This window comes from Pseudomonas sp. LB1P83, from assembly GCF_054897885.1.
Genome location: NZ_CM142709.1, coordinates 2,736,267 through 2,851,609, shown reverse-complemented (window position 1 = coordinate 2,851,609; position 115,343 = coordinate 2,736,267). Strand labels below are relative to the sequence as shown.

General features: G+C 58.1%; 89 protein-coding genes and 2 pseudogenes (1 of these 91 only partly in view). 49 read left to right on the top strand and 42 right to left on the bottom strand.

Features of this window, described 5'->3' with window-relative positions:
- The 6 genes from ACYZTY_RS13230 to ACYZTY_RS13205 all read left to right on the top strand — a co-directional run.
- On the top strand, positions 1 to 735 hold the 3' portion of the coding sequence (locus ACYZTY_RS13230; protein ID WP_461958858.1) for an OprD family porin. It extends 576 nt beyond the left edge of the window; 735 of the gene's 1,311 nt are visible here — the last part of the coding sequence; its start codon lies off the left edge, out of view; it ends in the stop codon at positions 733 to 735.
- Positions 736 to 830: 95 nt separating this feature from the next.
- The gene (locus tag ACYZTY_RS13225; RefSeq protein ID WP_461958857.1) at positions 831 to 1,985 is read left to right on the top strand and encodes a MalY/PatB family protein; all 1,155 of its coding nucleotides are present in this window, start codon (positions 831 to 833) and stop codon (positions 1,983 to 1,985) included.
- Between the two features lie 308 nt (positions 1,986 to 2,293).
- The gene (locus tag ACYZTY_RS13220; protein ID WP_461958856.1) at positions 2,294 to 3,637 is read left to right on the top strand and encodes a cation:proton antiporter; all 1,344 of its coding nucleotides are present in this window, start codon (positions 2,294 to 2,296) and stop codon (positions 3,635 to 3,637) included.
- Positions 3,638 to 3,825: 188 nt separating this feature from the next.
- Entirely contained in the window at positions 3,826 to 4,122 is a 297-nt protein-coding gene (locus tag ACYZTY_RS13215) for a hypothetical protein (protein ID WP_461958855.1), read from the top strand.
- Positions 4,123 to 4,541: 419 nt separating this feature from the next.
- The gene (locus ACYZTY_RS13210) at positions 4,542 to 5,018 is read left to right on the top strand and encodes a hemerythrin domain-containing protein (RefSeq protein WP_461958854.1); all 477 of its coding nucleotides are present in this window, start codon (positions 4,542 to 4,544) and stop codon (positions 5,016 to 5,018) included.
- 116 nt (positions 5,019 to 5,134) lie between these two features.
- Positions 5,135 to 6,466, top strand: coding sequence for an IS4 family transposase (locus ACYZTY_RS13205; protein ID WP_461954634.1), 1,332 nt, complete (start codon positions 5,135 to 5,137; stop codon positions 6,464 to 6,466).
- Positions 6,467 to 6,505: 39 nt separating this feature from the next.
- Here ACYZTY_RS13205 and ACYZTY_RS13200 read toward each other — a convergent pair whose 3' ends face one another.
- Positions 6,506 to 7,042 (bottom strand): hypothetical protein, encoded by a 537-nt coding sequence (locus ACYZTY_RS13200; RefSeq protein WP_461958853.1) that lies wholly within the window; start codon positions 7,040 to 7,042, stop codon positions 6,506 to 6,508.
- Between the two features lie 68 nt (positions 7,043 to 7,110).
- Positions 7,111 to 9,033, bottom strand: a complete 1,923-nt coding sequence (locus tag ACYZTY_RS13195) for a hybrid sensor histidine kinase/response regulator (RefSeq protein WP_461958852.1) — start codon at positions 9,031 to 9,033, stop codon at positions 7,111 to 7,113.
- A 146-nt stretch (positions 9,034 to 9,179) separates the two neighbouring features.
- On the opposite strand from ACYZTY_RS13195, the gene ACYZTY_RS13190 reads away from it, so the two are divergent.
- Entirely contained in the window at positions 9,180 to 9,935 is a 756-nt protein-coding gene (locus ACYZTY_RS13190; RefSeq protein WP_461958851.1) for a DJ-1/PfpI family protein, read from the top strand.
- On the opposite strand, the gene ACYZTY_RS13185 is transcribed toward ACYZTY_RS13190, so the two are convergent.
- The 3 genes from ACYZTY_RS13185 to ACYZTY_RS13175 all read right to left on the bottom strand — a co-directional run bounded on the left by ACYZTY_RS13185 (position 9,916) and on the right by ACYZTY_RS13175 (position 14,821).
- Positions 9,916 to 10,812 (bottom strand): zeta toxin family protein, encoded by an 897-nt coding sequence (locus ACYZTY_RS13185; protein ID WP_461958850.1) that lies wholly within the window; start codon positions 10,810 to 10,812, stop codon positions 9,916 to 9,918. The two genes, ACYZTY_RS13190 and ACYZTY_RS13185, sit on opposite strands and share 20 nt — an antisense overlap.
- Before the next feature lie 128 nt (positions 10,813 to 10,940).
- Positions 10,941 to 13,220 (bottom strand): ATP-dependent DNA helicase, encoded by a 2,280-nt coding sequence (locus tag ACYZTY_RS13180; RefSeq protein ID WP_461958849.1) that lies wholly within the window; start codon positions 13,218 to 13,220, stop codon positions 10,941 to 10,943.
- Positions 13,217 to 14,821 (bottom strand): VRR-NUC domain-containing protein, encoded by a 1,605-nt coding sequence (locus ACYZTY_RS13175; RefSeq protein ID WP_461959313.1) that lies wholly within the window; start codon positions 14,819 to 14,821, stop codon positions 13,217 to 13,219. Before ACYZTY_RS13175 ends, ACYZTY_RS13180 begins: the two co-directional genes overlap by 4 nt.
- 237 nt (positions 14,822 to 15,058) lie before the next feature.
- On the opposite strand from ACYZTY_RS13175, the gene ACYZTY_RS13170 reads away from it, so the two are divergent.
- Entirely contained in the window at positions 15,059 to 15,283 is a 225-nt protein-coding gene (locus ACYZTY_RS13170) for a YgdI/YgdR family lipoprotein (RefSeq protein ID WP_461958848.1), read from the top strand.
- A 137-nt stretch (positions 15,284 to 15,420) separates the two neighbouring features.
- Here ACYZTY_RS13170 and ACYZTY_RS13165 read toward each other — a convergent pair whose 3' ends face one another.
- The 15 genes from ACYZTY_RS13165 to ACYZTY_RS13095 form a co-directional block, all read right to left on the bottom strand.
- On the bottom strand, positions 15,421 to 15,783 hold the full coding sequence (locus ACYZTY_RS13165; RefSeq protein WP_461958847.1) for a hypothetical protein: 363 nt from the start codon (positions 15,781 to 15,783) through the stop codon (positions 15,421 to 15,423).
- Between the two features lie 209 nt (positions 15,784 to 15,992).
- The gene (locus ACYZTY_RS13160; RefSeq protein WP_461958846.1) at positions 15,993 to 17,846 is read right to left on the bottom strand and encodes a polyurethane esterase; all 1,854 of its coding nucleotides are present in this window, start codon (positions 17,844 to 17,846) and stop codon (positions 15,993 to 15,995) included.
- Between the two features lie 96 nt (positions 17,847 to 17,942).
- Positions 17,943 to 19,631: a polyurethane esterase gene (locus ACYZTY_RS13155; RefSeq protein ID WP_461958845.1), complete on the bottom strand. Its 1,689-nt coding sequence runs from the start codon at positions 19,629 to 19,631 to the stop codon at positions 17,943 to 17,945.
- A 24-nt stretch (positions 19,632 to 19,655) separates the two neighbouring features.
- Positions 19,656 to 22,703 carry an autotransporter domain-containing protein gene (locus ACYZTY_RS13150; protein ID WP_461958844.1) on the bottom strand — a complete coding sequence of 1,016 codons (3,048 nt, stop codon included), beginning with the start codon at positions 22,701 to 22,703 and terminating at the stop codon, positions 19,656 to 19,658.
- Between the two features lie 177 nt (positions 22,704 to 22,880).
- The gene (eprS, locus tag ACYZTY_RS13145; protein ID WP_461959312.1) at positions 22,881 to 25,838 is read right to left on the bottom strand and encodes an autotransporter serine peptidase EprS; all 2,958 of its coding nucleotides are present in this window, start codon (positions 25,836 to 25,838) and stop codon (positions 22,881 to 22,883) included.
- A gap of 200 nt (positions 25,839 to 26,038) precedes the next feature.
- A complete protein-coding gene (locus ACYZTY_RS13140; protein WP_461958843.1) occupies positions 26,039 to 27,403 on the bottom strand; it encodes a TolC family outer membrane protein in 1,365 nt (454 codons plus the stop codon).
- Between the two features lie 2 nt (positions 27,404 to 27,405).
- On the bottom strand, positions 27,406 to 28,755 hold the full coding sequence (locus ACYZTY_RS13135; RefSeq protein WP_461958842.1) for an HlyD family type I secretion periplasmic adaptor subunit: 1,350 nt from the start codon (positions 28,753 to 28,755) through the stop codon (positions 27,406 to 27,408).
- Positions 28,752 to 30,539: a type I secretion system permease/ATPase gene (locus tag ACYZTY_RS13130; RefSeq protein WP_461958841.1), complete on the bottom strand. Its 1,788-nt coding sequence runs from the start codon at positions 30,537 to 30,539 to the stop codon at positions 28,752 to 28,754. Before ACYZTY_RS13130 ends, ACYZTY_RS13135 begins: the two co-directional genes overlap by 4 nt.
- 210 nt (positions 30,540 to 30,749) lie before the next feature.
- A complete protein-coding gene (locus ACYZTY_RS13125; protein ID WP_461958840.1) occupies positions 30,750 to 31,172 on the bottom strand; it encodes an AprI/Inh family metalloprotease inhibitor in 423 nt (140 codons plus the stop codon).
- Positions 31,173 to 31,269: 97 nt separating this feature from the next.
- Positions 31,270 to 32,727: a serralysin family metalloprotease gene (locus ACYZTY_RS13120; protein WP_461958839.1), complete on the bottom strand. Its 1,458-nt coding sequence runs from the start codon at positions 32,725 to 32,727 to the stop codon at positions 31,270 to 31,272.
- 645 nt (positions 32,728 to 33,372) lie between these two features.
- A complete protein-coding gene (locus ACYZTY_RS13115) occupies positions 33,373 to 33,831 on the bottom strand; it encodes an REP-associated tyrosine transposase (protein ID WP_461958838.1) in 459 nt (152 codons plus the stop codon).
- Between the two features lie 92 nt (positions 33,832 to 33,923).
- Entirely contained in the window at positions 33,924 to 35,009 is a 1,086-nt protein-coding gene (locus tag ACYZTY_RS13110) for a polyamine ABC transporter substrate-binding protein (protein ID WP_461958837.1), read from the bottom strand.
- Between the two features lie 69 nt (positions 35,010 to 35,078).
- Positions 35,079 to 35,420, bottom strand: a complete 342-nt coding sequence (locus ACYZTY_RS13105) for a cupin domain-containing protein (RefSeq protein WP_077747853.1) — start codon at positions 35,418 to 35,420, stop codon at positions 35,079 to 35,081.
- A gap of 43 nt (positions 35,421 to 35,463) precedes the next feature.
- The gene (locus ACYZTY_RS13100) at positions 35,464 to 36,870 is read right to left on the bottom strand and encodes an NAD(P)/FAD-dependent oxidoreductase (RefSeq protein WP_461958836.1); all 1,407 of its coding nucleotides are present in this window, start codon (positions 36,868 to 36,870) and stop codon (positions 35,464 to 35,466) included.
- A gap of 50 nt (positions 36,871 to 36,920) precedes the next feature.
- The gene (locus tag ACYZTY_RS13095) at positions 36,921 to 37,736 is read right to left on the bottom strand and encodes a helix-turn-helix domain-containing protein (RefSeq protein ID WP_461958835.1); all 816 of its coding nucleotides are present in this window, start codon (positions 37,734 to 37,736) and stop codon (positions 36,921 to 36,923) included.
- A 262-nt stretch (positions 37,737 to 37,998) separates the two neighbouring features.
- On the opposite strand from ACYZTY_RS13095, the gene ACYZTY_RS13090 reads away from it, so the two are divergent.
- Positions 37,999 to 38,274, top strand: coding sequence for a DUF1652 domain-containing protein (locus tag ACYZTY_RS13090; RefSeq protein ID WP_403097732.1), 276 nt, complete (start codon positions 37,999 to 38,001; stop codon positions 38,272 to 38,274).
- A 57-nt stretch (positions 38,275 to 38,331) separates the two neighbouring features.
- On the opposite strand, the gene ACYZTY_RS13085 is transcribed toward ACYZTY_RS13090, so the two are convergent.
- Entirely contained in the window at positions 38,332 to 40,806 is a 2,475-nt protein-coding gene (locus tag ACYZTY_RS13085; protein WP_461958834.1) for a UvrD-helicase domain-containing protein, read from the bottom strand.
- Between the two features lie 280 nt (positions 40,807 to 41,086).
- On the opposite strand from ACYZTY_RS13085, the gene ACYZTY_RS13080 reads away from it, so the two are divergent.
- The gene (locus tag ACYZTY_RS13080) at positions 41,087 to 41,782 is read left to right on the top strand and encodes a pirin family protein (protein ID WP_461958833.1); all 696 of its coding nucleotides are present in this window, start codon (positions 41,087 to 41,089) and stop codon (positions 41,780 to 41,782) included.
- A gap of 185 nt (positions 41,783 to 41,967) precedes the next feature.
- Here ACYZTY_RS13080 and pgm read toward each other — a convergent pair whose 3' ends face one another.
- The 4 genes from pgm to ACYZTY_RS13060 form a co-directional block, all read right to left on the bottom strand.
- Positions 41,968 to 43,614, bottom strand: a complete 1,647-nt coding sequence (pgm, locus tag ACYZTY_RS13075) for a phosphoglucomutase (alpha-D-glucose-1,6-bisphosphate-dependent) (RefSeq protein ID WP_461958832.1) — start codon at positions 43,612 to 43,614, stop codon at positions 41,968 to 41,970.
- Between the two features lie 120 nt (positions 43,615 to 43,734).
- The gene (locus ACYZTY_RS13070; protein WP_461958831.1) at positions 43,735 to 45,135 is read right to left on the bottom strand and encodes an aminotransferase-like domain-containing protein; all 1,401 of its coding nucleotides are present in this window, start codon (positions 45,133 to 45,135) and stop codon (positions 43,735 to 43,737) included.
- Positions 45,136 to 45,190: 55 nt separating this feature from the next.
- Positions 45,191 to 46,669: a hypothetical protein gene (locus tag ACYZTY_RS13065; RefSeq protein WP_461958830.1), complete on the bottom strand. Its 1,479-nt coding sequence runs from the start codon at positions 46,667 to 46,669 to the stop codon at positions 45,191 to 45,193.
- A 558-nt stretch (positions 46,670 to 47,227) separates the two neighbouring features.
- A complete protein-coding gene (locus ACYZTY_RS13060; RefSeq protein ID WP_461958829.1) occupies positions 47,228 to 48,250 on the bottom strand; it encodes a zinc-dependent alcohol dehydrogenase family protein in 1,023 nt (340 codons plus the stop codon).
- A gap of 269 nt (positions 48,251 to 48,519) precedes the next feature.
- Here ACYZTY_RS13060 and ACYZTY_RS13055 point away from each other — a divergent pair, with 269 nt between their 5' ends.
- The 7 genes from ACYZTY_RS13055 to ACYZTY_RS13025 all read left to right on the top strand — a co-directional run bounded on the left by ACYZTY_RS13055 (position 48,520) and on the right by ACYZTY_RS13025 (position 60,365).
- A complete protein-coding gene (locus ACYZTY_RS13055; RefSeq protein WP_257605177.1) occupies positions 48,520 to 49,437 on the top strand; it encodes a LysR family transcriptional regulator in 918 nt (305 codons plus the stop codon).
- Positions 49,438 to 49,748: 311 nt separating this feature from the next.
- Positions 49,749 to 51,002 (top strand): multidrug efflux RND transporter periplasmic adaptor subunit MexE, encoded by a 1,254-nt coding sequence (gene mexE / locus ACYZTY_RS13050; RefSeq protein ID WP_461958828.1) that lies wholly within the window; start codon positions 49,749 to 49,751, stop codon positions 51,000 to 51,002.
- A 12-nt stretch (positions 51,003 to 51,014) separates the two neighbouring features.
- Entirely contained in the window at positions 51,015 to 54,197 is a 3,183-nt protein-coding gene (locus ACYZTY_RS13045; RefSeq protein WP_461958827.1) for an efflux RND transporter permease subunit, read from the top strand.
- Positions 54,194 to 55,615, top strand: a complete 1,422-nt coding sequence (locus ACYZTY_RS13040; RefSeq protein WP_461958826.1) for an efflux transporter outer membrane subunit — start codon at positions 54,194 to 54,196, stop codon at positions 55,613 to 55,615. Before ACYZTY_RS13045 ends, ACYZTY_RS13040 begins: the two co-directional genes overlap by 4 nt.
- A 397-nt stretch (positions 55,616 to 56,012) precedes the next feature.
- Positions 56,013 to 57,068, top strand: coding sequence for a tetratricopeptide repeat protein (locus ACYZTY_RS13035; protein WP_461958825.1), 1,056 nt, complete (start codon positions 56,013 to 56,015; stop codon positions 57,066 to 57,068).
- A gap of 127 nt (positions 57,069 to 57,195) precedes the next feature.
- Positions 57,196 to 58,698, top strand: coding sequence for an ATPase domain-containing protein (locus tag ACYZTY_RS13030; RefSeq protein WP_461958824.1), 1,503 nt, complete (start codon positions 57,196 to 57,198; stop codon positions 58,696 to 58,698).
- A 14-nt stretch (positions 58,699 to 58,712) separates the two neighbouring features.
- Complete coding sequence (locus tag ACYZTY_RS13025; protein ID WP_461959311.1) at positions 58,713 to 60,365, top strand: ATP-binding protein; 1,653 nt, start codon at positions 58,713 to 58,715, stop codon at positions 60,363 to 60,365.
- A 31-nt stretch (positions 60,366 to 60,396) separates the two neighbouring features.
- Here the strand turns inward: ACYZTY_RS13025 and ACYZTY_RS13020 are convergent, their stop codons facing one another.
- From ACYZTY_RS13020 to ACYZTY_RS13000, 5 genes are all read right to left on the bottom strand, one after another.
- Positions 60,397 to 60,774, bottom strand: a complete 378-nt coding sequence (locus ACYZTY_RS13020; protein WP_131058583.1) for a response regulator — start codon at positions 60,772 to 60,774, stop codon at positions 60,397 to 60,399.
- 77 nt (positions 60,775 to 60,851) lie between these two features.
- Complete coding sequence (locus tag ACYZTY_RS13015; protein WP_461958823.1) at positions 60,852 to 62,033, bottom strand: hybrid sensor histidine kinase/response regulator; 1,182 nt, start codon at positions 62,031 to 62,033, stop codon at positions 60,852 to 60,854.
- Positions 62,027 to 62,620 (bottom strand): chemotaxis protein CheB, encoded by a 594-nt coding sequence (locus ACYZTY_RS13010; RefSeq protein WP_461958822.1) that lies wholly within the window; start codon positions 62,618 to 62,620, stop codon positions 62,027 to 62,029. The genes ACYZTY_RS13015 and ACYZTY_RS13010 overlap by 7 nt, the downstream gene beginning before the upstream one ends.
- Entirely contained in the window at positions 62,617 to 63,450 is an 834-nt protein-coding gene (locus ACYZTY_RS13005; protein ID WP_461958821.1) for a CheR family methyltransferase, read from the bottom strand. The genes ACYZTY_RS13010 and ACYZTY_RS13005 overlap by 4 nt, the downstream gene beginning before the upstream one ends.
- Positions 63,450 to 66,941, bottom strand: a complete 3,492-nt coding sequence (locus tag ACYZTY_RS13000; RefSeq protein ID WP_461958820.1) for a response regulator — start codon at positions 66,939 to 66,941, stop codon at positions 63,450 to 63,452. The genes ACYZTY_RS13005 and ACYZTY_RS13000 overlap by 1 nt, the downstream gene beginning before the upstream one ends.
- Positions 66,942 to 67,199: 258 nt before the next feature.
- On the opposite strand from ACYZTY_RS13000, the gene ACYZTY_RS12995 reads away from it, so the two are divergent.
- From ACYZTY_RS12995 to ACYZTY_RS12905, 19 genes are all read left to right on the top strand, one after another.
- A complete protein-coding gene (locus tag ACYZTY_RS12995) occupies positions 67,200 to 67,559 on the top strand; it encodes a response regulator (RefSeq protein ID WP_461958819.1) in 360 nt (119 codons plus the stop codon).
- Positions 67,560 to 67,791: 232 nt separating this feature from the next.
- The gene (locus ACYZTY_RS12990) at positions 67,792 to 71,529 is read left to right on the top strand and encodes a hypothetical protein (protein ID WP_461958818.1); all 3,738 of its coding nucleotides are present in this window, start codon (positions 67,792 to 67,794) and stop codon (positions 71,527 to 71,529) included.
- Between the two features lie 108 nt (positions 71,530 to 71,637).
- The gene (locus ACYZTY_RS12985; protein ID WP_461958817.1) at positions 71,638 to 72,939 is read left to right on the top strand and encodes a glycosyltransferase; all 1,302 of its coding nucleotides are present in this window, start codon (positions 71,638 to 71,640) and stop codon (positions 72,937 to 72,939) included.
- Between the two features lie 138 nt (positions 72,940 to 73,077).
- Positions 73,078 to 73,977 carry a phospholipase gene (locus ACYZTY_RS12980; protein ID WP_461958816.1) on the top strand — a complete coding sequence of 300 codons (900 nt, stop codon included), beginning with the start codon at positions 73,078 to 73,080 and terminating at the stop codon, positions 73,975 to 73,977.
- 158 nt (positions 73,978 to 74,135) lie between these two features.
- The gene (locus ACYZTY_RS12975) at positions 74,136 to 75,023 is read left to right on the top strand and encodes a phospholipase (protein WP_461958815.1); all 888 of its coding nucleotides are present in this window, start codon (positions 74,136 to 74,138) and stop codon (positions 75,021 to 75,023) included.
- A gap of 81 nt (positions 75,024 to 75,104) precedes the next feature.
- Positions 75,105 to 76,010: a helix-turn-helix domain-containing protein gene (locus tag ACYZTY_RS12970; protein ID WP_461958814.1), complete on the top strand. Its 906-nt coding sequence runs from the start codon at positions 75,105 to 75,107 to the stop codon at positions 76,008 to 76,010.
- A 344-nt stretch (positions 76,011 to 76,354) separates the two neighbouring features.
- The gene (locus tag ACYZTY_RS12965) at positions 76,355 to 77,665 is read left to right on the top strand and encodes an ABC transporter substrate-binding protein (RefSeq protein WP_461958813.1); all 1,311 of its coding nucleotides are present in this window, start codon (positions 76,355 to 76,357) and stop codon (positions 77,663 to 77,665) included.
- A 246-nt stretch (positions 77,666 to 77,911) separates the two neighbouring features.
- Entirely contained in the window at positions 77,912 to 78,838 is a 927-nt protein-coding gene (locus ACYZTY_RS12960; protein WP_461958812.1) for a carbohydrate ABC transporter permease, read from the top strand.
- Positions 78,839 to 78,848: 10 nt separating this feature from the next.
- Positions 78,849 to 79,679 (top strand): carbohydrate ABC transporter permease, encoded by an 831-nt coding sequence (locus tag ACYZTY_RS12955; protein ID WP_007936731.1) that lies wholly within the window; start codon positions 78,849 to 78,851, stop codon positions 79,677 to 79,679.
- A gap of 118 nt (positions 79,680 to 79,797) precedes the next feature.
- Positions 79,798 to 80,901: an ABC transporter ATP-binding protein gene (locus tag ACYZTY_RS12950; RefSeq protein ID WP_461958811.1), complete on the top strand. Its 1,104-nt coding sequence runs from the start codon at positions 79,798 to 79,800 to the stop codon at positions 80,899 to 80,901.
- 15 nt (positions 80,902 to 80,916) lie between these two features.
- Positions 80,917 to 82,389 carry a mannitol dehydrogenase family protein gene (locus tag ACYZTY_RS12945; RefSeq protein ID WP_461958810.1) on the top strand — a complete coding sequence of 491 codons (1,473 nt, stop codon included), beginning with the start codon at positions 80,917 to 80,919 and terminating at the stop codon, positions 82,387 to 82,389.
- 186 nt (positions 82,390 to 82,575) lie between these two features.
- Positions 82,576 to 84,072 carry a xylulokinase gene (gene xylB / locus ACYZTY_RS12940; RefSeq protein WP_461958809.1) on the top strand — a complete coding sequence of 499 codons (1,497 nt, stop codon included), beginning with the start codon at positions 82,576 to 82,578 and terminating at the stop codon, positions 84,070 to 84,072.
- A gap of 13 nt (positions 84,073 to 84,085) precedes the next feature.
- Entirely contained in the window at positions 84,086 to 85,024 is a 939-nt protein-coding gene (locus ACYZTY_RS12935) for a carbohydrate kinase family protein (protein WP_461958808.1), read from the top strand.
- Positions 85,025 to 85,251: 227 nt separating this feature from the next.
- On the top strand, positions 85,252 to 86,436 hold the full coding sequence (locus tag ACYZTY_RS12930) for a hypothetical protein (protein WP_461958807.1): 1,185 nt from the start codon (positions 85,252 to 85,254) through the stop codon (positions 86,434 to 86,436).
- 385 nt (positions 86,437 to 86,821) lie between these two features.
- A complete protein-coding gene (gene tssI, locus ACYZTY_RS12925; RefSeq protein ID WP_461958806.1) occupies positions 86,822 to 90,316 on the top strand; it encodes a type VI secretion system tip protein TssI/VgrG in 3,495 nt (1,164 codons plus the stop codon).
- On the top strand, positions 90,309 to 90,959 hold the full coding sequence (locus tag ACYZTY_RS12920; RefSeq protein WP_461958805.1) for a DUF2931 family protein: 651 nt from the start codon (positions 90,309 to 90,311) through the stop codon (positions 90,957 to 90,959). The genes tssI and ACYZTY_RS12920 overlap by 8 nt, the downstream gene beginning before the upstream one ends.
- A 20-nt stretch (positions 90,960 to 90,979) precedes the next feature.
- Positions 90,980 to 91,633: a DUF2931 family protein gene (locus ACYZTY_RS12915; protein ID WP_461959310.1), complete on the top strand. Its 654-nt coding sequence runs from the start codon at positions 90,980 to 90,982 to the stop codon at positions 91,631 to 91,633.
- A gap of 17 nt (positions 91,634 to 91,650) precedes the next feature.
- Positions 91,651 to 92,304 (top strand): DUF2931 family protein, encoded by a 654-nt coding sequence (locus ACYZTY_RS12910; protein WP_461959309.1) that lies wholly within the window; start codon positions 91,651 to 91,653, stop codon positions 92,302 to 92,304.
- A gap of 71 nt (positions 92,305 to 92,375) precedes the next feature.
- Entirely contained in the window at positions 92,376 to 92,909 is a 534-nt protein-coding gene (locus tag ACYZTY_RS12905; protein ID WP_461958804.1) for a hypothetical protein, read from the top strand.
- Between the two features lie 76 nt (positions 92,910 to 92,985).
- Here the strand turns inward: ACYZTY_RS12905 and ACYZTY_RS12900 are convergent, their stop codons facing one another.
- The gene (locus ACYZTY_RS12900; RefSeq protein WP_461958803.1) at positions 92,986 to 93,282 is read right to left on the bottom strand and encodes a hypothetical protein; all 297 of its coding nucleotides are present in this window, start codon (positions 93,280 to 93,282) and stop codon (positions 92,986 to 92,988) included.
- Between the two features lie 507 nt (positions 93,283 to 93,789).
- Between ACYZTY_RS12900 and ACYZTY_RS12895 the strand changes: the two genes are divergently transcribed.
- Together ACYZTY_RS12895 and ACYZTY_RS12890 are read left to right on the top strand one after the other, a co-directional pair.
- Positions 93,790 to 94,056 carry a DUF2790 domain-containing protein gene (locus ACYZTY_RS12895; RefSeq protein ID WP_461958802.1) on the top strand — a complete coding sequence of 89 codons (267 nt, stop codon included), beginning with the start codon at positions 93,790 to 93,792 and terminating at the stop codon, positions 94,054 to 94,056.
- Between the two features lie 90 nt (positions 94,057 to 94,146).
- On the top strand, positions 94,147 to 94,542 hold the full coding sequence (locus tag ACYZTY_RS12890) for a hypothetical protein (protein ID WP_461958801.1): 396 nt from the start codon (positions 94,147 to 94,149) through the stop codon (positions 94,540 to 94,542).
- On the opposite strand, the gene ACYZTY_RS12885 is transcribed toward ACYZTY_RS12890, so the two are convergent.
- The gene (locus ACYZTY_RS12885) at positions 94,539 to 94,814 is read right to left on the bottom strand and encodes a DUF1652 domain-containing protein (protein ID WP_461958800.1); all 276 of its coding nucleotides are present in this window, start codon (positions 94,812 to 94,814) and stop codon (positions 94,539 to 94,541) included. The genes ACYZTY_RS12890 and ACYZTY_RS12885 overlap by 4 nt on opposite strands.
- A 386-nt stretch (positions 94,815 to 95,200) precedes the next feature.
- On the opposite strand from ACYZTY_RS12885, the gene eco reads away from it, so the two are divergent.
- Positions 95,201 to 95,683: a serine protease inhibitor ecotin gene (gene eco, locus ACYZTY_RS12880; RefSeq protein WP_461958799.1), complete on the top strand. Its 483-nt coding sequence runs from the start codon at positions 95,201 to 95,203 to the stop codon at positions 95,681 to 95,683.
- A gap of 20 nt (positions 95,684 to 95,703) precedes the next feature.
- Positions 95,704 to 96,009: an NIPSNAP family protein gene (locus tag ACYZTY_RS12875; protein ID WP_461958798.1), complete on the top strand. Its 306-nt coding sequence runs from the start codon at positions 95,704 to 95,706 to the stop codon at positions 96,007 to 96,009.
- A gap of 24 nt (positions 96,010 to 96,033) precedes the next feature.
- Here ACYZTY_RS12875 and ilvA read toward each other — a convergent pair.
- A pseudogene (gene ilvA, locus ACYZTY_RS12870) lies at positions 96,034 to 97,029 on the bottom strand (threonine ammonia-lyase, biosynthetic); the annotation flags it as partial.
- 248 nt (positions 97,030 to 97,277) lie between these two features.
- On the opposite strand from ilvA, the gene ACYZTY_RS12865 reads away from it, so the two are divergent.
- A complete protein-coding gene (locus tag ACYZTY_RS12865; RefSeq protein WP_461958797.1) occupies positions 97,278 to 97,613 on the top strand; it encodes a DUF2834 domain-containing protein in 336 nt (111 codons plus the stop codon).
- 118 nt (positions 97,614 to 97,731) lie between these two features.
- Here the strand turns inward: ACYZTY_RS12865 and ACYZTY_RS12860 are convergent, their stop codons facing one another.
- Positions 97,732 to 98,655, bottom strand: a complete 924-nt coding sequence (locus tag ACYZTY_RS12860; RefSeq protein ID WP_461958796.1) for a magnesium transporter CorA family protein — start codon at positions 98,653 to 98,655, stop codon at positions 97,732 to 97,734.
- A gap of 7 nt (positions 98,656 to 98,662) precedes the next feature.
- Positions 98,663 to 100,237 carry a RimK family protein gene (locus ACYZTY_RS12855; RefSeq protein ID WP_461958795.1) on the bottom strand — a complete coding sequence of 525 codons (1,575 nt, stop codon included), beginning with the start codon at positions 100,235 to 100,237 and terminating at the stop codon, positions 98,663 to 98,665.
- Between the two features lie 92 nt (positions 100,238 to 100,329).
- On the opposite strand from ACYZTY_RS12855, the gene rimI reads away from it, so the two are divergent.
- Positions 100,330 to 101,424: a ribosomal protein S18-alanine N-acetyltransferase gene (gene rimI, locus ACYZTY_RS12850; RefSeq protein ID WP_461958794.1), complete on the top strand. Its 1,095-nt coding sequence runs from the start codon at positions 100,330 to 100,332 to the stop codon at positions 101,422 to 101,424.
- A 130-nt stretch (positions 101,425 to 101,554) separates the two neighbouring features.
- Here rimI and ACYZTY_RS12845 read toward each other — a convergent pair whose 3' ends face one another.
- Positions 101,555 to 102,706, bottom strand: a complete 1,152-nt coding sequence (locus ACYZTY_RS12845; RefSeq protein WP_461958793.1) for a PQQ-dependent sugar dehydrogenase — start codon at positions 102,704 to 102,706, stop codon at positions 101,555 to 101,557.
- A 50-nt stretch (positions 102,707 to 102,756) separates the two neighbouring features.
- Positions 102,757 to 103,116: a hypothetical protein gene (locus tag ACYZTY_RS12840; RefSeq protein ID WP_461958792.1), complete on the bottom strand. Its 360-nt coding sequence runs from the start codon at positions 103,114 to 103,116 to the stop codon at positions 102,757 to 102,759.
- Positions 103,117 to 103,309: 193 nt separating this feature from the next.
- Between ACYZTY_RS12840 and ku the strand changes: the two genes are divergently transcribed.
- Entirely contained in the window at positions 103,310 to 104,170 is an 861-nt protein-coding gene (gene ku / locus ACYZTY_RS12835) for a non-homologous end joining protein Ku (RefSeq protein ID WP_461958791.1), read from the top strand.
- 120 nt (positions 104,171 to 104,290) lie between these two features.
- Here ku and lpxO read toward each other — a convergent pair whose 3' ends face one another.
- Positions 104,291 to 105,190 carry a lipid A hydroxylase LpxO gene (lpxO, locus tag ACYZTY_RS12830; RefSeq protein WP_461958790.1) on the bottom strand — a complete coding sequence of 300 codons (900 nt, stop codon included), beginning with the start codon at positions 105,188 to 105,190 and terminating at the stop codon, positions 104,291 to 104,293.
- Between the two features lie 495 nt (positions 105,191 to 105,685).
- Between lpxO and ACYZTY_RS12825 the strand changes: the two genes are divergently transcribed.
- Together ACYZTY_RS12825 and ACYZTY_RS12820 are read left to right on the top strand one after the other, a co-directional pair.
- Positions 105,686 to 107,275, top strand: a complete 1,590-nt coding sequence (locus ACYZTY_RS12825; protein ID WP_010460520.1) for an ABC-F family ATPase — start codon at positions 105,686 to 105,688, stop codon at positions 107,273 to 107,275.
- A gap of 276 nt (positions 107,276 to 107,551) precedes the next feature.
- Entirely contained in the window at positions 107,552 to 108,739 is a 1,188-nt protein-coding gene (locus tag ACYZTY_RS12820; RefSeq protein WP_461958789.1) for an MFS transporter, read from the top strand.
- 119 nt (positions 108,740 to 108,858) lie between these two features.
- Here ACYZTY_RS12820 and ACYZTY_RS12815 read toward each other — a convergent pair whose 3' ends face one another.
- Positions 108,859 to 109,896, bottom strand: coding sequence for an alpha/beta hydrolase family protein (locus tag ACYZTY_RS12815; RefSeq protein WP_461958788.1), 1,038 nt, complete (start codon positions 109,894 to 109,896; stop codon positions 108,859 to 108,861).
- Positions 109,897 to 110,064: 168 nt separating this feature from the next.
- On the bottom strand, positions 110,065 to 110,676 hold the full coding sequence (locus ACYZTY_RS12810; protein WP_461958787.1) for an FMN-dependent NADH-azoreductase: 612 nt from the start codon (positions 110,674 to 110,676) through the stop codon (positions 110,065 to 110,067).
- A gap of 129 nt (positions 110,677 to 110,805) precedes the next feature.
- Here ACYZTY_RS12810 and ACYZTY_RS12805 point away from each other — a divergent pair, with 129 nt between their 5' ends.
- Positions 110,806 to 111,714 carry a LysR substrate-binding domain-containing protein gene (locus tag ACYZTY_RS12805; RefSeq protein ID WP_461958786.1) on the top strand — a complete coding sequence of 303 codons (909 nt, stop codon included), beginning with the start codon at positions 110,806 to 110,808 and terminating at the stop codon, positions 111,712 to 111,714.
- Positions 111,711 to 112,070 carry an MmcQ/YjbR family DNA-binding protein gene (locus ACYZTY_RS12800; protein ID WP_461958785.1) on the top strand — a complete coding sequence of 120 codons (360 nt, stop codon included), beginning with the start codon at positions 111,711 to 111,713 and terminating at the stop codon, positions 112,068 to 112,070. Before ACYZTY_RS12805 ends, ACYZTY_RS12800 begins: the two co-directional genes overlap by 4 nt.
- On the opposite strand, the gene ACYZTY_RS12795 is transcribed toward ACYZTY_RS12800, so the two are convergent.
- Together ACYZTY_RS12795 and ACYZTY_RS12790 are read right to left on the bottom strand one after the other, a co-directional pair.
- Positions 112,067 to 112,498 (bottom strand): DUF1294 domain-containing protein, encoded by a 432-nt coding sequence (locus ACYZTY_RS12795; RefSeq protein WP_461958784.1) that lies wholly within the window; start codon positions 112,496 to 112,498, stop codon positions 112,067 to 112,069. The genes ACYZTY_RS12800 and ACYZTY_RS12795 overlap by 4 nt on opposite strands.
- Positions 112,495 to 113,325: an undecaprenyl-diphosphate phosphatase gene (locus tag ACYZTY_RS12790; RefSeq protein WP_461958783.1), complete on the bottom strand. Its 831-nt coding sequence runs from the start codon at positions 113,323 to 113,325 to the stop codon at positions 112,495 to 112,497. Before ACYZTY_RS12790 ends, ACYZTY_RS12795 begins: the two co-directional genes overlap by 4 nt.
- A 196-nt stretch (positions 113,326 to 113,521) precedes the next feature.
- Here ACYZTY_RS12790 and ACYZTY_RS12785 point away from each other — a divergent pair.
- Positions 113,522 to 114,343: pseudogene (locus ACYZTY_RS12785) on the top strand (cache domain-containing protein); the annotation flags it as partial.
- A 171-nt stretch (positions 114,344 to 114,514) separates the two neighbouring features.
- Positions 114,515 to 115,249, top strand: a complete 735-nt coding sequence (locus ACYZTY_RS12780) for a methyl-accepting chemotaxis protein (protein ID WP_371928399.1) — start codon at positions 114,515 to 114,517, stop codon at positions 115,247 to 115,249.
- The last annotated feature ends 94 nt before the right edge of the window (positions 115,250 to 115,343 follow it).

Below are 115,343 nucleotides of genomic sequence, written 5' to 3'. Positions count from 1 at the left end.
TACGGCTACGGCGCCAACACCGAAGCCGGCGGCATTACCTTTCTCGGCACCGACCTGTTCACGCAAAGTCCTGTCGGCGGCGCGTTGTACGCCTCAGAACTGACCGACACCTGGCATCAGTACTACGCCAACCTGCACCTGAAGCAGCCCGGAGTTTTCCTCGATGCCAATCTCTACCACACGCAGGACACCGGCAAAGCGCTGGCCGGCGCCATCGACACCACCGCGTTCAGCCTGTCGGGCAAGTACACTGTCGATGCGCACGCCTTCACCTTGGCGTATCAAAAAATCAATGGCGACACGCCGTTCGATTTTGTCGGCGGAGACTCGATCTACCTCGCCAACTCAATCAAGTACGCCGACTTCAACGGCGCCCACGAACGCTCATGGCAGGCGCGTTACGACCTCGATTTAAGCACCTTCGGGATCCCCGGCCTGACATTCATGACGCGTTACGTCATGGGCAGCCAGATCGACGGCACCCATGCGCCCAAGGGCGGCGCCTACAACCCTTTCGATGAGTCCGTCGGTGAATACGTGCCGCAACAAGGCGATGGCGGCCGGCACTGGGAGCGCGACATAGACCTGCACTACATCGTGCCGTCCGGTGCGGCCAAGGGTTTGTCCGTGCAACTGTCCCATGTGTCGCATCGGGCCAATACCGCCCAGGCAAGCGATGACATCGACCGGGTTTACGTGGTCATCCAGTACCCGCTGAACTTCAGGCATCTCTGAAGGGAATGTGATGTTCGGGACATTACCGTCTCGCTCCCACAGGGCCGGGCGATTATCATGGGCGCCATATCCAACCGGCCTTTATGAGACTGAGCATGACCTTCGATTTTGATCAGGTGTTCGACCGCCACGACACCGGCAGTACCAAGTGGAGCCGCTACCCGGTCGACGTGTTGCCGATGTGGGTCGCCGACATGGACTTTGCCGCGCCGCCGGTCATCCTTGAAGCCCTGCGCAAACGCCTGGAACACCCGATGGTCGGCTACAGCGTGCCTCAGGAAAATCTGCGCGCCGCCATCGTGGCCGACCTCTGGAACAAATACGCCTGGCGTGTATTGCCTGAAGAACTGATCTTCCTGCCAGGTGTGGAATCGGGTTTCAACATGGCCCTGAAGGCGCTGGTCGAGCCGCAACAAAACGTCGTGGTTCAGGTGCCGAACTACCCGCCGCTGCGTCATGCACCGGGTCATTGGGGCTTGAACAAGGTTGAACTCGAATTCGACGCCTTGGCTGACGGCACCTATGACACGCCGCTCGCGGCCTTGAGCCAGGCGCTGACCGGCGGCGGTGCGCTGCTGCTGAGCAACCCGCATAACCCGCTGGGCAAAGTCTTCCCACGGGAAGAACTGCAAGCAGTGGCCGATATCTGCCTGGAACAGAACGCCTGGATCATCTCCGACGAGATTCATGCCGAGCTGTGCTTCGACGGGCGCGTGCACATTCCCACGGCATCCCTCAGCCCGCAGATCGCCAAGCGCACCATCACCCTGATGTCGGCGAGCAAGGCTTACAACATTGCCGGCCTGAAAACCTCCTTCATGATCATTCAGGACTCGGCTTTGCGAGCGAAGGTCAACCACGCCCGCTGCGGCATGGTCGACAGCGTCAACCCGCTGGGCATGGAAGCGACTCGCGTGGCCTACAGCGAAGGCGGGCCCTGGCTGGCCGGGTTGAAGGCGTATCTGCAAAGCAATCGGGATTACCTGGTGGAAGCCGTTCGCACGCGTTTGCCGGGTGTGACGATCAACATCCCGCAAGGTACGTATCTGGCGTGGCTCGATTGCTCCGCCCTGGGTCTGGACAATCCGCAGCAATTCTTCCTCGACCAGGCCAAGGTCGGCCTGAGCCCCGGCCTGGACTTCGGCGACAACGCCCGGCAATTCGTGCGCCTGAACTTCGGCTGCCCACGGGCGTTGCTTGAAGAAGGATTGGCGCGCATGGAGCGCAGTTTGCGCACCCTCAAGGCCTGATAACACAACAAATCCCTGTAGGAGCGAAGCTTGCTCGCGAAGACGGCGTACCAGTTGACACATGTATGACTGACACACCGTCTTCGCGAGCAAGCTTCGCTCCTACAGGGGGTTTTGGCTGGTTTCGGGTATTGTAAACGGCGTCAAACCGACTCTGTGATCACCCTTGGAGCAACTGGCGAACCCACGAATAAATGAACCCCTGACAAATCTCCCTGCTCAATACCTTTAGCGCCCCATCGCGGGCCGCTCAAGGAGGTCGTCATGTCCGCCCCACAAACGCGGCCTACGCCCAGCGTGAGCCGAGCATGAGTTTCATTTTATGGGTGGCCGTGTTGGGTGCCGTATTGCTCACGCTGGCGCTGACCTCGTCCTACCTGCGCTGGATGCCGGTGACCACGTCCGCAGTGTGCCTGGTGCTGGGTGTCGGCATCGGGCCGGCCGGGCTCGGGCTGTTGAAACTGGACACCGATGACGCGTCGATCTGGATGGAGCACCTGACGGAAGTCGCGGTGCTCTTTTCCTTGTTTGTCTGTGGCCTGAAATTGCGCTCCCCGCTCAAACATAAAAACTGGCGGGTCGCGTTCGGCCTGGCCGGACCGGTCATGCTGCTGACCATTAGCGGCATCTGCCTGTTACTGCATTACGGGCTGCAATTGTCGTGGGGCACGTCAATGCTGATCGGCTCGATCCTGGCGCCTACCGACCCGGTGCTCGCCGCCCTGGTCCAGGTCAACGACGCGCGAGATGACGACAGCGTGCGGTTTGGCCTTTCCGGTGAAGCCGGGCTCAATGACGGGATTGCGTTTCCGTTCGTGATTCTTGGCCTGCTCCTGCTGCAACACGACGGCAATCCCGGCTGGTTTGGCGACTGGGTACTGCGCAGTCTGCTCTGGGCCGTTCCGGCTGGTTTGCTGACGGGTTACTGGATGGGACGCGGCATCGGGCGCCTGACGCTGTCACTGCGCATCAGGAATGATGACAGCACGCTGTCCCCGAACGATTACCTCGCCCTCGCCTTGATTGCCTTGGCGTATGTCGGGGCCGAGTCGATCCATGCATACGGGTTTCTGTCGGTGTTCGCCGCGGGCCTCGGATTGCGGCAGGAAGAAGTCAGCTCCACGGGCAATGACGCACTCCCGGCCGAGCATTTGGTCCAGCCTGTCGTCGGGCATCAGAACGTCGAACCGCAACACGCGGTTCATGGCGATACCGAAAACCTTGAAGACACCCAGGTCGCTGCGGGCATCATGATGGGTGACATGCTTGCCTTCGGCAGTCTCGTGGAGCGGGCCATGGAAGTGTTCCTGGTGACGCTGCTTGGCGTCGTGCTGATCGCTCACTGGGACTGGCGCGCCCTGCTGGTCGGCGGGGTGTTGTTTTGCCTGATTCGCCCCTTGAGTGTCGCTGTATTGCCGTGGGGCAGCTTGCTCGATTGGCGGCAGCGAATGTTGATTGGCTGGTTCGGTATACGCGGCATCGGCAGCCTGTATTACCTGTTCTATGCCTTGAATCACGGGCTGGGCCCGTCGGTGGCGACGCTGTGTACCGACCTGACCTTGTCCGTGGTCGCGTTAAGCATCCTGATCCACGGAATCAGCACGCAACCCACCCTCGCCCGCTATGAACGGCGCAAGAAACAAGTTATTTGATTTTTTGCCCGCGTATTGATGGACGGATCAAACGAATTTTCGCCTTCAAAGATTTGAAATCCCTGCACAACCTCGCGGTCACAACCTTAATTCCGCCAGGTTTTCTTGCACGGCGGGACCCGACAGGTTCGGTTCCACTGTGGCAACGATGCCGTTCAAAAGGGACCTCGGAAATTAAGGTGCCGGTCATGATTCACTGTTCAACCCCCGATCAAATCAAAGCCTGCCGGGCGTTCGCCCTGGAGTCCAATCGCCAGATGTTCGAAGAAGCTCAATCGCTGAGCCGCTGCGCCTTTGAAATGCTTGAGGCCGGCGATATGGACCTGGAACTGTTTGATCGCTATCAGGCGATGCGCAGGAAGGCTGATCTGAAGTTTCAGGAAGCGATTGAGCACCTGCGATTGCTCAACGAAGACTTCCCGCCGATCCCGGTGTCCGTGAACAACTCCCACCGTTTGCGCCAGCAGCTCGAAGATCGGGTTTGAGCCCGGCTATTCGCCGTAACGCAATCTTTGCAGCTGGCGAAGCCTGCGTTCGGCTGCGCAGCGGTCGTGAAATCAGACGATGCGGTGTATCAGGAAAACCGCATTCTCAGGATTTACGACTGCTTCGCAGCCGAACGCAGGCTTCGCCGGCTGCTACAGAAATCGCGTTGCCGCAGAAAGCACTCTCTGCAACCCCATTTTTTAAGAGACATAACACCACGCCGCGAACTGCATGAGTCAATTTCCGGACTCATGCAGCCTGCATGACCTCAATGCGCCATCAACCGTCTCAACTTATTGGTTTATATAGCGTTACTGAAACTACAAAAGTCGGCACGGCAAATGCTCCAGGTCTATGAGCGACCTACGGCCATGAGACCGTTTGCGCCCATCCCCGTGACTATTTGAGAGACTCGACCATGAACGCCATCGACCTGTTGAAAGCCGACCATGAACGCGTAAAGGGCATCCTGACTCAGTTGAGCGAGTCCACCGAGCGTGGTGTTAAAAAGCGCACTGAGCTGCTGGCCAAGCTTGAAATGGAAATTGCCATCCACACTCGCCTCGAAGAGGAAGTGCTGTACCCGGCGTATAAAAAGGCCGGAGGCAAGGAACAGGACGTCATGTACTACGAAGCCAAGGAAGAACACCGCACTGTGGATTCGCTGGTGCTGCCGGACCTGAAAGTCACCGACCCTTCCACCCCGGAATTCGCCGGCCGAGTGAAGGTGGTCAAGGAGCTGCTGGAACACCACATCGAAGAAGAGGAAACAGAAATGTTCCCTCAAGCCAAAAAGCTACTGGGGAAAGCCACGCTGGAAGAGCTGGGTGCGCAGATGGAAACGCTTAAGGCTCAGTACAAGAAAGAAATGAGCGCACCCAATATGGCGGCTTGATTTGGTTGGCTGACGTAAAAGCCCGGCATCTGCCGTAATGCTGTTCACTTAAGTATTTGAGTCCAAGCGGGGCTTATCCGAAAATCCGATGCCAGACCTCTGGCATCGGATTTTTTATGTCTGTTCAACAAGACCTGCTCGACCTCAGCGACCTTTTCAACTTCTGCGACCTGAGTACTTTCACCCAAAACATTCCCATCGAGTGGGTAGCGTCTGCGCTGGATCTATCCAGTCAGGCGACCATTCGCCGACGTCGCTTGCCCGCTGACCAAGTGCTTTGGCTGGTGCTTGGCATGGCGTTGTTTCGTGACGAGCCGGTTCACGAGGTCGCCAGACGTTTGAACATCTGCGCCCAAGGCCTTGCCACTGATCACTTGTTGGCTCGCAGTGGCGTGACCGAGGCGCGCAAGCGACTCGGTGCCGATCCTGTTGAGTGGTTATTCCGCAAGACCGGCACCCAATGGGGTGCGGAGCGCTATGACGACGATGCCTGGCATGATCTGCAGGTATTTGCGGTAGACGGTGCACTTTTGCGTACTCCGGATACGCCCGAGCTCCGCGATCACTTCGGCTCGGGAAACACTCCAAGCGACCGCCAGACGCCGTTTCCGATGTTGCGCCTGGTGGCCCTGATGAATGTGCGTTCGCACGTGATCATGGATGCTCAATTGAGCCCTTACCGACGCAGTGAAATGCGCTTGGCCGACGAGTTTTTGCAGCAGATTCCTGACCACTCGGTGACGCTGTTCGACAAAGGTTTCTGGGGTGCCGAGCTGCTGTCGGGCCTGAGCGGAGCAGGCATCAACCGTCATTGGTTGATCCCGGCAAAAAAAGGACTGATCTGCGAGGAAGTGGCCCGTTACAGCCAGCACGACCGTTTGGTGCGCATGAAAGTCTCGCCGCAGGCCAGAAAGCGAAACCCGGCTCTTCCATCGCACTGGGAAGTACGCGAAGTCAGCTATGAAATTCAAGGCAAGGTGAAGACCGTTATGACGTCGTTGCCGGCCAAGGCTTACAACACCAAGGCTGTTGCCAAGCTTTATCAGGAGCGTTGGGAGATCGAGTTGGGCTTCAGGGACATCAAGAGTTCGATGCAGCAGAACGCCATGACCTTGCGCAGTAAAAAAGTCGAGCTGATCTATCAAGAAGTGTGGGGGCTTTTGCTGGCTTACAACGTGATTCGTCGAGAGGCCAGTCAGGCAGCGGTGGCGTTTGGCCGAGCCCCCTCGGACATCCGTTTCAAACCGGCGTGCCAGTACATCGCCGTGCAACTGATCGTGATGGCAGCGGCCAACCCTATTTCAGCGACAGGAAGACGTTTGGCTGAGTTAAGAGCAGGTGTTGGAGGATTGTTTCTGGATCACCGCCCAAGGCCTTCGAGACCAAGGACGGTGAAAATTTCAAAAACCCGGTTTCCAGTAGACCGTAAGGCTGCTCCGCTTAAGTGAACAGCATTAGGCATCTGCCGGGCTTTTTGATTTTGTGGGTCAGCCGCCCGGGTTGGTGACCTGGATGTAAACCGCGTAGCTGCCCAGCAACACCCAGAAGGTTGCGAAGATCCACGGTGTGCGCACGGAAAACAGCAGGGATTTGCGGTAACCCTTGTGGGACGATTCCATCTCGCTGAACAGCGGTGATTCATCGTACGCCAGCCCCATCAACGGCTCGCTGCGCAGCAACTCACTCTGCTTGAAGTGCCAATGATCGATGATGTCATAGGCCGCACGAATACCCGGCCAGGCGTTCATCGAACTGAGCAACCCAAGCAGTGCGAGGAACGGTGGCACCACCAGGGTGAAGAGTTTTCCCCATTCGGGATTGAGGTTGGACATGCAGGAAGCGAAGGCAATCACCAAAAACGATTGCGCGGCCAGGTAAGCATCGGTTCGATTGGCGAGGATGCTGGTTTCGTACTGGATTTCCCGACGGTAGAAATCCAGACGCTCCTTTGGCGACCCGAACATCTTGGCGTTGTGTTCGGACAAGGCTTCTTCGGCGAGGTGTTCGGTCAGTATTCTGGGCACAAGAACTTCACGTGGACTGGGAAAGGACTCAGACGAAACCTGCCCGAGCAAAGTTCAGTCGGATTCAGTCACTTCATGGCCAAGGCAATGACTTCCACCAGATTGAGTTGGGTAAAGGGTTTGGACAAGCGAGGGAGTTTGGTGGCGAAACCTTCCAGGCGCTCGGCATAGCCTGTGGCGAGGACAATCGGCAGGTCGGGTTTCAAGGTCCGGATGACCTGCGCCAATTGCGCGCCATTCATTTGTGGCATGGCCATGTCGGTAATGACCAAGTCGATGTTCTGCTCGGTGTTAAACAACTCAATCGCTTGTGCACCGGACACCGCACTGATCACCCGGTGGCCGAGGTCCTCCAGCAACAGGCCGGTACTGGTCAACACCAGGGTGTCATCGTCCACAACCAATACGCACAACTGAGCCACCGGCGGCGCTTCCTCTTCCGCTGCAGCGGGCTTGACGGCCGAAGCAGCCGTAGCGACAGGTATCCACAGTTCGGCGACGGTGCCGATGTCCTTCTGACTCTTGATAATGAATCGCCCGCCCAATTGCTCGATAAAGCCATGGACCATCGACAATCCGAGCCCCGTGCCTTTTCCGACCCCTTTTGTAGTGAAAAACGGGTCCATCGCCGAGGCCAGGATGGTTTCATCCATGCCTTCGCCCGTATCGGAGACACTCAGGCAAACATACCGGCCGGCCTCCAGCGATAACGTGGATTGATCGCCGATGTCTTCTGTCCTGGTGCTGATAACGATTTTCCCGCCGTCGGGCATGGCATCCCGAGCATTGGTGACGAGATTCAGCACCGCCAGTTCAAGTTGATTGACATCGGCCATGACCGGCACGAGGTCAGGGGAAAAGTGTGTTTCAAGCTGCACGGCCGGCCCGAGGGAGCTGCGCAAGAGCCCACTGATCCCTTCCACCAGCGCGGGTATCTCGACGGATTCGGACTTGAGTTCCTGGCGCCTGGCGAACGCAAGCATGCGCTGGGTCAGGGAGACACCGCGCAAGGCACCCTGGGTGGCATTGTCTACCAATCGAGTGAGTTTTGGGTCTTCTCCCACGCGTTTGCGCACGATTTCCAAGTTGCCAAGGATAACCGTCAGCAGATTATTGAAGTCGTGGGCGATCCCCCCACTGAGTTGGCCGATGGCCTGCATCTTCTGCGCCTGGAACAGCGCTTCTCGAGTTTTTTCCAGGTCTTTCTGAGCTTGTGTAGCTTCGGTGATGTCACGGGTAATCTTGGCGAAGCCCAACAACGTGCCGGTTTCACCCCAGATCGGATCGACTACGACATGGGCAAAAAACCGCGTACCGTCCTTGCGTACGCGCCAGGCCTTGTTTTCGAAGCGCCCCTCCCGCGTGGCAGTCTCCAAGGCGCGTTGCGGTTCCCCGGCTTCGCGGTCTTCCGGAGTATAAAAGATCGAAAAATGCTGGCCGATGACTTCTTCGGGCCGGTAGCCCTTGATCCGCTGGGCTCCCAGATTCCAGTTGGTCAGGCGTCCATCCGGGGCGAGCATGTAGATGGCGTAGTCAGTGACGCTTTGAACCAGCAAACGAAACTGCTGCTCGCTTTGCTTGAGGGTTTCTTCGGCCATTTTGCGGTCGGTAAGGTCCCGGGTGATCTTGGCAAACCCCAACAACTTGCCCGTCGGGTCGATAATCGGATCGATCACCACATGGCACCAGAAGTGCGTGCCGTCCTTGCGAACCCGCCAGCCTTCGCCCTCGAAACGACCTTCGCGAATCGCCGTATCCAGTGCACGCTGGGGCATACCGACGCGGCGATCTTCTTCGGTATAGAACCGCGAAAAATGCTCACCGAGGATCTCCGCCTCTTCATACCCCTTGAAACGCCTGGCGCCAGAGTTCCAACTGGTGATGATGCCGTCGGGATCAATCATGTAGATCGCATAGTCCACCACCGCATCAATCAGCAGGCGAAAGCGCATTTCCTCGATGGAGTTGGTTTTGGACTGGATATCGCTCATCGATCACACCTGTGATTGTTGCTTTTATGGAGTATGCGACAAACCGTCGGTTTGGAAAGCCAGAAAACGGTCGTGCACTGGAGCATAACGCTCAGACCACCTATTCTCGAGCCAATCGCCATTCCTGGCCGATTCAAGGCGCCCCCATGATCCTGATTCTGTTGCCCACCTCTGACTACGATCCCACTGAGAGCAGCGTTCCATGGCAAGCCATGCGCCAGGCCGGCATCGAGGTGCGTTTCGCGTCACCCGAGGGCTTGCCCGCCTACGCCGACTCGCGCTTGGTGGATATCGGCTTCGGTCCATTGAACCCGTTGCTGATGACGCGCAAGGCCGACCTTGCAAGCTACGCCCGGATGACCGAAGACCCGTCATTTCGCAAACCGCTGTCCTATGACGAAATCGACCCCAGCGAGTTCCAGGGGCTACTGATTCCTGGCGGGCACGCGAAGGGCATGCGCAGCCTGTTGGAGTCCGAGCAGGCCCGGCGGATCGCCCTGCACGTTTTCAAGGCCGACAAACCGGTGGCAGCGGTCTGTCATGGCGTGCTGTTGCTCGCCCGCACGCTTGACCCCGATTCCGGGCTGTCGGTGTTGCAGGGTCGCAAGGTCACCGCATTGGTGGCCAACACCATGGAGCTGCCTGCCTGGGCAATCACCGCCGCCTGGCTCGGGCGCTACTACCGAACCTATCCTCAAACCGTCGAAGCAGAAGTCACCGCCGCCCTGTCCAGCCCGACGGACTTTCTGCGAGGGCCAGTCCTGGCAATGCGTGATTCGGCGGACCAGCCACAACGAGGTTTCGTCGTCCGCGATGGCCAGTTGCTGACCGCTCGCTGGCCGGGAGACTGTCATCGCTTCGCCGCCGAATGGGTACGCCTGCTTAGCGGTTCACGTATTTGACGATGTAGGCGTACAAATCGTTGTAGACAAAGTCAGGGACAACCTGGGCATACGTTTGAGCCTTGAGTAATGCCAAGTGGCTTTCTTTTACCACCTCATCACGATCACTTTGGGTGTAGAGATGGTTAGTGATAATGCTGCCATAAGCGCTGTACACCGTTGGCGCCGTTGAAGGCGTCACGTCCGCGGTTGTGGTGTAGGTGATATGAGCACGTGAGACTCGTTCTTTCAGCGCGCCGAACCCGCGTTCATACACAGTGATTTGTGAACAGTCGACAGCCTTCGAGGCGGTTTCGAAGGCCAGGATGATCGCCTGCACATGACTCATGCCGGCCTCCAGCGCCGATAACCTGACAAACCTTTCGAGTTCGCGATTTTCCAGGCTTTTGAAGGCTCTCTTGATGCTCGAAACATGAGCAAACTCCAAGGTGCAGCCAACAATGTGCGTCTCGAACTGATAGCCGGCCGCTGTCGCCAGCGGTGGAAACGCAGCGAAATCGAGGCTGTCGAACGCACACTCCATGATGATGTTGTATTTGAGGGTGAAGGCTTCGGTGAAAATCTTGGCGCTGACCTCTCGGACAAAGGCTTCCGTATGTTCATACGCATGCAGGACGCCGAGCTTGATCATCTCCGCATATTGAGGATGTTTTTGTCGGTATTCAGGCAGGTAAAGACGAACATATTTGTCGTAGCGTCGGGTCGGCAGGAGTTTGTTTTCCAGCAAAAAGGTTTTGCCCGACCCTTGCAGCCCGGCAACCACCAGTATTTTGGGCGTTACCTCGGCCGTGATACCGCGGAACAGCGTGGTTTTGATTTCATTGAACGCTGCAGTGACCTGCTCAGGGGTGTAAGCGTAATTCGGTGCGGGGGACATGCCTTGATTTCCTTATCAAAGAACTGGCAGAAAGTGATTGCCTGTCCTCTGAATAAAGCGGTGTTTCGCCGTTTGTTCAAATGAGCGTGTCTTTCAAGATATGTCACTGTTTTAACAGGTAAAAGATCCTACGCCCCGGGGTGAAAATGCGTTGGCTCAACCGACCACCAGCGCGGCAGCAATTGTTTAATCTTGCTGTCGCCGAACCGGTCATCAATCAACATCACCACCCCTCGATCCTGCTGAGTGCGGATCACCCGTCCTGCCGCCTGCACTACTTTCTGCACGCCTGGATACAAGTAGGTGTAGTCGTAACCGGCGCCGAAAATCGCCGCCATCCGATGCTTCAATTGCTCGTTGACCGGATTGAGCTGCGCCAGACCCAGAGTGGCAATGAACGCACCGATCAGGCGTGCGCCGGGCAAGTCGATGCCTTCACCGAACGCTCCGCCCAGTACCGCAAAACCGACGCCCTGGCTGTGCGCGGTGAACTGATCGAGGAAGGCCTGACGCTGCCCTTCGGCCATTCCCCGGGACTGCGACCACAGGTTGATCTGCGGGTGTCGCTCGGCCAGTAACTGTGCCACTTGCTGCAAATAATCGAAGCTGCTGAAAAACGCCAGGTAGTTGCCGGGGCGTTGGCTGAATTGCCGGGCGATCAGTTCGACAATGGGTTCGAGGGACGCTTGGCGGTGCACGAATCGGGTCGATATCTGGCTGACGATGTGCACTTTCAACTGGTCGGCATGGAACGGCGATTCGACATCAATGCACACCGTGTTCGGCGGCGTACCCAGCAGATCCGCGTAGTAATGCCGAGGGCTCAGCGTCGCGGAAAACAGCACCGTGCTGCGCGCAGCGGTCAGGCGCGGGCGGATGAAACCGGCCGGCACCACGTTGCGCAGACACAGTTGCGACAGGCTCTGTTTGCGTTCGAGGTCGCGCTTGCTGATGTCGAACAGGAACTGCTCATCGAAGAGCTCTGCCACGCGACAAAAATGCAGCATGTCGAAGTAAAAACCCTGTAAGGCGCTGTCCAGGCCCTGGGGATGATCGTTGAGATAGTCGCCGATGCTCGCGCTGCACGAAGACAGCGCCTGGAGGAGTTTTTCCGGGGCCTTGTCATAAGCCTGATACGCGGCCAGTTGCAGATTGTGCACGGCATTCCACTCTCGATTGACCCGCTGCAACGGTTTTTTCAGCGCGTCTGGGGCGGTTTTTCGCACCCCGTTGAGGGTCGACTGGTCGAGCGTGGCGCTGTACATCTGCCGGCCGCGTTCCACCAAGTTATGCGCCTCATCCACCAACACCGCGACTTTCCAGTTATTGGCCTGAGCCAACCCGAACAGCAGTGCACTGAAATCGAAATAATAGTTGTAGTCGGCGACCACCACGTCTGCCCAGCGGGCCATTTCCTGGCTCAGGTAATAGGGGCAAACCTCATGCGCCAATGCCACCTCGCGCAATGCCTTCTGGTTCAGCAGGCTCAGCTCACTGGCGGCTTGGCGGGCGGCTGGCAAACGATCATAAAAACCCTGGGCCAACGGGCAGGATTCACCGTGACAGGCTTTGTCCGGGTGCTCGCAGGCCTTGTCCCGGGCGATCATCTCCAACACCCGCAGCGGTGGCGCATCGGCGCTTTCAAGGATCACTTGCGCGGCGTCCAGTGCCAGTTTGCGCCCCGGCGTTTTCGCCGTGAGAAAGAACACCTTGTCCAATTGCTGCGGCGCCAGGGCCTTGAGCATCGGAAACAGCGTGCCCACGGTCTTGCCGATGCCGGTCGGTGCCTGGGCCATCAGGCAACGACCGGTGCTGACCGCTTTGAACACCGATTCCGCCAGGTGCCGCTGCCCCGGACGAAAATCGGCGTGGGGAAACGCCAATTGCTGCGCTGCGTGATTGCGTGCTTCGCGATGAGCCATCTCCTGCTCGGCCCATTGCAGGAACAGCCCGCAATGATGCTCGAAGAACTGCTCCAGCTCCCCGACGCTGAAGGCCTCGACCAGACAGGTTTCCTTTTCGCTGACGATATCGAAGTAGACCAGCGCCAGATTGATCTGCGCCAGCTCCAGCTTCTGGCACATCAGCCAGCCGTAGACCTTCGCCTGCGCCCAGTGCAGTTGTCGGTGGTTGGCCGGTTGCTTGCTCAGGTCGCCGCGATAGGTTTTGACTTCTTCCAGGCAGTTTTGCGCCGGGTCATAGCCGTCCGCCCTGCCCTTGACCTTCAAGGTTTTGTACAGGCCTTCGAGGGCGACTTCGCTTTGATAACCCTCGCTTCGACGCGAGGCAACGGTACGGTGACCGACGATGCCCTCAAGCGCGGTCGGCGACGGTGTGAATCGCAGGTCGAGGTCGCCGACTTTGGCAGTGAATTCACACAGCGCCCGCACCGCAATGCTGTAGCTCAAGCGCTCTGCTCCGCCCATTGCACATAGCAGATGGCGATCGGCATCTGATGTTCGTGGCAGAACTCCAGCCAACGCAGTTGGTTGTCTTGCAGGCGATCGCCGGGGCCTTTGACTTCGATCATGCGGTAGGTCTTGTGCTGCGGCCAGAACTGGATCAGGTCCGGCATGCCGGCACGGTTGGCCTTGATGTCCAGCAGCAGACGATTGAACCAGTGCTTGAGGTGTTCGGCCGGCAGGCAATCGAGGGCCTGGTCCAGCAGGTCTTCGCTCAGCGCGCCCCAGAACACGAAGGGCGACTGCACGCCCCACTTGGCGACATAACGTTCGCGGATGGTCTGGAGATAGCGGCCGTCATCGAGTTCGGCGAGACAGGCCTGAAACACATCCGCCCGACGCGCATGAAAGTCTTCGTTGAGCAGGTCCACCGGCCCGCGCTGGAACGGGTGAAAGAACGCTCCCGGCAACGGCGCAAAGATCGCCGGCCAGCACAGCAGCCCGAACAGCGAGTTGATCAGGCTGTTCTCGACGTAATGCACGGGCGCCGAATCCTCCGCCAGGTGTGCCTGGACGTAAAACTCAACCGACAACGCCAGATCGGTCCGGGGCAATTGAAGGTCCAGTCGCAGCATTTCCCGCGGGGATGGCCGCTTCATCGCAGGGCCGCCGAGTTTGCGCCGCAGCCTGGGCAACACACGCAGCACATGCTGATGCTCGGAGGCACTTTCCGGCGATTGCTCCGCGTGCTCGGCCAGATGCAGGGCTAACTGATATTCACCGCAGCGCTCCAGCACACGAATAAGGCGCACCCGTGCGCCGGGGTAGGCGCAATCGCGGTAAATCGTCAGCGCCGTGGAGAAATCCGCCATGCGTTCGCACTGCTGACCGAGCTGGAACAACAGCTTGCCCCGACGTCTTTGCAGCCATGGGTTGTCGAGTTCCATCCCGTTGATCTGCTCGACAACGGTGGCCACCGCCTCGCCGGCCTCGAAACGTTGCTGGCAGTGATGCAGGAACAGGCAGGCGTCCACGTCTTCACGGCTGCGCAGGCCCCGGGATTCGGCGCAGAATTCGACTTTTTCATAGGTAAAGATGCCGAGATCGGCCAGTACGAATTCCGACCAGTCCTGATAAAGGTTGCCGAAGAACATCAGACGCAAGCGGTCACACAGGTCCATGGTGGTCAGCGTGAATAGCCGGTCGTTCAGTTGCGGGCACCATTGTGCGAAGCTTTTTTCCTCGGACAACTGCTCGCTCAGGGCCGCCAGCCATTCGGTCTTCTTGCCTTTTGGTTGCTCGATGGCAGCACCGAAGCAGTGAAGAATCTCGGCTTTGAGCAGGACGTCGAACAAGTCGCCGATCGGCAAGGGTGATTGCTCGTCGATCCAGCCTGCCGCCAGCAACGGCTCGGCCGCGCTGGCGATATCACCGATCTCGACGTAACTCAATTTACCAGCCCTGAAATGCAAACCCTTGCGCATCACCATCCTGACCAGCAACGCCCGGGACTCGCGGGGTTGTCGACTAAACTCGCGGATGAAGGCTTGCTCCTCGACGCTCAGCACATCGGCATAGCGATGCTCAAGCCAATCAAGCACTTGCATGAAGTTGTTCAAGTAATAGAACGGGTCGTCGAGAGGATTTACAGTCACAGGAAAAATGGGCCATGGCGAGCGAGTACTGGTTATGCGTACAGATACCAGCTACGGCGTATCCGGTGCAAACGGAAAAGGATAAGCGGCGGCGCTATTTGGCTTTTTTCGGGTGACCATCGAACTTTCTGCCGATCCATGGCACCAACCGGCATAGCGGCTTTTTTTAGCATTTTTTGAGAGGTGGGTATGAATATCAAGACTCTGGGTTTGCCCTTGGCAGCGGCCGCCTTTCTGGCCCTGGCCGGTTGCTCGACGCCAACGGTCGTGACCCTGCAGAACGGCACCCAGTATTTGACCAAGGACATGCCGAAAACCAAGACCAAGGACGGGTTTTACGAGTTTGAAGATATTTCTGGCGCGAAAGTGAAGGTCAATGCCAAGGACGTGGCCACGGTTCGCGAGGAAGACTGAAGACCGCGTCATCGTTCTTCGCGGGCAAGTCGGGACGCCGAACCGCTCGCTCCTACAGGGTTGTGCGATTCTCCGTAGGAGCGAGCGGTTCGGCGTCCCGACTTGCCCGCGAAGAGGCCATCACAAACACCGAGTAACTAAGGCATCCACGGCGTACCGTGATCGCAGGAGACGAACTTCCCTCCTCGCCTTCTCAGTTCTTCATGAATCTTCTGGCAACGGTCGTAATCCTGCTGCATCGCGTGATCGATGCTGATGTTGCCGGTGATCTCCGGTTGCTTTTCCCCCGAGCGCAATGTCACAAAAGGCTCTTCCGGCTGGAGCTGGAAACGGCTTTTCTCTTCCAGGGGTTCAACGGTTTCCGGCGATGCCGGTGTCGGCAGTTGATCTGGCGTCATGCCATAGCGGCTCAAAATCGAGCTGTGAGGCAATTCTGCGGCGGCACTTGCCGATAACAGGGCCAGTGCCAAACCGATGATGTGCCTCTTGCTGTTACTCACGTTCTTTAATCTCCTGATCCAGTACTCAATCCTGTTGTTGCAAGGTATTGGAGTCCGCAGGTGACTGTCGGGTCACGTGATCAGGCAGGTTTACTGCGTTATCGTTCATCGCGAGCAGGCTCACTCCTACAGTGGATCTTCAGTGCTCGCAAGATCCCTGTAGGAGTGAGCCTGCTCGCGATGGGGCCACTACAAGCGCCACATCACTATCAGGCAATAACAATCCCTGAGCCGGACAAGCTATCCAGCCCAACCCCGACTAACGTCACCGAATCCGCGCCAAACGTCAGCACCGTATCCTGCCCCACCGTCGTGGCATGAGCCCGATAGTCATCATTCGGCGCAACCCCCTGAACCCCGAGAAATACCAACTTGTCGTTGGCCTGATACCCCAGCACCCGATCCTGACCAAACGCACCGCTGAACAGGAACGTATCGATCCCGCCCCCAGACTCCATCAGGTCATTTCCCACTCCGCCTACAAACACATCGTTGCCCTTGCCGCCGATCAAATGATCGTTCCCGTCCAGACCGAACAACCAATCGCCTGTCGCCTGCGCCTTGAGCGTATCTGCCCCTGCGCCGCCCTTCACCGATGACGCGTACTGGGTCAGGTTGTTGCCGACTGCCAGGCCATTGGCCGTGACGCTGTGCGTCACGTCATCCTTGAACAGCCCCCACAGGAACCCCGGCTCCTTGGTGACAATGCTGCCAATGTCCCGGGTGATGCTGATGCCGCCATTGGCATCACGGACGTAGAGGTTGCCCGCGCCGTCATTGGCAAAGTCGAAGTTTTTCACTGACTGCTGCAAGTCCAGCACGTTGCTGCCCTTGCCACCCAACAGGATGTTGTAGCCGCCACCGTCGCGGAAGGTGTCGTTACCGTCGCGCCCCTCCAGGAAGTCGTTGCCCTTGCCGCCCTGAATCAGGTCGTTGCCGTCGCTGCCGATGATGAACGTACTGCCCTTGTGGGTTTCAGCATTGCGATTGAGGTCCTGAACCCAGGTATTGACGCGCGCCGGGTCCGAAAGATTGGCGACGATGATCGTCGAATCCTTGCTGGTGAGGTCGTAGAACTTCGATTCGATCACCCGGTTCATACCGTCGCCATAGGCAGTCGGCAGGTGCGAGATCCAGGTCGGGATATTGAGGATGGAGAACGGCAGCACATTCCACGCCGTCGAGGCGTAGTGGTCGTTGAAGCTGACGATGTTATCGGTCGCCGAGGCCTTGGCGGCATCGTGCACGCCCACCGACGACAGGTTGAAGGATGAACCGTCGAGGGCTCGAAACACCGGATCGTTTTCATAGCCGACGTTGAGCACTTTGTCGGTGCTGCTCTGGGTCGGGGACGCGTAGGCGATGTAGTTCGAATCCTTATAGAACCCGGACCACTTGTCCGTGCTCAAGTCCGCCAGGCTGTTGACCGCCAGCCCGCCGAGGCTGTGGCCGCTGACCAGCACGTTCTTGCCCGACAGGCCATTGGCCTGGGCAAACGCCATGACGTCGCCGAGCAGATTACCGAAGGCTTCGCCGACATAGTTTTTTGCATAATCCTTGGGACCGAGCGCTGCCAGCAGATCGTTGATCACGTCGCCGATGGAGTCGCTGATCAAGGTTTCCCGCGGGCCGCTGGTGCCGCGAAAAGCGATGCCGATTTCGCTGAGGTGTCCCTGGGCATCGTATTTGCCGAGGATCTCGACCTGCGCGCTGGTGTACCCGGCTTTCTCGCCAAAGAACGTTCCGCGAGCATCGACCTTGCCGTCATAGCCCAGTTGCGACGCCGTGATGGGCGTCCAGCCAGCTTTTTGCACAGCCTCCAGTGCGGCTTTTTCCGAATCGGGGTTCCAGGGAATACCGGGAATCACCCCTTGGGAATCGGTGCCGCCCAGCAGCGCGGTGACCAGGGTCGCCGGCAATCCCAGGCCGAAGCCGTTGTGCTGATAACCTGTGGCAAAGCCGTTATCGAGGTTGTGATAGGAATACAGCGTGATCGCCATCGCGTCGGTAAACAACGCTTTGGAATCGGCTGTGCCGAAGTTTTTGTAGTCATACACACCCATGGGTATTGCCTCTCTTTTGTTGGAATTGTCAGAGATAGCTCACAACCAGGACGCCTCGTTCTCGAGGCGCCCCGGAGCATTTAGTGCATGCAGCCTTTACGCAAACGTAATGCCTGAAGCCGACAGGCCATCCAGTCCCACCCCGACAAGAGTCACGGCGAAGTCACCCACCTTCAGCACCGTGTCATGGCCCGACTGCGAAGCGTGTTGCTTGTAGTCATAACCCTGCCCCGCGCCCTGAATGCCGAGGAACACCAGTTTGTCGTTGCCCTGGTAGCCGTTGATCGCGTCGAAACCGAAGGCGCCGCTGAACAGGAACGTGTTGCTGCCACCCGAGGCGTGCATCACGTCATTGCCCGCGCCACCGACGAAGGTCACCAGACTTTTGTCGCTGCGCAGCAAATCGTCCCCGGCGTTGCCGAACAACCAGTCGCCGTCGACGCTGGCCGCCAGTGTGTTGCCGTAGGCGTCACCGTTGAGCGAGTGGTTGTATTGGGTCAGTTCACTGCCGTTGAGCAAGCCATTGGCGGTGACGCTGTAGGTCACCTCCTTGCTGCTCCACCATGACCCCGACTCCTTGCTGACCAGCGCGCCGATGTCGCGGGTCATGCTTATGCCGCCATAGGCATCGCGCACGTACAGTGTGCCGTCGCTATCATTGGCAACGCTGAAGTTCTGCAAAGGCTTCTGCAACTCGAAGGTGTTGCTGCCCTTGCCGCCCAGCAGGAGGTTGTAGCCGCCGTCATCGCGGAACCGGTCGTTGCCGTCGCGACCTTCGATGAAGTCATTGCCGGCACCGCCCTTGAGCAGGTCGTTGCTGTCGGTGCCGATAATGAAGGTGCTGCCGGTGTGAGGTTCGCCGCTGCGGCCAAGGTCCTCGACCCAGGTCGTGCCTCGGGACGATTCCGCCAGGTTGGACACGATCAGCGTCGAGTTCTTGTCGGTGAGGTCGTAGAAACGCGAGTCGATCACCCGGTTCAAGCCGTCCGCATACCCCAACGAGCCATGGGCCGACCAGTTCAGCGGATTGAGGATGCTGAACGGCACCAGGTTCTGCGCGGTGGACGCGTACTGGTCATTGAAGTTGACGATGTTGTTGGTCGCCGAATCCTGATGACCATCGTGCTTGCCCAGGGAACCACTGCTGAACGTGGTGCCGTCGAGCACCCGGAACACCGGGTCGTTCTCGTAGCCGATGTTCAGCACGTTGTTGCCGGTGGCGCTCTGGGTCGGTGAGGCGAACGCGATGTAGTTGGCGTCCTTGAAGAAGCCGCCCCAGTTGCTGCTGCTCAGTTCGGCGAGGCTGTTGACCCCCAGCCCGCCGAGGCTATGGCCGCTGACCATCACATCTTTGGCGCTCAGACCATGGGCGATCGAAAACGCGGCAACGTCCTTGAGCAAGTTGTCGAAGGCGTTTTTCGCATAGTTCGTCGCGTAATCCACCGGGCCGATGGCGGCCAGCAGGTTGTTTTTCATGTCGCCAAAGGTGTCGCTGTAACCCAGGCCACCGGTGCCACGGAAGGCAATGCCGATACCGATCAGCTTGCCCGCCGCGTCGTACTTGCCGAGCACTTCGGCCTCGGCGCTGGTGAAGCCATCCTTCTCGCCAAAGAAGGTGCCCTGAGCACCGACCTTGCCTTGATAGCCCAGCTGTGTAGCGCCAATCGGCGCCCAACCAGTGGCCGGCAGCGGCTGACCGGTTGGCGTGTACGCGTACAGCGTCAGCGCAATGGCGTCGCTGTACAACGCCTTGCCGTCCGCATTTTTGTAATCAAACAGTCCCATGTTGTTTGCTTCCTTTGCGTGGATTCAGAACTGCCAGTCGAGTGTCAGACCTACACCGTGGTCTTTCTCGTTGGAGCCCAGCAGTCCGTTGTAATCCAGGCTCACACGTACATCCTTGGCCACCGCCAGACCGGCACGCGCACCGACAACGGCGGCGTTTCGATCCAGAGACACGCTCTGCACGCTGAACCCGGTGTTGCCATTCACGAAGGCCAGATGATCTTCGGAACGGGTGTTGCTCAGGTTGTGCTGCCAGCCCAGCGTGCCGGACAGTTCCAGCTGCTGTTTATCCGACAGCGCAATGGCTTTGCTCGCCCGCACGCCGAGGGTCGAGAGCACGGCGTCACGGTTGTCTTCGCCACCCTTGAGCGCGGCGGCATCACCCTTCTCGGTGAAGCTGTCGCTGTTGAGGTGCACGTAAGCCAGGTTGGCGAACGGTTCCAGTGCCAGCGGTTGCAGGTCCAGGCGATACGCGGCTTCGGTAAACAGTTGCGCGGTGGTCGCATCGCGTTTGGATTTCTGTTTGCCGCTGACGTCACCGAACTGCAGGTCACGTTTCACATCAATGCGATGCCAGCTGTACGCGCCGCCGACGCTCAAACGCAGTGCGTCGATTTCATGGCCCAGGTAGGCACCCAAGTGGTAGCTGTCGACGGAGGCCGATGAATGCGTGCCATCGCCCATGCTCAACGAACTGTCGCTATAACCGGTAACGAAACCCAGCCGCGTATCTTCAGTGATCAGACCGTCGACACCGGCCAGCAAGCCGCCGATGGAGCTGTTGGAACTGGCATTGTCATGCCCGCCATCGCTTTTGCCCCAGGCGCCGAGGACTTTGACCCAGGCGTTGCTGCGGTCATCGGTCGGTGCGGCGGCATCGAACAGATCACGCTCACGCAGGCGTTCGCCAACAGCGTCGCGCAGGTAACGGCTGTCGTTGATCAGCAACGTGCCGATCGCCGGGTGAATCTCACCGGACAGTTGCTGGAACGCTTGTTGCGCGACAGCCACGGTCGGCGACAGCAGCAGGGTTTCATAGAGCGGATTGCCCGCGCCCAGTTGCTCGGCAGCGGCGGCGACAGCGCGCTGGTTCGGAGTCTGGCCGGCACTGGCGAAGGACGCGGTGTTGCGCTCTACCGCCAGTTGGATGCCATTGGCCGAGTAGCCAAGAGCGCCACCGATGAACAGGTAGTTCGGTAGCACCGCGCCAAAGCGCCCTTCGATCCCGCCGGCCGCTTGCAGAATGTTGTATTGAGTGCCGAGCAGGGATTGCACTTCGCGGGTGGTCAGCAAGGTCGGGCTGTTTTCCAGGGACAGGCTGACGGTAGCGCCATCAATCACGGCTTTGCCGCCAGCGATGATCTGATCGCTGCTGGTTGGCGATAATTCCACAGCGTAGGTCGAGCCAGGCTCGAAAGTCACGTCGCCCGCCACCTGCAAGGTGCCGATGGAATTGCCGGGGGCCACGGTGCCGCCGCTTTTCGCAGTCAATGCGCCGATGCGGCCGTTACCACCGAGGATCCCGCTGTCGTTGACGGTGACCGCCGAGAGCAGCGAGCCGTTGATGGCCAGTCGGCCCTGATTGACCAGCGTCGGGCCGGCATAAGTGTTGGCGCCGGTCAGCACCAGCGTGCCGATGCCCTGCTTGGTCAGGCCGCCATGGCCGGAAATGTCGTTGCGCCAGACGTCCAGACCGCAATGCACGTCGTTGCACACGCGTTCGGTCGGTTTGCCCGCGTCGATAATCGCGCCGATGCCCGGCAAGTCCGCCACAAACTGGCTGGAACCGTAGGCTCCCTGAATGCGGAATTCCTCAGGAATGTCCTGCTCGGTGACGAACATTCCCGGGCCATCGATGCCTTTGCGCAGGTTGATCATGCCCCAGCCGTACAACGCGTCGACGCCCGGTGCGCCCATGTCAGTGGCCGTGGTGCGCAACACGCTGGCGACCTGGGCACCGGTCATGTATGGAAAGCGTTCCATCAGCACCGCCACCGCGCCCGCGACATGTGGTGCCGCCATGGAAGTGCCGTTTTTGTTGGCGTAGCCGATGGTCAGGTTATCGGCATTGGTACCGCCGATGACCGCACTGAAAATCTTGCTGCCCGGTGCGGACACGCAGAAACTCGCGGTGTAACCGCAGCGCGACGAGAAGGTGCTGATGTTGTAGAGGTCCGGGCTGTTAAGGTCCGGGTTCTTCTGCAAGGCCGCGACAGTCATCCAGTTCGGCGCGATTTCCGGGACGAAATAGCCCAGGCCGGCAATGGCGTCCGGGTTATTCAGGTTGTAGTCGTTGCCGGCGGCGAAGATTGTCACGATGCCGCTGCGAGCGGCTGCGATGGCACCGTCGTAGGCGCCGCCCTGGCGCGTGCCGAGGATGGGCTGGATCTGATTGAACTGCAGCTGTGCGTCCTGCACGGTGAAATGCGGATACGCCGGGTCGCGGCCACCCAGGTCGAAGCGATCGGTGATGCCGATGCCCCAACTGTTGTTGATGATCCGCGCACCGCTGGCGATCAACGCATCCCAACCGGCCTTGTACACCGCGCCATCGTTACCGAGGATGATGCCGTCTTCAGGACCGGGGTCGCCGTTGTCGGCGCTGATGATCTGCGCGTTGTACGCCACGCCGTGCATCGGGTTGCCGTCGCGGCTGCCTGCGGCAATCCCGCCGACGTGAGTGCCGTGGGAGCCGAGCTTGCCGTCGTAGCCGACCGTGGGCGAGCCGTCATACCGAAATGCATCGCCGGCTTTGACCGGGATGTAGGGGTCGGTGTACTCGCGGATACCGCTGGTGACCAGGGTGATCACTTTGTTGGCACCGGAAAATTCAGGGTGCTGGGCGTAAACCGGTTGATCGAAGATCCCCAGCTTCACGCCTTTGCCGCTGTAACCGGCGGCGTAGGCTTCTTGAGCGTTGATGGCGCCCAGGCCCCAGTCAGCATTGAATTCGGCGCTGCGCCAACTGTTGGGGTCGCCTGCTTTACCGTTTTCCACGTAAGGCGCTGCTTGTGCGGTGCCTATTGAGGCCAGTGCGCAGAGCAAGGCAAGGTTGTTGTATTTCTTATTCATCCAGCTACCGTCCTTAGTTGTGTTGCGAAAATCCTTGTGGCCGGGGCGCGCAACTTGTAGGAGCGAGGCTTGCCCGCGAAGGCGGTGTGTCAGCCAACGTCAATGCTGAATGTCACGGCCCTTTCGCGGGCAAGCCACGCTCCTACAGGGGGTGCGGTGTTCCAGCCCTTTACCGCGTTAAAACTGCCAGTTGAGGCTCAGCCCTACGCCATGGCTTTTCTCTTGGCTAGACAGTTGGCCGGTGTAATCGAGGATCACTCGAATGTCCCGGCTCAGCGCCAGGCTGGCATGGGCACCTATCAGCGCCGCATCGCGCACCATGGGCGAACCCTCCACCGAAAACGCCGTGCTGCCGCTGGTAAATGCCAGATGTTCTTCGGCATCGGTATCGCTCAGGTTGTGCTGCCAGCCGAGGGTCCCTCCCAGCTCAAGCTGTTGTTGACCGGACAGGTTCACGGTTTTCAGCGCACGCACACCCAAGGTGCTGAGCACCGCATCCCGCGTGTCCCCGCTGCTTTTCAGTGCGGCACCATCGCCTTTTTCGGTGAAGCCTTCGGTGTCGAGGTGCACGTAAGCCAGATTGGCGAACGGTTCGAGCGCCAGCGGTTGCAGGCTCAGGCGATACGCCGCCTCGCCGAATACTTGAGTGGTGCCGGCATCGACCTTGGCCTTCTGCTTGGCGCTGACGTCGCCAAATTGCAGGTCACGTTTGACGTCGGCGCGATGCCAGCTGTAAGCGCCGCCGGCACTCAGGCGCCAGGCGCCCAATTCGCGGCCGGCATAAGCACCCAAGTGATAGCTGTCGACCTTGGCCGATGAATGCGTGCCCGAGCCCATGCTCACTGAGCTGTCGCTGTAGCCGGTGACCAGGCCGATCCGGGTTTGCTCGTCGAGCGCGCCATCGACACCGGCGAGCAAGCCGCCAATCGAGGTGGTGTAACCGGCGGTGTCATGGCGGTCATCGGTCTTGCCCCAGGCACCCAGCGCCTTGATCCAGCCGTTGCTTTGAGCGCCTTTGGCGTCAACCAGCCGCTCGCCGACCGCGTCACGCAGGTAACGACTGTCGTTGATCAGCACCGAGCCCAACGCCGGATAAATCTCCCCCGACAACTGCTGGAATGCCTGCTGTGCGGAACTTGCAGAGGGCGACAGCAACAGGCTTTCGTAAACCGGATTACCCGCCCCAAGCCCTTCTACGGCAGAGGCCACGGCGCGCTGATTCGGCGTCTGACCGACGCTGGCGAAGGTCGTGTCGTTGCGCTCCACACTCAGTTGAATGCCGGTGGTGGCGTAATCGAGGCTACCGCCGATGAACAGATAATTGGGCAGCACCGCGCCGAACTGGCCTTGAATACCGCCGGCCGCTTGCAGGATGTTGTATTGATGACCGAGCAGGCTTTGCACTTGTTGAGTGGTGAGCAAGGTCGTGCTGTTTTCCAGTGACAGACTGACAGTCGCGCCGCTGACCGTGGCCGTGCCACCCGCGATGATCCGGTCACTGTCAGTCGGCGACAGCTCAACCGCGTAGGTCGATCCGGGCGCAAACGTGACGTCGCCGCTGACCTGCAAGGTGCCAATGGAATTGCCGGGCGCAACCGTAGCGCCGCGGTTGGCCGTCAGTGCGCCGATTCGTCCCGACCCACCCAGCGTGCCGCTGTCATTCACGGTCACACTGGATGCCAACGAACCGTTGACCGACAGCAGACCGCCATTCACCGTGGTCGACCCGCGCCAGGTATTAACGCCGGTCAGCATCAACCGGCCGGTGCCGGACTTGATCAAACTGCCTTCGTAGACCCGGCTGGCAGCGGCTGAATCACGAGCCATGCCGATTGCGTAATCAGTCTGATCCTGCTGGCTGGCTCCGGCCGGCACGCCGTTCTCCCAACCTTTGGTTCGCAACGTCTGTTGCCAGGCACTGTGTTCCGTCGTGTCTTCGCTCTGGCGCTGGATCAGCGCGTTGTCCGAGATGTCGTTGCTCCAGACATCGCTCTGCCCTGCCCCCAGATTGGCGTCGAAGCGCCCGAGCAATTGCCCGGGCCCGCGCATCGCCCGTTCAAGGTTGGCCACGCCCCAGCCGACGCGGGTATTCGGTGCCTGGGTGATTGAACCGTCGAGTTGGGTGGCGGTGGTCAGCAGGGTTTCAAGTGCCTGCTGGTTGGTCATGTACGGATAGCGTTCCATCACCAGCGCCAAGGCGCCAGTAGCATGGGGAGCGGACATGGAGGTGCCGGACTTGATCGCATAACCGCCGTCGGGAATGGTGCTGTCGATCTTCGCGCCGGGGGTGGTGATGCACCAATACTTGGCGATCCCGCACTGGTTGTACTTTTGCTGGTTGCTTTGATCCAGCCCCGACACCGCCAGCCAGTGGCCTTCCAGGTCCGGCTGGAAATATGGCAAGGCCGAACGCACGCTGGCGTTGGGGTAACCGCTGTTGCCGGCGCTGAATACGTTGATCACGCCGCGCCGGGAAACGCCCGCCGCTTCGTCGAGCCAGGTGCCTTTGTTCCAGTGTTGCGCGTAAGCGGCGTGCAGATCGTCGAGGGTGCGGTAACTGACGTCCGGTGGCTGGCTGCCCCAACTGTTGTTGATCGCCCGCACGCCAGCATCCGCCAAGGCGTTATAAACCGCTTTGAAGTAGCGCGGATCGGGGTTGGGACCGAACAGAAAACTGTCGTTCTTGTTGGTGTTGCCGACGTAGACCTGCGCGTTGTACGCCACACCGTGCATGCCGGTGCCATCGCGAGAGGCTCCGATAGTGCCGGCGACGTGGGTGCCGTGGGAGTCGTTGTTGGCGTTGAGTGTGCCGTCGACATTGAACAGTGAACCGTCGACGTAACTGCCGCTGGCCAGCACCCCGTGGTAACGGTCGGTGGCGAATTCGGGATGGGACGCATCGAAGCCTGAATCGAGCTCGCCGATTTTTACACCTTTACCGGTGATGCCTGCAGCGTAGGCCTGATCGGCCTGCATGCGGGCCAGTCCCCAGTCACGCTGGAATTCTGCGGTACGCCAACTGCCGGCATCACCCAGGGTGCCGGTTTCCTGATAAAGCGCCTGAGCCGAGCCGGGCGCTACTGAAATCCAGAGCAATAGCGTGCCGACCGACATCGGCTTGATCTGTACGTCCATGTTCATGACTTCTCGCTTTTTTGGCGTTTTTAGAATTCTGGTTTGTTGCTGCCTGCTTTAGTTTGTCGCTGTTCCTGTGGCGAGGGAGCTTGCTCCCGCTGGGCTGCGAAGCGGCCCTTGACGGCGGTTGCTGCGCAACCGAACGGGACGATGCGGCGTTCCGACAAGCTCCCTCGCCAGAGGGGTGTTTCTTCAGGAAATCATTGGGTCCTTGGGCCCTGGCCGAACGCCTCGTCAACCTTGGCAAGATCCTGCTCGCTCAAGGTCCCGGCGTAGTAATGCAACTTGGTCCACGCCATCAGGTAGTCGTACCTTGCCTGAGCCAAATCCCGGCGGGTGGTAAATAGTTGTTGTTCGGCATTCAACGCATCCAGGTTCACCCGCTCACCGCCCAGGATGCTTTGTTTGGTCGAGACCACCAGCGCTTCGGCCGACTTCAGGGCTTTCTGATAGGCCCGAAGTTTGTTCACACCCGACAGGCAGGCACTGAATTGCCGGCGCAGCTCGATCAGGGTTTCCCGGGTCTTGCCATCCAGTTCGTACTCGGCCTGTTCCATGGTGCGGCTGGCCTGACGGGTCGACGCCGACACTCCGCCGCCGGCGTACAACGGCACGCTGACTTCAATGCCGATGGTGTTGGTGTCGTAACGCTGGTTGTAGGTGTTGCCGCTTTCCGATTCGTTCTGACGCACCGAAGCGTAGGCACTGACTTTCGGCAAGTGCCCGGCGCGGTTGCGTTCGACTTCATAACGCGCCACTTCCACTGCCTGGCGTTGCGAGGCCAGGTTCGGGTTGTTGGCCACGGCCATCTCGTGCCAGGTCTCGTAGTTGGCTGGCTGCAGGCTGAAGGTCTGGAAGTTCTGGTCCAGCGGCGCCAGGTCCGTGATGTCGACGGCCGGCACGCCAATCAGCGCGCCCAATTCGCGCAAGGACGCATCCTGCTCGTTGCGCGCCTCGATTTCCTCGGCGGTCGCCAGTTCGTAACGGGACTCGGCCTCGAGAATATCGGTGCGCGTGCCCTCGCCCTGACGGAACATTTGCTCGTTCTGCTGGAACTGCTGCTCGAAGGCTTTCTTCTTGGCCAGCGCGATGTCGATCTGATCCTGTGCGAACAATGCCTTGGTGTAGTTTTCCAGCACACGAACCAGCAACTCCTGGCTCTTGCCACGGAAGGCTTCGTCGGCAAACAACGATTGCGCCACACCCTTGCGATACGCCGCGTAGGCTTCGTAATCGAGCAAAGGTTGTTGCAAGGTCAGGGTCGAGCCGTAACTGCTGTAATTGCGGTCCTCGGTGAAGTCCGGCCGCCCTTCATTAATTTGGGTGACCTTGGAGGTGTTCCGCCCCTTGTTGTAGTTGTAACCCACCTTGGGCAGCAAGCCTGCACGGCCGATGATACGGTTCTCAAGGCCCGCATCGCGTTCCTTGATTGCGCCAAGGAACACCGGGTCATTGCGCAACGCTTGCTCGTAGATATCGAACGGCCCCATGGCCATCACACTGTTGCACGTCAGCAACGCCAAGGTGGCTGCGAGCATTGAAAGCTTATTCATACAGCCGAACATCCTTATTCCTCGGTCAACGCGGAGCCTGCCCGGTCGAGCAGCGGTTTGAACAGATAGTTGAGGAGTGAACGTTCACCGGTACGCACGAACATTTCCGCCGGCATGCCGGGCTTGATCACCAGACCGTTGAGCTTTTCCATGGCCTGATCGCTGACACTGCTGCGCAGCACGTAGTACGGCGCGCCGGTTTTCTCGTCGACCATCTGGTCGGCGGAGATCAGGCTGACTTCCCCGGGCACCCGAGGTGTACGGCTCTGGTTGAAGGCCGTGAACAGGATGTCCACCGGTAAGTGGGTACCGACCTTGTCGATCAGGTTGATCGGCAGGTGCCCTTCCACCTCCAGGCGAGTGCCTTGAGGCACGATCTCCAGCAAGGTTTCGCCCTGGCGGACCACCGCACCTTCGGTGTGAACCCCGAGGTTGACCGCGATGCCGTCGGCGGTGGCAATGATTTCGCTGTGTTGCAGGTCGAACCCGGCGGAGGTCAGTTGCTCTTCCAGCGTCACGCTTTTGAGTTGCGCGTCGGCCAGTTGCGTGCGGACTTCCTTCTGGTATTCCTCGATGTGCTGTTGCAGCTTCAGGCGCGACTCGAGGATGCCCTGTTCGACCCGGCCGCTCTCACCGCTGTTTTCCGCCAATTGCTGCTGCACCTGCGACAGTTGCCGCTGGTACTCCATCAAGCGGTTGCGCGGGATGTAGCCGTTGTCCGCCAGGGGCTGGAGATTGCCCAGTTGCTGTTGCAGCGAACTGGCCTGGGCCGTCAGGTCCGTACGCGCGCGGCGCATGCCCGCCAATTGCGCGCCAGCGCCTTCGATGCTGGCACGCAAGCCAGCCTGCTCGCGGGAAAACGCTTCGCGGCGACTGCTGAACAATTGCCGCTGGCCTTCAAGCACCAGGGCCAGGCGTGGGTCGGGATCGTTGCTCAATTCGGCAGGGAAATTCACCTGCTTGAGATTGTCCCGTTCGCTCTGCCAGCGCGCCAGGCTGGCCCAGGCCATGCGGTATTGCGCTTGCAGCGATTGCACGTCGGCCGCGACCTGGGTCTGGTCGAGCTGGAACAGCGGCTGGCCCTGCTTCACCACTTGGCCTTCGCGTACCAGAATCCGGCTGACAACGCCGTTGCTCATCGATTGCACGGCTTTGCGCTTGCCGGAAACCACGACCGTGCCTTGCACGGGAATGCCTTGATCGAGCGGCGCAAGGCTTGCCCAGGTAAAGAAACTGCCGGCGCCGACGATCGCCAGGATCCAGCCCATGCGGGCGAAGAAACGCGCATCACGCTCGGGCCGTTCGGCGATGTAATCGTGTTCCATCGTCGCTTCATTTTCAGTGTTCATGCGAGCGCTGCTCATACACCCGAATTCCTTGTCGTGGGCTGATACTGACGACTCATGCTGAGCCCGCCCGGTGCTTGCGGCGTTTTTTCACGTTGTTGTTCCTGGGCGCCTGACGGGTTTCCGGCAAGCGCCTTGAGCACTTCCTGACTTGGGCCAAAGGCCTGCAAACGCCCTTCGTTGAGCACCAGCAATTTGTCGGCCTGAGCCAGCGCCGAGGAGCGATGGGTCACCAGAATCACGCTGGTGCCCTGGGCTTTCATCTGCGCGATGGCACTGGCCAGTGCCGCTTCACCGACGGTGTCGAGGTTGGAGTTGGGTTCATCCAGCACCACCAGGCTCGGGTTGCCGTACAACGCGCGGGCCAATGCCACCCGTTGCTTCTGGCCGCCGGACAAACCGCTGCCGTCCTCACCCAGCACCGTGTCGTAGCCCTGCGGCATGCGCAGGATCAGCTCATGGACGCCCGCCTGTTGCGCGGCTTCGACGACTTTTTGCGGATCTGCCTCGCGGAAGCGGGCGATGTTTTCGGCGATGCTGCCGCTGAACAATTCGATGTCCTGGGGCAAGTAACCGATGTACGGGCCGAGGTCGTCGCGGTTCCAGCGGTGGATGTCCGCGCCGTCGAGCCGCACTGTGCCGCCGAGGGTTGGCCAGACGCCGACCAGCACCCGGGCCAGGGTCGATTTGCCGGAGCCGGAGGCGCCGAGCACGCCCATCACTTCGCCGGCACCCAGGCTGAAATTGACCATGTGCAGGGTCGCCGCGCGCTGCCCCGGTGGGCCGGCGCTGACTTGTTCGAAGGTGATCTGGCCTTTCGGCGCTGGCAGCGCCATGGCCTCGTCACTCGGTGGAAAGGCTTGCAGCAGCGAATCAAGACGACGGTAAGCGAGCTTGGCGCCGCTCCACTGTTTCCAGACCGCGATCAGTTGATCGATGGGGCTCAGCACGCGGCCCATCAGAATGGAACCGGCGATCATCATCCCGGCGGTCATGTCGCCCTTGATCACCAGCAGCGCGCCCAGGCCCAGGACCAGGGATTGCAGGCACAGGCGCAAGGTCTTGCTCAGGGAACTGATGATGGCGCCGGTATCACTGGCCTGATTCTGCAGGCCGAGGAAACGCGAATGCACCTGGAACCAGCGCTTGCGCAACACCCCGAGCATGCCCATCGCCTGAATGGTTTCGGCGTTGTGCAAGTGACTGGTGGCCAGTTGGCTGGACTTCTGGGAAAACCCGGCGGCTTCGCCCAAGGGTTTTTTGGTCATCGCCTCGTTGAGGCAAGCGAGGCCAATCAACACCAGTGCGCCCACGGTCGCGAACACGCCGAGCCAGACATTGAACAGGTAAATCACGAAGAGGTAGACCGGAAACCACGGCGCATCGAAGAACGCGAACAGCGCCGGACCGGTGACGAATTGGCGAATGTGGGTCAAGTCCCCGAGGGACTGCCCGGCGTTGCCCTCGCCCTTGAGCAGGTTACGTTCGAACGCGGCCTGGTACACCCGCAGGTTGAAGCGGCGCTCCAGTTGGCTGCCGATGCGGATGACGATGAAGCTGCGCACGATCTCGAGCAAACCGATGAAGGCGAAAAATCCGACCACCATCAGCGACAACATGACCAGGGTGGTTTCGTTTTGCGAAGACAGCACGCGGTCGTAGACCTGGAGCATGTAAATCGACGGGACCAGCATCAGCACGTTAATTAACGCGGTAAAACAACCGACGCTGATCAGGATGCTTTTATAGTCGCCCAGTGCCTTGAATAACGGTGCGGTGGCTGGGGCCTTCGCCATCTTCATTGATTTTTCCTGAGATGATATTCCTCACCCTGTTTTGGCGAGGTTTCAATTAACTGTCCGCACACGGGTCGAGACATTCTTTGTCCATTAGCGCTTACAAATGAATAACAACTTTTTATGCTGTATAAAAAGTTCGGTTATCGATCTGTCGCTTATAACGGAAACCAAGCGCTTTATATTCAACACTTACGTCGGTTCGGCACTTTGCGCTTAACGCTTAACACGCTCTAGCGTAATGATCAGACCCGACTTCAAAGTGCTTTGATAAAGCCCTTCATGCTGTCGGCTGAAAAACACAATTCTTGAGCCTTCCTTGCCGGTGACTGCGATGCCATCCGGCTCCGTGAACCAACCAATCGCCATCTCTGGCAGCCAGGCACCGAGGCAGTCAGCGCCCTCGCCCAGGGTCTGGTTCGCTTCAAGCGCAATGATGCAAACGTTCGACGGCTTATCCTGCAGCGCCTGAGACTCGGGCAAGTCCGTTTTGGCTATCAAGGTGGCCTGCCATTTCCCGACGAGTTCCGAGGGGTCCGCTAATTTCAGGCTGCTTGCCATGGCTACATCTCCAAGAATCATCATCAGCGTCGCCAAAAGCCACGCAGTCGTTCTGTAGGTAAAGGCGTTATGGGTCATAGGGCTTTTAACTCCGGCGTGTAGCCTTACGCACAGCGCGCATCGATGCAAGGACAGAGCGCGACGCAGCAAGCCTCGCGCTCCTTTTAGCCTTGAATCAAGCCACGATGTCCGAGAACGCCGCCTGGCCAACGGTGCTGACCAGGAAGTCAGCCACGCCGTGCCCGGAGAAGTCCACCGACAACAGGCTGTTACCGCCCGAAGAGGTCAACACTGCATCGCCTGCCGCACCGGTGAACGAGCTCACGAAATGCAGGCCCGCGCCTTTGGTGATGCCGGTCAGGTCAATCTTGTCCAGGCCGCTGACAAAATCGAGGATCTGATCCGCTACACCCGGCTTGGAATCGCTGCTGGCCGCGAACACAAAGGTGTCCGAGCCTGCACCGCCCCACAGTTTGTCCGCACCGCCCGCGCCGAAGAGGATGTCGTTGCCGGCACCGCCCTTCAGTTCGTTGGACACACCATTACCAATCAGCAGGTCGTTACCCGAACCGCCAATCGCGTTCTCGATGGTTGCACCCTTGGCAATGGAAACGTTGCCAACCAGGCCGCCAACGTCGGAGAACGAGGCTTCATTGAGGTTGATCTTCTGGTTTTGGGTAAAGCCGGAGAAGTCCAGGGTGTCCTTGCCGCCCGCATCCCATACCGAGAACACGACCTTGTCCGACGACGAAGAGGCGCTCAGGAAATCGCGACCGGCGTTGGAGTTGAAACCGTAGGTGGTGTCACCGGTGCGGGTGGTGGTGTTGGCACCGTAGAGCTTCTGGATGGCGGCAATGTCGTCCAGCAGCGGGCCGGACGCGTAGGCTTCGACGCCGGCCTTGCTGAAGTTCTGGTCGGTATTGCTTTCACTCCAGTAACTCATGAGGCTGTAACCGCGGGTGTCTTCCGCGTAGGTCGCGTCGTTGTAGGTCGGCGCGCCCTCACCGGCGTTGTAGTCGCCGGGGTGGGCCAGACCCAGGCTGTGACCGATTTCGTGAGTCAGGGTTTGACGACCGTAGTTGTTCAGGTCCGGTGTCTTGTTAGGCGTGTAGCTGCTGTTGGTCAGGTACCAGGAAGTACCGTCATAACCAGCACCGGTGCCAGGCAGGTAGGCGAATGCCGCTGCGCCGTCCTGGCCGCCGCTGTAGTTGCCGAAGGTCATGTGACCGTCGCCGCCCGTGGCCTTCTCGGTGAACGTGACTTTGGCCACATCGGCCCAGGATTGCATGGCGAGCACGGCCTGGGCTTTCTGTTGAGCGCTGAACTGACTGAAGCCGGTAATCCCGTGCTTGTTCATGGTGCTCGACGACGCCGAGGTCAGGAACGTGTAGGTCAGTTCGATTTTGCCGCTGCCGTCCTTGTCTTGGTAGGCAGCGCCGTCCCGCAGCAGCTGGGTCGCTGCCTCGTCGACGGAGAAGGAGGGTTTGCCATTGACCGTGAGATTGCCACCCCGGTCATACTGATGGCTGAAGCTGTCGATCTGGTTGTACGCGGAACTGGGCGCAGCCAATGCTTGCAATGGCGAAAAGGCCTGTTCGGCAAGATCAATAGCGTTGTTTTTAACTTTCGACATAAACACACTTCCTTGTTTAGCAATGGAACAGTTTTTGTCTGATAGCGACAATCTCTGGCGAGATCGTCCTATCACTCGCCCAATGAAGGCGAAAGAAAACTGACACAATTCGAAATCAAACGTCTACATTTTTTTTGGCGTCAAATTGTGCAACTCCAGCAAGTACCCGGAAACAATGCCTGCGCTGTCGAAATATAGTTTTAAGTTGAGGGTTTCGTACTAATTGTCTGACAATTGCGTATTTAAATATTAAATAGAGGTCAGTTGTTTTTTGTCGAAGGCGTCTCGTTTTTTTCGAACTTATTAATATGAGTGCCAGTGGATTGATATCAGGCGTATTTGTGGCGGGCTTGAGATTTTGACGACTGCTGCGCAGCCGAACGCAGGCTGCGCCAGTTGCTACACGAATTTTTGTGTACGCGGATCCTGTAGCAGCTGCCGAGCCCGCGAGGCTGCGTCCGGCTGCGAAGCAGTCGCCTGACCACGCCACACATCGTCCTTCTACCGATCTTTGAGATTCTGACGACTACTTCGTAGCCGAACGCAGGCTGCGCCAGTTGCTACACGAATTTTTGTGTACGCGGATCCTGTAGCAGCTGCCGAGCCCGCGAGGCTGCGTCCGGCTGCGAAGCAGTCGCCTGACCATTACAACCAACACGCATCCCACAGCGGGTAGTCATGAACGCGTGTCACCAATCCCGCTCGTATCGGGTTGGCCACGACATAACGAGCAAGATCCTTCACATCCTCCTCCCGTCGAACTGCGCGGTCGTGATAGCCCTTCTGCCACAGCCGCCCTTGCCTCCCCAATGCTTGATTGACTGCCAAACTGCTCCGGGATTTTATTCGGCACATCAGCACCGCCAACGTCTTGTCGTGCAGCTGCACAAGGCAATGCATATGATCCGGCATCACAACCCACGTCAAAAAATCAGCCCACCCCTCTTCCTGCACCCTACGCAACTCCCGAACGACCAACCTTCCCAACCGCCAATCAGAAAAAAACGGCTGTCGTTGGTCAACGACAGCCGTAAGCAGATAAATACGTCCTGACTCAGAAGAGCGACCGACACGCAGCTGACCCGCATTTGAACAAACAGGCATTCCATTGCCTCCTGATCCACTGAAAAGAGGCCTGGAATCTACAGCGTTGCCACCCAGCCTGACTGATCGCAATGGCTACAAAGCATGAACCCTCAACTCCCCGTCCGAATCTTGTTCCAGACCCGCGTACGAATCCGGTCAATATTCAGCGGCATCGCCTCCAGCGCGAACAGCTTGCCCATCATTTCCGGGCTGGGATAAACCTTGGTGTCGTTCTTGATGGCCGGGTCGATCAGGCTGTCAGCCTGTTGGTTGCCGTTGGCGTAGTGCACGTAGTTGCTGATGCTGGCCATGACGTCCGGGCGCAGCAGGTAGTTCATGAACGCGTAGCCAGCTTTTTCGTCCGGGGCGTCGGCGGGCATGGCGACCATGTCGAACCAGATCGCGGCGCCTTCCTTGGGAATGGCATAGCCGATGTCGACGCCATTCTTGGCTTCTTTGGCGCGGTTCTCGGCTTGCAGGATGTCGCCGGAGAAGCCGACCGCCACGCAGATGTCCCCGTTGGCCAGGTCGCTGGTGTATTTGGATGAGTGGAAATAGCTGACGTACGGCCGGACTTTCATCAGCAGCGTTTCAGCTTTTTTGTAGTCTTCCGGGTTCTTGCTGTGATGCGGCAGCCCCAGGTAGTTCAGCGCGGCCGGCAGCAGTTCGGGGCCGTTGTCGAGGATGGCGACGCCGCACTTTTGCAGTTTTGCCATGTTCTCGGGCTTGAAGATCAGGTCCCAGGAATCCACTGGCGCGTTGTCGCCGAGTACGGCCTTGACCTTGGCGATGTTGTAGCCGATGCCGGTGCTGCCCCACAGGTACGGAAAGCCATGCTCGTTGCCCGGATCGTTGGTCTGCAACGCGGTGAGCAACACCGGGTTGAGGTTCTTCCAGTTCGGCAACTGGCTCTTGTCGAGCTTCTTCAGTGCCTTGCCCTGAATCTGCCGCGCCATGAAATGGTTGGACGGGAACACCACGTCGTACCCGGATTTGCCGGTCATCAGCTTGCCATCAAGGGTTTCGTTGCTGTCGTAGACGTCGTAGCTGAAGGCGATGCCGGTTTCTTTCTGAAAGTTTTTGGTGGTGTCCGGGGCGATGTAGTCCGACCAGTTGTAGATCTTGACGGTCTCGGCCGCGTGGCTGAGGGACGCGACGAGCGCAAGGGGTGCCAGGGTCAGTGTCTTTCGGATCATGAGTCGATTCCTGTATGCAGTTGTTGTGCTTTTTATTGGAGGGCTGGCAGGCAATCAAAGGATCAATAATCAAAAAATCAAAACGTAGGTCTTGCGCACGGTTTCCTGGATATCCCAGATGCCGAGGCTGTTGGCCGGCAACATCAGTGCATCGCCGGCTTCTATGTAGAGGGTTTCACCGTCGTCCGGGGTGAAGGTGCAGCGGCCCTGGATGAAGTGACAAAATTCCTGCGCAACGATCTGCCGGCGCCAGCGGCCGGGCGTGCATTCCCAGACGCCGGTTTCGACGCCATCGTCGCGTTCGACGCTGGTGGTCGAGGCCACCGCCACCGGTGTTCCCAGCGGCACGGCGACGGGGTTCGACTCCTCCAGTTCCAATGTTGCGGTGTTCTTGAATTGCGTGATGCCCATGGGAGTACCTGTCGATTGAGCCTATAGATGAAGAGCGCGCCGTTTACTGCATGAAACCTTCCATGAACCCCGCCACCTTGCTCGCCAGTTTGCGGCGCCAGGGAGCAGTAGCCGGGTTGGCCAGGGTCTGGTCTTCGTGGACGAAGCTGCGGATGATCGCGTTGTAACCGAGCCAGCGGCAGGGCTCCGGCTCCCAGGCCCTGAGCCTGTCGAGACCGCCCTGGGGGATAACCCAAGGCTGGCGAATCAATTCGGTATCACGCTCGAGAATCAGATCAGCCAGGGTTCTGCCGCCCAGGTTGCTGGCGCCCACGCCCTCCCCGCCATAACCGCCGGACAAGGCAATGCCGCTGGCCTGATCACAAAGCATGTGCGGCTTGAAGTGCCGGGACATGCCCAGGTTGCCGCCCCACGCGTGGGTAATCCGCACATTCTTGAGTTGCGGGAAGAGTTCACCGAACAGGTAACGTCGCAACTCCACTTCGCTGGTGGTCAGGTCAAAGTCATGGCGCAACTTACCGGCAAACTGATAGCCGCCCCGGGCGCCGAACACCAGGCGGTTGTCCGCCGTGCGCTGGCCGTAGGTGACCTGCCGGCTGCTTTCGCTGAACGCCTGGCCGCGGCTCAGGCCGATTTCATCCCAGGTCGCGGCGGACAGCGGTTCAGTGGCCACAATCAGGCTTTGAACCGGTAACTGATAGCGGCCGAGTGGCGGCAGAGTGACTGAGTAACCCTCTACCGCCGGGACGATCCAGCGGCTGCGAACCTGAGACTTGGCAGTGCGCAAACTCCCCGACTGCCACTGCGTGACGGCGCTGTTTTCATAGATGTTGACCCCCATGCGCTCCACCGTCCTGGCCAGTCCTCGCACCAACTTTGCCGGGTGGACGGTCGCAACGTGCGGTGCATAGATACCGCCATAGGGCTTCGCAACTCTGATCTGTTGCGCCAGCTGCTCCGGACTGAGCCAGCGATAATTGCTTTCGGTCAGGCCTTGGCTGTAAAGCTTGTCGAGGTAGCTCCGCAGACTGGCTTCCTGCTCGGGATAACGCGCAGCGCAGTACAGCACGCCACCTTTTCGATAATCGCAGTCGATACCCTCACGTTCGAGGACAATTTCGACCTCATCAGGAATGCTGTGCAGCAGATCGAAGGATTCGCGACGCTGATCCGCCGGCAAACCGGCCAATAAACGGTCTTCGCCCAACAGGTTGCCCATCAGCCAGCCGCCGTTACGGCCCGAAGCGCCAAAACCCGCGGTTTGCGCTTCAATGATGGCGATGTCCAGGCCTGGCGCCAGGCGCTTGAGGTAATACGCGGTCCAGAGCCCGGTGTATCCCGCGCCGATGATGGCCACGTCGACGTCCAGGTCGTGTTCCAGCGCCGGGCGCGGCAACAGGGGCTCGTCGAGTTGATCCATCCACAAACTGATAGTGCGCCACGCCGACATGCAAGACTCCGCCACTCAAACTTCGTTGGCGTCGATCCTAGTGCGTGGGCTCAGGGACTGTCGTGCGCGCGTGCACGCAAAGAAATTTGTTTGACATAAGCCTTGGGCGACAGCCCCGTGTGCTGGCGGAAACAGCTGTAGAACGCCGATAACGAATTGAAGCCGGCGGCAAACGCCAGTTCATCAATGCGCAACGGTGGCGTGGCGGCGTCCATTGCCGCGAGTAAATGCTGCAGTCGAGCCTGGTTCACGTAGCGATAGAAACTCTGGCCCAACACTTGATTCAGCAGATAGGAAATCTGATTGCGGCTGTACCCGCACTCCTTCGCCACCCGTTGCAAATCGAGTTCGGGGTCCAGATAAGGCTGCTGACGCTGAAAATACTGTTGCAGGTCTTCAGCCATGAAACTCAGCTGTCGAGGTGAAAGCCCGAGACGGCTGACGGCCGGGCGCAGGTTCGTGGCAGTGCTCGTTTGCGGTTGTTCGCGCACCAGGGACGCGTATTCGTTGACGCGCCAGATCAACCCGTCGCGCACCGTGATCGCCTCACTGGAACGGAACGACACCAGTCCTTCGCCGCCGCGCAACGTCATCTGGTACTGGATGAACGCGGTGTTGCCGTCCAGGCGTATGCGATCCGAATGCTCAAGCGCTTCATCCGGGTTACGCGGCATGCTGCCGCGCACGTACTCGCGCAGTTCGTCCAGGCCCATGACCCGATTCTGGAAAAAATCGTTGTACTGGATGTCCGGGTGATACAGCGCCATGACCCCGTCCAGATCCCGGTGTTTCCAGCACAGGTGGTAACGCATGACCGTCTCGCCCGTGGCCTGGGCTTGCAGGGGGCCATCATCATCGGCGCGCATAAAGGACTCGGCAAAAAAAATCGAGCTTGCCCAAGTTCGGCCACGGCTTCAATGACCAGAATGAATCGGCGCAACGCCGAGCGAGGCCCGGCACGTGATCCACATCAAAAAAACGCAAGCAATCGCCAAACGGACTGAAAAATATCACATGGTTTTCACATCTGGATGCTACTTTTAAAAGCAGTCACCGGTTGAGCCATTGAAGGCTCTTCCCTCCTAACATGAGCTAAAGGAAGCGCTCGATGAAGAAGGCGGGCAACACATGAATAAAGGGTCTTTCAGCAAAGTTACGTTTCCAAACGCCTGCCAGCTGATGCGCTGGCATTTTCATCCCATGGGATTCGAGGCGAGCATGGATGCGCCGGGCAGCATGATTGCCCGCCTGTTTGACCGCGCCAGTGGCGAGACCATGATCGCCATTGCAGGCATTCCTTGCGCTACCGTGATGAATGCTGCGGACGTAGAACGAATAATCGAAGCCGTGGAAGACGAACTTGAGTCTTTCATTCCTCCCGAGGCCCTCAAGAGTTACGCCTGAAGGTCAAACACCCAACAAAAAGCCCACATTACGTGGGCTTTTTTGTGGGCTTCGGGCTTAAGCCGGTTTTTGACCCTGGCGCTGATCAGCGAAGAACGGCTTGTCCCTTCCAACCCGGTCAGACGCCTTGGGGATGTTCGCAGCCTGGGTGTCCTGCCCCTCGACATACCAATAGCAATGACTCACCGCCCGAGTGATGCCGACGTAAGCCAGTCGCAGGATTTCGTCTTTCTGTGCGTTGTCGTACGGCTCGTTATCACCCGACTTGCCAAGTCCCGCCATCCGATAGACCTGGTTTTTGTAAGGAGAGCTGGTCAGGTGCTGACAATCACCGAGCAAAAATACCGCGTCAGCTTGCAGGCCTTTGGCGCTGTGATACGTCAGTTGTTTGATCCGGCGTGCTTCGTACGGCAAGCTAGAATCCACATTAACTACGGACTGAATATGGCGCTCTATCAATAGCTTATCGCTACTTTTTCGATAAAGCATCAGGATTGAATCGCCCCGGCGGTAATGCTCGATCAGGCGTTGGGCCATGCCTTGATCGTCCCGATCCATTACGTTTACCGGTAACAGTGCCTTAGGTTCACCGCTGGCTTTGGCCTTCTTGCCTGCGATCGATGGCGCTGCGCGGACGATATGCTCGGCAGCATCAATAATGTGCTGATGACTGCGGTAATTGTCGCTGAGCATCACCTTCGTCGTGCTCGGCGACGGGAATTCCTTGTTGAACTCCATGAAGTACGACGGGGAACTGCCGCGCCAGCCATAAATCGACTGCCAGTCATCGCCGACGCAGAGTAAAGATGACCGTTGCGCGCCACGCCCCACGTGCATTGCCGGGCCGCGACTGCGGATTTCGGCCAGGCTGGCGCGGATCCAGGAGACAATTTGCGGCGATACGTCCTGAAATTCGTCGATCATCAGGTGAGACAAAGGCCTCAGTAGCTCATCACTCAGCAATTTCAGGTTTTCCGGGGAATGCTCGCTGAACAAGGCAAACATCCGGTTGTAGGTCATTACCGGCGGTTTTTGGTCGAGCAAATGATCTTCCAGGGCGCGCCAGAACAGGCTCAAGGCCTCGAAGAAAAACCGGTCCGGGTCATCCTTGGCGAAGCTCATCTGGCCGACGGCGCTTGGCACATCCAGGCCCAGGTTTTCGATAAACCCGGCGGCAGCCACAAAACAGTCCAGCAAGGGCGCCGACCCCAGCTCCCCTTTGACCTTGTAATCGAAGCCAGGCCCGGCACTGGCATCGCCCGCGAGGGAGGCCAAAACGCGCTTCGATGATTCGTAACTATCCAGCCATATCAATGGCTTATGGCAGAAAGCTTGAAACAGGGTGCGCTTCACTGCCCATTCCGCTCGAACGGTTAACTTGGCATTCGGACGGCTGACTTGCGGATTTTCCTGAGGGTCAAATCCCAGCACCACCCAGGCATCCAGCGTCGGGATGTAGCCATGACAATGGAAGGTCGAACCATTGATGTCGAAGGTCTGCCGATTGGGCTCGATGCCTTTGATCGGCCAGGCGCCGGCGCGAAACCACAGATCTTCAACAGTGTCGCAAAGCTCTTCATCACGTTTTGCCGCCAACTCGGTCACCGCTACGCGCTTCTGTACGTCGGGGTGATCGCGCTCCAACTCCTTTAGCTGCAAGGCGTGACGGGACAACGGCTTGATCAGCTCACGAAAACGCTCATCGCGGTTGTGCAGGCTGTGAAAACAGGCATTGAGTTGCTGACGCTGGGCGTCGTTGATGCGCAGGTCGAAGGGATTGCTGTCGACCTCCTCATCGCCGTTCTGCGCGCGATTGCTGAGGTTTTCGAACGCTTGCAGACGCTCGAAGCCCGGCAGGCTGCGAACCATTGGCAGAATTCGTGAGTGGAAGGTGCGCACCAGATCCCGCGCCTCTTTGAGGCTCAGCGCACGGCCCCACATTGCAAACAACTCGATCAGCTTATTAATGAAGTCTTTGCGCGACTCGCGGGTGAAGGTCACCACGGTCATCGAACTCAGCTCGAACCCCAGGTAATGGGTCAGCAGCAGGATACGCAGCACCAAAGTCGTCGACTTGCCCGCACCGGCCCCGGCAATCACTGACGTCGAAGGCGTGTCGCTGAAAATCATCTTCCACTGCGCGGCGCTTGGCTGGGCGTGCGGGGGCAGCAGTCGGGAAACATCGGCCTTCATGCGCTTCTTCAACTCGGCACTCAATGGCAGGCGCCAATCGTCGAACAAGTTGTCGTCAACGTTAGGCGGCCGGTGCTCGGTCGAGCGCGAATCACGGATCAACAGAACCTGCCGGCCTTCTTCCAACCCCTCGGCTTTCCCCTCCTTGTAGCCGTAATCCACCCCGGCGCTGTGACCACTGCGAAAGCCATCGGCTTGCCCGTGCAGCCACGACGCACGGTGTTGCGCGCGCAGACGGGTAAGGCCATGACCAAAGAAACGGGCGGCCAGGCGCTTGAGCAATGGCATCTCTGCCAGGGGACGAAGTTCGGGAGGAAGATCGGGGGTGTGTTGCGGCACGCGGACTGACTCCAGGGTGTGAGGCTGTTGAGGGCTATGGTGTCCGTATTTGCCGTTGAGTTCTAGTGAAATGCTTACAGGTCATTGGCTTATACGATGAAGTGAAAGCTGGGTGAGAATGTTTCGAGGTTATTTGATATCAACTAATTCGATCATGATGAGGCATTTTTTACGCTTTTTATCGATTAGTGCCTGATAGATGATGCCCGCCATCAACCACCGGTTCTCGTTTCGTGGCCCAGGCGCTCTGCCCCATGACGAACCTTTTCAGGAGACGATCATGCTTGAACTCAGACCTTTCAACTCGCTGGGCGGCGCCCACCATGGCTGGTTGGATGCGCATCACCACTTTTCGTTCGCCGAGTACCACGACCCGAAACGTATGAATTGGGGCAACCTGCGAGTATGGAACGACGACGTGATCGCTTCGGGTACCGGTTTCCCGAAACATCCGCATCGGGACATGGAAATCATCACCTACGTTCGTGAAGGTGCAATTACCCACGAAGACAACCTCGGCAACAAGGGTCGCACCGAAGCAGGCGATGTTCAGGTCATGAGCGCCGGTACCGGGATCGCCCACAGCGAATACAACCTGGAAGCGAGCGAAACCAGGATCTTCCAGATCTGGATCATCCCGAACGAGTCCGGTCTGGCACCTTCCTGGGGCGCCAAGCCCTTCCCGAAAGGCCAGCGCGAAGGTTTCGTGACCTTGGCCAGCGGCAAGACAGGTGACGATCAAAGCCTGCGAATCCGTGCCGATGCGCGGCTGGTGGCGGCGAACCTGAAGGCCGGTGAGTCCGCCGAATATCGCCTGGACAGTGGCCGTCGCGCTTACCTGGTTCCGGCCACCGGTGTCATTGAAGTCAATGGCTTGCGTGCACAAGCTCGAGACGGTGTGGCCGTGGCTGATGAACAGGTGTTGCGGGTGACTGCGGTTGAGGACAGTGAGATCGTGTTGGTGGATTTGGCTTGATGCAGTAAACGCAGGGCAAAAAAAGGGGCGACCATTATGGTCGCCCCTTTTTTACACCGAATTTTTACAAGTTGTGCTGGCGTCTTCGCGGGCAAGCCCGCTCCTACAGGATATGCGTCGGTCACAATTATGCGCTCAACGCGGATCCTGTAGGAGCGAGGCTTGCCCGCGAAGGGGGCCGTCACTTACTTCGCAGAAATTGCACCATCCACCAACGTCTGGGCCTCTGCAACCAACTGCTTGAGGTGTACATCACTGACGAAACTCTCGGCGTAGATCTTGTAGATGTCCTCCGTCCCCGAAGGCCGTGCCGCGAACCAGCCGTTCTCGGTCATGACTTTCAAACCACCGATGGCCTGGCCGTTGCCCGGCGCATGGCTGAGGATGCTCTGGATCGCTTCGCCGGCCAGTTCGGTCGAGGTGACCTGGTCCGGTGACAGCTTGCTCAACAAAGCTTTCTGTTCAGGATTGGCCTTGGCGTCGACGCGTACCGAGAACGGTTCGCCGAGCTCGTCGGTCAATGCACGGTAGGCCTGGCTCGGATCGCGACCGGTGCGGGCGGTCATTTCTGCGGCCAGCAATGCCGGAATCAAGCCATCCTTGTCGGTGCTCCAGACGCCACCGTCCTTGCGCAGGAACGAGGCACCGGCGCTTTCTTCGCCGCCAAAGCCTAGAGAGCCGTCGAACAGGCCGTCAGCAAACCATTTGAAGCCGACCGGTACTTCGTACAGGCGACGACCCAGCCGCTTGGCCACACGATCGATCATGCCGCTGCTGACCACGGTTTTGCCCACGGCAGCGTCGGCGCGCCACTGCGGACGGTTCTGGAACAGGTAGTCGATAGACACGGCGAGGTAGCTGTTCGGCGCCAGCAAACCACCGGACGGAGTCACGATGCCATGGCGATCGTGATCCGGGTCGCAGCCGAATGCTACGTCAAAGCGCTCTTTCAGACCGATCAGGCCTTGCATGGCATGGCTCGACGATGGGTCCATGCGGATTTGCCCGTCCCAGTCGACCGTCATGAAACGGAACGTCGGATCGACCTGCTTGTTGACGACTTCCAGGTCCAGACGGTAATGCTCGGCAATCGCCGACCAGTAGCGCACCCCTGCTCCGCCCAGCGGATCGACACCCAGACGCAGCTTGGCGTCACGGATGGCGTCGAAGTCGATCACGTTGATCAGGTCGGCAACATAAGTGTTGAGGTAATCGTGACGATGGGTCGTGCTGGCCTTCAGCGCCTGCTCGTAGCTGATGCGTTTGACGCCGGCCAGCTTGTTGCTCAGCAGCTCGTTGGCCTTGGCCTCGATCCATTTGGTGATGTGGGTGTCGGCTGGGCCACCGTTAGTAGGGTTGTATTTGTAGCCACCGCTTTGCGGCGGATTGTGCGACGGGGTGATGACAATGCCGTCCGCCAGGCCCGAAGTACGGCCGCGGTTGTAGCAAAGAATCGCGTGGGAAATTGCCGGGGTCGGCGTGTATTCGTCACCCTCGGCGATCATCACGGTGACGCCGTTCGCGGCCAGCACTTCCAGGGCGCTGGCGCCGGCTGGGGTGGACAGCGCGTGGGTGTCGATGCCGACGAACAGTGGACCGTCGATACCCTGGGCTTCGCGGTACAGGCAGATCGCCTGGCTGATCGCCAGAACGTGCCATTCGTTGAAACTCAGGTCGAACGAGCTGCCTCGGTGTCCCGACGTACCGAAGGCTACGCGCTGGGTAGAGATGGCGGCATCAGGCTGGCCGGTGTAATAGGCCGTTACCAGTCGCGGGATGTCGACCAACAATTCTGCCGGTGCCGGTTTGCCCGCAAAAGGACTGAGTGTCATGCAAAACCTCTGAAATAGAGTGGTTCAGGAATAGGAACGCAGTTTACTGGCAGTTTGACCGCAGCGCGACGTTATCGATCCCGAGCGAAATGTTATCGATCTCCAAAGCCCCGCTCTCCCTCAATCGATCGATTCCAGGCGCAAGGCATCACCCAACAAGCCCATGGCCACCGCGAGGTCGTGATCGCCGCCGAAGGTATGACTGAGGCGCAAGTGTTGCGCGTGCAACCCCTGAAGGCTGAACAGCTCACCTGGCGCGATCACCACCTGGTGCCTGAGCAGGCGCTGGAACACCCGGCGTACGTCGACCTGACGCAATGACCGGACCCAGATCGTCGCACCGCCCAAGGGTTCGATGAAGTGCAATGCATCGCCCAGGCGCTCCTGCAACAGCTGGGTCATGTGCACTTTGCGATCCCTGAGTAGCCGTCGCAAGACCACCAGGTGCTGATCGATTCGCCCGTTGCTGTAAAGCCGTGCGATGGCTTTCTGGCGAATCGGCGACAACCGGAACGAACGCAACAAGAAATACCGCTGCAGTTCGACGCTCAGTTGCCGCGAGAGCAGATAGCCATAGGGTGCTTCCGGCCCGATGGATTTTTCGAATGTAGAGAAAACAATCAGCCGATCCGGGTTCAACAGATCGCGAAACCGCAGGCCGTAGGGCTCGAATTCGAGCTCGCCATAGCAATCGTTTTCCAACACCCAGCTGCCATGACGCTCCAGTAGTTGAGCGGTTGACTGCCTGTTGCTGTGGGAAGCCATACTGCCGCGCGGCATGTTGAGGCCGGATGAAAGCATGACCAGCCGCACCGGCTCGGTCTCCAGGAGCTGCGTCAGCTGGTCAAGATCCAGGCTGCCATTGGCCTGCAAAGGAAGCTCGATGACGTTGACATCAGCCTCCTGGAGCAAGCGCAGAATTGTCCAGTCGCAGGGTGATTCGACGACAACCGTGGCGTCTTTAAGGCACAGCACCGCGATCAGAATCTCCAGAACGCCACGCAAATCGGCGCCGATATACACATCATCGGCGTGCCAGCAACGTGCCGGAGAGGAGGTATAGCGTGCAGCCAGTGCGGCGCGCAGTTCCAGTTCGCCGCAAGGTTGTGAAGTCGGTTGCGGCTGGCGCGGATACTGACGCAGCAGTTCTCTTTCAAGCAGCAGTAACGGGCTGTCCAGGGGCTGTAACAACGCGGGCTCATCCGCGCTCAACACCAGCATTCCCGGACGCCTGGCGTTCACATACACCGTCTCGAGCAGGTCATTGCCGCTGCTGAGCGGGCGAATGGACGACACAGGCAGCGCGTAATAACCGGACTTGGCGACCGAATACACCCGCCCTTCCTTTTCCAGCAGCGAATAGGCGTACTGGATAGTCGAAATCGACACGCTCAGACGGTCTGCCAACTGCCGCAATGAAGGAAGACGAACTCGCGTATCGCTGACCGGTTCGTTGATGAGATTAGTCAGGTAACGGTACACCGCCTGATAAGCGAAGTCGGTTTCGCGTGGGCCTTTCATGGGGAATGACCGAATACGCAGCGCTTATGGGTGAACGCAGTAAAACCGCGCATTTTCAACGACCCGCTGACCGTTCGCCATTCACGGCGGCGCCTGCGTCCAGGTCCAACGCCTGCACTCCCGCATCGTCGATTGCCGTGCCCGGTTTCTCGCCCCTGGCCACCGGTCCCATGCGGTAAAGCGTGCCGATCAAACCGACGGGCAACCCGCTGACGTCTACCATCCATTGCAGAACTTGCTCGGGCGCCGGGCAGCCCTGCATCGCCCGGTGCAGGTCAGGCAACGCCACGAGCATGCCGGGATGGCACTGGCGCAGAAAACACTCAAGCGAGGCGCCGTTCTCGGCGAAGGGCGCGAACAGCAAACACACCAGTTGAGCCTCGCTCAAGCCGAGGTTCTTCTGGGCCTCGGCCGTCGCCAATGCACGCTGGTCGGACATTGGCGACGGCATGCCGAACGCCTCCATTGCCTGCTCGCAAAAGCGCTCGGGAATCTGTTTGCGACGCATCATGACCAAGGCTCGCTGCACATGTTCGGCAAAGCCCGCTTCATACGTGCGGCCATGAACAAAACAGGCTTGCAGCCCCCGAACGTGAGCGGAAACCGGAAGGCTGACGAATTCGTTATCACTGAGCTGGGCGGCCAGTTCGTCAGGTTGAAACCCGAGAAAATCGGTGAGCAGTGCCCAACGATCTTCCAGGTTGCTGACAAGCATGTCGTGAATATCGATGAAGGTCGTGCGCCGACACGCCTCAAAACTTTCGGCCGGGCGCCACTCGGCCTGGGCATGCTCAGGGTAAAACTCGCGGTAACAATCGCTGCCCAGTTCATCCAGTCGTGCGAACAGCGCCTCGTAACCGGACTCAGGTTCACTCGACGCCTTCAGACCGGCCTTTTTCGCCGCCCGGCTCAACCCATCCATGAACTGCTTTTGCTGACGTGGTGTATCGCTGCTGACCAACGCATCGACGCCCCGCTCCCAACGGGAGATTTGCCCATAAAACTCGCCGGCTGCCAGGTACCCGTCATCCCACAGGTCGAGCGGTCCGTTCCAGGCTCGACGATGGCCAACCATCAATAGATTGAGGCGATTTGACTCGCGACCTGCTTCGGAAACCGGCGTCAGGTGGCTGAACGGCAGGACTTCCCGGTTATCGACCATTACCACTTCGACCCGAGGATCGTCGTAGAGAAACAACGCACTGCAACTGTGATGGATGTTCTCAAGCGCCGTCGTGCTTGCCCCATTCGTGCGCAAGGTCGCCACTCGCAGCTGGAACGTCGCCGGTGCCCGACCGGCGATGCTCAATTGCGCGGCACGCAGCAGCGCAAGCGTGTAACAACTGTCGCGGGTCCCGGACTGGATCGCCAACACCTTGTATTCGCCGATGCGCTCCATGCCACCCGCGGCGACCACCAGGCGCTGAATCATCAACTGCAATGCGGTGCGTTCGGCACGTGAGAAAAAACTCAGCAATCGCTGCAGTACTTGCTGATAAACATAGTTCATTGCCTGCTCATGGGTATGGGTCATCATTGTTTACCTGTTACGCATAGGTTCGATGTCACGCAAACAACTGTATGCATTGCGCAAACGGCTGCCTGTCATGATTAAAGTGTTGTGCTTGATATCAAATGCTAACACTTAGTTTTCGGTAATTATTTGAAATGAATCGAGCTTGCTGGTGATTCCGCCGACGAGCGATTGCTGCAAAGCCCCGCAGAGCAAGCACCTTGCGACCACCCGCGAGATCCTAGGAAATATCCGACAGCGTCCCACAGACATGTAGCACGAGAAATAAAGAAAGAAGTCGCCTTTAATTTTTCGGCAATTGATCGATAACGCGCTATTTGTTGAGTTTGTATTGCTGGCGCGCGATGAACAGTATCTATCCGATACCCAGCCATAGCTCATTCCTTGAGATGAAAGTAATCATTCAATTATCGGGGCTTATATGATGATTAGAAGATACAGATTGAGAGCAAAAACCAGTTCAGTTGCTGAACTGACCCGTCGCCGGTTGACGGGATGTCTCGGGTTTTCGGAGGGGGAATGCAAAAGTCCGTGCAAGCACGGACTTTTTCAGGGGTATCAGGCCGGTTCGACCTGGAGGGCGACCCGTTCGCGACACGGGCATTCGTCCATGTAGCGGTGCGCCTCGACAAACTCGGAAAACGGAAAGACCCGAGTCTTGAGCGGCAGCAGCACGCGGTCAGCGGTCATCTGGTTGATGTCGCGCAAGGCACGTTGCAATGCGACCTGGTCCTGGATGATGCCCAGTTCCGGCTTGCCGGTGAAGTTGCCGATACAGTGAACGAAGAATTGAATGTTCTTCTGGAACGCTGCACAGGCCGGGAACGGCGTCTGGTTACCGCCTTGCAGGCCATACAACACCAGGCTGCCACGAGGCGCGAGCACATCACCAAGCAGCGACATCTGCGGACCGCCAAGGCCATCGAACACCACATCCACACCGCGGTTGTCGGTGATCTTGTTGATCTGCATCAGCAGATCCTGCTCTTCGGTGACGATGACTTTCTCGGCGCCGAGGGACAGCAGGTATTCACGTTCCTCTGACGACTTGGTCGCGGCAATGACCCGGATACCCAGCGCCTTGCCCAGTTGTACAAAGGACGGACCGGCACAGTGGCTCGCATCGGTCACCAGGGCAAATTGCCCGGGTTTGACCCGCGCCAGATCGACATAAGCGAAGTAGGCGATCAACAGCGGCGTGTAGTGCACGCTGGCTTCGATCGGGCTAAGCACGTCCGGATAACGGGTCAGTGCCGAACGCGGCAGAACAATCTGCTCGCCGTAGACCGGATAGTCGTTCGGGCTTTCAGCCGGAAAGCTGGCGACCTTGTCACCGACTGCCAGGTCATCGACGCCCTCGCCGACCGCCGTTACGACGCCGGACATTTCATGGCCAAGGCCTGAAGGCAGACGAGCGTGGGATGAGGCCAGGTTCTGGCGCCAGAGAATGTCGTACCAGCTGATGCCAATCGCCTCGACGCGCACCTGCACTTCGCCCGGTGCAGGGAGAGCGGCCGCATGCTCTTCGCATTTGAGCACCTCGGCTGGACCAAACTTGTGAAAACGGATCGTGCGGGACATCGCAAACCTCGTCAAAGAAACCTCTAATGCCCTGAACTCTATCTGGGCTTTCTACCCAAGACTATCAGTGGCTATTAATAGTCGACATGCCTGTCATTGATTCCGCAGCATCCACAGGATCAACGGTTATCGTAAAAATCCGCAGTAGCCGTTTCAGGGAAACTGAATTATTCGGTGCAGAGTAGCAGCCTTTCCCCGTAATATTCATGCCGGCCATTGTTCTCATATGGCCGCTCTCGTCAAGCTTGATGACTCTGCCAGGACTCCAGATGAATCGTAATGACCTGCGTCGTGTCGACCTGAACCTGTTGATCGTTTTCGAAACATTGATGCATGAACGCAGTGTGACCCGTGCTGCGGAGAAATTGTTCCTCGGCCAGCCGGCCATCAGTGCGGCGCTCTCGCGCCTGCGCGGGCTGTTTGATGATCCGTTGTTCGTGCGAACCGGGCGCAGCATGGAGCCTTCCGCCCGCGCGGTGGAAATCTTCGCCCTGCTCTCTCCGGCACTGGATTCGATTTCTACCGCGGTCAGCCGTGCGGCGGAATTCGATCCGGCGACCAGCACAGCGGTGTTCCGCATCGGTCTGTCGGACGATGTCGAGTTCGCGCTGTTGCCGATGCTGCTCAAACGCTTGCGCGCGGAATCGCCGGGGATCGTGCTGGTGGTGCGTCGGGCCAACTACATCTTGATGCCGAGCCTGTTGGCCTCGGGCGAGATCTCCATCGGCGTCAGCTACACCGCCGACCTGCCGGCCAACGCCAAGCGCAAGGTGCTGCGTCGCAGCATGCCGAAGCTGTTGCGTGCCGATACGGTGCCGGGCCCGTTGAGCCTGGATGACTTCTGTGCCCGCCCCCATGCACTGGTGTCATTTGCCGGCGACCTGAGCGGCTTTATAGATGAAGAACTGGAAAAGCTCGGGCGCAAGCGTCATGTGGTGCTCGCGGTGCCGCAGTTCAACGGGCTCAGCACGCTCATCAGCGGGACCGATATTGTCGCGACGGTGCCCGATTACACGGCTGATGCGTTGACCGCGGCTGGCGGTGTGCGGGCTGAAGACCCGCCGTTGCCGGTTCGCAGCTTTGAATTGCACATGGCGTGGCGTGGGTCGCAGGATAATGATCCGGGTGAGCGATGGTTGCGGTCCAGGATTCAGATGTTTTTCGGTGACCCGGATAGCTTGGCCTGATCCTGACCCTGTGTTGGGGCTAATGGCCCCTTCGCGGGCAAGCCTCGCTCCTACGGTCGATCGCGCCCACTTGTAGGAGCGAGGCTTGCCCGCGAAGGGCGCGACTCGGTTTCAAGCCATTCCTTTGCATTACCTGCAACACTGAATTGTCATGAATCCAATTGATTGCTCCTCAACGCAAGGTGCATGCTAGAGGGCTCGCTTCAGCCTCATATCATTCCGAATGATAGTTACCTTCGCTTCATTCGATTCGTGCGATACCACCTCGCCGCTCATCATCCGCCCATCTCAATACATTGGCGGATGCATCCATGGAACAGTCACTCAAACATTTGCGCTTCCCGTTGGCCATGTTGGCCGTAGTGGTGATGAGCGCTTGCGGCAAGGCTCCGGAGTCTGCCGCTACCATGCCTGCGGCGAAAGTCAGTGTCGCCAAGGTACTGGAACAACCGGTCAACGAGTGGGACGAATTCACCGGGCGCCTTGAAGCGCCAGAAACCGTAGAAATTCGTCCACGGATCTCCGGCCAGATTGATGAAGTGGCCTTCACTGAAGGTGCGCTGGTCAAGAAAGGTGACTTGCTGTTCCAGATTGACCCACGCCCCTTCCAGGCTGAGGTCCGCCGCCTCGAAGCACTGGTTGCCCAGGGTCGCGCCAACGCCACCCGCAGCGAAAACGAAGCCCAGCGTGGCGAACGCTTGCGCACCAGCAACGCAATCTCTGCCGAACTCGCCGATTCGCGCACCAGCGCTTCCCAGGAAGCACGCGCTGCCGTCGGTGCCATCCAGGCTCAACTGGACCTGGCCAAACTGAATCTGAGCTTCACCCGTGTCACCGCGCCAATCAGTGGTCGCGTCAGCCGTGCGGAAATCACCGCCGGCAACCTGGTGACCGCCGATACCACCGCGCTGACCAGCGTCGTTTCCACCGACAAGGTCTACGCCTACTTCGACGCCGATGAACGCGTGTTCCTCAAATACACCCAGCTCGCTCGTCAGGGCAAACGCGGTGCAACCACTCCGGTTTACCTTGGCCTGTCCAACGAAGACGGCAACCCGCACCAGGGCGTGATGAACTTCGTCGACAACCAGGTCAACCCGAAAACCGGCACCATCCGCGGTCGTGCAGTCTTTGATAACGCCGACGGACAGTACACCCCTGGCTTGTATGCCCGTTTGAAACTGGTCGGCAGCGGCACCTACTCCGCCGTGCTGATCAACGACGAAGCCGTCGGTACCGATCTGGGCAAAAAATTCGTGCTGGTGATGGATGCCGACAACAAGACGGCCTATCGCTCCGTTGAGCTGGGGCCGAAAATCGAAGGTTTGCGCATCGTGCGCAGCGGCCTGAACAAGGATGACACCGTCATCGTCAAGGGCCTGCAACGGGTTCGCCCTGGCTCGCCGGTCACCCCTGAAGTGATCCCGATGGCCAGTGAACAAACCCTCGCGGCACTCGCACAACAACGACAAGCGCTGGAAGCCAGCAACCTGCCCCAAGTCGCACCTGCCAAGGTCGCGCCGGGTTCGGTTGTGAAACTGGCTGCTGCGACACCACGCGGTTAAGGGATCTCTACGATGAATTTTTCCCAATTCTTCATTTCACGGCCGATCTTCGCAGCGGTACTTTCGCTGCTGATCCTGATCGCCGGCGCCATCTCGCTGTTCCAGTTGCCGATCAGCGAATACCCGGAAGTCGTGCCACCCACCGTTGTGGTCCGCGCCAACTTCCCGGGTGCCAACCCAAAAGTTATCGGTGAAACCGTGGCCGCTCCCCTGGAGCAAGCCATTACCGGCGTCGAGAACATGCTGTACATGTCCTCGCAGTCCACCGCTGACGGCAAGATCACCCTGACCATCACCTTTGCACTGGGCACTGACCTGGACAACGCACAGGTACAGGTCCAGAACCGTGTGACCCGGACCGAGCCGAAACTTCCAGAAGAAGTGACGCGCATCGGTATCACCGTCGACAAGGCTTCGCCCGACCTGACCATGGTTGTGCACTTGACCTCGCCGGACAAACGCTACGACATGCTCTACCTGTCCAATTACGCCTTGCTCAACATCAAGGATGAGCTCGCGCGTCTGGGCGGTGTCGGTGATGTGCAGCTGTTCGGTATGGGCGACTACTCGCTGCGGGTCTGGCTTGATCCGAACAAAACCGCTTCGCGCAATCTGACCGCGACCGACGTAGTGACCGCGATCCGTGAACAGAACCGCCAGGTCGCTGCCGGTGCACTGGGTGCGCCGCCTGCACCGAATGCCACTGCGTTCCAGCTGTCGGTCAACACTCAGGGCCGTCTGGTTTCTGAAGAAGAGTTCGAGAACATCATCATTCGCTCCGGCGACAACGGTGAAATCACGCGCCTGAAAGACATCGCTCGCATTGAGTTGGGTTCCAGCCAGTACGCGTTGCGTTCGTTGCTGAACAACCAGCCGGCAGTGGCGATCCCGATCTTCCAGCGCCCTGGCTCCAACGCGATTCAGATCTCCAACGACGTTCGGGAGAAAATGGCCGAGCTGAAGAAGAACTTCCCGGAAGGCATGGACTTCAGCATCGTCTATGACCCGACGATCTTCGTGCGCGGCTCCATCGAGGCGGTGGTTCACACCCTCTTCGAAGCACTGATCCTCGTTGTTCTGGTGGTGATCCTGTTCCTGCAAACCTGGCGCGCCTCGATCATTCCTTTGGTGGCGGTGCCGGTTTCGCTGATCGGTACGTTTGCCGTGATGCACCTGTTCGGCTTCTCGTTGAACGCCTTGTCACTGTTCGGATTGGTATTGGCCATCGGTATCGTGGTGGACGACGCCATCGTGGTGGTGGAGAACGTCGAGCGAAACATCGAGCTGGGACTGACTCCGGTCGAAGCCACCAAACGGGCCATGCGTGAAGTGACCGGCCCGATCATCGCGACCGCGCTGGTGTTGTGTGCCGTGTTTATCCCGGCGGCGTTCATCTCTGGCTTGACCGGTCAGTTCTACAAGCAGTTCGCCTTGACCATTGCGATCTCGACGGTGATCTCGGCGTTCAACTCGCTGACCCTGTCGCCTGCACTGGCTGCTGTGTTGCTCAAAAGCCATGACGCACCGAAAGACCGTTTCTCCAGGGTCCTCGACAAGATCTTCGGTGGCTGGCTGTTCCGTCCGTTCAACCGTTTCTTTGACAAGGCCAGCCATGGTTATGTCGGCACTGTAGGCCGGGTTATCCGCAGCAGCGGTATTGCCCTGCTGGTGTACGCAGGCCTGATGGTGTTGACCTTCTTCGGTTTCTCCAGCACCCCGACCGGTTTCGTACCCGGCCAGGACAAGCAATACCTGGTCGCCTTCGCGCAACTGCCGGACGCTTCGAGCCTGGACCGTACTGAAGACGTGATCAAACGCATGTCTGAACTCGCGCTGAAACAGCCGGGTGTGGACAGTGCAGTGGCGTTCCCGGGTCTGTCGATCAACGGTTTCACCAACAGCCCTAACTCCGGCATCGTGTTTGTGACCCTGAAACCGTTCGACGAGCGCAAAGACCCGAGCATGTCCGCTGGCGCGATTGCCGGTGCTTTGAATGGCCAGTTCGCCGGGATTCAAGAAGCCTACATGGCGATCTTCCCGCCGCCGCCGGTACAAGGCCTGGGCACCATCGGTGGTTTCCGCCTGCAGATCGAAGACCGGGGCAACCTGGGTTACGACGAGCTGTACAAAGAAACCATGAACATCATCACCAAGAGCCACAACGTGCCGGAACTGGCCGCCCTGTTCACCAGCTACACCGTGAACGTGCCGCAGGTCGATGCCGCCATAGACCGGGAAAAAGCCAAGACCCACGGCGTGGCCGTCAGCGACATCTTCGACACCCTGCAGATCTACCTGGGTTCGTTGTATGCCAACGACTTCAACCGCTTTGGCCGTACTTATCAGGTCAACGTTCAGGCTGAACAGCAGTTCCGTCTCGAACCGGACCAGATCGGCCAGTTGAAAGTGCGTAACAACAAAGGCGAGATGATCCCGCTGGCGACCTTCATCAAGGTCAGCGATACCTCGGGGCCAGACCGCGTGATGCACTACAACGGCTTCATCACTGCTGAAATCAACGGTGCGGCAGCCCCTGGCTACAGCTCCGGCCAGGCCGAAAAAGCCATCGAGAAACTGCTCAAGGAAGAACTTCCTAACGGCATGACCTACGAGTGGACCGACCTGACCTACCAGCAGATTCTGTCCGGTAACACCGCATTGTTCGTGTTCCCGCTCTGCGTATTGCTGGCGTTCCTGGTGCTCGCGGCTCAATACGAAAGCTGGAGCCTGCCACTGGCGGTGATCCTGATCGTACCGATGACCCTGCTGTCGGCCATCACCGGTGTGATTGCTTCGGGAGGCGACAACAACATCTTCACCCAGATCGGATTGATCGTACTGGTGGGACTTGCGTGTAAGAACGCGATTCTGATCGTCGAGTTTGCCAAGGATAAACAGCAGGACGAAGGCCTCAGCCCGCTCGCCGCGGTACTGGAAGCCTGCCGTCTGCGTCTGCGGCCGATCCTGATGACCTCCTTCGCGTTCATCATGGGTGTTGTGCCTCTGGTGTTCTCCAGCGGTGCCGGTGCTGAAATGCGTCACGCCATGGGTGTGGCGGTGTTCTCCGGGATGCTCGGGGTGACCTTCTTCGGTCTGTTGCTGACGCCAGTGTTCTACGTGTTGATTCGTAACTTTGTGGAGCGCGGTGAAAAGCGCAAAGCGGCCAAGGCCCTGAAACTGGAGGCGCAACAATGAGCCTGAAAGCCTTCCTGCCGAGCCTTCTGGTACTGGCCCTGAGTGCCTGTGCCGTCGGCCCGGACTACAAGACCCCAGCCACTGAGCCGGCGAACATCACCACTGCTACCGATGGTGCTGCCGGCCAGAAGAATTTCGACCGCACGCGTTTCGAAGGCATCTGGTGGCAGCAGTTCGAAGACCCGACCCTCAACCAGTTGGTGACTCAATCGCTGCAAGGCAACCGTGATTTGCGCGTCGCCTTTGCTCGCTGGAAAGCGGCCCGGGCGATTCGCGATGACGTCAGCAATGACGCCATGCCAACCATCACCAGCCGGGTCAGCAGTGACCTGGCCAAGGGTCAGATCCCGGGCCAGACCACCCAACGGGTCAACAGCGAACGCTACGACCTGGGCTTGGACATGGCCTGGGAACTGGACTTGTTTGGCCGTATCCAGCGCAACCTGGAATCCAGCGACGCCGAACAGCAAGCGGCCGAAGCCGATCTGTACCAGCTGCAAGTCACCATGATTGCCGAACTGGTGGACGCCTACGGTCAACTGCGCGGTGCACAACTGCGTGAAAAGATTGCCCTGGCCAATCTGAACAACCAGCAGGAATCACGCAAGATCACCGAAAGCCTGCGTGATGCCGGCGTCGGCGATCAACTGGACGTGGAGCGTGCCGATGCACGCCTCGCCTCGGTCGAAGCCAGCGTGCCGCAGTTGCAGGCCGAACAGGTTCGGCAGAAAAACCGTATCGCCACCCTGCTAGGTGAGCGCCCGGACAAGCTGACCGTCGACTTGAGTCCAAAAGACTTGCCGGCGATTGCCAAGGCGTTGCCGATCGGTGATCCAGGTGAATTGCTGCAACGTCGTCCGGACATCCTCAGCGCCGAGCGCAAACTGGCTTCGGCCACTGCCCGTATCGGCGTGGCCAAGGCTGATTTGTTCCCTCGGGTCAGCCTCAGCGGCTTCCTGGGCTTCACCGCCGGGCGGGGTTCGCAAATCGGTTCCGCGGCGGCCAATGCCTGGGCGCTCGGCCCAAGCATTACCTGGGCAGCGTTTGACCTGGGCAGCGTGCGGGCCCGCCTGCGCGGCGCCGATGCCGATGCCGAAGGCGCACTGGCGACCTACGAGCAGCAAGTGCTGCTGGCGCTGGAAGAATCGGAGAACGCGTTCAGCGATTACGGCAAACGTCAGCAACGGTTGATCTCGCTGATCCGTCAAAGCGAAGCAAGCCGTGCCGCCGCAGACCTCGCCGAAATTCGCTACCGCGAAGGCACCGTGGACTTCCTCGTCCTGCTGGACGCCCAACGTGAGCGCCTGGCAGCCGAAGATACCCAGGCCTTGGCCGAAACCGATCTGTATCGCGGCATTGTCGCGATTTACAAAGCCCTCGGCGGTGGCTGGCAACCCGAGACGGTCGCCAGCAAGTAAATTTTTAAAGAGCTCCTTTGGTTGGCCGCAACCGACCCATTTTTTAGCCCTGCGCCTCATTCGGTCGCGGGGCTTTTTTTTGCCTGCACAATTCTGAATGCACCACCGTCCCCCTGTGGGAGTGAGCCGGCTCCGGGCGGCGTTCCGACGATAGCGGTGGGTCAGTCACCATCATCGTTGAATGTGCATCCGTCATCGCGAGCAGGCTCGCTCCCACAGGGGATTAGAGCTGATGTTGAGATTTGTGGTTTCCATGACGGTTACGGTGGCCGTCGTCCCCGCCCGCAGCTTATTTTTGCCTGCATAGTCGGCATTGAACTGAGTCAGCGTTTGACTCACACGCCCACCTGACCGAAGCTGACAGCTTTGCAAAAGCCGCCAGCCTCCGGATTCCTGCATGCCCCAGTCCCGCCGCTACTTGCTCATCAGCCTCTGTGTCCTGTTCGCCTTCGCTCTTGCCTGGTTTTTCCTGCGCAGCACGACACCCGTGGTGCCGGAAGCCATCAAGCGCGGTTACAGCGAAGCGCTGACTCAGGCGCGCGCCGGGCAACCGGGGGCCGCACGAGTTCTGTACCAACAGTTGGGTCGCCCTGACCTGTCGCCCAAACGTCGTGTCTGGCTGCACGCCGAACTGCCTAATTACCCCAGCCCACAAGCGTTGAAACTGGCGGCTGCCGACCTGCAAAACCCCTCGGCCGACGTGCGCATTGCAGCGATCAAAAGCATTGGCGGACTGGTGCCAAGTGGGCAGCGCAGTCTGCTGATCGGGCCGTTGCTGGATGACAGCGAACAAAGCGTCCGGTTTGCCGCGATCAACGCGCTGTTGGGCTTGTCGCCGGATGACCTGGGCTTGTATTTCGGGCCGTTGGAGCAAGCCATCGATGCCTGGGAACAGGTCCTGAAGAGCCAGCCGGAAAGCGCCGAAACCCAATACCAACTGGCCCGCCTGCACCTGCACAACAGCGAACTGAAAGAGGCACAGCAGGCGCTGGAACGCTCGTTGCGGCTGGACTCGGGCAATCTGCCGGCGCTGGTCATGCAGATTGAAGTCCTGGATAAGCAAGGCCAAAGCGACGCAGCAAGGCAATTGCTGGCGAAACAGTTGAAGGCTCAACCCGACTCGGCCTACCTGCAACATGCCTTGGGGCTCTGGTTGCTGCATCACGGGCAAAGTGAGTTCGCCCTGCTCGGTCTGTCCAAAGCGGTCGAGATTGAACCGAACAACAAGGATTACCGCTATGACCTGGCGACTACCCTGCATGGCGAGCAAGAACTGGAAGCAGCGCAAAAGCAGCTGCAGGAGATCGTTCAGCGCCATCCCGCCGACCGCAAGGCGCGGGTGCTGTTGATCAATTACTGGAAGGAAAGCGGACAACTGCAGAACGTGCAGATCCTTCTGGCGCAGCTGGAACAGCTCAATCCCGATGATCCGGCGTTGCAGCAAGGCTTGTAACGGCACCCTCCCTCACGCCAACAAAAAGGTTGAACCGTCGCCACGGCCAAGGGTCAAGTGATCAGGCAGTCCATTCAGGCACTTCAGGCCTGCTGCCTCGCTTCCCCTAGTCATGAGAGGGTTTTTTTTGTCTACATCAAACGAGTTGTTCAGTGCAAAAGCCGCCACCGGCATCGAAGGTCTGGACGACATCCTGGCCGGTGGATTGTCTCGCGGCCATGTGTTTTTGCTGGAGGGTGAACCCGGAACCGGCAAAACCACCATCGCATTGCATTTTCTGTTGGCCGGCGCTCGTGCCGGCGAGCGCTCGTTGTACATCACGCTTTCAGAAACCGAGCGCGAACTGCGCCAAGGGGCGTTGTCCCACGGTTGGGAGCTGGATGAACACATCCACATCTTCGAGTTGACCCCGCCAGAAAGCCTGCTCAATGCCGACCATCAGCAGAGCCTCCTGTATTCCTCGGACCTTGAGCTGGGTGAAGCGACCAAACAGATTTTCGAAGTGGTCGAACGGGTCAAGCCGACCCGGGTGGTCCTCGACAGCCTTTCCGAAATCCGATTGCTGGCCCAGAGCTCCCTGCGTTATCGCCGGCAGATCCTGGCGATCAAGCACTACTTCGTGCGCTACGACGCCACCGTCCTGTTGCTGGACGACCTGACCACCGAATCCCTCGACAAGACCGTCCACAGTGTGGCGCACGGGGTGGTTCGACTTGAAGAACTGACGCCCAACTATGGCGCCGAACGCCGGCGGGTCCGCGTCGTGAAATACCGCGGTCAGAAGTACCGTGGCGGTTTTCATGACTTCACCATCATGGGCGACGGCGTTCACGTGTTCCCTCGTCTGGTCGCGGCTGAACACCGCGGCGGTTACACGCGCCGGCAGTTAACCAGCGGCATCGACGAATTGGACGCCCTGCTCGGCGGCGGCATCGAGACCGGTTCCAGCACGCTGATTCTCGGCCCGGCCGGTACCGGCAAGTCGCTGATCTCGATGATCTTCGCTGCGGCCGCCGTCGCCCGGGGTGAGAAAGCCGCGCTGTTTATCTTCGACGAAGAGCTGGGGCTGCTGTTTGAACGCATGAAAAACATGGGCATCGACCTGCAAGCGCTGCAAGACACCGGCAACCTGCTGATCGAGCAAGTCGACGCTGCCGAGTTGTCCCCCGGGGAGTTCTCACACCGGGTTCGTCGGTGTGTCGATGAGCGTGAGATAAAAACAGTGGTGATCGACAGCATCAACGGCTATCAAGCCGCGATGCCCGAGGAAAACGCGCTGGTGCTGCACATGCACGAGTTGCTGCTGTACCTCAACCGCCGAGGTGCCGCGACGTTCATGACGGTGGCCCAACACGGGCTGGTCGGGGACATGCAGGCACCAGTCGACATTACTTATCTGGCTGACACGGTGATTCTTTTGCGTTACTTCGAAGCCTTGGGACAGGTTCGCCGGGCCATTTCAATTATCAAGAAACGCACCGGCAGCCACGAATCGACTATTCGCGAATATCGCATTGGCAGCACGGGCATGACGATTGGTGAGCCTTTGGACGCGTTCCAGGGTGTATTGCGCGGCGTGCCGACGTATCTGGGCGCGAGCCAGCCACTCCTCAAGGATGATGTCCGGTGAGGGTTGTCGAGGCGATGTCCGAGCGCGCGATCATTCTCGCGCCGCTGGGACGCGACAGCCAGATTGCGCTGATGATGCTCAATGAGGCGGGATTCGAAGGACTGGTCACACGGGATCTGGGCACGCTGTGCAGCGAACTCGCGCAAGGTGCCGGCCTGCTAGTGATTTCTTCAGAAGCCCTGCTGGGATGTGATCTCGAACCGCTGCTGGGTTTGATCGAGCAACAACCGGCCTGGTCAGACCTGCCGATCGTACTGATGACCCACCACGGCGGTCCGGAACAGAACCCCGCGTCACGTCTCGGCCCGCAATTGGGCAACGTGACGTTCCTCGAGCGCCCGTTTCATCCGGTGACGTTGATCAGCCTGGTTACCACTGCGTTGCGCGGGCGACGACGGCAGTATGAAGCCAGGGACCGGTTGATTGATCTGAGCCAAAGCGAACTGCGTCTGCAAAACACGCTGGAAACCCTCGAACAACAGGTCGAGGAACGTACCGCGCAATTACGTCACAACGAAGAAGCGCTCAGGCAGTCGCAGAAGATGGAAGCGGTCGGCCAACTCACCGGCGGCATCGCGCACGACTTCAACAACATGTTGACCGGCATCATCGGCAGTCTGGAGTTGCTGCGCCGACGCCTGGCCCGGGGTCGCACCGATGACCTGGACAGCCTGATCGATCTGGGGGTGACCTCCGCCAATCGCGCGGCTGGCCTGACTCATCGTCTGCTCGCGTTTTCCCGGCGCCAGTCGCTGGATTCCAAACCCGTGGAAATGAACACCCTGGTGGTGTCCATGGGTGAACTCTTGCAGCGCAGCATCAACGAAAGCATTCACCTGGACATGCAGTTGAGCGAGGACCTGTGGGTGGCCGAGGCCGACCCCAATCAGCTCGAAAGCGCCCTGCTCAACCTGGTGCTGAACGCCCGTGACGCCATGCCTGAGGGCGGAAAACTGGTGGTCAACACCTCTAACCAGCATCTGGATCGCGGCTTCACGCAGGTCCACAGCAATCTGCAACCGGGTGATTATGTTGTACTGAAAGTGACCGACACCGGCTGCGGCATGCCAGAGGGCACCATCAGCAGGGCTTTTGATCCGTTCTTCACGACCAAGCCGATCGGCCAGGGCACGGGTTTGGGCTTGTCGATGATTTACGGTTTCAGCAAGCAGTCCCACGGCCACGTGACCATCGAGAGTGAAGTGGGTAACGGCACGACGGTGAGTCTTTATCTGCCGCGCTACAACGGTGATCTGATCGAAGACACACTGGTCGATATCGCACACGCGCCTTACGCCCAGAACGGTGAAACCGTGCTGATCGTCGAGGACGATCCGGCGGTGCGCGTGCTGGTCAGTGCAGTATTGAGTGAGTTGGGCTATGCCTTCGTCGAAGCGGGCGATGCCGATAGCGCAGTGCCGATTCTCGACTCCGGCCAGCGTATCGATCTGTTGATCAGCGATGTGGGATTGCCCGGAATGAATGGCCGGCAACTGGCAGAAATCGGCCGGCAATACCGACCTGATCTCAAGGTGTTGTTCATCACCGGTTATGCCGAACACGCGGCGGTGCGCGGCGGTTTCCTCGACCCTGGCATGCAGATGATCACCAAGCCGTTCACCTTCGACCTGTTGACGGCCAAAGTGCGGGAGATGATCCGAATCTGAAAGCCCCCACAACAGGGGGCTTCGGCGCCTTTTACGACAGCATTTCCTGCATGATCTCTTGCAACACATCCAGATCGAACGGTTTGCCGAGGATCGGCGCCTTGCGCGTGATCGGGCTGTCGGTCTCGCGGATTTCCTGCGGATAACCGCTGATAAAAATCACTTTGAGCTCCGGTCGCAGTTTCACGGCTGGCTCGGCGATCTGCACGCCGGAAATCCCGCCGGGCAGGCGAAAGTCAGTGATCATCATGTCCAGGTGCGGCTTGCTCGCCAGAATCTCAAAGGCCTGCTCGCCGTTTTCGGCCTGCAGCACCCGGTAACCCTCACCCGACAAGTAAGCGGACAATACCATCAGTATCGAGGGGTCATCCTCGACGATGAGTACTACATCTTGTGCATCTTCACTCATGGGAAGCCTTTGTTCGGTCAATAGCTGCTGATACGACCATGGGGTCGATCAGAGGTTGCGTTTATCGGGCTGTTTTCCTACAGCGGCAGACAAACGCGAAATAAGGCGCCCTCGTTGATCTTGCTCTCGACGGCGATGGAGCCACCATGGGCGGCGACGATCTGTTCGGAAATAAACAGTCCGAGCCCCAGCCCCGCGACCACGGTTTTGGCTGACACTCGCTCGAACTGTTGAAAAATACGCTTCTGGTTTTCTTCACTGATACCGATCCCGCGATCCTGCACTTCGACCCGCGCCTGACCCTCGTGACAGTAGACCCTCACATCGATCCGGCTCTTGCCACCATAACGCAAGGCGTTGGTCAGCAGATTTGAAATAACCTGCTCGATACGAAATTCGTCCCAGTTGCCGACCACTGGCTGTTCAGCTGTAAACGCAACGGAACACTCGGCGGCATCGACCTGCGGCGCGAAGTTTTGCAACAAATTGCTGACCAATTGCACGAGGTCGAATCGGGTCGTGCGGATCGACAGCTTGCCGGTGCGGATGCGTGAAACATCCAGCATGTCTTCAATGAGACGGATCAGGCTTTTGATCTGCCGCTCGTCACGGTCGACCATGGCGTGCATCTTGTCGAGGGTGAACGCTGACGCGTTGTCCCGGGCCAGGTGCATCTTGCGCAACTGGGTTTCGAGGATCAGGCCATTGAGCGGCGTACGGACTTCGTGGGCGACAATCGACATGAAGTCATCACGCATGCGCACCGCTTGCTCCAGCTCATTCTGGGTGGTCTGCAATTGCTTGAGCAGCGCTTCCTGTTCGCGGCGAGCCTGTTCCAGTTCTTCGACCTGCTGCTTCATCGCCTTGCTTTGGCGGTACAAGTCGACAAACACGTTGACCTTGCTCTTGACCGCATGAATATCCAGCGGTTTGTGCAGGAAGTCCACGGCACCGCTTTCGTAGCCCTTGAACGCGTAGTTCAGCTCGCGGCCGGCGGCACTGACAAACACAATGGGGATGTTCTTGGTTTTTTCCGTGCCGCGCATTAACTCGGCCAGTTCAAAGCCGTTCATGCCAGGCATCTGTACGTCGAGAATGGCCATGGCGAATTCATGTTGCAGCAGCAACGACAAGGCTTCGTCGGCGGACAAGGCTTTATAGACCATGCGGTCTTCACGCTTGATCAATGCCTCAAGCGCCAGCAGGTTCTCGGGCAGATCGTCGACAATCAGCAGTTTGGCTTGGATGTTACTCAGCATGCTATTCGTTCCAGCTCGACAAGCAGACGGCCGATGCCGCGTATGGGGAGAATGTGGTCCGGGTGATGCAAAGCTAACGCTGCCCGAGGCATGGCTGCGACCTGGGCTTCGTCCGGGTCCTGGACGATGGTCAGGCCCCCGTAACGTTTTACCTGAGCCAGACCGCTGGCACCGTCGCGGTTCGCGCCGGTCAGTAGCACGGCCGCCAGGTGCTTGCCGTAGGCATCGGCAGCCGACTCGAACAGGAAATCGATGGCGGGCCGCGAATAATGCACGCGGTCCTCCAGGCTCAGGGAAAAGGAGCGGTCCTGCTCCACCGACAAGTGATAGCCGGGCGTGGCGAAATACAGCGTTCCCGCTTCGACGTGCGTTTTGTCATGGGCCTCCTGAACTCGCATGGCCACGCGCCGGGCAAACACTTCGACCAGGTGGCTACGACGTTCGTCAGGCAGGTGCAGCACCACGATGATCGGCAGCGCGAATCCTTTGCGCAGCGGACTGAGAATATCCAGTAACGCCTCCACGCCACCGGCCGAGGCACCGATCACGATAGCCTCCACAGTAGGCAAATCCGCTGCGTTTTTCATGATTTACGGTAGATCCGTTCTTGTTTGACCAAGGGCACAAACTGGTTGCCGAAGGCCGAAAAATCGGGGGTTTCCTTACTGCCCAGCACCAGGAATCCACGATGGCAAAGGGATTCATGGAACAATCCGAACGCCCGGTCCTGAAGCTTTTTATTAAAGTAGATCAAAACATTACGACACGAAATTAATTGGGTTTCTGAGAACACGCTGTCGGTCGCCAGACTGTGATCGGCGAAGGTCACGTTCTCACACAAGGTCTTGTCGAAAATCGCGTAGCCATACGCTGCCGTGTAGTAATCGGCGAACGAACGCTGGCCACCTGCCTGCTGGTAGTTATGAGTGTAGGCGCGGACGTTCTCCATGGAGAAAATCCCCTGCTTGGCCTTCTCCAGCGAACGCGGATTGATGTCGGTGGCGTAAATAATGGTGCGATCGAGCAAGCCTTCTTCGCGCAGCAGAATCGCCATCGAATAGACTTCTTCACCCGTGCTGCAACCGGCAATCCAGATCTTGATCGACGGATACGTCTTGAGCAGTGGCACCACTTCCTTGCGGATCGCCAGGAAATGCGAAGGGTCGCGAAACATCTCGCTGACCGGAATCGTCAGCAATTGCAGCAGTTGCATGAACGCGGTCGGATCGTGCAGCACCTTCTCTTGCAGGGCCGAAATGGTGTTGCACTCAAATTGCACCAACGCATGCTTGACCCGGCGCTTGATCGAAGCGCCAGAGTAGTCGCGAAAGTCGTAGCTGTACTTGAGGTAGATCGCCTCGATCAACAACCGCAATTCGATTTCGCTGTTTCGCTCCACTGAATTAATGCGTTCCACTAAATGCGTTCCATCTTCGGTAACCACACGCGAATCAGCGAGAACAGGCGATCCAGGTCGATGGGCTTGGCCAGGTAGTCGTTGGAGCCGGCTTGCAGGCAGCGCTCCTGATCGTCCTTCATGGCCTTGGCCGTGACTGCAATGATCGGCAGCTTGCGCCAGCGCGGGTCCTTGCGGATCTCGATGGTGGCTTCGAAACCATCCATCTCCGGCATCATCACGTCCATCAACACCAGATCGATGTCCTCGACTTCATTCAGTTTTTCAATCGCTTCACGGCCGTTCCGGCCGATGACCACGACTGCTCCCTTTTGCTCCAGCGCACTGGTCAGGGCGAAGATGTTGCGCACATCGTCGTCCACCAGCAGCACCTTGCGACCCTCGAAGACCTTGTCGCGGCTGCGCGCGGTCTTGAGCATCCGTTGGCGTTCATGGGACAACCTGGATTCGACTTTGTGCAGAAAGAGTGTGACCTCATCCAGCAGACGCTCAGGTGAGCGAGCGCCCTTGATGATGATCGAGCGTGAATACTTGCGCAGTTCGGTCTCCTCGTCCCGGGTCAGGTTGCGTCCGGTGTAGACGATGACCGGCGGGAACGAGCAGATATCTTCGGTCGACATGCGCTTGAGCAGATCATTACCAAGCATGTCCGGCAACTTCAGGTCGATGATCATGCAGTCGAAAATGGTCGTGCGCAGCAGGTCGAGCGCTTCCTGGGCGAAGCCGACGGCGGTGATCTCGATATCTTCGTCGCCGATCAGGCGAGCAATACTGTCGCGCTGCAAATCATCGTCTTCCACCAGCAGCACCCGCTTGACCTTCTGGGTCAGCTTGGCTTCGAGGCGGGCGAACACGTCCTTGAGTTCTTCGCGCGTGGTCGGCTTTACCGCATAACCGATGGCGCCCATGTGCATGGCTGCCTCGACCCGGTCTTCGACGGAAATCACGTGAACCGGAATATGGCGGGTTTCGGCATGTTCCTTCAGACGCTGCAACACGGTCAGCCCGGAATGATCCGGCAGGCGCATGTCCAGCAGAATGGCGTCTGGAATGAACTCTCTGGCCAAGTCGTAACCTTCGTCCGCACCATGGGCGACCAGGCACTGGTAACCCAGTTCGTGCGCCAGGTCGAAGAGGATGTGTGCAAAGTTCGGTTCATCTTCCACCACCAGAATGCAACGGGTGGTGAATGGCGCCTTGCCGCGGTCATCGTCGAAACGCGGGATATCGACTTCGGCAATCAACGGTACCAGCACGGGCGCTGCCGCTCTCGGCGCCATGGCGACCGGCGTGGCCTGCATCGGTGCAATCGGCACGTCGTTCGGTTCAACGTATTGCTGTGGCAGCACCAGAGTGAACACGCTGCCCTGCCCCGGTTCGCTGGTGACGCTGATCGAACCTCCCAGCAACGCGGCCAGGTCCCGGGAAATCGACAAGCCCAGGCCCGTGCCGCCATAACGGCGATTGGTGGTGCCGTCGGCCTGGCGGAAGGCTTCGAAAATGCTTTCCTGCTGGTGGGCGGCGATGCCGATCCCGGAATCGCGGACGATAAAGGCGATGCCATCGTTTGGCTGGGACGCCACCGTCAGGCTGACCGTGCCTTTTTCGGTAAATTTCACCGCGTTCGACAGCAGGTTCTTGATGACTTGCTCCAGACGCTGGCGGTCGGTGAACAGCATCATCGGCGAACCGGGCTGCAGCTCGACCTCGAACTTCAACTTCTTGTCAGCGGCCATTGGTTCAAACATCCCGCGCAGCCCATCCACCAGACGCGCAACGCTGGTGTTTTCAGGACGCATCTCCAGTTTGCCGGCCTCGACCTTGGAAATATCGAGAATGTCGTTGATCAGATTGAGCAAGTCGTTGCCGGCGGAATAGATCGACTCGGCGAACTTCACCTGTTCGGCGCTGAGGTTTTCCTGAGGGTTTTCTGCCAGCAACTTGGCCAGGATCAACGAACTGTTCAACGGCGTGCGCAGTTCGTGGGACATGTTGGCAAGGAATTCGGACTTGTACTTGCTCGAACGCTGCAATTCTTCGGCGCGCTCTTCAAGCTGAACCTGGGCTTGATTGAGTTCGGTGTTCTTCAGGTCCATCGCATCGCGCTGGTCGGCGAGGATCTGCGCCTGATCGGCAAGTTGCTCGTTGGTCTGCTCCAGCTCGACTTGCTGGGTTTCCAGGTGAGCCTGTGACTCTTTGAGAATCCGCGACTGTTCTTCGAGTTCTTCGTTGGCGGTCTTGAGTTCTTCTTGCTGAACTTGCAGCTCTTCGTTGAGTTGCTGGGTTTCGGCCAGTACTTCCTGCAAACGTTGACGATAACGAGCGGCCTCGATCGACGTACCGATGTTGCCGGCAATCAATTCAAGTAACTCGATGTCGCGGTCGTCCAGCGGGCGCAGGAAGCCCAGTTCGATCACACCGTTGACTCGGTCATCGTCGCTGGTCGGCACCACGAGCACGCTATGCGGCAGGCCTTCGCCCAGGCCGGAACTGACTTTGAAGTAGTCACTTGGCACGTTATCGAGACGGATCAGGCGAGCCTGTTGCGCTACCTGCCCGACAATCCCTTCATCGCTGTAAATCTGCTGGTCGCGCTCTTCCTGCTCGCGAGAAAAACCGTATGACGCCACACGCTTGAGGCCGCCATGTTCTTCACGCACATAAATAGCGGCGACGGCCGAGCCCAGATATTGCGCGCAGAACTGCAGGATGTTGCGCCCCAACAGATTGAGGGAGAGTTGCCCCAACACCTGTTCGGCCAGTTCGGTCTGGCCATTGCGCAGCCACGCTTGCTGTTCCAGACGCGAGGCGCTGGCCTGTTGCGCAGCGAGGTTGGCGCTGTAATTTTGCGAAAGGTTGAGCAAATCACGACGGCCGATATAGGCCAGCAAACCGCTGATACCGAGAATGAACAACAGGTAAAGGGTGATGCTCCAGATCGTGGTGCGGCGCACGTCCTCGTTGCGCGTCGTGCGCAACTGCTGCTCCATGTCAATCACTTCGTCGAATTGCTTGCGGATCTCATCGGTGAGCCGCTTGCCGCGCCCGGCTTTGACCGCACTGCGATAGTCGCCGCTGGCGCGTTGCAAATCGATCATTGATTGCGCGTAGTTGGCCCACTCCTGCTGCAAGGCCTGAAGCCTGTGCAGACGGTCGGTTTGAACCGGGTTGTCGGCGGTGAGTTCGAGCAAGGTATTGAGCGCGACCGCGATTCTCGGCTTGGCCGTTTCATAGGGGTCGAGGAAATGCTCATCGCCGCTGAGCAGAAACCCCCGCATCCCGGTTTCCAGATCAACGGTCAACTTCGCCGCTTCATTGGCGTTATTGATCACCCGGTCGGTGTGTTCGACCCACTGGATCACCGACAGCAGGTAGGTGATCAGCGCGACAAAGAACACCGCACTGAGCACACCGACACCCAACGGCAGGCTGATGTTGCGGCTCAGGAGTTTACGGAATCGTTGCTCATCAACCGAAGACGCAGGGGTCATGGGAAGGCCTTGTCGAACTGTTCAAAACCAAGGAGTTTGCCCCAAAACTGGCACATTGATCCAATTTTCTGAGGTGGATCCGGGCAAATCCCTGCGTTTAGCTGCTCTCGGTCAAAGGAGCGGTTATCCTGCCGCCTCTTGTACAGCTATTCTTTTTTGCACAGCGTTGGGAACTTGTCGGGATCTGCCACTTACTCATGCTGGAGCCCGGCGATTTCGATCGACCGGCGACCCTGAATTTCACTTGAGAGCCCTCTTATGTCCTCCGACCCGTCCATCATTCTGGTAGTAGAAGACGATGCCATTGTGCGCATGCTGATCGTCGACGTATTGGAGGAGCTGGAGTTCAAGGTCCTTGAGGCCGATGGCAGCGAGCAGGCGCTCGAATTTCTCAACGATGAAGACCAGTACATCGATTTGATGATGACCGATGTGGGTTTGCCAGTGATGGACGGCCGTGAACTGGCGACACAGGCCCGGATGCTGCGCCCTGAGTTGCCGATTCTGTTTGCCAGTGGCTATGCCGAAAGTATTGATGTACCTGAAGGCATGCAGGTGATCGGCAAGCCGTTTTCCATTGATCAGTTGCGGGACAAGGTCAAAGGCATGCTCGCCTGATAGTTCATTAACCTCTCCCACCTTAGAAGTTATTACTCTCTCAAATAGTTTGCCGTGCCACCGGCAAACTATATCGGGCCATTACTTACTTCGACGCACTCCACCTTTGCTCATCCAACGCGCCTTGCCACCTTTTTGAAACAAGCCATCACACTACTGATCTTGCTACTTAATCTAAATCAAAAGAGGATTGCCGCCGACTATCGACCCCTGCCAAAGAACGGACTTATTTATGGCCAGCATCAGAACTTCACACACGTCAGCACCTGACCAACTGACAACAGTCAATCGCAGTGAAAAAGAGGATATCAACCGTGCATTGGAGATTCTTATTCATGGTGCAGAAGATCATCAGGAAGTTGATCTTTCAAGCTTGCAAATCCCTCACTCCAGGGGTTCTTCGTTCGATGACATCTACGATCCTGGAAGAGCATTACTGGAAAAGCTGGTGCTCACCCCCGACTTTTCAAAGCTCAGTGAAACCCTCGCAATATTTGACAAGGCGTCTTGCCTTCGAGTGAGCGCACAGGGCGACCTGCATGTACGTCGACACACCCCGTGGACAAGTCTGAATGACAAACTTCAATACTTTCCCGACCTCGAAGAATCGTTGTCATTGATCGCTGAAATCGCGGCGCTGGCAGGCGGTTATATTTACTTTAATGACCATGTCAGCGTCGAGCAGTGGCTGACTTTTCATCAGTTCGACATCCCGAAAACTGTCAACGAAACAAAAAACCTTATTGGTTTCTTACACATCGACTTGCCCGACTCACCGCCGGTGGGTAACTACTGGTACGCACTCTCCGGTTCCGAAAACTCTCCGTTTTCGCTGAGTATCGAGGAACGTGAGCACGTGTTGGCGCTCACCCGACAAGTGTTCAAGCATCCTCATGAAATACTGGAAGAGCTCGCCCGACCTGTGATTGCCGGGAAACCGATTGAAGAGGTTGAAGCGGGAGCCGGTTACTTGCTGGACCAGATTCTGGAGACCGAACGTGCGATCGAATGGGCACGCGAATATTCTGCCGTTGTTGGATGGTATGGCAGCCTGGAAGGACAACCTGCGTGTAAAGAACACCTTCAGTCGTTGCTATTGGCCGCGATCATCCTTGGATTCGACCCATCTGCCGGCCAGGTACGAAATCAGATTGCGGGCTACGACCTTTATCAACCTGGCAATGTTGATCGGAGTCCACTCGAAGTACGCGCAGACCTTGAGGACCACCTCCACCGTTTGAACAAAGGCGCGGGTCTTGCGACACCATTGGCATCATTGATTTTACTCGCGGGGATCGCGCCCGAATTCACCGTCAGGGACCTCCCCGAATCCTTGCGCCTGGGCACCCCGGCCTGGGTAACACTGAGTCAGGCAGTAGCGCTGGCCGAACTCAATGCCCCTGGATCATCGCGCATAATGAATTACGCTCAATTGCTCGACTTCGCCGCACTTGAGCCTGTAACAAAAGAACTGTCTCTGCTGCAAAGCGTTGTGACCATAAACCCGGTTATCAATTGGGCGGCTATTAACGGCGTCGTTTCGCCTGATGCTGATGGCAATTACGATGAGCGCGTCTTGCAGGATGCGACCTTCGCCTTCAAACAATATATCCATGACTTCGACAACGTGATCAGTGCGCTGAGCAGTCCTCTACCCTCCCGGGAGACGCTCGCGCGAACTCAATTGCAGAAAGAGCTTGCGGGGTGCGACTTCCTTGACAAAAAAATCTTTGTTCAGGAAGGCAAAGGATTTTATGGCAGCCGAGGATCTTCGTTAAAGATGTCCATGGTCGACTTGCACATGTCTGATGATCTGGCACCAGGTGAGTGGGATCGCAGAGGAACGAGTGTCTATACGTCGTTCCCGCAGGTGACAACCTTGTATCCAGTGAGCGAGCTGTTTGAGCCAGCCTTCAATGCATACTACGAAAAACTGGAAGCCGCGATTGTCGCAACGATCAAGCTGGCATTGTCGCAGTTACCTCAACAAGATCGAATTGCACTTCAAGCGGGCGAAGTCAGCTTCTATACCATTCGAAAACCGGTAGCGATCCTGCACAACATGTCGGGCAGTTCAGTCGGCCTGGTGGGCGCCAATACCCAACCTGGGCAACTTAAAGAAACACAGATCGACAAAGACGCCGCCACCTGTCGATACGGAATTGTGCTGTGTGCGACATACCAGGGGCGACTCAGCTGTTATGAAGTATTCACGCTGCGTGGCGAATGTCGAAAAAACCCGGGGCTCGGACGCATTCTTGTTAACTCAGGCAAAATCAATTCGCTTTCAAGAGTGGACTTCAAGGGGAGCATGACTGACCCGACTCCAGCGATCAGCCCACTTTCACTGCCCATTGATTTCAACGCTTACAACCAAGGTGTTGAACCCATTACCGATATTTCCAGTCACGCGGTGATTGAGAAACTCGGCGTGTTGCCTGCCACGTTGCCACTTGCGCCCACGACCAGCGGCCCCTACCAGAGTTTTTGCAGTGAGCCATTCAAGGCGATCGCTTCCTTCATCTTCAAACACCGCCCCATGGCCAGTTACGAAGAGCTGTATCGCAACGCCGAAGGTAGAACGGCGCTGGAGCTTGAACGCGAGAAGGCGGAACGCATTGGCACGTTCATCATCGACCTGGTTGTTCCATTCAAAAGGTGCATTGAAGACCTTTCATCAGATGACAAAACGCGCCAGGCCGAAGGAGCCGTCGGGTGCATCATTGATGGGCTCGCCCTTCTCGGAACGGTGGTCGGTGTTGCCGGAAAGTTTGCAAGCGCTGCCGCGAAAACGGCTTCACTGACCTCAAGAACTGCGCACTTGGCCAGAATCGGTGCAGGCGTTACGTTCTCCATTTTCAATCCGCTGGACGGAACGCCTCAGTTACTGTTTGGCGGTGCCCGTCTGCTTAAAAAAGGTTTCTTGAAACTAAGCTCACAAGCAGCGGCTGCGTTGGAGAGCGCGACGTTTCAACTGCATCGACTGACTGGCAGCGCGCAATCCTACGACCTCCTCAAGGCGGTAAATCGCAAAGATGTCGTATTTGGTACATGGCGACCGCTGGGGGACGCTGGCGAGCCGGTCTCGATATGGGCAATCCGCGACGAGAAACAGTGGTTCGGTCTCAATCTGCGCACTGGCGAACCATGGGGACCGGCCCTGAAGAACTTCCGGATCACCAAAGACCCTATACGAGTGCCTGGTTGGCATAGGGTCATGCCTAAAAGTTACGCTCGTTCGGTGATCAAAGAAGGTTTACCGCTCGCCAGCAAAAAAGTAGACGATGCCATCCACGTATTGAATGACCCCACGCTGATTCAGGAATCGAATGCGGTTCTTAACCTTCTGCTTGCGAATGACTCTTCCGCAGCCCGAAGTACTTACCGCGACTACCTGATTGCAGTAAGAGAGGATCTCTCAAATATCAAACCTGGCAACTTCATAATCGATAGCAGTAAAGAAAGCGAGACAATAGCCGAGCTACATTGGGGGCTCTACAACGATTGGAAGACCGGCAACAAAGCGCAAAATGCCAATAACGAATTCATCCGGGTCTACAGCAACAACTTCAACGAAGCTTATCGCAAGGATCATTTCAACCCGGGCATCACTGCCGATACTTTCGTTCATGAAATTTTCCACGGCACGCCGAAGACCAAAGATTTCGCCTACGCCGGACACAGCGGAATATTTCAACGTGGTTCTCAGCAATTGGACGTAAGTCCACTCCTGAATCTCGCCAACGGTAAAATATCCATGGGCCTACCGAGCTTTCCAAATGCCAACTACAACAGCGGCACGGCGTTCAAAAATGCCGACTCGTTTGCATTGACGACATCGTTGCTCAGCCAATTAAAGACCAACAAGCAAGCCTATCAGCAGAATATAGCGATCATGAAAGCGGCACTAAAAAATGCCAACCATGAATACATCAGCGGGCAGACACTGGTAAAAATCAACATTCTCTGAGCTTCAGACGTACCGAGTGACTGAAACCGGGCGCATGCGACCACTACGGTACTGTGGTTTAATTGCGCCCTTTTTTGCCCCCTCGCTTGCTGCAAAGGATCACTGTTCATGACTCAGCCGCCCGCCACCAAAGTCCTGGTCATCGGTTACGTCTGGCCCGAGCCTCGTTCTTCGGCGGCCAGTGGGCACGTCATGCAGATCCTCGATACGTTCTTGCAACAAGGCTGGGACATCACCTTCAGCAGCCCGGCCGGCACCGGTGAACATCGAGCTGACCTGACGGCACTGGGCATCCGCGAAGTGCCTATCGAGTTGAACAACAGCAGTTTCGACGCGTTCATCAGTGAATTGGCGCCGGATATCGTGCTGTTCGACCAGTTCATGATGGAAGAGCAGTTCGGCTGGCGTGTCGAAAAACACTGTCCTGAGGCGTTGCGTGTCCTTGAAACCTCGGATTTGCAAAGCCTGCGCCAGGCGCGACATCAACGACTCAAAGACCGCTTGAAGGCCAGCGACGATAACAATGATTTCAACGAACTCTTCGCGCCGGCGTTGCGCGAAGAGTTCGAATTGATGGCCGATACCGATCTGGCGAAACGAGAGATTGCGGCACTGTATCGATGCGATCTGAACCTGATGATCTCGGAAGTGGAAATCGAGTTGCTGGTCGAGCAATTCAAAATGCCGCGCAACTTGTTGCATTGGTGTCCGCTGATGGTGGAAACGCCGAGTGTGCCAGCCCCGGCCTTCGAAGATCGGGCGCATTTTCTCAGCATCGGCAACTTTCGACACGCACCGAACTGGGATGCGGTGCTCTGGATGAAGACCGCGATCTGGCCGTTGATCCGCGCACAACTGCCCAGCGCTCAGCTGCACATCTACGGCGCCTACACGCCACCCAAGGCCACTGCACTGCATAATCCGGCCCAGGGGTTTCATGTCATGAACTGGGCGGAAGATGCCTTGCAAGTGATGTCGGCGGCGCGCGTGTGCCTGGCGCCGCTAAGGTTCGGTGCCGGGATCAAAGGCAAGATCATCGATGCAATGATTTGCGGCACGCCGAATGTCACCACACCGATAGGCGCTGAGGCCATGCACGGCGACGAGCCGTGGCCGGGATCAGTCACCCGATCAGCCCAGGCGTTCGCTGATTGCGCCGTGCAACTCCATACGGACAAAACGCTGTGGTTGAAGGCGCAGACATTCGGGTTGCAATTGTTGACGAATCGTTATCAGCAAAACACTCACGGTCCGGCGTTGATTGCCCGACTCGAGGACTGCCGACAACGACTGTCCTCTATTCGCCGAGATAATTTCACCGGCAGCATGTTGCGACATCATCAGCACAAGAGCACTCAGTACATGTCGCAATGGATTGAAGCGAAGAATCGCCACAGAGAAGACGCCTGACACTGAAAAAGATACGTCTTGCATCAACCCTTAGTTTGTTTTTTATGGACGCATACTTATAAATAGGCGCTGGATTGCTTAACGTTGCGCGTGAGCGATTACCACACTAACTATTTATTTGAATTGCAAGGATGCCTCATGCCTGTCGCCCTTATAAACGACCTGGAATATCCCCTGTACGAAAACGCGGATATCACACTTAACAACTGGATGAGTAACACGCCCGCGCTGGATTCTTTATCGTTCGCGGAACTTACCCTGCCCGGCACTCACAATGCAGGCGTCGACAAAAAAGCCTCTTACGTTGCACCTGGCGTGAGCCACTGGGCAGCCTGTCAAAACAACTCATTCTATTTCCAGTTGACCAATGGCGCTCGCGCACTTGATTTAAGGTTGGAGTATGAAATCAAAAGTAACGGCGTCGCTGTGTTCTGGTTTCAACACAATGGTTTCCGGTCCTCTCGTTCATTGGAGAATGTCATCACGAGCGTTATCCGTTTTCTTCAGGAAAACCCTGACGAATTCATCCTGCTCGATTTTCATGAGCTGAAGTCGGACAGCATTCCTTTCAATTTCAAGGAATTCAGCAGGCTCCTGTTGACGCACCTGGGTGACCGGATGATCCCTTCAGGCAATGCGCATCTGACTCTGGGACAACTGAAGCAGGCCAGTGACGTTCAACGAGTACTGGTGGCCACTGGCAGCCATCCGGACCTGGACTGGCGCTGGTTCTGTCGGCAAATTGAACACAAATGGAGCGGTATCGCGACCACCAGCGTCAGCGAACTGCATGCCCATATCACACAGGTGATGAAGTACCCGCCTGGTGGTCTGCCATGGTCACTGTCCGCCACCAGCTACCATGCAGTGGGAGGGCCGGTGAACATCGCGGAGCACCTCGATCAATGGTTTGATCCTGCTGTTAACGATTGGGTACTAGATAGCAGCATTATCAATATTGACTTTTTGGACGCCTCGACGTTGGTGCGCCATTGCCGGAACGCCAATATCATCAAGGCGAACGCCAAGCACCGCTAATACCTCAATCAAAGTGCAACTGTCGTCGCGCCATTAATTCGCTACATATATAAAAATATTTCCGCTGCTGGCATTGTCTTGGTGCCCTTCTATGCTTTGCCATACACATCAATTAACTCGCCTCATGGATGGGGCGAAGGTAACCGACGGGAATAAGCATGACACAAGCTATAGAAGGGAATCTCGACAAACAAAAATGGATGAGTAATGTCCTCGACATCGATCGTATAAAACTGACCGATGTCGTCTGGCCTGGCGCCCATAACGCCGGCATGGATAAACAAGCACCTAATTATGAGGTGGTCATCGGCAACTGGACGACGTGTCAAAACGGCTCATTTGCCTGGCAACTGTCCAACGGCGCACGGGCCTTTGATATCCGCTTGGGCTACAGGGAGGGTGCTGACCAGTCGATCTTCTATTTTCATCACAATGGACACCAGTCCCATCGCGTCCTCGATGAACTGATCACGGCCGTTTTAGCGTTCCTTGACCGTAATCCGGATGAATTCATTGTGCTGGATTTCCACCAGCTCGAAGACGGGTCCAAGCCCTTTGATTATCAAAAACTAAATGATCTTCTGGTGAGTCGACTCGGACAGCGGGTCATACCGCCCGACAACGACACAAAAACCATCGGCGAACTCAAGCGGATCAGCACTCGTCGCAGGGTGGTGTTGTCGGCGCTTGCACATCGGGATCTGGATGAGGATTACTTCTGGCCGCGCATTACACACAAGTGGAGCAGCAGGCGGTTTACCGACACCGAGGATCTCAAGACCCATATTTCCACCACTCTGGAAAACCCGCCTTTCGGAACATTTCTATGGTCGTTATCGGCCACCAGCTACGCGTTTCTGGGAGGGCCTCAAGACATCAAAAACCAGATCAATGACTGGTTCAATCCCACCCGGGACTGGGTGACGCGCTGCTGCATCATCAGTACCGACTTTTTTGATGAGTCAGAGATCGTACGTTACTGCTGGACGGCCACCAGCATGAAAGCCGTTTACGGTCATGCCTTGCATCATCGGGAACCGGCATAACGCCTGTAGCGTTGCAAGCTGGCATTACAGGTCTGGAAAGAGGCATGATCAGGGTGCAATGACAATAAAAAGCGCCCTGACATGACCCGAACCGCCAGAGTCACCGATCCTTCCTACGAACTGATGGACGACCACAACGGGTTGTCGATCATCTATCGCCAGCATGGATTCCCCTGCCCTTTGGTACGCTGGCATTTCCACAAGGAATACGAACTGCACCTGATCGTCGCCAGTTCCGGCAAGGTGTTCATCGGCGACTACATTGGCAACTTTTACCCGGAATCACTGTTCCTGACTGGCCCCAATCTGCCCCACAACTGGATCAGCCAGGTGGCCGAAGACGAGGTAGTGCCCAAACGCGACATGCTGGTCAATTTCACCGATGAGTTGTTCGAGAGCGGTCATCAGGTGTTCGCGGAACTCAAAACCCTGGCGCCCCTGCTGGAGCGCGCGCAGTACGGCATCGAATTTCGTTGCAAGCGCACCATCCGCCAGGCCATGACCTTGATGCAACGCATCGCCGATACCAAAGGCATCACGCGGCTGGGGCACTTTTTTATTCTGCTGGAACTGCTCGCGGCTTCTGACGATTTTCAATTGCTGTCGGGGGCCACCACGCCGCAATTGGCGGATGAACACAACATCGATCGCACCAACCGGGCGGTGGATTACATTTTTGCGCATTACGCCCGCGAGCTGCCGCTCGAAGAAGTCGCCGAGCATTTGGGTATGAAGCCGACTTATTTCAGCCGGGTGTTCAAACAGGCCACCGGGCGCTGCTTCATCGAGTTCGTCAATCGCCTGCGTATCAGCAAATCCTGCGAGCTGCTGGCCGATGGCGACAAAACGGTGACCGATGTGTGTTTCGAATCGGGCTTCAACAATATTTCCAACTTCAATCGGCGTTTTCAGCAGCTCAAGGGCATGACGCCTTCGCATTACCGGCGGCTGGCGGTGCAACGGTTGACTGAGCAGAACCTGAGTTGATCGTCTTGGTAATGGGGTGATCTTTAGTACGCCTTCGCGGGCAAGCCTCGCTCCTACAGGTTTTACGTATATCCCTGTAGGAGCGAGCGGTGCGGCGATCCGACTTGCCCGCGAAGAGGCCCGTAAACCTGTACAAACTCGATGACCATTCACCTCCGCGAAGCCTGTCCTGGCAGTTCCCTCCTTTAATCCCAGTGCAAAATAGTATCGATTCAAGTGCGACGGATGATTTGTCTGATCCTCAATTGAAGGCTGTAATCAGTGCACATTCTTCCTTGCCTTCGGAAGACACAAAAACAATAACTGTCCTTCTGTCCCCACCGGGTGCAGAAAAGGAGTGCACGATGCAACCTTCTGTAAAAGCTCTGCTTGCCCTCACCTGCATGACCCTCAGCAGCGTCAGCCTCGGCGCTCAGACCCTGACCATTGCCACCGTCAACAACAGCGACATGATCCGCATGCAAAAGCTCTCGAAAACCTTCGAAGCCGAACACCCGGACATCAAGCTCAATTGGGTGGTACTGGAAGAAAACGTCCTGCGCCAACGCCTGACCACCGACATCGCCACTCAGGGCGGGCAGTTCGATGTGCTGACCATTGGCATGTACGAAGCCGCACTCTGGGGGGGCAAGGGCTGGCTGGAGCCGATGAAGGACTTGCCGGCCACCTACGCCCTCGACGATGTCTTCCCTTCGGTGCGTGAAGGCCTTTCGGTCAAGGGCTCGCTGTACGCCCTGCCGTTTTACGCGGAAAGCTCCATCACTTATTACCGCACCGACCTGTTCAAGGACGCCGGGCTGACCATGCCTGAGCACCCGACCTGGACGCAGATCGGCGAATTCGCCAGCAAACTCACCAATAAAGACAAAGAACAGTACGGCATCTGCCTGCGTGGCAAGGCCGGCTGGGGTGAGAACATCGCGCTGATCACCACCGTCGCCAATGCCTACGGCGCACGCTGGTTTGATGAGAAGTGGCAACCGGAATTCACCGGCCCCGAGTGGAAAAACGCTCTGAACTTCTACGTCGACACGATGAAGAAGTCCGGCCCTCCGGGTGCTTCCAGCAACGGTTTCAACGAAAACCTGGCGCTGTTCAACAGCGGCAAGTGCGCGATCTGGGTGGATGCCAGCGTCGCCGGCTCTTTCGTCACCGACAAGACTCAAAGCAAGGTCAGCGAGCACGTCGGCTTCACCTACGCCCCCCACGAGACCACCGACAAAGGTTCGGCCTGGCTCTACTCCTGGGCGCTGGCGATCCCGACCAGTTCCAAGGCCAAGGACGCGGCCAAAACCTTCAGCGCGTGGGCCACGTCCAAGGAATACGGCGCGCTGGTCGCCGAAAAAGACGGCATCGCCAACGTGCCGCCCGGCACTCGGGCCTCGACTTACAGCGAGGCGTACATGAGCGCCGCGCCGTTTGCCAAGGTCACGCTGGAATCGCTGAAAGCGGCAGACCCGAGCAAGCCGACCCTCAAACCGGTGCCCTACATCGGCATTCAGTTAGTGACCATTCCTGAATTCCAGGCGGTGGGGACCCAGGTCGGTAAATTGTTCTCGGCGGCGCTGATCGGCCAGACCACGGTCGACCAGGCCCTGACGGCCGCCCAGCAAACCACCGAACGTGAGATGAAGCGCGCCGGTTATCCCAAGTAACCCCACCTCTAGGAGCGAGGCTTGCCCGCGATAGCGGTGTTCCAGCCGCTGAAGATGTATCGGATGTACCGGCCTCTTCGCGGGCAAGCCTCGCTCCTACAGGTTTGACGCAATCCATGTGGGAGTGAGCCTGCTCGCGATGACGGCTTCACATTCAACATTGTGGGTGACTGATACACCGCCATCGCGAGCAGGCTCGCTCCCACATGTTGATCTTCGTCTGTCTGTCCTAATCGGTTTAATGCCATGAATATTTCAACTGCCAAAGCTCACATGGACATTCCCCAACCGGTGCGTAGAAGCCGGTTGGCCAATCCCGGCTGGTTTCTGGTCAGTCCCTCGGTTGCGTTGCTGCTGCTGTGGATGATCGTGCCACTGGGCATGACCGTTTACTTTTCGATGATCCGCTACAACCTGCTGTACCCCGGTGAAAACCAGTTCGTGGGGCTTGAGAACTTCACGTACTTCCTGACGGACTCCGGGTTCATGCCCGGCGCCACCAATACCCTGTTACTGGTCGGCAGCGTGCTGCTGATCAGTGTGGTGCTGGGTGTGCTGATCAGTGCGTTGCTGGAAGCCAGTGAATTCCTCGGTCGCGGCATCGTGCGGGTCATGCTGATCTCACCGTTCTTCATCATGCCCACCGTCGGTGCGCTGATCTGGAAGAACCTGATTTTCCATCCGGTGTCGGGAATTCTCGCCTACGTCTGGAAGCTGTTCGGCGCGCAACCGGTGGACTGGCTGGCGCATTACCCGCTGCTGTCGATCATCATCATTGTCTCCTGGCAATGGCTGCCCTTCGCGATTCTGATCCTGATGACCGCCATGCAGTCCCTCGACCAGGAACAGAAAGAAGCCGCGCGCCTTGATGGTGCCGGGCCGATCGCGATTTTCTGGCACCTGACCCTGCCGCATCTGGCGCGGCCGATTGCGGTGGTGGTGATGATCGAAACCATCTTCCTGCTCTCGGTGTTCGCTGAAATCTTCACCACCACCAACGGCGGTCCCGGCTACGCCTCGACCAACCTCGCCTACCTGATCTACAACCAGGCACTGGTGCAGTTCGACGTCGGCATGGCGTCCGCCGGGGGGTTGATCGCGGTGGTGATCGCCAACATCGCGGCCATTGTGCTGGTGCGGATGATCGGCAAAAACCTGACAGACAAAGCCTGAGGCCCGCGCCATGACTCTTCAACAATCCCGCCGCCTGCAAAGCCTGCTGCTCGGCACCCTGGCCTGGGCCATCGCGATCCTGATCTTCTTCCCGATCTTCTGGATGGTGCTGACCAGTTTCAAAACCGAAATCGACGCATTCGCCACGCCGCCGCAGTTCATCTTCACCCCGACGCTGGAGAACTACCTGCACATCAATGAGCGCAGCGATTACTTCAGCTTCGCCTGGAACTCGGTGGTGATTTCGTTCAGCGCTACTGCTCTGTGCCTGCTGATTGCGGTGCCGGCGGCGTACTCGATGGCGTTCTACGAAACCCAGCGCACCAAAGGCACGCTGCTGTGGATGCTCTCCACCAAAATGCTGCCGCCGGTGGGCGTACTGATGCCGATCTACCTGCTGGCCAAGAGCTTCGGCCTGCTCGATACGCGCATCGCACTGATCGTGATCTACACGCTGATCAACCTGCCGATTGTGGTCTGGATGATTTACACCTACTTCAAAGACATCCCCAAAGACATCCTCGAAGCCGCACGCCTCGACGGCGCCACGTTGTGGCAGGAAATGGTCCGGGTGCTGCTGCCGATTGCCAAGGGTGGTCTCGCTTCCACGGTGTTGCTGTCGCTGATCCTGTGCTGGAACGAGGCGTTCTGGTCGCTGAACCTGACCTCGTCGAAAGCCGCGCCGCTGACCGCGCTGATCGCTTCGTACTCAAGCCCTGAAGGTCTGTTCTGGGCCAAGTTGTCGGCAGTGTCGACGCTGGCCTGTGCGCCGATCCTGATCTTCGGCTGGATCAGCCAGAAACAATTGGTCCGCGGCCTGTCGTTCGGCGCCGTGAAATGAAGATTACTGACACGACACGATCCCTTGTAGGAGCCAGGCTTGCCGGCGAAGGCGATCTTCCGGACGCCTTCGCCGGCAAGCCTGGCTCCTACATAACAACAAGTGGAGGCCCATCATCATGGCCAACCTGAAAATCAAGAATCTGCAAAAAGGCTTCGAAGGCTTTTCCATCATCAAGGGCATCGACCTGGAAGTGAACGACAAGGAATTCGTGGTCTTCGTCGGCCCGTCGGGCTGTGGCAAATCCACGTTGCTGCGCCTGATCGCCGGGCTGGAAGAAGTCAGCGGCGGCACCATCGAACTCGATGGCCGCGACATCACCGAAGTCAGCCCGGCCAAGCGCGACCTGGCGATGGTGTTCCAGACCTACGCCCTTTATCCGCACATGAGCGTGCGCAAAAACATGTCGTTTGCCCTCGACCTGGCTGGTGTGCCGAAAGCTGAAGTCGAGAAAAAAGTCGGCGAAGCCGCACGCATCCTTGAGCTGGGGCCGATGCTGGAGCGCAAGCCGAAGCAACTGTCTGGCGGCCAGCGTCAACGGGTCGCCATCGGCCGCGCCATCGTGCGCAACCCGAAAATCTTCCTGTTCGACGAACCGCTGTCCAACCTCGACGCCGCCCTGCGGGTGCAGATGCGCCTGGAACTGTTGCGTCTGCACAAAGACCTGCAAGCAACGATGATTTACGTGACCCACGACCAGGTCGAAGCCATGACCATGGCCGACAAAGTGGTGGTCCTCAACGGTGGCAAAATCGAGCAAGTCGGCTCGCCGCTGGACTTGTACCACCAGCCGGCCAACCTGTTCGTCGCAGGCTTTCTCGGCACGCCGAAAATGGGTTTCCTCAAGGGCAAAGTTACCCGCGTCGACAGCCAAAACTGTGAAGTCCTGCTGGACGCCGGCACCCGCATCACGCTGCCGCTGGCCCGCGCCAACCTGAACGTCGGCGGCGCGGTGACCCTGGGCATTCGTCCGGAACACCTCAACCTCGCGCAAACCGGTGACTGCACCTTGCAAGTCACCGCCGACGTCAGCGAACGCCTGGGCAGCGACACCTTCTGCCACGTCGTGACCTCTTCCGGTGAAGCGCTGACCATGCGGGTTCGTGGCGACCTGGCCAGCCGTTACGGCGAAGCCTTGAGCCTGCACCTGGACGCCGAACACTGCCATTTATTCGATGCCGACGGCGTGGCGCTGACCCGCCCGCTGCGCGCAGCGGCCTGATTTAGAGAACCTGTGATGAAACTCAATAAACAGAACCTCAACCGCCTCGCCCCCGAGGTGGTCCTGCCCGCCTACACCCTGCGCGATACGCGCCAGGGCATCGCACACATCGGCGTCGGCGGTTTTCACCGCGCCCATCAGGCGTATTACACCGACGCCTTGATGAACACCGGCGAAGGCCTGGACTGGGCGATTTGCGGAGTCGGCCTGCGCGCCGAAGACCGCCGCGCCCGTGACGATCTGAAAGAGCAGGACTACCTCTTCACCCTGTTCGAACTGGGCGACACCGACGACACCGAAGTCCGAGTCATCGGCGCGATTCGCGACATGCTGCTGGCCGAAGACAGCGCAGCCGCTTTGATCGACAAACTCGCCAGTCCAGAGATCCGCATCGTCTCGCTGACCATCACCGAGGGCGGCTACTGCATCGACGACAGCAACGGCGAGTTCATGGCGCACCTGCCGCAAATCCAGCATGACCTGGCGAACCCGAACGCACCGAAAACCGTGTTCGGCTTTCTTTGCGCCGCGCTGGCCAAACGCCGCGCCGCCGGCACGCCGGCCTTCACCTTGATGTCGTGCGATAACTTGCCGCACAACGGCGCGGTCACCCGCAAGGCCTTGTTGGCCTTCGCCGCTTTACGCGATGCCGATCTGCGCGACTGGATCGACAGCAACGTGAGTTTCCCCAACGCCATGGTCGACCGTATAACGCCGATGACCAGCACCGAGCATCGCCTGCAACTGGCCGACAAGCACGCGGTCGACGATGCCTGGCCAGTGGTCTGCGAACCCTTTGTGCAGTGGGTGCTGGAAGACAAGTTCGTCAACGGGCGTCCGGCCTGGGAAAAGGTCGGCGTGCAATTTACTGACGACGTCATGCCATATGAAGAGATGAAGATCAAACTGCTCAACGGCAGTCATCTGGCCCTGACCTACCTGGGGTTTTTGAAGGGGTATCGCTTCGTTCACGAGACCATGAATGACCCGCTGTTTGTGCGCTACATGCGTGCCTACATGGACCTGGATGTCACGCCGCAGCTGTCGCCGGTGCCGGGGATTGATCTCACGGATTACAAGAACACGCTGGTGGCGCGTTTCTCCAATCAGGCGATTGCCGATCAGCTGGAGCGCGTGTGTTCGGACGGCTCGTCGAAGTTTCCCAAATTCACCATTCCGACGATCAATCGGCTGATTGCCGATGGCCAAGAGACCAAGCGTGCCGCGCTGGTAGTGGCGGCCTGGGCGTTGTATTTGAAGGGGGTGGATGAGAATGGGGATACCTACTCGATTCCCGATCCACGGGCGACGTTCTGCCAGGCACTGGTGGCGGACGATGTATTGATTACCCAGCGGTTGCTGGAGGTTGAGGAGATTTTCGGGACAGCGATTCCGCGCTCACCGGAGTTTGTGGCGGCGTTCGAATGGTGCTGTAACAGCTTGCGAGAGGTGGGTGTGACGCGGACGTTGGAGCGGGTTCTGGCGTAAGTGCGGCGGTGAGACCACCGCCGTCTTCGCGGGCAAGTCGGATCGCCGCACCGCTCGCTCCTACAACGCCAGTGTAGAGCCATATTTAAATGGTCGACTCCGGATCTGTAGGAGCGAGCGGTGCGGCGATCCGACTTGCCCGCGAATGGCTTCACCAAGATCGACCAGACACACCAAGGACTTTCCATGGCAAACCAACACCTATTCCTCGGCATCGACTGCGGCACCCAAGGCACCAAAGCCGTGATCCTCGACGCCCTCAGCGGCCAGGTCTTCGGCCAGGGCGCCGCCGCGCACAGCTTGATCAGCGCCCCCAACGGTCGTCGCGAGCAAGACACCAGTCTGTGGCTGGAAGCGTTCACCCAGGCCACCCGCCGTGCGTTACTCGCCGCGAAAGTCGACGGTCAGGACATCCTCGGCATCGGCGTTTCCGGCCAGCAACACGGCCTGGTGCTGCTCGATGATCAGGGCCAGGTGCTGCGTCCGGCGAAGCTTTGGTGTGACACCGAATCCACCCCGGAAAACGACCGTCTGCTGACTCACCTCGGCGGCGACAAAGGCTCGCTGGAGCGCCTCGGCGTGGTCATCGCGCCGGGCTACACCGTTTCCAAGTTGCTGTGGACCAAAGAACAGCACCCAGACATTTTCGCCCGAATCGCCCGCATCCTCCTGCCCCACGACTACCTGAACTTCTGGCTCACCGGCCGCAGTTGCAGCGAGTACGGCGACGCGTCAGGCACCGGGTATTTCAACGTGCGCAGCCGTCAGTGGGATTTGCAGCTGCTGCGCGACATCGACCCGAGCGGACGCCTGCAAGCCGCGTTGCCGGAGTTGATCGATGCGCATCAAGCGGTCGGCACGATCCTGCCCGGTATCGCCGAGCACTTGGGCATCAACCCGCAAGCGCTGGTGTCCAGCGGTGGCGGCGACAACATGATGGGCGCCATCGGCACCGGCAACATCCAGCCCGGCGCGATCACCATGAGCCTTGGGTCTTCGGGAACGGTGTACGCCTATTCCGACCAGCCGAAAGTCAGCCCGGATGCGTCGGTCGCGACCTTCTGTTCCTCCAGCGGTGGCTGGCTGCCGCTGATCTGCACCATGAACCTGACCAACGCCACGGGGGTCATTCGCGAGCTGTTCGACCTCGATATCGAGCCGTTCAACGATTTGGTGGCGAAAGCACCCATCGGTGCCGAAGGCGTGTGCATGCTGCCGTTCCTCAATGGCGAGCGCGTCCCCGCCCTGCCCCACGCCACCGGCAGCCTGCTGGGCTTGACCATGACCAACCTGACCCAGGCCAACCTGTGCCGCGCCGTGGTGGAAGGCACGACCTTCGGTTTGCGTTATGGGCTGGACCTGCTGCGCCAGAATGGCTTACAAAGCCGCAGCATTTGCCTGATCGGCGGCGGCTCGAAAAGTCCGGTGTGGCGGCAGATGGTCGCCGACATCATGAACACTCCGGTCATCTGCACCGAACAAAGCGAAGCCGCCGCCCTCGGCGCGGCGATACAGGCAGCGTGGTGCAAGTCTTGGGCAAACGGCCACGAGGACAGCCTGGCGGACCTCTGCGAGCGTTGCGTAAAACTCGATCCCGCCAGTGAAACCTTGCCGATTGCCGACAATGTAGCGGCCTGTCAGCAGGCCTATGAGCGCTATCAACAGCATGTCGCAACCCTTTAAAGAGCGAACAATTATGTATCTGGTGTGTGGCGAAGCGCTGTTCGATTTCTTCAGTGAAGACGACGCCAGCGGCCTGGCTTCAAAAGTGAATTTCAAAGCGATTGCCGGCGGTTCGCCGTTCAACGTCGCGGTCGGACTTCGGCGGTTGGGTGTCGAGTCGGCGTTGTTTGCCGGGTTGTCGACCGACTACCTTGGCCGGCGGTTGCAGCAAGTGCTTTCAGATGAAGGCGTGCGTCCCGACTATTTGGTCGATTTCGCTGCGCCCACGACCTTGGCGATGGTTGCCGTCGGCGCCAATGGCTCACCTCATTACAGCTTCCGCGGCGAAGGTTGCGCGGATCGGCAGCTCAAACCTGAGCATCTGCCTGAGCTGGGGCCAGAAGTGCGCGGTTTGCACATCGGCTCGTTTTCCCTGGTGGTGCAGCCGATTGCCGACACGCTGCTGGCGTTGGTGCGGCGCGAAAGCGGTAAACGCTTGATCAGCCTTGATCCGAATGTGCGACTCAATCCTGAGCCGAACATCGACCTGTGGCGTTCGCGGATCGCGACGCTGGGTGAGTTGGCGGACCTGATTAAAGTCAGCGATGAGGATTTGAGCCTGTTGTACCCCGAGCAGGATCCGCAGCGGGTGATCGAGGGTTGGCTGCAGCATCGCTGCCAATTGGTATTTTTGACCCGTGGTGGCGAGGGTGCGACGGTGTTCAGCCGTATGCATGGCTCTTGGTCAGTGCCGGCGAGTTCGGTGAAAATCGCCGACACCGTGGGCGCTGGCGATACGTTCCAGGCGGCGTTGATTACTTGGCTGACCGAGCAGCAGCTGGACTCGGTTGAGGGCGTGCAATCGCTTGAACGCGAGCAAATCGACGGGATGTTGAAATTTGCGGTGCAGGCAGCGGCGCTGACGTGCAGCAAGACCGGGCCGGATTTGCCGTATCGGCGCCAACTCAACTGACAGATCGTCCCTGCGGTAAAGGAATCCCGCCGGGACCAATATTTCACGAATAGAAAAGTGCCCACTTCAACAGGTAAGTAAATACGCTGTAATAGTGGTCGTCTACTGTTAGATCTGACAGTATTCGAGTTTCATTTTTTGATATTCACTGCTCTTGCATGTTGCTGTTACGGATTCGAACCACGATCAGGTTCGAGCGGGCATACTAACAAGATGGAGCAGAGAAAATGAAATGGAGTACAACTAAAAACCTAACTTCGCTGAACGCGATCCTGGCAACATTCGCTTTGGCATACGGCGCTGAAACCATCGCTGCCACAACCCTCCAAGTACGTATGCCCAAAGAGTTTTCTTCGTGCGAAGTGATCGACATCAACAACTATAATCGCGCTGTTGGGAACTGCACGGCACCTGACGGCGCGGTGATCGTCTGGCGCTCGGATGCCGTCGTCGGTCCGATCTTCCTCCCGAGCCTTGTACAGGGACAAGATTGCAAAGTTCTGGGAATCGGTATCGACGGAACTGTTTCAGGCAACTGCAAAGAAAAAGACGGCCAGTGGTTCGGGACGATCTGGAAACATCCCTATAACCACGCCACTAAACTTGAACCGCTTCGCAGACTTCTCCAAGACCCGGTAAACCCCGACGACGTCAGTACGAAAGCGGTTGCATACAACAACAGTGGGTTTGTTGTGGGACAAAGCATCGACAAAAATGGCCGCGCCACAGCATCGATGTGGACCCCCATTGATGCTAAAAACCCGATGACGGTGTCAACCCCCAGGGATAACTGCCAGGCGGTTGCGATCAACGATCAGATGGCGCCCGATGCGCCTCGTGTCGCGCTCAACTGCACTGATAATGCAGGGCAAGGCATCGCGAAAATTGCCTACAAAGATATCTCTGGTTTTATCGCAATTAAGATGAACGTCCCACCGACTTACTCGTCATGCCAGATTAGAGCCGTCAGTAACTCAAACAGATATGTAGGGGGTTGTGTCTCGGCGACCAACAAGACCATGGCAACTTACTGGGACTGGTCGAACCCGGAGCCTCAAGTACTCGACTTGCAAAACTTTACGTCTAGCGTTGTTGGCGTCGCCGTTAATAGCAGCGGCAACATTGGCCTTGAGTACCGCGATTTGAACGGCATTCCAAATCCCGGCTTTTGGCACCCTCAGGACGTCGCCATCAACATTGTCACTGCACCAAAAGGTCAGACCTTCGGTCAGGTCAGAAGCTTAAGCGACAATAACGTCCTGCTGTTGAGAAAAGAAAACGATGGACGCGAAGTGGATGGCAGTGTCGTGGGGTCGAAGCCGGCAGAGTTCACTATGGTGGGGGGTGGCAAATCCGGTGGAGTGGCTGCCATTTCTCCCAACGGAGAATTCATGGCAGAAATGTTGCCCTGAGAAGACTTCACGCGGAGTGCAGCGCTAAATCTACCAACGAATACAAGCATCCAGGGCGCCCTATACGGCGCCCTTTTTCCCTACACCGAAAAGTTGTAACTCACAATCAACCGGTCCGCACCCGGGCAAACTTCTCGTAGTTCGGCGGGACAACGACAACTTTAGTCTGTAAATGACTGCCGATTCTTGTTCGCCGCAAAGCTGTGACACAGCGACGCTCAGGAAAAGATGACCAAACACACCCCGCATTCATTGGCCAAAACCCCGTATCTAAGGGTTTTCCCGATAGCCCAAGGCATCCACGCCTACGCCATTTGCGCCTTGAACGGGGCGGTTTAATGCTGCACCATCCGCACCAGCTTATTCAAAGGACGGAATTAAAGGCATGCTGGACGCGAACGCAACCCATATTTCCCTGACGCTGGAAGGCGTTTCCGTTGACCTGCAAGTGCTCAGCTTCGTCGGTCGCGAAACCCTCAATCAGCCGTTCTGTTTCGACATCGAACTGGTCAGCGCCCGTCCCGACCTGAAACTCGAAGAGTTGCTGCACAAGCCTGGCTGCCTGACCTTCGGCGCTACCGGCAAGGGCATCATCCACGGTCTGGTCTATCGCATCGAGCAAGGCGATTCCGGCAAGAGCCTGACGCGCTACAGCATCAGCCTGGTCCCGCAACTCGCTTACCTGCGCCACAACCATGACCAGCAGATTTTCCAGCATTTAAGTGTGCCGAAGATCATCGCCCAGGTACTTGAGGCGCGCGGCATCCTGGCTGACGCCTACAGTTTCCAGCTCGGCGCGATCTATCCCGAGCGCGATTACTGCGTGCAGTACGACGAATCCGACCTGCACTTTATCCAGCGCCTGTGTGAAGAGGAAGGCATCCACTTCCACTTCCAGCACAGCGCCAGCGGCCACAAACTGGTGTTCGGCGATGACCAGACAGTGTTCCGCAAACTGTCGCCCGTGGCCTACCAGCAAGACTCCGGCATGGCCGCCACGAAACCGGTGATCAAGCGCTTCAACCTGCGCCTGGAAACCCGCACCTCCCGCGTCAGCCGTCGCGATTACGACTTCGAAAAACCAAGCATCCTGCCCGAAGGCGCCGCCAAGAGCACCTTCGCCCCGGACCTCGAAGACTACGACTACCCTGGCCGCTTCACCGACCGCGCACGCGGCAAACAACTGGCGACCCGCGCGCTGGAACGCCATCGCAGCGATTACCAACTGGCCGAAGGCAAAGGCGACGAGCCCACCCTGGCCAGCGGCCACTTCATGGCCCTGAGCGAACACCCGCGCGCCGAGTGGAACGACCTCTGGCTGCTGCTCGAAGTCGTACACGAAGGCAAGCAGCCACAAGTACTTGGCAAAAACGTCACCAGCGACGTCACCCACAACAAAGACGATTTCCATCAGGGCTACCGCAACACCTTCCTTGCCACCCCGTGGGACGCGCACTTCCGCCCTGCCCTCGATCACCCGAAGCCGAAAGTCCTGGGTAGCCAGACCGCCATCGTCACCGGCCCGCCGGGCGAAGAAATCCACTGCGACGAATACGGTCGCGTCAAAGTGCAATTCCACTGGGACCGCGACGGCCAGGCCAACGACAACACCAGCTGCTGGCTGCGCGTCGCCACCGGCTGGGCCGGCAGCGCCTACGGCGGCATCGCCATCCCGCGCGTCGGCATGGAAGTCCTCGTCACCTTCCTCGAAGGCGACCCCGACCAACCGCTGATCACCGGCTGCCTGTTCCACAAGGAAAACGTCGTCCCCTACGACCTGCCAGCCAACAAAACCCGCAGCACCTTCAAGACCCTGAGCTCACCGGGCGGCAAGGGCTACAACGAATTCCGCATCGAAGACAAGAAAGGCGCGGAACAGATCTACCTGCACGCCCAGCGCGACTGGGATGAAAACATTGAGCACGACCAGAAGATCCGAATTGGCAATGAACGCCATGACACGGTTGAGGCCAATGTTTTCAGCGAGTTCATGGTTGAAGAACATCGCATCACGCAACTGGATCGCAAGACCGAAGCGCGGGCGGATGATCACCTGACGGTGGCGGTGACCCAACATGTGAAGGTGGGAACGGCGCAGTTTGTCGAGGCGGGTCAGGAGATTCATTACCACGCTGGCGAGAAGGTGGTGATGGAAGGCGGGATGGAACTGACGGCCAAGGCTGGCGGGAGTTTCGTCAAGGTTGATGCGGGGGGTGTGACGATTAGTGGGGCTGAGGTGAAGGTGAACACCGGGGGCTCGCCGGGGGCCGGTTCCGGGATTCAGATTCTGCCGCCGATCACGCCGGGGGCCGCAGCTGCTGCCCTTGCGGGGAAATTGCTGAGTGCTCCGCCGGTTGGCAAGTTCAATGCGGTTGCTGATGAAGCGCCTAAACCAGCGCCACCGGTTGTGGAAGAGGAGCTTGAAGAGGAGGAGGAAGAGGTTGAGCAGGAAGACATTACCTTGCGAGTTGGGGTGTTCTTCGATGGTACGGGCAATAACCGTAACAACAGTGAACGCGTCTTTGGCTGCTTTGCGCCGGATGTAAACCTTGAGGAAATGGCAGAGGATATCCGTCAGTTCTGCGCCTCGCACGGCTACGACGGAAAGGGAAGTAGCCCGGATAACAGTTACGGGAATGATGTCAGTAACGTAGCCAGGCTGTTTGACCTTTACGAAAACCAAGGGGAGAGAACTCTGCCAATCGATGCTAAGACGGCAAGCTTGCGTGTTTATGTGGATGGCATCGGTACCAGCAGTACCGCAGAAGACTCCACCTTTTCGCAAGGTACAGGGATAGGAGCGCAGGGAGTCAGGGCGCGAGTTGAAGAAACTCCTGCGTTACTTGTTGAAGTTCTTCGTGCCTTTGGAGCAAGCAATCCAGACAAACGTATAGAGCGGATTGAATTCGATATTTTCGGATTTAGCCGTGGGTCCGCAGCAGCACGGGACTTTGCCAATGAAGTGCTAAAGGGTGAAAAAAGTATCTTGGCCCAAGCAATTCCCGCTGGCACTCCTGGGTTAGCAGATAGCTTTTCTTGGAAGCCGCATACAGAAGTTTCCATCAACTTCATTGGTGTTTACGACACAGTCGCAGCCATTGCTAATCCGCTGGTAGGGGACATGAATGGTAATAATGCTTACAACCCAGGGATCAATATCAAACTCGCACCAGATGCGGCTAAGAAAGTCGTCCAATTAGTCGCTCGAAATGAGCGACGTTATAATTTCGCCCTGAACAGTCTTGGAGCGGCCGACATTGTCTTGCCTGGCGTGCACTCTGATTTGGGTGGTGGCTATTTACCTAAGGCAATGGAACGCATCCTGCTTAGCAAACCACGTAAAAGCCCGGTTGATGAAAGGACATCTTTTGCTGAAGCCAATAGTTACAAAGTTGCCCAGCAGGACTTGAGGCGGCTGCAAGATCAACTATCCCAATACCATCTTTCGCTGGAGGTTCGAACCTGGGAGGTTCCGTTTCGGATTACGGAAAAAGGCAATCATAAAAACATGAAACACGTTTATGCCGCAGTCAGCAGCCAGCGCGAAGTCCGCAGTGATTTGTCCCTGATCTACTTTCGGATCATGCGTGAACTTGCCGTAGAGAATGACGTGCCATTCAGCGAAATTGACGAGAATGAGCCGAGACTTGCTCTGCCTGCTGAACTTGTCCCCATTTCCGAAAAGCTGATGGCATACGCTAAGGGAAAAAGCAAAACAACAGGACTGACCTTGCAGGAGGAAGAGCTGCTGTTCCGCCGTTATGTTCATGTCTCCGACAACTGGAACGCCGCTAAAAATCGAAACAATAGCGATCTGAATATCGTTTTTATTAATCGACCAGACGAAAACTCTACGCGCACGGTGCATCCAAATGAGTAATTTTATACGTGTCGCTTTTGCCGCCTTTTTACTCAGTGGTTGCACAGTTGCGAATAGTCAGTCAATGCCCTACAAAGCCTGGCACCTGGGATTCTCTGCCCCTGACTACATGGAAGTTTGGATCGAAACAGCCGATGTCGTCGATATTCAGGACCACGTGTATCCACGTGCGATGAGTGGCGTTGCCTCCATGTTGAAGCCTTCGAACAATTCCGGTGAGCCACGAGGCTGGCCGAAAAGAGCTGCCATCGGCGGCGGCAAGCGGGTGACAGGGGCCGACTTACCCAAACAGATCTATGTTCGTTGGCAATCGCTGGTCGAACCGCAAACCTACCTGATGGTAATTAAAATCCCGGAGGAAACTCGGGAAATCATGCGCAAAGGGGAAAAGGTTTTCTGCAAATTTGATGGTAAATGGATCACCGACTATCGCGATTCGATCGATATAGGGTTGGCTCCAGGAGGCATTGCTAAAGTCTGGGTGGGCGGTTCCTGCCTGCCTCCGATAGAAGTAACTAGGGTAAAAGCTGTGATTGACCCGCGTGGTCCCTATGAAGGGAAGTCCGGCGGTAAACATCGCCCTCTTTCGGCAGTTTCCAAAGCCTATGTCGAAAAATTTAGTGTGCCGTATGGCTCGTGGTAGTGGCCAATCGCAAATTCCTAATGAATAGGTTTTTCGGTATTGCCATCGTTGCGTTCATGCTCAGTGGCTGCGCAGTCGGCAAGAGTGAACCACTACCTTACAAAGCGTGGCGTTTGGGCTTTTCAGCGCCTAATTACATGGAGGTATGGATCGAGTCGGCTGACGTGGTCGATATCAAGGAACAGGTGTATCCACGCGCGATGAGTGGTACTGCTGCCATCCAGACACCTCCCAACAATACAGGCGACCCTAGAGGGTGGCCCGAAAAACCAGGAATTGGCAAAGGTAAGAACGTAACTGGGGCGGACTTACCCCAAAAGATCTATGTCCGCTGGCAATCGCTAGTCGAACCGCAAACTTACCAGATGGTGATCAACGTACCTGAGTCGACCAGGGAGATCATGCGCAAGGAGGAAAACGTTTTTTGCGCATTTGATGGCAAGTGGATAACAGATTACCGCAACGCACTAGTTATCAATTTGGCGCCCGGTGGTATAGCCAAAATGTGGGTGATGGGGTCGTGCCTGCCAGCAATAGAAGTAACTCGGGTAAAAACTGTGGTCGACCCGCGCGGCCCGTATGAAGGCAAGTCTGACGGTGAGTACGACTCGCTTTCCAATGAATCCAAGGCCTATGTAGAAAAATTTGGTGTTCCATATGACTCTTGGAAATGACCAGCCACAACATCCTAATGAGTAAATTTGTTCGTATTGCCATCGTGGCATTGTTGCTCAGCGGCTGCGCATTCGCCAATAGCAACTCACTGCCTTATAAAGCCTGGCGCTTGGGATTTTCGGCTCCCGCCTACATGGAAGTTTGGATCGAGTCGGCGGATGTGGTTGATATTCAGGAACAGGTATATCCACGTGCGATGAGTGGTTCTGCATCAATACTAACGCCTCCCAACAACACCGGCGATCCCCGAGGTTGGCCGAAAAGAGCAGGTTGGGGTAAGGGTAAATATGTGACAGGGGCTGACTTGCCCAAACAGATCTATGTCCGTTGGCAATCGCTGGTCGAGCCGCAAACCTACCAGATGGTGATTAACATACCTGAGTCGACCCGGGAGATCATGCGCAAAGGCGAAAAGGTTTTCTGCGCTGCCGACGGGAAATGGATCACCGGATATCGTGAGGCAATCGCTATAAGGCTGGTTCCCGGAGGCATTGCCAAAGTCTGGGTAACCGGTCCCTGCATGACACCGATTGAGGTAACTACCGTAAAAGGCGTGATTGATCCGCGCGGCCCCTATGAAGGTAAGTCTAATGGTGAGTACGACACGCTCTCCGATCAATCCAAAGCCTATGTCGAAAAATTTGGTGTTCCATATGGCTCTTGGGAGTAACGGCACTGCCTGGCAACCAAGTCCGTTTCCTTCAAGCATTGCTCCAATGCGAATGCTGAGAGTTACATTAAGTGAAAAAAGCAGGGTTTTTTTTAATCGCGGCGCTGCTGGTGAATCCCGCATTTGCTGAGGAAAAGCGTTCAATTCTCAACTGCCCATTGTCCGATGGCGCAATTATCTCCTTGCTGGCAGAGGCAAACGCTGATGGCCAGCGTCTACTCGTAAATTTCGATCAAAAAACGTCGCATGCATTCACCGACATGCCTGACTCCGACTTTGTCGGAGAAGTCGTCATGGCCAAGTGCGCGTCCTCTAGCCTGATATTCGTGATGAACTACGGCTCGCCCTATTTGAAGGGCGTCGTTTTACGTAAAAACCCGGTCAGTCATTCAATCGAGCGAATCGATTTCGCCGAGAAAGCCCTGCCCCGTTATCTCTACCTGGGACAGCAGCAGATGCGACTGGTCATTCCAAATATCGGGAATGAAGTGTCTACGAAGTTTTGGGTTTATGACTATGTGTCAGGCAAAGGTCAGCCGGACGAGGCTGCCGGCAGTGATGTCGTGCCTAATGGCCGTGGATTCAAGGTCGTACGCTTCAAGTAGGCATCAAATAGAGAAAACACCCTGCCATGAAAAATCCAGCGCTGCCGGGCGCTGGATTGTTTGTGATTTTCAGACGTCAGGCTGGCGCCTTCCATCCCATCATCCGCTGCTGAGCCACCTGCAACAGGTCAAAACCATCCTGAGTCAGCAGGTAAAGCGCATGGGTAATGTGCGGGATATCTTGAACATCGCCGTGCTTGAAGCATTGGCAATGCAGGGTTTCAAGTAACTGGCTGGCGGCCCGGACCCGCTGTAAGGCGGCTTCGAGAATGTCTTGGGGATTGGCTTCGGTGTCGATCACCAAAGGACTTGAATCGGTAACGCTGCTGTTGATTGAACGGTAGCGATCGGGAAACGGGTTTAGCGTAGGCATCGTAATTACTCGGGTATTAATTAGTAATCGCCAGCACCGTGACCAAACGGTGGGAGGCGGCTGTGTACAGGCTTGGTCAACCGACAACACCCAATCGGCTCGCCCTAAGGCGTCCCGCACACAGCCACCATTGCAACGCACCACGAGAACGTAGAAGTCCGCGGCGCGAATCATGGCACATATATGTGCGGTGTTATCAGGTGACCAAACCTGTCCGCTGATTTTGCAGCGAGCCCAAACAGTAAACGCCGCCCCCCATCCGGCGAAAGTCGACAAGGCGTCTGACCTTGTAGGACCCAGCCGAAGATCCCGTAGATCGTTTCCCACATGAAACGTCTGACAGAAACGCCCTCGCGACAGGCGGCGTTCAGCCGGGTTAACCATCCGTTAACCCCGCGGTCCAAAACTTTACTGGACCGCACGCCCTCAGGTTGTTCTGACGCCCAGTGCGGCAGGTTCGACGCCAATTCGTCGAGCTGACTTTACGTCTGCACTGGAGATCGCCACATGAACATCCGCACGCTGCTGATCACTTCCGCCCTCGCCTGCACCGCGTTTACCGGTCTTGCTCAGGCCAACGACACGTCGTCCTCGCAAGCCGTGCCCTATCACTACGGCATGCCTTTGAATATCGGCAAGGTGGTAGCGCTGACTGAGCCGAACACGCCGGAATGCAAAGTGATAACGGCTGACATGAAATACATCGATACGTCAGGCAAACCTGAAGAAATCAGCTATCGGAAGCTTTCTGACGCTTGCAGTTATCAGAACTGACGGAAAGGTCTGATTTAACGCTTTGCGGTATTCCTGTGAGGGTTCTGGCGCTATGCTTTGGTGCCTCCCTCACTGCCGCAAGGATTCGCCATGCAGTTATCGTTTCGCACCTTGTCGACCTTCTCGTCCCTTCTCTGCTTTGTACTGGCCCTGGTCTGGGGTTTGATGCCGGACGTATTGCTGGCGCTCTGGAGTATTGAGTATTCGTCTGCGGCAGGTTTTGTTGCGAGGCGCGGTGCGGTGCTGTTCGCGGCGTTGGGCGTGATGTTTTATCTGGTTCGAAACGAGGCGCCGTCCGTCACCCGCAATGCGCTGAGCACCGGTTTTACCGTCGGCTGTTTCGGTTTGGCAGCGCTGGGTTTCGGCGAATGGCTCAACGGCCATGCCGGGCCAGGCATTTTGCTGGCTGTGGTGGTCGAGTCGGCGCTGGGAATGGGGTTTGTCCAGACCCGGCGCGTGTCAGCGGAACTCGAAACTGTGGGTTAAAACGCTTTCTTGTCCAAGTGCAAAGGCTGGGACTCGGCCTTGGATTGATGCTCCATGTCTGAGCGTAATCCGGCAATCAGGTCGTTGATTTCACGGCAACCATTCAGGTGCTTGGCATCTATCCCGGTCTTTATCAAATCGAGGTGATCGGTTTCACGGTCTGAATACACTTTGACGGTCATCGAAAGGTCCGGCGACAGCGTACATAGACAGCGTTTCGGCAGAAAACTGCTTTCAATGATATTGCGTAGTTCCAGGGCAGAAAGAAACATGGCGACCCTCTCCTAATTGTGAGATTGCCAAATAAATTCAAGCGTTGGTCCGTGCTGAAATCACCCGCTTTTCTTCCTAAGGCGGGGTTTCTACGTCTCAAACACCAGACCGTCCTCGCGTTCCAAGCTGACTCAATACTGTCCCGGTCAACTCAAGACCTGAATGAGCATAAAACATGCCGCGAATTTCGCCGTGCAGCTCATCGGTAAATCAATGATTTAACGGACATGCCTATAAACGGCCTCATGCAATTTGCAAGAAAGGGCAGTTTCAGCCCTGCAATTTGCATACAACCCGAGCGGGGTTTGCATTAGCGGAGGTCGACAGTAAGAATGCGCCTGTCATTCCAGTATCCGCTGACCCCACTCACACGCAAGGAGGCACCATGGGTTCATTGACCTTTGTCACTACCGTTGGGCTGATTGTTGCCAGTCTTTCGAGCGTGGCTCATGCCGCAAAACTTGAAACTGTCGCGCCGTTCCCCAAGCCTGAGAGCGGTTTCACCCGCCAGGTCATTCATGTGGCGCCGCAGCCACAGGAAGAAAACTTCCAGGTTGAGGTGCTCGCCGGCAAGACCCTGACCGTGGACTGCAATCGCCAGCGTCTTGGCGGAATCCTTGAAGAAAAAAACCTTGAAGGCTGGGGCTACCCCTTTTACCGCCTGGAAAAAGTCATCGGCCCGATGAGCACGATGATGGCTTGCCCCGACGGCAAGAGTAAAAAGGAGTTCGTGCCGGTGGTTGGTGACGGCTTCATGCTTCGCTACAACAGCAAGTTACCGATCGTGCTCTACGTGCCCAAGGACGTCGAAGTCCGCTATCGGATCTGGTCGGCGTCAAGCAAGGTCGAGAAAGCTGTTCAGGAATAACCTTTCACAGGAGCACGACTTTGATTACTTGCCACGTCAAATATGTGATCGATCCGTACCAACTGACCGAGTTCGAAACCTACGCCAAGGCGTGGCTCGGTATCGTCGAACGTCTCGGCGGCACGCACCACGGGTATTTCCTGCCTTCCGAGGGTGCGAGCAATATCGCTTACTGCCTGTTCAGTTTTCCTTCGCTGGCGGACTACGAAAGCTACCGCCACATCGCGATGACTGACGCCGAAAGCACCGCTCTGGTCGCTTCTTTGGTCGAGAAGAAATTCATTGTCAGTTACGAGCGGACGTTCCTGCGTCCGCTGTTGGCCTGATGTTCCTTACGCTGAGGCGCCGCTCAATGCGGCGCGCTCGGCGACATGTCGCAGACTGTCAAAGTTGATATTGGCGCCCGAGTCGATCGCGACCAGAGTCTGACCGCGCACGCCGGTTTGAGTGACGTACTTCTTGATTCCGGCCACCGCCAAGGCGCCGGAGGGTTCGGTGATCGAGCGGGTATCGTCGTAGATGTTCTTGATCGCGGCGCACAGTTCGTCGTTGCTGACGGTCAGCACTTCATCGACACAAAACCGGCAAACCTCAAAACCGTAAGCGCCGATCTGCGCAACGGCCACGCCATCGGCGAAAGTGCCTACGCTGGGCAGGGTGATCCGCTCGCCGGCCTGCAACGCCGCGTACAAGCACGCGGAATGTTCTGACTCGACGCCGATGATGCGCACTTCAGGTCGCAGGTATTTGACGTACGCCGCGATGCCGGCGATCAAACCTCCGCCACCCACGGGGACGAAGATCGCGTCCAGCGAGCCTTGATGTTGACGAAGGATCTCCATGGCGACGGTGCCTTGCCCCGCGATCACGTCCGGGTCGTCGAACGGCGAGACGAAGGTGCGACCGGTTTGCTCGGCCAGACTCAGCGCGTACTCGAGGGCGAACGGAAAACTCTCTCCATGCAGCACCGCATCAGCACCGCGGCTGCGCACCCCGAGCACCTTCAGTTCCGGCGTCGTACAAGGCATGACGATGGTGGCGGCGATCCCCAACTCACGCGCCGCCAACGCCACACCTTGGGCGTGATTGCCCGCTGACGCCGTGATCACGCCGCGAGCCTTTTGCTCATCGCTCAGTTGCACCAGCTTGTTGTAAGCGCCACGGATCTTGAATGAAAAGGTTGGCTGCAAGTCTTCGCGCTTGAGCAGGATCTGATTACCCAAGGCTTCGGACAGCGCTGGCGCCGGTTGTAAAGGTGTGCGCACGGCCAGTTCATACACCGGCGCGGCGAGGATCTTTTTCACGTAGTGTTCAAGCAAAGCCTGCTGGGCGGGGGTGCTGCTCATGGTCGTCTCCTGACGTTGTTCGGAGCCCAAGAGACAGAAAGTAAAAACCCGCCTCAAGGGCGGGTTGGGTGCTGCAGTCGTGAGCTAGCCCGCCAGATAAGGAATGGCGGTAATAATGCTTGGCTGGCAGCGCAATACGGTGGAAGTCATGGCTGGAAATTAGCCGGGCGTTGATGGCAAGTCAATGGCCAATTTTCTTCGGCGTCTGTAGGCTGGCGACACCAATCATTGTCCCAGGGAAGGAAACCATGAAGTCTGTCGCCCTGCCCCTCGTTGCCTTGATCGCCTTTGCCGGTTACACCGTTTCAGTGATGCTTCAGGCGGAGCAATCGCTGATCGACTTCGGCATCAGCCTGATGTCGCGCCCGGATACTGCGCAGGTGGTGATTGATCTGTATCTGTTGGCGATTCTGGCTGGAATCTGGATGTACAAGGATGCGCGCAAGCGTGGGCAGTCGGGATTGTCGGTGATTCCGTATCTGCTGATCACGGCGGTTTTCGTGTCTGTCGGGCCGTTGTTGTACCTCGTCGTTCGTGGGCTTAAAGACCGCAAGAGTTGCGTTGATGCACGGCAGCAAGTCTGATTCAGGTGTTGTTGAGATGCTGATTAAGTCTTCGCGGGCAAGCCTCGCTCCTACATTGGAATGCATTCCATTGTAGGAGCGAGGCTTGCCCGCGAAAGCGATCTGACAACCGCAAAAGCTATTTCGCCAAGCGCCTGAGCCCAAGCACCATCGCTCCCGCCCCAATCATCATCGCCGTCAGAAACAACGGATACGACACCCACCATGGCGTGTCCCCGGTCATCATGCTGAACTCGGACATGCCGCCAATACTCGCTATCAGGTTCAGCGGCAAAAACACCACGTTAATTAACGTCAGTTTGCGCAGCAGATTGTTCATGCTGTTGTTCATCAGGTTGCCCCGGGCATCGATCAGCCCGGAGAACACCGTGGAGTAGATTTCCGCCTGTTTGTAGCATTGGTTGTTTTCGATGATCAGGTCGTCAATCAAACCGATGGCTTCGGCGCTGAAGTGTTCCTTGGCCGCGTGATTGCGCAACCGTGTCAGGACCGCGCCGTTGCTGTGAATCGCGTTGATGTAATAGATCAGGCTTTCGCTGAGGTTGAACATCTGGATCAAGTGCTGGTTCTGCATCGAGGCGTTGAACTTCTGCTGCAACTCCCGGGCAACCATTTTGATCACCTTGAGGTGACCCAGGTAGTGATGGATGTTGTTGAACAGCAGGTCGAGCAACACATCCAACGGCGTGTTCAACCGCTGCCGGGTGCCGAGCCCGTGCAGCGGCGCATCGTCGGTGGCGATCACCAGCAGGCGATCCGCTGAAAACAGCAAGCCGCAGGACGACACTTCAAAGGCCAGGCTGCCGGCGCCGGAATAGTTTTCCGGGCGCTTCCAGATCAGGAACAGGTTGTCGGGGTGGAACTCGATGCGCGACACCTCATCAGGGTCCAGGGCCGAGGCCAAGGCGTGTTCATCGAGCTTGAAGTGGCTGTGCAACAGGTCCCGCTCGGCGGCATCGGGGTTGCTGAACAGCATCACTTCGGCGTCCAGTCGTTCGACCGATTGCAGGGCGCCGCCAGCCAGTTGAAAGCTTCTGATCATCGGCCGTTCACCAGGCTTGGCCGCGACGTTTCAGTTCCAGCCGTCGGACGAACTCCTCCAGCACCAGCGAGTACAGATCGTCCTGCAAGTAGGCGTCTTCGATGCCGGCGTCCATGTTCGGGTTGTCGTTGACTTCGATTACCACCACCTTGTCACCGGACTGCTTGAGGTCGACGCCGTAGAGACCGTCGCCGATCAGGTTGGCGGTTTTCACGGCCAGGTCGACCACGGCTCGCGGGGCTTCGTGGACCGCCAGCGTGCGGCATTCACCGTTGATGTCCTGGCCCTTGGCTTTATGGTTGTAGATCTGCCAATGGCCCTTGGACATGAAGTATTGGCAGGCGAAGATCGGTTTGCGGTTGAGCACGCCGATACGCCAGTCGTATTCGGTGTAGAAGAACTCTTGAGCCAGCAGCAGCACCGAGTGTTCGAACAGTTCGGCCGTCGCTTCGAGCAAGGCCTGCTGGCTTTCGACCTTGATTACGCCCCGGGAGAAACAGCCGTCAGGGATCTTCAGCACCAAGGGAAAGCCCAGGCGTTCGCCGACCCGTTCGAAATCTTCCGGTCGATCCTTGTAGAGGATTTCGGTGGCGGGCATGCCGAGTTGATGACTCTTGAGCAGGTCGGTCAGGTACACCTTGTTGGTGCAGCGCAGGATCGACGCCGGATCATCCATCACCACCAACCCTTCGCTCTCGGCTTTTTTCGCAAAGCGATAGGTGTGGTTGTCGACGCTTGTGGTCTCGCGGATCAACAGGCCGTCGTATTCGGCAATGCGCGCGTAGTCCTTGCGCTCGATCAGCTCGACATCAATGCCCAATGTCTTGCCGACACGTACGAAATTATCCAGCGCCTTCGCGTTGGAGGGCGGCAAGGCTTCCTGCGGGTCATGCAAGATGGCCAGGTCATAACGGGCCAGGCGCCGTGAGCGTGGCACACGCCAGATCTTGCGACTGAAACTGTCCAGGGAGTTGGCGAATTGATCTTCCTGGTCTTCGCGCAACTTATGCAAGGTGCCGGACTTTATACCCTCGATGTGCCAACCATTGGTTCTTCTAAACTCAACTAACAATATCGGGCACGGAAAAACCTCAAACAACTGGCGCGCCAGATCCTGTAACGGTTCTATATTGGTTTTGCCAAAATACAACGTCAGGGTAAAGCCTTCGGTGTCGCTGTAGAGATGATTACTGAGGGCTTTTTCCAGGGGTTTATCCAGGTCGTCCAGCGACAGTCCGTACAAGGATTTTTTGGTCAATTCGCTGATGGTCCGCACCGAAGGAATGACCTTATGCCCCCGCGCCTCGGCCAGCAATGAGCAGTAATAGCCGTGCCCCAGGTACTTGTAGCTGCGGCACAGGTTGATCACCTGGACCCGTTTACCCTGTTCGTTGTCCCGCGTTTGCTCGAGGTATTCCTGGGCAGTGACAATGTCCTCGCTGGGAAAATACGAAGCCCAGTCTTCCTTGCGTTCGACGATGATAATCAACTGACTTGAAGTTTTGCTTGCATCATTTAAATAAGTTGCTACCGGCAAAGTTTGCTCGGATACTTCGCGCCAATGACCTTGTACCGCTGACATAGTGATTGATCCGTTGGAGAACAAGACCTTTCCTATTAAGCACGAACTTTTTCGAAAGTCCCGTTTCGTTACGCAACTTTTACGGCGGTCGTATGAACACTGTCTTTCGCTTGGCGGTAGTTGAAGACTTACCCGCGCTACTGGAACTTGAACAGCAATGCTTCACCACGGACCGGCTCAACAGCCGCAGCTTTCTGTGGATGATTACCCGGGCCCACGGCCAGCTGCTGGTGGCCCAGCGTGACGAGCAATTGGTTGGTTACGCGGTGGTGCTGTTTCACCGCGGCACTTCGCTGGCCCGCCTTTATTCGATTGCGATCGCGACCGGGGCGCGCGGCAGCGGACTGGGCAAGCAGCTACTCGAACGCGTCGAGTCCTGCGCCCTTGAACATGATTGCGCCTACCTGCGGCTCGAAGTGCGTATCGACAACCCGGCGGCGATTGCCTTGTATGAACGCAACGGCTACCGGCGTTTCGCGCTGATCCATGACTATTACCAGGACCATGCCGACGCGCTGCGCCTGGAAAAACGCATCCTTGAGCACCGCGATTCGCGCAGCATCAAGGTGCCCTGGTATCGGCAAACCACCGATTTCACCTGCGGCCCGGCCTGCCTGCTGATGGCCATGGGGGCGCTGCACGCGGACCGGGTATTGGAACGCCGCGAGGAATTGCAGATCTGGCGTGAGGCGACGACGGTGTTCATGACCGCAGGCCATGGTGGATGCAGCCCTCAAGGCCTGGCACTGGCGGCATGGCGCCGGGGTTTTCGAGTGCGTTTGCAACTGAGCATGGACGGGCCGTTGTTTCTCGATGGCGTGCGCGATGAGCATAAAAAAGACGTAATGCGCTTGGTGCACGAAGAGTTCACTGCCCAGCTACTCGAAACTGATGTGGAGCAAGTCATCGGCGGCCCGCTGAACCTTCCACGGTTACTGGGCGATGGCGGACAGCCGCTGGTATTGATCAGCAGCTATCGGCTGACCCGCTCCAAGGCGCCCCATTGGGTGATCGTCACCGATTGCGATGACGAGTTCGTCTACCTGCACGACCCGGACGTGGACCACAGCCAACATCGTCAACCGATGGACTGCCAGCATTTGCCGGTCAGCCATGGAGAGTTCGACAAGATGTGCAGTTTTGGCCGGGGAAAGCTTCGGGCTGCGGTTATCCTGCATACCCGGTGACGCCACCTATCCAATGTGGGAGCGAGCCTGCTCGCGATGGCGGTTTCACATCCGCCACTGTTGGTGACTGATACGCCGCTATCGCGAGCAGGCTCACTCCCACAGGGGAAGTGGTGGTTTCAGGAACCAGTTACTTCAGGCCGATCTTGTACAGCCCGCCATCGTCCTCATCGGTCAGCACATACAAGTACCCATCCGGCCCCTGGCGCACATCGCGAATGCGCTTGTCGAGTTCGCCGAGCAAGCGTTCTTCGTGAACCACTTTGTCGCCATCAAACTGCAAGCGGATCAACTCCTGGCTCACCAGCGCACCAATGAACACATTGTGCTGCCATACCTTGAAGCGATCAGCGTCGTAGAACGCCATGCCGCTGAGGCCGGGGGATTTTTCCCAGACATGGCGCGGCGCCACGGTGCCTTCAGCAGCCTTGCCCTTGGCTTCCGGGATCGGCTGGCCGGAATAGTTGATGCCGTGGGTCGCCAGCGGCCAGCCGTAATTCTTGCCGCGTTCGATGATGTTGATTTCATCACCTCCCTGCGGGCCATGCTCGTTCTCCCAGAGAACGCCGGTCCACGGATTGAGCGCCGCGCCTTGCGGATTGCGCTGGCCATAGGACCAGATTTCCGGGCGCACACCGGCCTGACCGACAAAGGGGTTGTCGTCTGGCACCTGGCCGTCGGGATAGATGCGCACGACCTTGCCTTGCAACTTGTCGAGGTCCTGGGCCGTCGCCCGGTCATTGTTTTCGCCGAGGGTGATGAACAGATAGCCGTCGCGATCAAACACCAATCGTGAGCCGAAGTGGTTGCCGACCGAAAGCTTGGGTTCCTGACGGAAAATCACTTTGAAATCCTTGAGGGTTTTCAGGTCCTCGGACAATTGCCCGCGCCCTACCGCCGTGCCGGCCTTGTCGCCCGCACCGCCGCCCTCGGCGTAAGACAGATAAACCGTGCGGTCCTGCTTGAAGTCGGGTGACAACACCACGTCGAGCAAGCCGCCCTGCCCCTTGGCCCAGACCTTTGGCACGCCATTGATCGGTGCCGACAGTTTGCCGTCGTACTCCACCACCCGCAGATTGCCGGGCCGTTCGGTGACCAGCATGCCCTTGCGATCGGGCAGGAACGCCAAGGCCCACGGATGTTCCAGGCCCTTGGCAACTTGCCAGACCTCAAGGGTGCCCTGCTCGCTGTTCATGTCCTGGGGCGCCGCCGCGAAGACGGGTGCCGTGGCGGTGATCAGTACGCTGGCGCAGAAAGTGGCCAGGAGGGTTTTACGCAACATGCACGATTCCTTTTGTCGTTCGAATGGCTGGCAAGAACCTGTCCTGCCGTTCAACGGTTGCTGGTGTCTGCGTCTCGATGAGGCGGATTGGGAATGAATTTGGGTGGGCTGGCGGGGGCGGTTCGGTCCTGCGGATAGCGATTGCCGATGCCACCGTTATCAAGGGTAGGCGGCCGCGGCACGGGCACGGTGTTCGGCCCGCGAATGACCGGAGCGCCGGGCTGCGTGCCTTGCATGCTATTGGGATTGGCCCGGCGGATCGGGCTGTTGTAAGGGTTGTTATTGCCGGTGCCCGTTGGGCTTTGGGCCAGCAGTAAAGAGGACGAAGGCACTGCGACGTCGGCCTGGGCAAGAGTGCTCAACAGGCCGCTGAATGCCAGTACGGTGCAGGCGAGCACGAATCTGTTCATGGGAGGCCTCCGGGCGTCAGCGTGGATAGGGTCTTCGATAGCACGCTACGCCCGGGGTTCGGATTTGTTAACTAAAACCTCTTTCACAAGATGTAACACCAGTTGACCGCCCCGCAGGACCGGGCCGCAGCCCGCTGAAACTTTTGCGCCGCGCGGCAGGTCACCTGAACACATCACTTGCGAGTAGACGACCATGGCACGGGCAATCTGGAAAGGCGCAATCAGTTTCGGGCTGGTGCATATCCCTGTCGCGCTGGTCTCGGCGACCTCCTCGCAAGGCGTGGATTTCGACTGGCTCGACAGCCGCAGCATGGACCCGGTGGGTTACAAGCGCGTCAACAAGGTCACCGGCAAGGAAGTCACCAAGGAACACATCGTCAAAGGTGTGCAGTACGAAAAAGGCCGTTACGTGGTGCTCAGCGAGGAAGAGATCAAGTCGGCGCACCCATTATCAACGCAGACCATCGACATCTTTTCCTTTGTCGACGCCGATCAGATTCCCCTGCAAAACATCGACACGCCCTACTACCTGGCGCCGGACAAACGCGGAGGCAAGGTTTATGCGCTGTTGCGCGAAACCCTGAGCAAAACCAATAAAGTCGCCCTCGCCCACGTTGTCCTGCATACCCGTCAGCATTTGGCTGCGTTGATGCCACTGGAATCGGCGATGGTGCTGGTGATGCTGCGTTGGCCCGCCGAAGTGCGCAGCCTCGATACGCTGGAGCTGGGCGCTGAAGTGACCAAACCCGAACTGGCCAAGGGCGAACTCGACATGGCCAAGCGTCTGGTGCAAGACATGAGCGCCGACTGGAAACCCGAAGATTACCGCGACAGTTTTGAAGACAAGATCATGGCGTTGGTCGAGAAAAAGGCGAATGAAGGCAAGATTGAGGATGTTGAAACGGCGACGGGTGAAGAGGAACGTAAAACGGCTGATGTGATTGATTTGACTGAGCTGCTTAAACGTAGTCTTGGGGGCAAAGGTGCCGCTAAGGCCAAACCGGCGGCTAAACCTGCTGCGCAGAAAAAAGCCACGAAGACTTCTCGTGGCTGATTGTTGGTTTTGCGGTGGAGGTCAGGGCCCCTTCGCGTGCAGGCTCGCTCCTACAGGTGATCGCGGTCAACTGTAGGAGCGAGCCTGCTCGCGATGGGGCCATATGTAACAACACAACATTCAGATCAGCACAAAAACCGCCAGCAACCCACCAAAAATCGCCCACTTTTCAAGGTAATAAAGTTTGCGATTACGCTTCTTCAGCGCCTTGCCCCGCAAGCGAAACTTGTAGATTTTGGCGAACAAACGGTTGATGCCACCGGTCTTGTCCCCCGCATCATTCGGCGCGCCCGCCGCCGACATCACATTACGGCTGAACCAGCCGTTGAACGCCGACGCCCAGCGGTACTTCATCGGCCGCTCGACGTCGCAGAACAGAATGATGCGGTTCTGCTGGGTGGTGTTTTCAGCGTAGTGAATGAAGGTTTCGTCGAACATCACCGCTTCACCGTCGCGCCAGTGGTAGTTCTCACCATCGACGTTGATGTAGCAACCGGCCTCATTCGGCGTTTCCAGGCCCAGGTGATAACGGTAAGAGCCGGCATACGGATCGCGGTGGCGGACCAGTTTGGAGCCCGGCGGCAACTCGGCGAACATCGCGGCTTTGATCGACCCGATGCTTTGCACCAGTTCAGTGGTGCGCGGGCAGAGTTTCGTCGCCGAAGGATGGCTGTCGCCATACCACTTCAGGTAAAAGCGCTTCCAGCCCGTCTTGAAGAACGAGTTGAAACCGACGTCGTCGTATTGGTTCGAGCGCTTGATCTCCCCGGCCCGAAGCAGGTTCTGGCCTTCCGCGCGAATTTCTTCCCAATGCTCCTGCAACGGACTCAGGTCCGGGAAATCGGCCGGGTCGAGGTAAGGCTTGTTGGGGATTTTCGAAAACATATAAAGGAAGCAATTGATCGGCGCCAGAAACGACGAGTGATCGCTCAATTGGCGGCCCAGCTTGTGGCGCACCCGACCGCGCAGGTGGACGTAAGCAATGGATATTACATAAATAGCGGCAATAATCAGTTTCACAGAAATCGTCACACGTCAGAGGTGAACAAACTGCTTCCCTCCAGGCCTCGAAGCCCTGGGATCTTGTGCAGCGTCTGAATACGAAACAGCGTTTCCCGGATGGCCCGTCCTAGAGCCTGCCGATAGTCGGCTTCAGGTAGAAAAATGGCATGTTAGTCTCATTTTGTAACCAATAGTTAACCTTCAAATGTGAAAATCTGTCCGTTGATGCCGCCAAAGCGCCCGCGCAACCTCAACGCCCTATCGTTTAAAGAGCCAGACCAGTACAATCGCCGCCAAACATTACGCGCCCCCCTTGGTTGATGACGGGAATGAACCCCGTCTCAGCGCACTTCGACTCGGGCCAAGCGCTCCATATGCTGCTGTCCACTTATTGCCAGATGGACCTTCCGCTTCTGACCGGGATGCATTTCCCGTGGTTCGGATACCGGAAACGGGTACTGAATCGGTACTGCCGCAACCCTAGCTACTCTGAATGCTTCGCAGGAAAAACCTTTGATCTCTACAGCTAACATCACGATGCAGTTCGGCGCCAAGCCGCTTTTCGAAAACGTTTCGGTCAAATTCGGCGCGGGCAACCGCTACGGTCTGATCGGCGCCAACGGCTGCGGCAAGTCGACCTTCATGAAAATCCTCGGCGGCGACCTCGAGCCGTCCGGCGGCCAGGTCATGCTCGAGCCGAACGTGCGTCTGGGTAAATTGCGCCAGGACCAGTTCGCCTACGAAGAATTCACCGTCATCGATACCGTGATCATGGGTCACGAAGAGCTGTGGAAGGTCAAAGCCGAGCGCGACCGTATCTACTCGCTGCCGGAAATGACTGAAGAAGACGGCATGGCGGTGGCCGAGCTGGAAACCGAATTCGCCGAAATGGACGGCTACACCGCCGAATCCCGCGCCGGTGAATTGCTGCTGGGCCTGGGTATCGGCATCGAGCAGCACTTTGGCCCGATGAGCGAAGTGTCCCCAGGCTGGAAACTGCGCGTTTTGCTGGCTCAGGCGCTGTTCTCCGATCCTGAAGTGCTGTTGCTCGACGAACCGACCAACCACCTGGACATCAACACCATCCGCTGGCTGGAAAACATTCTGACCCAGCGCTCCAGCCTGATGATCATCATCTCTCACGACCGTCACTTCCTGAACAGCGTGTGCACCCACATGGCTGACCTGGATTACGGCGAGCTGCGCCTGTTCCCGGGCAACTACGACGAGTACATGACCGTGGCGACCCAGTCCCGCGAGCAGCTGCTGTCGGACAACGCCAAGAAGAAAGCGCAGATTTCCGAGCTGCAATCGTTCGTCAGCCGCTTCTCGGCCAACGCCTCGAAAGCCAAGCAGGCCACGTCCCGCGCCAAGGCAATCGACAAGATCCAGCTGGCCGAGGTCAAGCCTTCGAGCCGTGTGAGCCCGTTCATCCGTTTCGAACAAACCAAGAAGCTGCACCGTCAGGCGGTCATCGTCGAGCGCATGGCCAAAGGCTTCGACGGCAAGCCACTGTTCAAGGACTTCAGCTTCCAGGTTGAAGCTGGCGAGCGCGTGGCGATCATCGGCCCGAACGGTATCGGTAAAACCACCCTGCTGCGCACCCTGGTCAATGAACTGACCCCGGATGCCGGCACCGTGAAGTGGACCGACGCCGCGGAACTGGGCTACTACGCCCAGGACCACGCCCACGACTTCGAAGACGACTGCAACCTGTTCGACTGGATGGGCCAATGGACCCAGGGCGGCGAGCAAATCGTTCGCGGCACCCTCGGCCGCATGTTGTTCTCCAACGACGAGATCCTCAAGTCGGTCAAGGTCATCTCCGGTGGTGAGCAAGGTCGCATGCTGTTCGGCAAGCTGATCCTGCAAAAGCCGAACGTGCTGATCATGGACGAACCGACCAACCACTTGGACATGGAATCCATCGAAGCGCTGAACCTGGCGCTGGAAAACTACCCGGGCACGCTGATCTTCGTCAGCCACGACCGTGAGTTCGTATCGTCGTTGGCCACCCGCATTATCGAGTTGAGCCCTAGCGGCGTGATCGACTTCAGCGGGACTTATGATGACTACCTGCGTAGCCAGGGCGTTGTGTTCTAAGCACTCGCTATAAATGAAAAGCCCTGTCCTGGTGACGGGGCTTTTTGCATTTCAGGATCAAGAAATGCGTTGTCTTTGAGGACCTCTTCGCGGGCAAGCCTCGCTCCTACAGGATTTGCGTCGTGCGCAATTGATATGGACGACATTGATCTTGTAGGAGCGAGGCTTGCCCGCGAAGGGGTCCTCAGGCACAACGAATATAGTTAGCCTGCTTCCTTTTATTTCCCACCCGCGCCATGATGCAGCTCTCCCACCGCCGCCCGCGAACGAGCCCTCATGTCTGCGCAGCAACTGCCACCGCAAAGCTCCATGGCGATTACCCTGCAGATCGTCTCCATCGTTTTCTATACCTTTATTGCGTTCCTCTGCATCGGCCTGCCGATTGCGGTGTTGCCGGGCTATGTGCATGAACAGCTGGGTTTCAGCGCGATCGTCGCCGGGCTGACCATCGGCTCCCAGTACCTGGCCACCCTGCTCAGCCGCCCCATGGCTGGGCGCATGTCAGACACCATTGGCACCAAACGGGCGATTGTCTACGGCCTGTCGGGGATCGTGCTGAGTGGCGTGCTGACGTTGATTTCAACAATGCTGCAAAGCTTTCCACTGCTGAGCCTGTTGATCCTGATTGCCGGACGCTTGTTGCTCGGCATCGCCCAGGGCTTGATTGGCGTGGGCACAATCAGTTGGTGCATGGGCCAGGTCGGTGCGGAACACACCGCGCGCTCGATTTCGTGGAACGGCATTGCGTCTTACGGCGCCATTGCGATCGGTGCACCGCTGGGCGTGGTGATGGTCGCCGAATACGGCTTTGTCAGCCTGGGAATAGCGCTGTCACTGCTGGCCCTGGCCGCACTGTTGCTGATCCGCAACAAACCTTCGGTGCCGGTGATTCGCGGTGAGCGTCTGCCGTTCTGGGCGGTGTTCGGGCGTATTGCGCCGTTTGGTGCGAGCCTGAGCCTGGCCTCCATCGGTTACGGCACCCTGACCACCTTTATCACCTTGTATTACGTCAGCCGTGGCTGGACCGGTGCGGCCTACTGCCTGACGGCCTTCGGCATCTGCTTTATTTTGTCGCGATTGCTGTTTATCTCAGCGATCAGCCGCTTCGGCGGTTTCACCTCGGCGATTGCCTGCATGAGCATTGAAACCGTGGGCCTGGTGCTGCTGTGGCTCGCGCCCTCGACCGCTTATGCGCTGATCGGCGCGGGCCTGGCCGGGTTTGGTCTGTCGCTGGTGTACCCGGCGCTCGGGGTGGAAGCGATCAAGCAGGTGCCCAACTCCAGTCGTGGCGCGGGCTTGAGCGCCTATGCCGTGTTTTTCGATCTGGCACTGGCGATTGCCGGGCCGTTGATGGGCGCGGTGGCGTTGAACCTGGGGTATTCGTGGATTTTCTTTAGTGCGGCGATGCTGTCGGTGACCGGACTCGGTTTGACCTTATTGCTGAAACGCCGCGCAACAACCTGACACCTGTGATCCCCTGTAGGAGTGAGCCTGCTCGCGATTGCGGAGTACCAGACAACAATAATGTCGACAGACACACCGCAATCGCGAGCAGGCTCACTCCCACAGGGGAATTGCGCAGACTATTGATCCGCAGTCTGCATCCCGGCCCGGGTCGGTTTGCCCAGCGCATGGGAGAAGAACCGTCCGGCTTCGGACACCATGTTGCGATGGATGTCTTCGCGGTCGACGCCATCGGCATCGGTGCACAGCGCCGGCATGGCGGCGATCTGCTCTTCGTTGCAAGGCGCCATGAACACGAAGTGCCCTGCCCCGGCCAGCAATTTGAAGTCCGGTGCGATCGGCAGTTTGCGCGCCAGCGCAGCGGCGTTTTTATCGAATGCCACCAGTTTGTCGCCATCCCCGCTGTAAAGCAGCACCGGCACATGCACGTCGGCCAGCGTGTGGCGGCCGAACTTCAGGCTCAGCGGCGCCATCAGCAGCAATGCATGCACGCGTGGATCAGCCACGGGGTGCAAGTCATCACGGTCGACAATCAACTCGCCTTTGGTGTTGCAGGCATCGCGGTCGTCCGGGCGCTCCTGGCAATAGCGGCGCAGACGATCCAGGTCAGGCGTTGCGCCGGAGAGGATCAACGCCGTTTCGCCACCCGCCGAATAACCAATCACGCCCACCTGATCGGCATTGACGAAAGGTGCAAGCATGCGATCACCCAAGGTGGCGGTAATGGCTTCGGAAATCTGGATGGGCCGGCCATAAAGGTTACTCAACGTACCGAGGCGGCTGTGGTCTTTGGAGTTGTCACCGGGGTGGATCACCGCGACCACCACAAACCCTTTGCGCGCCAGTGATGTGGCGAGGTCGTGCAGCGCCAGCGGGGTTCCGGTGTTGCCGTGAGACAGCATCAGCATCGGGAAACGGCCCATGGCAACGCGGGTGTCTTCACCGGCTTCGACGGTGTAACCCTCGATTTTGCTGGTGTGTTCCCGGTCGCTGGAGGGATAGAACGCGATGGCGCGCATCGGCTGCAAATCCAGAGGGTCGAGAAAACTCATCTCATGGAAACCGACGCTCCAGTGAGGATGCGGCGCAGGCGCGGCGTGCACTGAATTCAAGCTGCTGAGCAGGCAAATCAGTAATGTTGCACAAAGACGCACCATGGGATGCCCCACCTTGTTCCTGGACCGGAGTCGGTAACCCTCGACTGCATAACCCGGGCCACAATCTGTAATGACCAGAAACAAAAAACTCCGTATCTGGCACTTGCGTGATCAGAATACAGAGTTTTTTGGGTAGTGCCTGAGCTGTTTGAACTCTTTACGCAAGTCTTACGCAGCGGCGAACAACTGCTCGCTGATTTGCGTGTGAGCGTCGCTCATGGCTTTGGTGCGCACTTCGTCACCGTAGGCCAGGCCATGGGCGCGAACAAACTCAATGTCGGTGATGCCGATGAAGCCGAACAGCACCTTCAAGTACTCTTCGTGGGCAACGCCAGTGGCTTGACCGGCATGCAGACCGCCAGACGTCGAGACGATCACGACTTTCTTGCCACCGCACAGGCCTTCAGGGCCGGCTTCGGTGTAGCGGAAGGTCTGACCGGCAACGGCAATGCGGTCGATCCAGGCCTTGAGTTGGGTAGGAATGGTGAAGTTGTACATCGGCGCTGCGATCACAACGGCATCAGCCGCGAGGAATTCGGCCAGGGTGTTGGCGCTCAGCTCGGCTTCGTGCTGTTGCGCAGCGTTGCGCAGTTCAGCGGTGGTGCCGGCGGCAACCAGGGTGGTGGCGGAGAAATGGCTGATGGCATCGGCGGCCAGGTCGCGGTAAGTCACGACTGCGGTTGGCTCGGCGGCTTGCCACGCTTTGACGACTTCGCTGCTCAGCAGACGGGAAGCCGAGTTGTCACCAAGAATGCTCGAATCGATATGCAACAGTTTCATAAGGGATCTCCAGGTGAGGATCGCCACCGGGCGATCTGATGGGGAGGATCCTACAGATGAAACCAATAGCTGATTAGCCCGCAACAATGCGATAGTTCGTCCCACTGATAGAACAATCGGGTTCCCACCATGCAAGACCTCAATGACCTCTACTATTTCGCCAAGGTGGTCGAAGCCGGCGGCTTCGCAGCGGCCGGGCGATTGCTGGGGATTCCCAAGTCCCGACTGTCGCGACGCATTGCCGAGCTGGAAGAACGCCTAGGCGCGCGCCTGCTGCAACGCACCACCCGCCAGCTCAAGCTGACGGCGGTGGGCGAACGTTACCTGCGGCACTGTCAGGCGATGCTGCTGGAAGCGGAGATGGCCGATGAAGCCGTGGCCAGTATGTCCAGCGAGCCCCGGGGACGCTTGCGGGTTTCCTGCCCCGTCGGCCTGGCCCACGAAATGCTGCCGATGGTGATCAGCAGATTCCTTGAAAAGTACCCCCAGGTTCAACTGGAAGTCATGCTGATCAATCGCCGGGTCGATCTGGTGACCGAAGGTGTCGATGTCGCGCTGCGGGTCCGTGATTTGGGCGACGAGGATCCGCTGCTGGTAACCCGTCGCTTGCGCCAGGCGCAGATGGCGATGGTCGCCAGCCCGGCCTTCCTGCACGAACGTCAGATCAACCACCCCGAAGACCTGAAAGCCTTGCCGGTGCTAGGCGCACTGGAAGCCGACCGCATGGTGCACATCCGCATGCTCGATCAACAGGGCAAAAGCTATGACTTGAGCCTGGAGGCGCGATTGGGCATCGACGACTTCATCGTGCGCAAGGCCTGCACGCTTGCTGGCCAAGGCTTCACAATGCTGCCGATGATGTATTGCGAACAGGAACTGGAAAATGGCTCGCTGGTGCAGCTGTTGCCCGACTGGTCATTGCCTGGCGGCTGGCTGCAAGCGGTCTACCCTCATCGGCGCGGGGTGATGCCGGCCGTGCGTGCCTGGATCGACCATCTGATCGAATCATTCAATGCCTGTGGGGACCGATTGATATGAAGGCTGGACGCATGAGCGAAGAGGACGTCGCGCAATTTTGTCTCGCACTGCCCGGCGCGCGGGAAGACTATAAATGGGGAGGCGTTCGGGTGTTTTCGATTGCCGGGAACAAGATGTTCGCCTTGCAGAACCTGCGCGGCGATTCCCTGGCCTTCAAGGTCGACAAGGATCTGTTCCTCGGGCATTGCGACCGCCCCGGCATTCACCCGGCGCCGTATCTGGCGCGGGCGCAGTGGATCATCATGCAAACGCCCTACCCGCTGGGAGCCGAAGAACTGCAAGGATTGCTGCAACGTTCCCACCAACTGGTGGTGAGCAAACTGCCCAAGCGCACCAAGGTCAGCTTGCTGCTTTAGAACAATGCGAACAGATGGGCACCAAGGAACAGCTGGTCGATCCAGAACACTTGGTGCATCAGCACAATGAGCCAGAACACTAGCTGAAACGAAACCTTGCGGGTCTTGTGCCGAAACACTTGCTGGGCCAGCAAGGCGCCCGGCCAGCCACCCGCCAGCTCAACGGCGTGCAACACGTTTTCCGGGGTCCGCCAGCTGTCGGCGCGCGCCTTGCGTTTGTCGCTCCAATACAGAAAGAACGCCAGCACGCTGACGATGCCGTAGGCCGCCAGCGGAATCAGCGAAACCCCGCGCAGCCACAGCGACACCGAACCCGTCAGCGGCAGCGCGCACAGGATCGCCAATACCAGCAATTTCAACCGTGGATGCTGGACCCGCTCTCCCCCGGACCGGCGTCCAGGGTTATTGCGCGCGCTGGCGTCACTCATGGTTGGACTGCGGTCCAGTCGACCCAGCCAAACTGCCAGGTGGCCAGGATCACCAGGCCGAACGCGATGCGATACCAGGCGAATGCCGCGTAGCTGTGACTGCCGATGAACACCAGCAGCGCCCTGACGGCAATCATCGCGAAGATGAACGCGGTGACGAAGCCGATCGCAAACACCGGAAAATCAGCCGGCACGAACAGGTCGCGGTACTTGTAGCCTGAGTACACCGCTGCCGCGACCATGGTCGGCATCGCCAGGAAGAACGAGAACTCCGTGGCAGTCTTGCGCGACAACCCGAACAGCAAGCCGCCAATGATGGTCGAGCCGGAACGCGAAGTCCCGGGAATCATGGCAAGGCATTGGGCAAAGCCGACTTTCAGAGCGTCTTTCCAGGTTATTTCGTCGACGGTGTGTGCGTGCACTTCGTGCTGGCGCCGTTCAGCCCACAGCATGATGATGCCGCCCACAACCAATGCCGTGGCCACGGTGATCGGGTTGAACAGGTAGTGGTGAATCAAATCAGAAAAAATCACCCCCAGCACCACGGCCGGCATGAAGGCGATCAGCAGGTTCGCGGTAAAGCGTCGGGCGCTCGGCTGAGTCCGCAAGCCAGTAACCACATCGAAGATCTTGCGGCGAAACTCCCACACCACGGCCAGGATTGCCCCAAGCTGGATAATGATGTTGAAAGCGATGGCCCGTTCGCCACCGAAGTTGAGCAAGTCCGCCACAATAATTTGGTGACCGGTACTGGAAATCGGCAAAAACTCCGTCAGCCCCTCTACAACCCCAAGAATCAATGCCTGCAAGGCGGTCCAAAGTTCCATCAATCCCCCAAAGGCGATGCGCCAAGGCATGCCCCATTAGTTTTTTAAGCGTTCATCGCGCCAAGCGTAGCTGAAGTCCCGCGCACAAAGGATCCAGTCGGAACCGTAAAAATTCCGTGAAAGATCGACTTGGATTCAGGTTTTTCCGCGCGGGGCCGAAATCCTATCAGACAAGCCTCGATAACGCTGCCGCGTAATGAGACTTGGGTCGCATATGCCCGACCGGCAAAGCGTGGTTGGATGCTGGCTATCGTTTATTACAAGAAAAAGAAATCGGAGTGACAGCGTTATGAACAGCTTGCGCAGTGTGTCGATCAGCCGACGCTTGTGGCTCATCTTGATCGTGTCGGTGGTGATGTTATTGACGTTGGGCGTGTTGATGCTCAAGCAGATCCATGACGACCTTTACCAGGCGAAGGCTCAGAAAACCCAGCACGTGGTGCAGACCGCCAGCGGCATTCTGACCTACTACCACGGCCTGGAAACCGCTGGCACTCTCACCCGCGATGCCGCGCAGAAACAAGCGCTGACAGCCGTGCGCGGTCTGCGTTATGACCAGAACGATTATTTCTGGATCAACGATCTGACGCCGGTGATGGTGATGCACCCCGCCAACCCTAAACTCGATGGCCAGAACCTCTCGGCAATCCGCGACCCGGACGGTTTTGCACTGTTCAACGAAATGGTTGCCGTCGCCAAGGCCAAGGGCGCCGGCACGGTCAACTACCGCTGGCCTAAACCGGGTGCCAGCGCCCCGGTCGAAAAAACCTCCTACGTCAAATTGTTCGAGCCTTGGGGTTGGGTGATTGGCTCGGGCGTGTACATCGATGACATGCAGGCTGAGTTCTATGGTCAGGTGTGGAAGGCTTCTTTCGTCGGCCTGGTGATTGCGCTGATCATGGCGCTACTGGTGATCATGATCGCTCGCAGCATCGTGCGTCCGCTCCAGGCTACCGTGACCGCCATGGCCAATATCGCCAGCGGTGAAAGCGACTTGACCCGCAGCCTCGACACCCATGGCCAGGATGAAGTCACTCAGTTGGCCCGTCACTTCAATGCCTTCACCGCCAAACTGCGCGGGGTGATCAGCGAGCTGCAAGTGTCCGCCAGCGCCTTGGGCCAGTCTTCCAGCGAACTGGGGAACGACGCCGCCCAGGCTCAGCAACGCAGTCAGCAACAGTCCCAGCAAATGGAGTTGGTGGCGACCGCGATCAACGAAGTGACTTACGGCGTGCAGGATGTCGCCAAGAATGCCGAGCACGCGGCCAGCGAAATGCGCGATGCCGAATCCCAGGCACAGCAGGGACAGATCAACATTGACGGCAGCTTGCAGCAGATCGACAAATTGTCCGGCACCATCGATCAAGCGGTTGAAGTGATTCGCACCCTGGCGGCTGAAAGCAATCAGATTGGCAGCGTGCTGGAGGTTATCCGCTCCATCGCCGAGCAAACCAATCTGCTGGCCCTCAACGCCGCTATTGAAGCCGCCCGCGCCGGTGAGCAAGGCCGAGGGTTTGCGGTGGTGGCCGATGAAGTGCGCCTGCTGGCCCAACGCACCCAGAAGTCCACGGCGGAGATCCAGTCGATGATCGAACGCCTGCAAACGCACTCCGAAGCGGCGGTCAAAGTGATCGGCGACAGCAGCAGAGCCTCGCAACTGACCATCGAACAGGCCGGTCTTGCGGGCGCCAGCCTGAATGCAATCGGCCAGGCGTTGCGCAACCTCAACGGGTTGAACGCGTCTATCGCCAGCGCGACCCTGCAGCAAGCCCATGTGGTGGAAGACATCAATCAGAACGTCACCCAGGCCGCGGGGTTATCCCACAGCACCGCGCTGGCGGCGGAGCAGTCGAGCGTGGCCAGTGTCCGGCTCAAGGACTTGAGCGAGCAGTTGAACGGGCTACTCAAACAGTTCCGCGTGTAAAAACACCCTCTTGTAGCAGCTGCCGAGCCCGCGAGGCTGCGTTCGGCGACGCAGTCGTCGTAAACCCTGCAAACGCGGCTTTCCTGATGCGCCG

Excerpts from the sequence above, each read along its gene's own strand:
- ACYZTY_RS12820 (WP_461958789.1), top strand. The coding sequence starts at position 107,552 with ATGTCTGCGCAGCAACTGCCACCGCAAAGCTCCATGGCGATTACCCTG.
- ACYZTY_RS13055 (WP_257605177.1), top strand. The coding sequence starts at position 48,520 with ATGAATCGTAATGACCTGCGTCGTGTCGACCTGAACCTGTTGATCGTT.
- ACYZTY_RS13160 (WP_461958846.1), bottom strand. The coding sequence starts at position 17,846 with ATGGGTGTGTATGACTACAAAAACTTCGGCACAGCCGATTCCAAAGCG.
- ACYZTY_RS13175 (WP_461959313.1), bottom strand. The coding sequence starts at position 14,821 with ATGCAAGTGCTTGATTGGCTTGAGCATCGCTATGCCGATGTGCTGAGC.
- ACYZTY_RS13205 (WP_461954634.1), top strand. The coding sequence starts at position 5,135 with ATGTCTGTTCAACAAGACCTGCTCGACCTCAGCGACCTTTTCAACTTC.
- ACYZTY_RS12950 (WP_461958811.1), top strand. The coding sequence starts at position 79,798 with ATGGCCAACCTGAAAATCAAGAATCTGCAAAAAGGCTTCGAAGGCTTT.
- ACYZTY_RS12890 (WP_461958801.1), top strand. The coding sequence starts at position 94,147 with ATGCAGTTATCGTTTCGCACCTTGTCGACCTTCTCGTCCCTTCTCTGC.
- ACYZTY_RS13110 (WP_461958837.1), bottom strand. The coding sequence starts at position 35,009 with ATGATCCGAAAGACACTGACCCTGGCACCCCTTGCGCTCGTCGCGTCC.
- ACYZTY_RS12980 (WP_461958816.1), top strand. The coding sequence starts at position 73,078 with ATGCCTGTCGCCCTTATAAACGACCTGGAATATCCCCTGTACGAAAAC.
- ACYZTY_RS13125 (WP_461958840.1), bottom strand. The coding sequence starts at position 31,172 with ATGACCCATAACGCCTTTACCTACAGAACGACTGCGTGGCTTTTGGCG.
- xylB (WP_461958809.1), top strand. The coding sequence starts at position 82,576 with ATGGCAAACCAACACCTATTCCTCGGCATCGACTGCGGCACCCAAGGC.
- ACYZTY_RS13115 (WP_461958838.1), bottom strand. The coding sequence starts at position 33,831 with ATGCCTGTTTGTTCAAATGCGGGTCAGCTGCGTGTCGGTCGCTCTTCT.
- mexE (WP_461958828.1), top strand. The coding sequence starts at position 49,749 with ATGGAACAGTCACTCAAACATTTGCGCTTCCCGTTGGCCATGTTGGCC.
- ACYZTY_RS12790 (WP_461958783.1), bottom strand. The coding sequence starts at position 113,325 with ATGGAACTTTGGACCGCCTTGCAGGCATTGATTCTTGGGGTTGTAGAG.
- ACYZTY_RS13035 (WP_461958825.1), top strand. The coding sequence starts at position 56,013 with ATGCCCCAGTCCCGCCGCTACTTGCTCATCAGCCTCTGTGTCCTGTTC.
- ACYZTY_RS12815 (WP_461958788.1), bottom strand. The coding sequence starts at position 109,896 with ATGGTGCGTCTTTGTGCAACATTACTGATTTGCCTGCTCAGCAGCTTG.
- ACYZTY_RS12920 (WP_461958805.1), top strand. The coding sequence starts at position 90,309 with ATGAGTAATTTTATACGTGTCGCTTTTGCCGCCTTTTTACTCAGTGGT.
- ACYZTY_RS12800 (WP_461958785.1), top strand. The coding sequence starts at position 111,711 with ATGAAGGCTGGACGCATGAGCGAAGAGGACGTCGCGCAATTTTGTCTC.
- eco (WP_461958799.1), top strand. The coding sequence starts at position 95,201 with ATGGGTTCATTGACCTTTGTCACTACCGTTGGGCTGATTGTTGCCAGT.
- ACYZTY_RS13210 (WP_461958854.1), top strand. The coding sequence starts at position 4,542 with ATGAACGCCATCGACCTGTTGAAAGCCGACCATGAACGCGTAAAGGGC.
- ACYZTY_RS13045 (WP_461958827.1), top strand. The coding sequence starts at position 51,015 with ATGAATTTTTCCCAATTCTTCATTTCACGGCCGATCTTCGCAGCGGTA.
- ACYZTY_RS12935 (WP_461958808.1), top strand. The coding sequence starts at position 84,086 with ATGTATCTGGTGTGTGGCGAAGCGCTGTTCGATTTCTTCAGTGAAGAC.
- ACYZTY_RS12945 (WP_461958810.1), top strand. The coding sequence starts at position 80,917 with ATGAAACTCAATAAACAGAACCTCAACCGCCTCGCCCCCGAGGTGGTC.
- ACYZTY_RS13135 (WP_461958842.1), bottom strand. The coding sequence starts at position 28,755 with ATGAGCAGCGCTCGCATGAACACTGAAAATGAAGCGACGATGGAACAC.
- ACYZTY_RS13150 (WP_461958844.1), bottom strand. The coding sequence starts at position 22,703 with ATGAATAAGAAATACAACAACCTTGCCTTGCTCTGCGCACTGGCCTCA.
- ACYZTY_RS13140 (WP_461958843.1), bottom strand. The coding sequence starts at position 27,403 with ATGTTCGGCTGTATGAATAAGCTTTCAATGCTCGCAGCCACCTTGGCG.
- ACYZTY_RS12990 (WP_461958818.1), top strand. The coding sequence starts at position 67,792 with ATGGCCAGCATCAGAACTTCACACACGTCAGCACCTGACCAACTGACA.
- ACYZTY_RS13095 (WP_461958835.1), bottom strand. The coding sequence starts at position 37,736 with ATGCGCGCCGATGATGATGGCCCCCTGCAAGCCCAGGCCACGGGCGAG.
- ACYZTY_RS12865 (WP_461958797.1), top strand. The coding sequence starts at position 97,278 with ATGAAGTCTGTCGCCCTGCCCCTCGTTGCCTTGATCGCCTTTGCCGGT.
- ACYZTY_RS13215 (WP_461958855.1), top strand. The coding sequence starts at position 3,826 with ATGATTCACTGTTCAACCCCCGATCAAATCAAAGCCTGCCGGGCGTTC.
- ACYZTY_RS12915 (WP_461959310.1), top strand. The coding sequence starts at position 90,980 with ATGAATAGGTTTTTCGGTATTGCCATCGTTGCGTTCATGCTCAGTGGC.
- ACYZTY_RS13060 (WP_461958829.1), bottom strand. The coding sequence starts at position 48,250 with ATGTCCCGCACGATCCGTTTTCACAAGTTTGGTCCAGCCGAGGTGCTC.
- ACYZTY_RS12910 (WP_461959309.1), top strand. The coding sequence starts at position 91,651 with ATGAGTAAATTTGTTCGTATTGCCATCGTGGCATTGTTGCTCAGCGGC.
- ACYZTY_RS13100 (WP_461958836.1), bottom strand. The coding sequence starts at position 36,870 with ATGTCGGCGTGGCGCACTATCAGTTTGTGGATGGATCAACTCGACGAG.
- ACYZTY_RS12855 (WP_461958795.1), bottom strand. The coding sequence starts at position 100,237 with ATGTCAGCGGTACAAGGTCATTGGCGCGAAGTATCCGAGCAAACTTTG.
- ACYZTY_RS13120 (WP_461958839.1), bottom strand. The coding sequence starts at position 32,727 with ATGTCGAAAGTTAAAAACAACGCTATTGATCTTGCCGAACAGGCCTTT.
- ACYZTY_RS13065 (WP_461958830.1), bottom strand. The coding sequence starts at position 46,669 with ATGACCCATACCCATGAGCAGGCAATGAACTATGTTTATCAGCAAGTA.
- ACYZTY_RS13025 (WP_461959311.1), top strand. The coding sequence starts at position 58,713 with ATGTCCGAGCGCGCGATCATTCTCGCGCCGCTGGGACGCGACAGCCAG.
- ACYZTY_RS12955 (WP_007936731.1), top strand. The coding sequence starts at position 78,849 with ATGACTCTTCAACAATCCCGCCGCCTGCAAAGCCTGCTGCTCGGCACC.
- ACYZTY_RS13070 (WP_461958831.1), bottom strand. The coding sequence starts at position 45,135 with ATGAAAGGCCCACGCGAAACCGACTTCGCTTATCAGGCGGTGTACCGT.
- ACYZTY_RS12780 (WP_371928399.1), top strand. The coding sequence starts at position 114,515 with ATGGAGTTGGTGGCGACCGCGATCAACGAAGTGACTTACGGCGTGCAG.
- ACYZTY_RS12860 (WP_461958796.1), bottom strand. The coding sequence starts at position 98,655 with ATGATCAGAAGCTTTCAACTGGCTGGCGGCGCCCTGCAATCGGTCGAA.
- ACYZTY_RS13015 (WP_461958823.1), bottom strand. The coding sequence starts at position 62,033 with ATGCTGAGTAACATCCAAGCCAAACTGCTGATTGTCGACGATCTGCCC.
- ACYZTY_RS13105 (WP_077747853.1), bottom strand. The coding sequence starts at position 35,420 with ATGGGCATCACGCAATTCAAGAACACCGCAACATTGGAACTGGAGGAG.
- ACYZTY_RS12975 (WP_461958815.1), top strand. The coding sequence starts at position 74,136 with ATGACACAAGCTATAGAAGGGAATCTCGACAAACAAAAATGGATGAGT.
- ACYZTY_RS13000 (WP_461958820.1), bottom strand. The coding sequence starts at position 66,941 with ATGACCCCTGCGTCTTCGGTTGATGAGCAACGATTCCGTAAACTCCTG.
- tssI (WP_461958806.1), top strand. The coding sequence starts at position 86,822 with ATGCTGGACGCGAACGCAACCCATATTTCCCTGACGCTGGAAGGCGTT.
- ku (WP_461958791.1), top strand. The coding sequence starts at position 103,310 with ATGGCACGGGCAATCTGGAAAGGCGCAATCAGTTTCGGGCTGGTGCAT.
- ACYZTY_RS12900 (WP_461958803.1), bottom strand. The coding sequence starts at position 93,282 with ATGCCTACGCTAAACCCGTTTCCCGATCGCTACCGTTCAATCAACAGC.
- pgm (WP_461958832.1), bottom strand. The coding sequence starts at position 43,614 with ATGACACTCAGTCCTTTTGCGGGCAAACCGGCACCGGCAGAATTGTTG.
- ACYZTY_RS13155 (WP_461958845.1), bottom strand. The coding sequence starts at position 19,631 with ATGGGACTGTTTGATTACAAAAATGCGGACGGCAAGGCGTTGTACAGC.
- ACYZTY_RS12960 (WP_461958812.1), top strand. The coding sequence starts at position 77,912 with ATGAATATTTCAACTGCCAAAGCTCACATGGACATTCCCCAACCGGTG.
- ACYZTY_RS13190 (WP_461958851.1), top strand. The coding sequence starts at position 9,180 with ATGATCCTGATTCTGTTGCCCACCTCTGACTACGATCCCACTGAGAGC.
- ACYZTY_RS12845 (WP_461958793.1), bottom strand. The coding sequence starts at position 102,706 with ATGTTGCGTAAAACCCTCCTGGCCACTTTCTGCGCCAGCGTACTGATC.
- ACYZTY_RS12985 (WP_461958817.1), top strand. The coding sequence starts at position 71,638 with ATGACTCAGCCGCCCGCCACCAAAGTCCTGGTCATCGGTTACGTCTGG.
- ACYZTY_RS12930 (WP_461958807.1), top strand. The coding sequence starts at position 85,252 with ATGAAATGGAGTACAACTAAAAACCTAACTTCGCTGAACGCGATCCTG.
- ACYZTY_RS12970 (WP_461958814.1), top strand. The coding sequence starts at position 75,105 with ATGACCCGAACCGCCAGAGTCACCGATCCTTCCTACGAACTGATGGAC.
- ACYZTY_RS12885 (WP_461958800.1), bottom strand. The coding sequence starts at position 94,814 with ATGTTTCTTTCTGCCCTGGAACTACGCAATATCATTGAAAGCAGTTTT.
- ACYZTY_RS13040 (WP_461958826.1), top strand. The coding sequence starts at position 54,194 with ATGAGCCTGAAAGCCTTCCTGCCGAGCCTTCTGGTACTGGCCCTGAGT.
- ACYZTY_RS13010 (WP_461958822.1), bottom strand. The coding sequence starts at position 62,620 with ATGAAAAACGCAGCGGATTTGCCTACTGTGGAGGCTATCGTGATCGGT.
- ACYZTY_RS12795 (WP_461958784.1), bottom strand. The coding sequence starts at position 112,498 with ATGAGTGACGCCAGCGCGCGCAATAACCCTGGACGCCGGTCCGGGGGA.
- ACYZTY_RS12995 (WP_461958819.1), top strand. The coding sequence starts at position 67,200 with ATGTCCTCCGACCCGTCCATCATTCTGGTAGTAGAAGACGATGCCATT.
- ACYZTY_RS13130 (WP_461958841.1), bottom strand. The coding sequence starts at position 30,539 with ATGAAGATGGCGAAGGCCCCAGCCACCGCACCGTTATTCAAGGCACTG.
- ACYZTY_RS12965 (WP_461958813.1), top strand. The coding sequence starts at position 76,355 with ATGCAACCTTCTGTAAAAGCTCTGCTTGCCCTCACCTGCATGACCCTC.
- ACYZTY_RS13195 (WP_461958852.1), bottom strand. The coding sequence starts at position 9,033 with ATGAGCGATATCCAGTCCAAAACCAACTCCATCGAGGAAATGCGCTTT.
- ACYZTY_RS12810 (WP_461958787.1), bottom strand. The coding sequence starts at position 110,676 with ATGAAACTGTTGCATATCGATTCGAGCATTCTTGGTGACAACTCGGCT.
- ACYZTY_RS12840 (WP_461958792.1), bottom strand. The coding sequence starts at position 103,116 with ATGAACAGATTCGTGCTCGCCTGCACCGTACTGGCATTCAGCGGCCTG.
- ACYZTY_RS13020 (WP_131058583.1), bottom strand. The coding sequence starts at position 60,774 with ATGAGTGAAGATGCACAAGATGTAGTACTCATCGTCGAGGATGACCCC.
- ACYZTY_RS13185 (WP_461958850.1), bottom strand. The coding sequence starts at position 10,812 with ATGTCCCCCGCACCGAATTACGCTTACACCCCTGAGCAGGTCACTGCA.
- ACYZTY_RS13090 (WP_403097732.1), top strand. The coding sequence starts at position 37,999 with ATGAATAAAGGGTCTTTCAGCAAAGTTACGTTTCCAAACGCCTGCCAG.
- ACYZTY_RS13080 (WP_461958833.1), top strand. The coding sequence starts at position 41,087 with ATGCTTGAACTCAGACCTTTCAACTCGCTGGGCGGCGCCCACCATGGC.
- ACYZTY_RS12805 (WP_461958786.1), top strand. The coding sequence starts at position 110,806 with ATGCAAGACCTCAATGACCTCTACTATTTCGCCAAGGTGGTCGAAGCC.
- ACYZTY_RS13220 (WP_461958856.1), top strand. The coding sequence starts at position 2,294 with ATGAGTTTCATTTTATGGGTGGCCGTGTTGGGTGCCGTATTGCTCACG.
- ACYZTY_RS12895 (WP_461958802.1), top strand. The coding sequence starts at position 93,790 with ATGAACATCCGCACGCTGCTGATCACTTCCGCCCTCGCCTGCACCGCG.
- ACYZTY_RS13170 (WP_461958848.1), top strand. The coding sequence starts at position 15,059 with ATGAATATCAAGACTCTGGGTTTGCCCTTGGCAGCGGCCGCCTTTCTG.
- eprS (WP_461959312.1), bottom strand. The coding sequence starts at position 25,838 with ATGGACGTACAGATCAAGCCGATGTCGGTCGGCACGCTATTGCTCTGG.
- ACYZTY_RS13225 (WP_461958857.1), top strand. The coding sequence starts at position 831 with ATGACCTTCGATTTTGATCAGGTGTTCGACCGCCACGACACCGGCAGT.
- rimI (WP_461958794.1), top strand. The coding sequence starts at position 100,330 with ATGAACACTGTCTTTCGCTTGGCGGTAGTTGAAGACTTACCCGCGCTA.